Origin of the sequence: Collinsella sp. LCP21S3_C7 (assembly GCF_052118485.1) — a bacterium.
In the GTDB taxonomy this organism is placed as follows: domain Bacteria; phylum Actinomycetota; class Coriobacteriia; order Coriobacteriales; family Coriobacteriaceae; genus Collinsella.
Window position 1 is genome coordinate 1 of the sequence record NZ_JBQKHC010000004.1, and the last position, 112,629, is coordinate 112,629.

The 112,629-nt window shown below is 60.3% G+C and carries 100 protein-coding genes and 2 tRNA genes; 26 read left to right on the plus strand and 76 right to left on the minus strand.

Annotated features, from left to right (window positions below; genetic code table 11):
* Positions 1 to 145 precede the first annotated feature (145 nt).
* Positions 146 to 1,576, minus strand: coding sequence for an APC family permease (locus tag ACTQ1E_RS02830; RefSeq protein ID WP_441564634.1), 1,431 nt, complete (start codon positions 1,574 to 1,576; stop codon positions 146 to 148).
* A gap of 132 nt (positions 1,577 to 1,708) precedes the next feature.
* Positions 1,709 to 2,782: a putrescine carbamoyltransferase gene (gene ptcA, locus ACTQ1E_RS02835; RefSeq protein ID WP_154514956.1), complete on the minus strand. Its 1,074-nt coding sequence runs from the start codon at positions 2,780 to 2,782 to the stop codon at positions 1,709 to 1,711.
* A 330-nt stretch (positions 2,783 to 3,112) separates the two neighbouring features.
* Between ptcA and ACTQ1E_RS02840 the strand changes: the two genes are divergently transcribed.
* Positions 3,113 to 4,078 (plus strand): response regulator transcription factor, encoded by a 966-nt coding sequence (locus ACTQ1E_RS02840; protein ID WP_441016728.1) that lies wholly within the window; start codon positions 3,113 to 3,115, stop codon positions 4,076 to 4,078.
* Between the two features lie 454 nt (positions 4,079 to 4,532).
* On the opposite strand, the gene ACTQ1E_RS02845 is transcribed toward ACTQ1E_RS02840, so the two are convergent.
* Both ACTQ1E_RS02845 and ACTQ1E_RS02850 read right to left on the minus strand, forming a co-directional pair.
* The gene (locus tag ACTQ1E_RS02845; protein ID WP_441564637.1) at positions 4,533 to 6,734 is read right to left on the minus strand and encodes an FtsX-like permease family protein; all 2,202 of its coding nucleotides are present in this window, start codon (positions 6,732 to 6,734) and stop codon (positions 4,533 to 4,535) included.
* Positions 6,724 to 7,509: an ABC transporter ATP-binding protein gene (locus ACTQ1E_RS02850; protein WP_427728561.1), complete on the minus strand. Its 786-nt coding sequence runs from the start codon at positions 7,507 to 7,509 to the stop codon at positions 6,724 to 6,726. The genes ACTQ1E_RS02845 and ACTQ1E_RS02850 overlap by 11 nt, the downstream gene beginning before the upstream one ends.
* A 262-nt stretch (positions 7,510 to 7,771) precedes the next feature.
* Between ACTQ1E_RS02850 and vsr the strand changes: the two genes are divergently transcribed.
* Positions 7,772 to 8,761, plus strand: a complete 990-nt coding sequence (gene vsr / locus ACTQ1E_RS02855; RefSeq protein WP_441564639.1) for a DNA mismatch endonuclease Vsr — start codon at positions 7,772 to 7,774, stop codon at positions 8,759 to 8,761.
* Positions 8,762 to 9,451: 690 nt separating this feature from the next.
* Here the strand turns inward: vsr and ACTQ1E_RS02860 are convergent.
* Positions 9,452 to 10,309: a class II fructose-bisphosphate aldolase gene (locus ACTQ1E_RS02860; RefSeq protein ID WP_022095149.1), complete on the minus strand. Its 858-nt coding sequence runs from the start codon at positions 10,307 to 10,309 to the stop codon at positions 9,452 to 9,454.
* 334 nt (positions 10,310 to 10,643) lie between these two features.
* Here ACTQ1E_RS02860 and ACTQ1E_RS02865 point away from each other — a divergent pair, with 334 nt between their 5' ends.
* Entirely contained in the window at positions 10,644 to 11,447 is an 804-nt protein-coding gene (locus ACTQ1E_RS02865) for a DeoR/GlpR family DNA-binding transcription regulator (protein WP_427728567.1), read from the plus strand.
* Positions 11,448 to 11,511: 64 nt separating this feature from the next.
* Here the strand turns inward: ACTQ1E_RS02865 and ACTQ1E_RS02870 are convergent, their stop codons facing one another.
* Together ACTQ1E_RS02870 and ACTQ1E_RS02875 are read right to left on the minus strand one after the other, a co-directional pair.
* Complete coding sequence (locus ACTQ1E_RS02870) at positions 11,512 to 12,672, minus strand: FprA family A-type flavoprotein (protein ID WP_427728570.1); 1,161 nt, start codon at positions 12,670 to 12,672, stop codon at positions 11,512 to 11,514.
* A 129-nt stretch (positions 12,673 to 12,801) separates the two neighbouring features.
* Positions 12,802 to 13,788 carry a LacI family DNA-binding transcriptional regulator gene (locus ACTQ1E_RS02875; protein ID WP_154515200.1) on the minus strand — a complete coding sequence of 329 codons (987 nt, stop codon included), beginning with the start codon at positions 13,786 to 13,788 and terminating at the stop codon, positions 12,802 to 12,804.
* A gap of 383 nt (positions 13,789 to 14,171) precedes the next feature.
* Here ACTQ1E_RS02875 and ACTQ1E_RS02880 point away from each other — a divergent pair, with 383 nt between their 5' ends.
* A complete protein-coding gene (locus ACTQ1E_RS02880) occupies positions 14,172 to 15,377 on the plus strand; it encodes a galactokinase (RefSeq protein WP_441564641.1) in 1,206 nt (401 codons plus the stop codon).
* Positions 15,368 to 16,996 (plus strand): UDP-glucose--hexose-1-phosphate uridylyltransferase, encoded by a 1,629-nt coding sequence (locus ACTQ1E_RS02885; RefSeq protein ID WP_441564643.1) that lies wholly within the window; start codon positions 15,368 to 15,370, stop codon positions 16,994 to 16,996. The genes ACTQ1E_RS02880 and ACTQ1E_RS02885 overlap by 10 nt, the downstream gene beginning before the upstream one ends.
* Before the next feature lie 269 nt (positions 16,997 to 17,265).
* Here the strand turns inward: ACTQ1E_RS02885 and ACTQ1E_RS02890 are convergent, their stop codons facing one another.
* The 7 genes from ACTQ1E_RS02890 to ACTQ1E_RS02920 form a co-directional block, all read right to left on the minus strand.
* Complete coding sequence (locus tag ACTQ1E_RS02890) at positions 17,266 to 18,201, minus strand: hexose kinase (RefSeq protein ID WP_441564645.1); 936 nt, start codon at positions 18,199 to 18,201, stop codon at positions 17,266 to 17,268.
* 56 nt (positions 18,202 to 18,257) lie between these two features.
* Entirely contained in the window at positions 18,258 to 19,139 is an 882-nt protein-coding gene (locus ACTQ1E_RS02895; protein WP_441564647.1) for an aldose 1-epimerase family protein, read from the minus strand.
* 378 nt (positions 19,140 to 19,517) lie between these two features.
* Positions 19,518 to 20,042 carry a galactose-6-phosphate isomerase subunit LacB gene (gene lacB, locus ACTQ1E_RS02900; RefSeq protein ID WP_427747999.1) on the minus strand — a complete coding sequence of 175 codons (525 nt, stop codon included), beginning with the start codon at positions 20,040 to 20,042 and terminating at the stop codon, positions 19,518 to 19,520.
* A 63-nt stretch (positions 20,043 to 20,105) separates the two neighbouring features.
* Positions 20,106 to 20,534, minus strand: coding sequence for a galactose-6-phosphate isomerase subunit LacA (gene lacA, locus ACTQ1E_RS02905; protein ID WP_006234830.1), 429 nt, complete (start codon positions 20,532 to 20,534; stop codon positions 20,106 to 20,108).
* 310 nt (positions 20,535 to 20,844) lie between these two features.
* Positions 20,845 to 21,855: a hypothetical protein gene (locus ACTQ1E_RS02910; RefSeq protein ID WP_441564649.1), complete on the minus strand. Its 1,011-nt coding sequence runs from the start codon at positions 21,853 to 21,855 to the stop codon at positions 20,845 to 20,847.
* Between the two features lie 411 nt (positions 21,856 to 22,266).
* Positions 22,267 to 22,605 carry a PTS lactose/cellobiose transporter subunit IIA gene (locus tag ACTQ1E_RS02915; RefSeq protein ID WP_055252615.1) on the minus strand — a complete coding sequence of 113 codons (339 nt, stop codon included), beginning with the start codon at positions 22,603 to 22,605 and terminating at the stop codon, positions 22,267 to 22,269.
* 214 nt (positions 22,606 to 22,819) lie between these two features.
* Positions 22,820 to 23,824, minus strand: coding sequence for a LacI family DNA-binding transcriptional regulator (locus tag ACTQ1E_RS02920; RefSeq protein WP_427718989.1), 1,005 nt, complete (start codon positions 23,822 to 23,824; stop codon positions 22,820 to 22,822).
* 357 nt (positions 23,825 to 24,181) lie between these two features.
* Here ACTQ1E_RS02920 and ACTQ1E_RS02925 point away from each other — a divergent pair, with 357 nt between their 5' ends.
* Entirely contained in the window at positions 24,182 to 25,957 is a 1,776-nt protein-coding gene (locus ACTQ1E_RS02925; protein WP_441564651.1) for a lactose/cellobiose PTS transporter subunit IIB, read from the plus strand.
* Between the two features lie 66 nt (positions 25,958 to 26,023).
* Positions 26,024 to 27,463 carry a 6-phospho-beta-galactosidase gene (gene lacG, locus ACTQ1E_RS02930; protein WP_441564653.1) on the plus strand — a complete coding sequence of 480 codons (1,440 nt, stop codon included), beginning with the start codon at positions 26,024 to 26,026 and terminating at the stop codon, positions 27,461 to 27,463.
* 357 nt (positions 27,464 to 27,820) lie between these two features.
* On the opposite strand, the gene ACTQ1E_RS02935 is transcribed toward lacG (ACTQ1E_RS02930), so the two are convergent.
* Positions 27,821 to 28,822 carry a LacI family DNA-binding transcriptional regulator gene (locus ACTQ1E_RS02935; RefSeq protein ID WP_441564720.1) on the minus strand — a complete coding sequence of 334 codons (1,002 nt, stop codon included), beginning with the start codon at positions 28,820 to 28,822 and terminating at the stop codon, positions 27,821 to 27,823.
* A gap of 284 nt (positions 28,823 to 29,106) precedes the next feature.
* Here ACTQ1E_RS02935 and ACTQ1E_RS02940 point away from each other — a divergent pair, with 284 nt between their 5' ends.
* Together ACTQ1E_RS02940 and lacG (ACTQ1E_RS02945) are read left to right on the plus strand one after the other, a co-directional pair.
* Positions 29,107 to 30,885, plus strand: a complete 1,779-nt coding sequence (locus tag ACTQ1E_RS02940) for a PTS lactose transporter subunit IIBC (protein WP_441564655.1) — start codon at positions 29,107 to 29,109, stop codon at positions 30,883 to 30,885.
* A 74-nt stretch (positions 30,886 to 30,959) separates the two neighbouring features.
* Positions 30,960 to 32,381 (plus strand): 6-phospho-beta-galactosidase, encoded by a 1,422-nt coding sequence (lacG, locus tag ACTQ1E_RS02945; RefSeq protein WP_427793981.1) that lies wholly within the window; start codon positions 30,960 to 30,962, stop codon positions 32,379 to 32,381.
* Positions 32,382 to 32,812: 431 nt separating this feature from the next.
* Here lacG (ACTQ1E_RS02945) and ACTQ1E_RS02950 read toward each other — a convergent pair whose 3' ends face one another.
* Complete coding sequence (locus ACTQ1E_RS02950; protein WP_441564657.1) at positions 32,813 to 33,577, minus strand: DeoR/GlpR family DNA-binding transcription regulator; 765 nt, start codon at positions 33,575 to 33,577, stop codon at positions 32,813 to 32,815.
* A gap of 205 nt (positions 33,578 to 33,782) precedes the next feature.
* On the opposite strand from ACTQ1E_RS02950, the gene ACTQ1E_RS02955 reads away from it, so the two are divergent.
* Together ACTQ1E_RS02955 and ACTQ1E_RS02960 are read left to right on the plus strand one after the other, a co-directional pair.
* Entirely contained in the window at positions 33,783 to 34,835 is a 1,053-nt protein-coding gene (locus ACTQ1E_RS02955) for an aldose epimerase family protein (protein WP_427795498.1), read from the plus strand.
* Between the two features lie 206 nt (positions 34,836 to 35,041).
* Positions 35,042 to 35,117 (plus strand) — tRNA-Thr (locus ACTQ1E_RS02960).
* Positions 35,118 to 35,328: 211 nt separating this feature from the next.
* Here the strand turns inward: ACTQ1E_RS02960 and ACTQ1E_RS02965 are convergent.
* From ACTQ1E_RS02965 to ACTQ1E_RS02975, 3 genes are all read right to left on the minus strand, one after another.
* The gene (locus ACTQ1E_RS02965; protein WP_117778978.1) at positions 35,329 to 35,802 is read right to left on the minus strand and encodes a YhcH/YjgK/YiaL family protein; all 474 of its coding nucleotides are present in this window, start codon (positions 35,800 to 35,802) and stop codon (positions 35,329 to 35,331) included.
* Between the two features lie 204 nt (positions 35,803 to 36,006).
* Positions 36,007 to 36,942 (minus strand): hexose kinase, encoded by a 936-nt coding sequence (locus ACTQ1E_RS02970; protein ID WP_441537210.1) that lies wholly within the window; start codon positions 36,940 to 36,942, stop codon positions 36,007 to 36,009.
* Positions 36,943 to 37,000: 58 nt separating this feature from the next.
* Positions 37,001 to 37,882 carry an aldose 1-epimerase family protein gene (locus ACTQ1E_RS02975; RefSeq protein WP_441040860.1) on the minus strand — a complete coding sequence of 294 codons (882 nt, stop codon included), beginning with the start codon at positions 37,880 to 37,882 and terminating at the stop codon, positions 37,001 to 37,003.
* A gap of 156 nt (positions 37,883 to 38,038) precedes the next feature.
* On the opposite strand from ACTQ1E_RS02975, the gene ACTQ1E_RS02980 reads away from it, so the two are divergent.
* The gene (locus ACTQ1E_RS02980) at positions 38,039 to 38,623 is read left to right on the plus strand and encodes a hypothetical protein (RefSeq protein ID WP_427794002.1); all 585 of its coding nucleotides are present in this window, start codon (positions 38,039 to 38,041) and stop codon (positions 38,621 to 38,623) included.
* A gap of 75 nt (positions 38,624 to 38,698) precedes the next feature.
* Here the strand turns inward: ACTQ1E_RS02980 and nagA are convergent, their stop codons facing one another.
* The 21 genes from nagA to tmk form a co-directional block, all read right to left on the minus strand.
* Positions 38,699 to 39,868, minus strand: coding sequence for an N-acetylglucosamine-6-phosphate deacetylase (gene nagA / locus ACTQ1E_RS02985; protein ID WP_441564659.1), 1,170 nt, complete (start codon positions 39,866 to 39,868; stop codon positions 38,699 to 38,701).
* Positions 39,869 to 39,985: 117 nt separating this feature from the next.
* The gene (gene agaS, locus ACTQ1E_RS02990) at positions 39,986 to 41,152 is read right to left on the minus strand and encodes an SIS domain-containing protein (protein WP_441054132.1); all 1,167 of its coding nucleotides are present in this window, start codon (positions 41,150 to 41,152) and stop codon (positions 39,986 to 39,988) included.
* A gap of 114 nt (positions 41,153 to 41,266) precedes the next feature.
* A complete protein-coding gene (locus ACTQ1E_RS02995; protein WP_154514994.1) occupies positions 41,267 to 41,998 on the minus strand; it encodes a GntR family transcriptional regulator in 732 nt (243 codons plus the stop codon).
* Between the two features lie 184 nt (positions 41,999 to 42,182).
* A complete protein-coding gene (locus ACTQ1E_RS03000) occupies positions 42,183 to 43,265 on the minus strand; it encodes a PTS system mannose/fructose/sorbose family transporter subunit IID (protein WP_138374505.1) in 1,083 nt (360 codons plus the stop codon).
* Positions 43,255 to 44,055 (minus strand): PTS mannose/fructose/sorbose/N-acetylgalactosamine transporter subunit IIC, encoded by an 801-nt coding sequence (locus tag ACTQ1E_RS03005; protein WP_154514996.1) that lies wholly within the window; start codon positions 44,053 to 44,055, stop codon positions 43,255 to 43,257. The genes ACTQ1E_RS03000 and ACTQ1E_RS03005 overlap by 11 nt, the downstream gene beginning before the upstream one ends.
* A 90-nt stretch (positions 44,056 to 44,145) precedes the next feature.
* Positions 44,146 to 44,628 (minus strand): PTS N-acetylgalactosamine transporter subunit IIB, encoded by a 483-nt coding sequence (gene agaV, locus ACTQ1E_RS03010; protein WP_154514998.1) that lies wholly within the window; start codon positions 44,626 to 44,628, stop codon positions 44,146 to 44,148.
* Positions 44,629 to 44,664: 36 nt separating this feature from the next.
* Positions 44,665 to 44,946, minus strand: a complete 282-nt coding sequence (gene yajC, locus ACTQ1E_RS03015; protein WP_022094612.1) for a preprotein translocase subunit YajC — start codon at positions 44,944 to 44,946, stop codon at positions 44,665 to 44,667.
* A complete protein-coding gene (locus tag ACTQ1E_RS03020; protein WP_117743271.1) occupies positions 44,946 to 45,389 on the minus strand; it encodes a PTS fructose transporter subunit IIA in 444 nt (147 codons plus the stop codon). Before ACTQ1E_RS03020 ends, yajC begins: the two co-directional genes overlap by 1 nt.
* A 646-nt stretch (positions 45,390 to 46,035) precedes the next feature.
* Entirely contained in the window at positions 46,036 to 47,121 is a 1,086-nt protein-coding gene (locus ACTQ1E_RS03025) for a hypothetical protein (protein WP_441564661.1), read from the minus strand.
* 126 nt (positions 47,122 to 47,247) lie between these two features.
* Positions 47,248 to 48,333, minus strand: coding sequence for an isocitrate/isopropylmalate dehydrogenase family protein (locus ACTQ1E_RS03030; protein WP_427728602.1), 1,086 nt, complete (start codon positions 48,331 to 48,333; stop codon positions 47,248 to 47,250).
* Between the two features lie 6 nt (positions 48,334 to 48,339).
* Positions 48,340 to 49,038 carry a hypothetical protein gene (locus ACTQ1E_RS03035; protein ID WP_427718960.1) on the minus strand — a complete coding sequence of 233 codons (699 nt, stop codon included), beginning with the start codon at positions 49,036 to 49,038 and terminating at the stop codon, positions 48,340 to 48,342.
* Positions 49,039 to 49,053: 15 nt separating this feature from the next.
* Positions 49,054 to 49,482 carry a hypothetical protein gene (locus tag ACTQ1E_RS03040; RefSeq protein ID WP_427728604.1) on the minus strand — a complete coding sequence of 143 codons (429 nt, stop codon included), beginning with the start codon at positions 49,480 to 49,482 and terminating at the stop codon, positions 49,054 to 49,056.
* Positions 49,483 to 49,487: 5 nt separating this feature from the next.
* Positions 49,488 to 50,567, minus strand: a complete 1,080-nt coding sequence (locus ACTQ1E_RS03045) for an NAD(P)-binding domain-containing protein (protein ID WP_427718955.1) — start codon at positions 50,565 to 50,567, stop codon at positions 49,488 to 49,490.
* A gap of 98 nt (positions 50,568 to 50,665) precedes the next feature.
* Positions 50,666 to 51,619: a DegV family protein gene (locus ACTQ1E_RS03050; RefSeq protein ID WP_427718953.1), complete on the minus strand. Its 954-nt coding sequence runs from the start codon at positions 51,617 to 51,619 to the stop codon at positions 50,666 to 50,668.
* Positions 51,620 to 51,699: 80 nt separating this feature from the next.
* Positions 51,700 to 52,284 carry a ribosome hibernation-promoting factor, HPF/YfiA family gene (gene hpf / locus ACTQ1E_RS03055; RefSeq protein WP_055285508.1) on the minus strand — a complete coding sequence of 195 codons (585 nt, stop codon included), beginning with the start codon at positions 52,282 to 52,284 and terminating at the stop codon, positions 51,700 to 51,702.
* Positions 52,285 to 52,601: 317 nt separating this feature from the next.
* Positions 52,602 to 53,594, minus strand: coding sequence for a substrate-binding periplasmic protein (locus ACTQ1E_RS03060; protein WP_441564722.1), 993 nt, complete (start codon positions 53,592 to 53,594; stop codon positions 52,602 to 52,604).
* A 749-nt stretch (positions 53,595 to 54,343) separates the two neighbouring features.
* Positions 54,344 to 55,453, minus strand: a complete 1,110-nt coding sequence (locus ACTQ1E_RS03065; protein ID WP_441564663.1) for a hypothetical protein — start codon at positions 55,451 to 55,453, stop codon at positions 54,344 to 54,346.
* A gap of 11 nt (positions 55,454 to 55,464) precedes the next feature.
* Complete coding sequence (locus ACTQ1E_RS03070) at positions 55,465 to 56,223, minus strand: ComF family protein (protein WP_441564665.1); 759 nt, start codon at positions 56,221 to 56,223, stop codon at positions 55,465 to 55,467.
* A 150-nt stretch (positions 56,224 to 56,373) separates the two neighbouring features.
* A complete protein-coding gene (locus tag ACTQ1E_RS03075) occupies positions 56,374 to 58,068 on the minus strand; it encodes a PSP1 domain-containing protein (RefSeq protein WP_441564667.1) in 1,695 nt (564 codons plus the stop codon).
* Positions 58,059 to 59,186: an ATP-binding protein gene (locus tag ACTQ1E_RS03080; protein ID WP_427794013.1), complete on the minus strand. Its 1,128-nt coding sequence runs from the start codon at positions 59,184 to 59,186 to the stop codon at positions 58,059 to 58,061. The genes ACTQ1E_RS03075 and ACTQ1E_RS03080 overlap by 10 nt, the downstream gene beginning before the upstream one ends.
* A gap of 1 nt (position 59,187) precedes the next feature.
* A complete protein-coding gene (gene tmk, locus ACTQ1E_RS03085) occupies positions 59,188 to 59,871 on the minus strand; it encodes a dTMP kinase (protein WP_441564669.1) in 684 nt (227 codons plus the stop codon).
* 296 nt (positions 59,872 to 60,167) lie between these two features.
* On the opposite strand from tmk, the gene ACTQ1E_RS03090 reads away from it, so the two are divergent.
* Positions 60,168 to 61,154, plus strand: a complete 987-nt coding sequence (locus ACTQ1E_RS03090) for a zinc-ribbon domain-containing protein (protein WP_441564671.1) — start codon at positions 60,168 to 60,170, stop codon at positions 61,152 to 61,154.
* Between the two features lie 144 nt (positions 61,155 to 61,298).
* Here the strand turns inward: ACTQ1E_RS03090 and ACTQ1E_RS03095 are convergent, their stop codons facing one another.
* The 7 genes from ACTQ1E_RS03095 to ACTQ1E_RS03125 all read right to left on the minus strand — a co-directional run bounded on the left by ACTQ1E_RS03095 (position 61,299) and on the right by ACTQ1E_RS03125 (position 68,254).
* Complete coding sequence (locus ACTQ1E_RS03095; protein ID WP_441564673.1) at positions 61,299 to 63,893, minus strand: DNA topoisomerase I; 2,595 nt, start codon at positions 63,891 to 63,893, stop codon at positions 61,299 to 61,301.
* 54 nt (positions 63,894 to 63,947) lie between these two features.
* Positions 63,948 to 64,631 (minus strand): hydrogenase nickel incorporation protein HypB, encoded by a 684-nt coding sequence (gene hypB / locus ACTQ1E_RS03100; protein WP_441564675.1) that lies wholly within the window; start codon positions 64,629 to 64,631, stop codon positions 63,948 to 63,950.
* 54 nt (positions 64,632 to 64,685) lie between these two features.
* Positions 64,686 to 65,042: a hydrogenase maturation nickel metallochaperone HypA gene (gene hypA, locus ACTQ1E_RS03105; RefSeq protein WP_441564677.1), complete on the minus strand. Its 357-nt coding sequence runs from the start codon at positions 65,040 to 65,042 to the stop codon at positions 64,686 to 64,688.
* Between the two features lie 6 nt (positions 65,043 to 65,048).
* Positions 65,049 to 65,843 (minus strand): twin-arginine translocase subunit TatC, encoded by a 795-nt coding sequence (gene tatC / locus ACTQ1E_RS03110; protein WP_193221504.1) that lies wholly within the window; start codon positions 65,841 to 65,843, stop codon positions 65,049 to 65,051.
* Positions 65,843 to 66,415 carry a twin-arginine translocase TatA/TatE family subunit gene (locus tag ACTQ1E_RS03115; RefSeq protein WP_193221503.1) on the minus strand — a complete coding sequence of 191 codons (573 nt, stop codon included), beginning with the start codon at positions 66,413 to 66,415 and terminating at the stop codon, positions 65,843 to 65,845. The genes tatC and ACTQ1E_RS03115 overlap by 1 nt, the downstream gene beginning before the upstream one ends.
* A 153-nt stretch (positions 66,416 to 66,568) precedes the next feature.
* A complete protein-coding gene (locus ACTQ1E_RS03120) occupies positions 66,569 to 66,883 on the minus strand; it encodes an STAS domain-containing protein (protein WP_154515032.1) in 315 nt (104 codons plus the stop codon).
* A gap of 66 nt (positions 66,884 to 66,949) precedes the next feature.
* Complete coding sequence (locus ACTQ1E_RS03125; RefSeq protein ID WP_441564679.1) at positions 66,950 to 68,254, minus strand: aminotransferase class I/II-fold pyridoxal phosphate-dependent enzyme; 1,305 nt, start codon at positions 68,252 to 68,254, stop codon at positions 66,950 to 66,952.
* Positions 68,255 to 68,412: 158 nt separating this feature from the next.
* On the opposite strand from ACTQ1E_RS03125, the gene ACTQ1E_RS03130 reads away from it, so the two are divergent.
* The gene (locus ACTQ1E_RS03130; RefSeq protein WP_152068465.1) at positions 68,413 to 68,667 is read left to right on the plus strand and encodes a hypothetical protein; all 255 of its coding nucleotides are present in this window, start codon (positions 68,413 to 68,415) and stop codon (positions 68,665 to 68,667) included.
* A 100-nt stretch (positions 68,668 to 68,767) separates the two neighbouring features.
* On the opposite strand, the gene nhaA is transcribed toward ACTQ1E_RS03130, so the two are convergent.
* The 3 genes from nhaA to ACTQ1E_RS03145 all read right to left on the minus strand — a co-directional run bounded on the left by nhaA (position 68,768) and on the right by ACTQ1E_RS03145 (position 72,433).
* Complete coding sequence (nhaA, locus tag ACTQ1E_RS03135) at positions 68,768 to 70,126, minus strand: Na+/H+ antiporter NhaA (protein ID WP_154515038.1); 1,359 nt, start codon at positions 70,124 to 70,126, stop codon at positions 68,768 to 68,770.
* A gap of 263 nt (positions 70,127 to 70,389) precedes the next feature.
* Positions 70,390 to 71,313 (minus strand): manganese-dependent inorganic pyrophosphatase, encoded by a 924-nt coding sequence (locus ACTQ1E_RS03140; protein WP_427718922.1) that lies wholly within the window; start codon positions 71,311 to 71,313, stop codon positions 70,390 to 70,392.
* Positions 71,314 to 71,479: 166 nt separating this feature from the next.
* Positions 71,480 to 72,433, minus strand: a complete 954-nt coding sequence (locus tag ACTQ1E_RS03145) for an ROK family protein (protein ID WP_441564681.1) — start codon at positions 72,431 to 72,433, stop codon at positions 71,480 to 71,482.
* Positions 72,434 to 72,773: 340 nt separating this feature from the next.
* Between ACTQ1E_RS03145 and ACTQ1E_RS03150 the strand changes: the two genes are divergently transcribed.
* Together ACTQ1E_RS03150 and ACTQ1E_RS03155 are read left to right on the plus strand one after the other, a co-directional pair.
* A complete protein-coding gene (locus ACTQ1E_RS03150) occupies positions 72,774 to 73,493 on the plus strand; it encodes a GntR family transcriptional regulator (protein WP_441564683.1) in 720 nt (239 codons plus the stop codon).
* A 72-nt stretch (positions 73,494 to 73,565) separates the two neighbouring features.
* The gene (locus ACTQ1E_RS03155; RefSeq protein ID WP_441564685.1) at positions 73,566 to 74,498 is read left to right on the plus strand and encodes a type I phosphomannose isomerase catalytic subunit; all 933 of its coding nucleotides are present in this window, start codon (positions 73,566 to 73,568) and stop codon (positions 74,496 to 74,498) included.
* A 287-nt stretch (positions 74,499 to 74,785) separates the two neighbouring features.
* On the opposite strand, the gene ACTQ1E_RS03160 is transcribed toward ACTQ1E_RS03155, so the two are convergent.
* Together ACTQ1E_RS03160 and ACTQ1E_RS03165 are read right to left on the minus strand one after the other, a co-directional pair.
* Positions 74,786 to 77,689, minus strand: coding sequence for an ATP-dependent helicase (locus ACTQ1E_RS03160; RefSeq protein ID WP_441564687.1), 2,904 nt, complete (start codon positions 77,687 to 77,689; stop codon positions 74,786 to 74,788).
* A gap of 146 nt (positions 77,690 to 77,835) precedes the next feature.
* Positions 77,836 to 78,816 (minus strand): undecaprenyl-diphosphate phosphatase, encoded by a 981-nt coding sequence (locus tag ACTQ1E_RS03165; protein ID WP_441031338.1) that lies wholly within the window; start codon positions 78,814 to 78,816, stop codon positions 77,836 to 77,838.
* A 242-nt stretch (positions 78,817 to 79,058) separates the two neighbouring features.
* On the opposite strand from ACTQ1E_RS03165, the gene ACTQ1E_RS03170 reads away from it, so the two are divergent.
* Entirely contained in the window at positions 79,059 to 79,496 is a 438-nt protein-coding gene (locus tag ACTQ1E_RS03170; protein WP_154515052.1) for a universal stress protein, read from the plus strand.
* Positions 79,497 to 79,720: 224 nt separating this feature from the next.
* Here the strand turns inward: ACTQ1E_RS03170 and ACTQ1E_RS03175 are convergent, their stop codons facing one another.
* The 4 genes from ACTQ1E_RS03175 to purH form a co-directional block, all read right to left on the minus strand.
* Positions 79,721 to 80,764 (minus strand): sensor histidine kinase, encoded by a 1,044-nt coding sequence (locus ACTQ1E_RS03175; RefSeq protein ID WP_427728528.1) that lies wholly within the window; start codon positions 80,762 to 80,764, stop codon positions 79,721 to 79,723.
* A gap of 9 nt (positions 80,765 to 80,773) precedes the next feature.
* Complete coding sequence (locus ACTQ1E_RS03180; RefSeq protein ID WP_154515056.1) at positions 80,774 to 81,445, minus strand: response regulator transcription factor; 672 nt, start codon at positions 81,443 to 81,445, stop codon at positions 80,774 to 80,776.
* 177 nt (positions 81,446 to 81,622) lie between these two features.
* Positions 81,623 to 82,330 carry a hypothetical protein gene (locus tag ACTQ1E_RS03185; protein WP_441564689.1) on the minus strand — a complete coding sequence of 236 codons (708 nt, stop codon included), beginning with the start codon at positions 82,328 to 82,330 and terminating at the stop codon, positions 81,623 to 81,625.
* 278 nt (positions 82,331 to 82,608) lie between these two features.
* Positions 82,609 to 84,216, minus strand: coding sequence for a bifunctional phosphoribosylaminoimidazolecarboxamide formyltransferase/IMP cyclohydrolase (purH, locus tag ACTQ1E_RS03190; RefSeq protein WP_441563308.1), 1,608 nt, complete (start codon positions 84,214 to 84,216; stop codon positions 82,609 to 82,611).
* 277 nt (positions 84,217 to 84,493) lie between these two features.
* On the opposite strand from purH, the gene ACTQ1E_RS03195 reads away from it, so the two are divergent.
* Entirely contained in the window at positions 84,494 to 85,135 is a 642-nt protein-coding gene (locus tag ACTQ1E_RS03195; RefSeq protein ID WP_427728515.1) for a GNAT family N-acetyltransferase, read from the plus strand.
* Positions 85,136 to 85,408: 273 nt separating this feature from the next.
* On the opposite strand, the gene ACTQ1E_RS03200 is transcribed toward ACTQ1E_RS03195, so the two are convergent.
* Positions 85,409 to 87,352, minus strand: a complete 1,944-nt coding sequence (locus tag ACTQ1E_RS03200) for a DUF2207 family protein (protein WP_441564691.1) — start codon at positions 87,350 to 87,352, stop codon at positions 85,409 to 85,411.
* Between the two features lie 639 nt (positions 87,353 to 87,991).
* Here ACTQ1E_RS03200 and gluQRS point away from each other — a divergent pair.
* The gene (gene gluQRS / locus ACTQ1E_RS03205; RefSeq protein ID WP_441564724.1) at positions 87,992 to 88,888 is read left to right on the plus strand and encodes a tRNA glutamyl-Q(34) synthetase GluQRS; all 897 of its coding nucleotides are present in this window, start codon (positions 87,992 to 87,994) and stop codon (positions 88,886 to 88,888) included.
* A gap of 15 nt (positions 88,889 to 88,903) precedes the next feature.
* Here gluQRS and ACTQ1E_RS03210 read toward each other — a convergent pair whose 3' ends face one another.
* Positions 88,904 to 89,629 carry a metallophosphoesterase gene (locus ACTQ1E_RS03210; RefSeq protein WP_441564693.1) on the minus strand — a complete coding sequence of 242 codons (726 nt, stop codon included), beginning with the start codon at positions 89,627 to 89,629 and terminating at the stop codon, positions 88,904 to 88,906.
* An 85-nt stretch (positions 89,630 to 89,714) separates the two neighbouring features.
* Positions 89,715 to 89,954, minus strand: coding sequence for a hypothetical protein (locus tag ACTQ1E_RS03215; RefSeq protein WP_441564695.1), 240 nt, complete (start codon positions 89,952 to 89,954; stop codon positions 89,715 to 89,717).
* On the opposite strand from ACTQ1E_RS03215, the gene ACTQ1E_RS03220 reads away from it, so the two are divergent.
* A complete protein-coding gene (locus ACTQ1E_RS03220) occupies positions 89,927 to 93,043 on the plus strand; it encodes a DUF3427 domain-containing protein (RefSeq protein ID WP_441564697.1) in 3,117 nt (1,038 codons plus the stop codon). The two genes, ACTQ1E_RS03215 and ACTQ1E_RS03220, sit on opposite strands and share 28 nt — an antisense overlap.
* A 36-nt stretch (positions 93,044 to 93,079) precedes the next feature.
* Here ACTQ1E_RS03220 and ACTQ1E_RS03225 read toward each other — a convergent pair whose 3' ends face one another.
* Complete coding sequence (locus tag ACTQ1E_RS03225; RefSeq protein ID WP_441048718.1) at positions 93,080 to 93,475, minus strand: (deoxy)nucleoside triphosphate pyrophosphohydrolase; 396 nt, start codon at positions 93,473 to 93,475, stop codon at positions 93,080 to 93,082.
* Positions 93,476 to 94,004: 529 nt separating this feature from the next.
* Here ACTQ1E_RS03225 and ACTQ1E_RS03230 point away from each other — a divergent pair.
* From ACTQ1E_RS03230 to ACTQ1E_RS03240, 3 genes are read left to right on the plus strand one after another with little or no spacing between them, the layout of a single operon-like run.
* Positions 94,005 to 94,547 (plus strand): DUF4342 domain-containing protein, encoded by a 543-nt coding sequence (locus ACTQ1E_RS03230; protein WP_441564699.1) that lies wholly within the window; start codon positions 94,005 to 94,007, stop codon positions 94,545 to 94,547.
* 18 nt (positions 94,548 to 94,565) lie between these two features.
* Positions 94,566 to 95,351 (plus strand): response regulator transcription factor, encoded by a 786-nt coding sequence (locus ACTQ1E_RS03235; RefSeq protein ID WP_441563304.1) that lies wholly within the window; start codon positions 94,566 to 94,568, stop codon positions 95,349 to 95,351.
* On the plus strand, positions 95,335 to 96,630 hold the full coding sequence (locus ACTQ1E_RS03240) for a sensor histidine kinase (protein WP_441564701.1): 1,296 nt from the start codon (positions 95,335 to 95,337) through the stop codon (positions 96,628 to 96,630). The genes ACTQ1E_RS03235 and ACTQ1E_RS03240 overlap by 17 nt, the downstream gene beginning before the upstream one ends.
* Before the next feature lie 293 nt (positions 96,631 to 96,923).
* Here ACTQ1E_RS03240 and ACTQ1E_RS03245 read toward each other — a convergent pair whose 3' ends face one another.
* Entirely contained in the window at positions 96,924 to 97,298 is a 375-nt protein-coding gene (locus ACTQ1E_RS03245; protein WP_441564703.1) for a VOC family protein, read from the minus strand.
* Between the two features lie 11 nt (positions 97,299 to 97,309).
* Positions 97,310 to 97,597, minus strand: coding sequence for a PTS sugar transporter subunit IIB (locus ACTQ1E_RS03250; protein ID WP_441564705.1), 288 nt, complete (start codon positions 97,595 to 97,597; stop codon positions 97,310 to 97,312).
* A gap of 163 nt (positions 97,598 to 97,760) precedes the next feature.
* Here ACTQ1E_RS03250 and ACTQ1E_RS03255 point away from each other — a divergent pair, with 163 nt between their 5' ends.
* Both ACTQ1E_RS03255 and ACTQ1E_RS03260 read left to right on the plus strand, forming a co-directional pair.
* Complete coding sequence (locus ACTQ1E_RS03255; protein ID WP_427718884.1) at positions 97,761 to 98,384, plus strand: hypothetical protein; 624 nt, start codon at positions 97,761 to 97,763, stop codon at positions 98,382 to 98,384.
* Positions 98,385 to 98,415: 31 nt separating this feature from the next.
* Positions 98,416 to 98,500 (plus strand) — tRNA-Leu (locus ACTQ1E_RS03260).
* A gap of 149 nt (positions 98,501 to 98,649) precedes the next feature.
* Here the strand turns inward: ACTQ1E_RS03260 and ACTQ1E_RS03265 are convergent.
* From ACTQ1E_RS03265 to larC, 5 genes are all read right to left on the minus strand, one after another.
* Positions 98,650 to 99,651 carry a Ppx/GppA phosphatase family protein gene (locus ACTQ1E_RS03265; protein ID WP_441564707.1) on the minus strand — a complete coding sequence of 334 codons (1,002 nt, stop codon included), beginning with the start codon at positions 99,649 to 99,651 and terminating at the stop codon, positions 98,650 to 98,652.
* Between the two features lie 19 nt (positions 99,652 to 99,670).
* On the minus strand, positions 99,671 to 100,432 hold the full coding sequence (locus ACTQ1E_RS03270; RefSeq protein WP_441564709.1) for a hypothetical protein: 762 nt from the start codon (positions 100,430 to 100,432) through the stop codon (positions 99,671 to 99,673).
* A gap of 168 nt (positions 100,433 to 100,600) precedes the next feature.
* Positions 100,601 to 101,461, minus strand: a complete 861-nt coding sequence (gene mazG / locus ACTQ1E_RS03275) for a nucleoside triphosphate pyrophosphohydrolase (protein ID WP_441031361.1) — start codon at positions 101,459 to 101,461, stop codon at positions 100,601 to 100,603.
* 2 nt (positions 101,462 to 101,463) lie between these two features.
* A complete protein-coding gene (yfcE, locus tag ACTQ1E_RS03280) occupies positions 101,464 to 102,012 on the minus strand; it encodes a phosphodiesterase (RefSeq protein ID WP_427748071.1) in 549 nt (182 codons plus the stop codon).
* Positions 102,013 to 102,071: 59 nt separating this feature from the next.
* Positions 102,072 to 102,557 carry a nickel insertion protein gene (gene larC, locus ACTQ1E_RS03285; RefSeq protein ID WP_441054196.1) on the minus strand — a complete coding sequence of 162 codons (486 nt, stop codon included), beginning with the start codon at positions 102,555 to 102,557 and terminating at the stop codon, positions 102,072 to 102,074.
* A 339-nt stretch (positions 102,558 to 102,896) separates the two neighbouring features.
* On the opposite strand from larC, the gene ACTQ1E_RS03290 reads away from it, so the two are divergent.
* Positions 102,897 to 103,808 (plus strand): PHP domain-containing protein, encoded by a 912-nt coding sequence (locus ACTQ1E_RS03290; protein WP_441564711.1) that lies wholly within the window; start codon positions 102,897 to 102,899, stop codon positions 103,806 to 103,808.
* A gap of 110 nt (positions 103,809 to 103,918) precedes the next feature.
* On the opposite strand, the gene hisE is transcribed toward ACTQ1E_RS03290, so the two are convergent.
* From hisE to hisG, 9 genes are all read right to left on the minus strand, one after another.
* Positions 103,919 to 104,236 carry a phosphoribosyl-ATP diphosphatase gene (gene hisE, locus ACTQ1E_RS03295; protein ID WP_006235893.1) on the minus strand — a complete coding sequence of 106 codons (318 nt, stop codon included), beginning with the start codon at positions 104,234 to 104,236 and terminating at the stop codon, positions 103,919 to 103,921.
* A 46-nt stretch (positions 104,237 to 104,282) separates the two neighbouring features.
* Entirely contained in the window at positions 104,283 to 104,612 is a 330-nt protein-coding gene (hisI, locus tag ACTQ1E_RS03300) for a phosphoribosyl-AMP cyclohydrolase (protein WP_154515095.1), read from the minus strand.
* Between the two features lie 142 nt (positions 104,613 to 104,754).
* Positions 104,755 to 105,537: an imidazole glycerol phosphate synthase subunit HisF gene (gene hisF / locus ACTQ1E_RS03305; RefSeq protein ID WP_441564713.1), complete on the minus strand. Its 783-nt coding sequence runs from the start codon at positions 105,535 to 105,537 to the stop codon at positions 104,755 to 104,757.
* A 3-nt stretch (positions 105,538 to 105,540) separates the two neighbouring features.
* Complete coding sequence (locus ACTQ1E_RS03310) at positions 105,541 to 106,284, minus strand: HisA/HisF-related TIM barrel protein (RefSeq protein ID WP_427718862.1); 744 nt, start codon at positions 106,282 to 106,284, stop codon at positions 105,541 to 105,543.
* Positions 106,281 to 106,982, minus strand: a complete 702-nt coding sequence (hisH, locus tag ACTQ1E_RS03315; RefSeq protein WP_441564715.1) for an imidazole glycerol phosphate synthase subunit HisH — start codon at positions 106,980 to 106,982, stop codon at positions 106,281 to 106,283. The genes ACTQ1E_RS03310 and hisH overlap by 4 nt, the downstream gene beginning before the upstream one ends.
* A 137-nt stretch (positions 106,983 to 107,119) precedes the next feature.
* Positions 107,120 to 107,707, minus strand: a complete 588-nt coding sequence (gene hisB / locus ACTQ1E_RS03320; RefSeq protein ID WP_427795451.1) for an imidazoleglycerol-phosphate dehydratase HisB — start codon at positions 107,705 to 107,707, stop codon at positions 107,120 to 107,122.
* Positions 107,708 to 108,823, minus strand: a complete 1,116-nt coding sequence (hisC, locus tag ACTQ1E_RS03325) for a histidinol-phosphate transaminase (RefSeq protein WP_441564717.1) — start codon at positions 108,821 to 108,823, stop codon at positions 107,708 to 107,710.
* A gap of 1 nt (position 108,824) precedes the next feature.
* The gene (gene hisD, locus ACTQ1E_RS03330) at positions 108,825 to 110,261 is read right to left on the minus strand and encodes a histidinol dehydrogenase (RefSeq protein ID WP_152067999.1); all 1,437 of its coding nucleotides are present in this window, start codon (positions 110,259 to 110,261) and stop codon (positions 108,825 to 108,827) included.
* Positions 110,262 to 110,366: 105 nt separating this feature from the next.
* A complete protein-coding gene (gene hisG / locus ACTQ1E_RS03335; RefSeq protein ID WP_152068000.1) occupies positions 110,367 to 112,082 on the minus strand; it encodes an ATP phosphoribosyltransferase in 1,716 nt (571 codons plus the stop codon).
* Positions 112,083 to 112,629: the final 547 nt, after the last annotated feature.

Here is a 112,629-nt window from a genome sequence, read left to right on the forward strand (position 1 = left end):
ACGGGACGCACGAGGGATACGGGAGAGGGGTCGGGGCGGTCGGCGGCTGCCGGAGCTATCGCCTGCACCCGCCCCGGGGAATGGTTGGCGGACCCGTCGCCCGGGCACGCCTCCGAGGAGGCCGGGGTGCCCGGAACCGGGTGCCCTAGTTCTCCTCGGCCTCCTCGGCGAGGCGCTGGGCGGCCAGCTCGGGGGTGAGGCCCTTGTACTCGGTCTCGCGGCCCTTGGCGCTGACGACGCGGACGACCTCGCCGATGAGCACGAGCACGATGAAGATGATGATCATCGGGACCTTCTCGCCGACCTCGGCGGCGGAGAACGGCACCAGCGTCGCGACGATGGCCAGGATCAGCTCGATGCAGGGGATGGCCAGCATGACCTTCATCATCGCGCCCTTGAACGGGAACGTGAAGATGCGCTCGCGGTCGGGGTCGTTCTTGCGGAGGTTGAGGAACGCCGGGAACATCGGGATGTAGGTGAGCAGCAGGAAGACGACGGAGGTGCCGAAGAGCATCCAGAAGACGCCGTCGGAGATGGCGTCGACGGGAACGAGCTGCAGGCAGAGGACCAGGGAGGCGACGACGGCGTTGACCAGGTTGGCGCCGTTGGGCATGTCGTCCTCGGAGATCATCGAGGCGAAGACCTTGGGCATGTTGCCGTGCTCGGCGGCGTAGCGGGCGACGGAGTTGACGCCGAAGGACCAGGCGGCCATGTTGGCGAACAGGGTGATCAGGAAGGCGATGCAGATGACCTTGAAGAGCACGGAATCGCCCACCATGGTCTGGACCGCGACGATCATGCCGTAGTCGGGGTCGATGGAGTCGGCCGGGATGGCGGCGCCGATGCCGAAGCCAGCGAACAGGTAGATGACGGCAATAGCCACGCCACCGACGACGATAGCCTTGGGGATATCGCGAGCGGGATCGGCCATGTCATCGGTCATGGTGCAGATAACCTCGAAGCCCATGAAGTTGAAGATGATGATGGACAGGTAGCCCAGGGCGTTGGTGTTGGTGAGCTCGGGCAGGAAGGTGGCGGCGGACATGTCGTTCGCGAAACCGTTCTCCATGGCATACCAGATGCCCAGGGCGCCGACGATGACGGCAACGGCGACCTTGATCAGGGCGCCGCCGTTGAGGACCCACTCGGAGTCGGCCGCCTTGGAGCGGCCCATGAGGTAGACGATCCACACGAAGGCGAGCTCGATGCCCATCTTGGCGATCAGGTTGAACTCGACGCCAAAGACCATGCCCAGGATGTCGGGGAACATGGTCGCCAGCGAGGCGATCCACAGGGGGTAGTTGACCCAGTAGTAGTACGAAATGCGGGCGCCCCACTTGTCGCCCAGGCCATCGCGTACCCAGTCGTAAATGCCGCCCTCGCCGTCATAGGTGGTGCCGAGCTCGGCGACGACCATGCCGTAAGGGAGCAGGAAGGTCAGGATCAGGAAGATCCACCAGAAGAACTGCTGGTTGCCAATGGCAGCAGCAGGAGCGGCGGCCTCGCAAACGAAGACGACGCAGATGATGGTCGAAATGACCGTCAGGAAGGAAAGCTTTTTCTTTCCGTCACTCATATTTAATCCTTTGCTCAGTCTTGGACAGATTCGAGGCCCTAAGGTATTAAGGCAATTGCTTGGGCCTCGGTGAGCGGGCGACAGGAGACGAGCATCCACCGCCCGCAAACATGCTTTTAGAAGCCTTGAGGCTTAGAGCTGCTCGAGAGCCTCGAGGGCGGCGTGGAGCTCAGCCTTGGCGGAGTACTCGACACCCTCGTCGTTGAGCGGAGTGCGCTTGCCCAGGGCGGCAAGGAGAGCACGGATGGAGTGCTTGCGGTTCTCGGCCTCGACCCAGCACAGGGAGCGCTCGGGATCGTCCATGACCTCGTCGACGACTTCCTCGCCACGGGTGGCCGGCAGGCAGTGCATGAACTTGGAGTTGGGGCCGGCGAAGTTCATCATGTCCATGGTGACCTGATACTTGGGATAGAACACGTCCATGTAGTTCTCGCCCGAGACCTCCTCGTCGTACAGGCCATACCACACGTCGGTGTAGATGAAGTCGGCGCCCTTGATGCACTCGATGTCGTCAGAGATGACAACCGAACCGCCGGAGACCTTGCAGTTCTCCTCGGCGATGGCCATCATCTGCTTGCCGAACTCGGCGCGCTCCTCGGCGGTGCCAACGTGCAGGCCGCCGTCGGGGATCTGGTGGCCCTTAGGTCCAAACTGGACAAACTTCATGCCGACCTTGGAGGCGATGAACATGAGGGAGACGCAGACCTGGGTGGCATCGCCGATGAAGGCCAGGGTGCAGTCCTCGATCTTCTTGCCCTCGGGGAGGTTCTCGAGCATGGTCATGAGGTCGCCCATCTCCTGCGTGGGATGGTTGAACTCGGACATGCCGTTGATGACGGGCACAGCGGAGCCCTCGGCGAGGCCGACGACGTCCTTGTGACGGTCAACGCGAGCCATCATGATGTCGAGCAGCGAGCCCATAACGCGAGCGGTGTCGCCCAGGGACTCGTGACCGCCGAGCTGGATGGTGCCAGGGCCATAGAACTGAGCATGGCCGCCGAGGTCGGTCATGGCCGTCTCGAAGGAGAGACGGGTGCGGGTGGAGACCTGCTGGAAGATCATGCCAAGGCTCTGGTTGCGGAGCAGGTGCGGATAATAACCGTCAACCTTGATGGCCTTCTTCATTGCCAGGCCAAGATCCTCGATAGCCAGGATCTGCTCTTTGGTGAAGTCGTTGGTGTCGATGAAATCCTTAGGCAGTGCCATATCGATTTCCTTTCCGCCGGTCTTGCCGACTTATTTACTGTGAGGCGCTCGTACATCACACCTCGTGTTGACAAGACCATCATTCACCCGTGTGCAATTTTTACCTAGTTTATTCGGGATTAAAGACCGTTCACGGAGTTACACCCTCTATAAACCAATATAAACCCGCAGGCAGCGGGCTTGCAGGGGGTTTACCGTCTGGAACCGCGAACGGTATACGGCTATGCTATGTCTGGCGTCTAATCCGCAATGGAACGACCGGCTGAGACAAGTATACCCGTGGGATATAGCGGGCTCCATAAGAGTTCAAATGAGGCAGGACGGTGACAAATGGACACGCTCATGTTCTTCTATACCTTAGCGATACTCGTAATCTGTATTGTGACGGCAGTGCTTTCGCTTGCCGCCTACGCCTCGTCCCATCGACGCTTCTTTATCTATGGCAGCGGCGTTTTTATTTGCTACGCCATCGAGATGACCGAGATCTTCTTTTTTGAATACACGTTGCAAAACGAGACTTTTCCGGCCAGCGACTATTACGCAATTACCATGCCTGCGTTTCGGACCCTTGTGGCGACCATTTCACAGGCTTTTATTTGGCTGATTGCCATGGACTTGCTCGATAAGCATTCAAAAAAGCAGTTCACTATCCCCGTCTTAATGTTTTTACTGTTAGAGTCGCTGACTATCGTCGCTGTCCCCTCCGGCCCCATGCGTCAGTGGCTCTACTACACGATGCGTCAGGTATTCCTTGTCTTTGTGGGACTGTATATCTTTTGGACGGCTCATAAGAGTACGGAGGTTGAGCTGAAGGCACGCGTTAACAACCAGCGAAAGCACCTGATTATCGGCGCTATTCTGGTCGGTTGCATCGTTGCCGAGGATTTCTACAACATCCTTGTCATCCCCATGAGTCTGGCACCCTCTTGGCTGCAGCTTTATCTATCCGAGCGCAACTTTAGCGAGAACGTCTTTGCGTGCTACTTTGCGATTCTGCTGATCATCTACTCATACCACGTGCTTTCAATTCGCATGGAGAAGGCGCCCGAGGAAAAGAACGTCAACGATCTTGATCGACACATCGAAGAGCAAATGCCCTTCTATCGCAACGCCTACAGGCTCTCCAACCGCGAGGCCGAGGTTTTGCGTCTGGTTGTGCTGGGCAAGTCGAACCAAGAGATTGCTGACGAGCTATTCCTTGCCGTGGGCACCGTCAAGACCCACATCCACAACATCCTGGTCAAAACCGAGCAGCAAAACCGCACCACGCTCATCCTCCACTTTTGGAAGCGTTAACCTGCCAAAAAGGGACAGGTTTATTTTGGTAGGTTTTATCTGGGCAAACGCCATCCGCCGCAAGAGAGCTGCTTTCCCTTGCGGCGGTCTTCTAGCAGTAAGACCAAGTGAGTAGACTTTTTGCAGGAGGTCGAGCACAGCCCTAAACGCCGCGGCTCTGACCTGCGATTTTATTGAACATTTGTCGCGATGTGCTCGGCATATCTAAATAAGTCTACTCACTTGCATCCGAGACGCACCAGATAGGCAAATAACCGCCGCGAAGGAAGGGTTACGCGGTTTTACCAAACCGCATAACGGCTCGACGCTGCAAGCGCCCCTGAGCGAGCAATCTGACGTTCAGTCGTCGGTCGCGTACAAAAGTACGCTTCCCTCCTCTTTCACGTCACTTTACTCGCTTAGGGGCGCTTTCGCTGACTTATGCTCAACCTACAATGATTCCAAACTGGATGAGTTACTCGCTGTAGCGGGTGGCTATGGCAGCTCGCACCATTCCGGTGCTCATGAGGTAGGTCACCAGGAAGTAGCCACCGTACGCTGCCAGGAAGATCGCGCAGGTGAGGCCCACGGTGCCGCCGATGCTCATATTTCCGAATATGCTCACCAGCTCGATAATCACCTTAAGTGCCACAAAGGAGTGCGCCAGGCCCACTGCCAGCGGGAACAGGAAGAATACCGCCTGCTGCGCCATCACCGAATGGCGAATCTGGCGGTCGTCGCAGCCGATCTGTGCCAGCACACGATAGCTGCGGCTGCCGTCGGCCACGTTGGAGAGTTGCTGGATCGACAGAATCGCCGCGCATGCAACGACCAATACAAAGCCGATGTAGATGGCTAGGTAGCTAATCATGCCGTTCATCTGCGCTGCTTGCGCGTACATCTCGGAGCGTGTGATGAAGATTCCCCACGATCCCGGCTCCTTGCCGTCAACGAGCAGATTGTCGAGCACAGTGTATTCAATGCTCTCGTCTGCCTCGGTCGTATCCATCCCCTGTTTGTAGTTAACGAGCAGGCTACTGGAATACGGCTGCAGATTAAGTTGGGACAACAGCTCGTCGGCAACGACGACGGTACCCGGATTACTGCCCATCGCCGAGTTGGCGATGGCCGCCGTGTCCTCGTCCGACTTATCGGTTGCGGGCTTGAGCGTATGCCCGCCCAAGGTAAGGGCATGGCCGCCGGCCATATACTTGGTGTACAGGTCGATCAGCTCACCGCCCATATCACACGTAAGCAAGTACTGGTCGCGGCCAATGCTCACCGGCTCCTCGCCCATCATCTGACGCAGCTTGTTGTACTGGCTCGCCGGCGTCACAAACAGACCCATCGCATCGGCCTTGCTACCCCCGAACGCCTTGGGAAGCTTTTCGCCCATGGTCTTGCACATCTCACCCGCAGACACCGAAGGGCTCGAACCGCCAAACGGGTAACTTAGATACGAATCGATCTGCACATGCTCACCGGCAACATCGGCGATATTGACCTTCTTGCCGGTCTCGTTGTTGTTGTCCGCCGACTTGTCCTTACCGTGCCATGCGGGGTACAAATCGACCGTTGTATCGGCCAGCACCATGCGATCGGCCTCAGACGGATTGACGTACTCCTTGTAGTAGCCGAGCGTATCGGGCGTGTAATAGACATACGTCTGCGACATATCGGCCGGCGTATAGCGCTCCAGATTCTCGTTCATCACATTGGCAATCGACATACCGCACGTCACCGAGGTGATGGCCAAAAACAGGAGCATCGCGATGACGCCCATCGAAAAGCACACCGTGTTGACCTTGGCCGCAAGCTGGCGCACGATAAACATGTTGAGGCCGCGCCAATACACGCCGCGCAGGCTCTGCAGCAGCTTGATAAGCATGCCCGAGAGTCCCCAGAACAGGGCAAAGGTGCCCACGGTAACCATAGCGGTCGTAATGCCAAACTGGTTCATGGCCTCTTGCAGCTTGCTGTCCGTCGCGGTTAGCGGGAACCCATCACGTAGCAGACGGTAATAGGCCACGCCCACAAGCACCACGCCCACGGCAAAGATGGCAATCGCGATCCAGGGGTTGCGTGTCTTGATGCTCTCGTTGCGACGCTCGGCACCCATAAGCTCGATGAGTTTGGTACGACGCACGGCGCGAAAGTTCAGCAGTAGCGTGAGCACAAACATTACGAGCATGCAGGCAAGGGTCAGGTTGAACGCATGCACCGAGAAAAAGAAGTGGAAATTGGCGATCTGTGTCTTAAAGAGCGAGGCCGTAAAGAACGTCATGAGCTGGGAGAGTCCCACACCCAGCACAATGCCGGCGACAAAGGCCACAACCGATACTATCACGGTCTCAAGCGCCATGATCGTGGCGACGCGCCCGCGCCCCATACCGAGCACCTGGTACAGGCCAAACTCCTTCTTGCGGCGTTTCATGATGAAGTTATTGGCATACACCATCAAAAAGGCCATGACACCGGCCAAAAAGTACGTCAGGTAGCCGAGCATGCTGCCCATAACCTGCGCCAAGCCCTCTTCATCGATTCCGGCGATGTCGACCTGCATCGAGATGGTATTAAAGGCATAGAAGACCGTGACGCCCAGGGTGAGCGTCAAAAGGTAGACGAGGTAGTCGCGGCCGGCGCGGCGGACGTTGCCCCAAGCGAGTTTACAGAGCATCGGAGCCCTCACCGCCCATCATGGCAACGACCTCCATAATGCGGTCGAAGAACTCGCGGCGGTCGGTGTCTCCGCGGCGCAGCTCGGTGAAGATCTTGCCGTCGCGAATAAACAGCACACGGCTCGTGTAGCTGGCGGCAAAGCTGTCGTGCGTGACCATGAGCACGGTGGCGCGCAGGCGGCGGTTAAGGGCCTCCAGGCTCTCGAGCAGCAGGCGAGCGCTCTTGGAATCGAGGGCGCCGGTGGGCTCGTCGGCCATGATCATGGTGGGGTCGGTGACGAGCGCGCGAGCCGCGGCAACGCGCTGCTGCTGACCGCCGGACATCTGGTAGGGATACTTGTCGAGCACCTGACTGATGGACAGGCGCGCTGCCACATCCTGCACGCGGGTCGAGATCTCTGCCGAGCTTGTGCGGGCGATGGTGAGCGGCAGGGCGATGTTCTCGCGTGCCGTGAGCGTATCGAGCAGGTTGGAGTCCTGGAAGATAAAGCCGAGCTCCTCGCGGCGGAACTGCGAAAGCTTAGCCTGCTTCATGCGCGTCACGTCCTGGCCGTTGATGCGGATCGTGCCACTTGTGGCACTATCGATGGTCGACACGCAGTTGAGCAACGTCGACTTGCCCGAGCCCGAAGCGCCCATGATGCCAACGAATTCGCCGCGGTTGACGGTAAAGCTGACGTCGTTGAGCGCGCGGGTCACGTTGCCCAGCGCTCCGTATACCTTTTCGAGATGCACGACTTCCAGTACCGGGGTCGCCATGTGCGTGGTTTGCATACCGAGTCCTTTCTTGCGATTAGTCTACGGCATCTATAGTCGCAAGAAGCCGAGTCGGCTACCATCGATATCGCTTACGCTTGCCTTACCGTTGCGTAAGGTAGGGGTAGTCTTTTTGGGACGGGGCTTTTTTAGCTACCCTATCCGTAGCCTTCGAAGCATGAGGCCGCATTTGACATAGGGCAGCTAAAAAAGCCCCGTCCCAAAAAGACTACCCAAACGAGCTGCCTTGTCATGTGTCGATGTTGAGAGAGGACTCCTGTTGAAGACTGTTCATGTTGCCGCTGGGATCATTCGCAAGGAAGGATCCGATGAGCTGCTTGCCGTGCAGCGCGGCTATGGCGACATGCGGGGACTTTGGGAGTTTCCCGGCGGCAAGCTCATGCGCGGCGAGACGCCCGAGGACGCCGTACGCCGCGAGCTCATGGAAGAGCTGCAGGTAAAAGTCACCAACCTGAGCGATTTTTACACCGTTGAGTATGACTACCCCGATTTTCATCTCTCCATGGAGTGCTACTACTGCTCGCTCGCCGATGAATCCGATGAGCCCCAGAAGCACGACCGCCAGCTCGATATCCGCTGGATTCCGCGCACCTCGCTTGCTACGGTGGAATGGATGCCCGCCGACAAAGGGCTTATCGATGCTCTGATTGAGTTGAAGGAAGATCGGCTTGAGGCCAACGGCGCCGCCGATGACGCCACGCCCAACACGGCCGACAAACCCGCCACCAAACCCAAGCGCGCACCTAAGCGCCGCAGCAAAAAGCGTCCCAAGCCAGGTCTGCTCGACGGCATCGATACCTCGGACCTCTCCGCTGACGAGCGCGAACTGGTGCGCCGTCGCGCCGCTATAAAAAAGTCCATGAAGGGCAACAAGCGCGCCAACACCAAACCCGAGCTGCTCGTTCGCCAGCGCCTGCGGGCAGCGGGCCTTACGGGATACCGTCTGGAATGGAAGGTACCCGGCAAGCCCGACATCGCCTTTCCCGGGCGCAAGATCGCCATTTTCGTCAACGGCTGCTTTTGGCATCGCTGCCCTAAGTGCAATCCGAGCCAGCCCAAGCGCAATGTTGAGTTTTGGGAGGCAAAGTTTCACCGCAACGTCGAGCGCGACCGAGCCGCCATCGACGCGCTTACCCAAATGGGCTGGACGCCCATCACCGTCTGGGAATGTGAGCTCAAGAAAGACCGCATCGACGCCACCATGGAAAAGGTCATCGAACAGGTACGCGCCGCCGCACCGCAGCGCTAACAGCGATCATTCACACGCTCCGCACGTCCGCGCCACAAACCTTAGAAAGCCCTTAAGCTCAAAACCTTTCAAGAGTGTTATTCGATACCTTTGACCTGCGGTTTCATTGTTATATCAAACCTGATTAAGCCTTTCTTTAGTGCTTCTTTGCAGCAGCCGCGGCATAATACTGCCAACGAACGGGACCTAGCAGCACACCCCGTGCGCAACCTTTTGGTGGACATCGAGGAGGCCGCATAAGCATGCATTCTTCCAATGACGCAGCACAGCAGCCATCCCTAAAACATGCAGACCTTTTCTCCTTCCCCCCGACACAGAGAAACGGCCTCCTCGACTCCCCCACCACAAAAGCCAAACGCTCAACCGATCAGAATCTCAACTTGCGAATATCCTTCGATAAGCTCCAAGCATCCCTAAACAAGTCATTCCCCAACCAAGCCCGGGCATACTAACCCCCCATCAACAAAGAAGCCCTAACGCCCCACCAATTTCCGCCCCAACGCCACAAGGGCGATTGAGCAGGGCCGTCTGGAAACGGAAAAAGGCCTATCTCTCAGAACATTCCGCAGGACGGAGGAAGCCCCGCAGCGCGTAGCGCGCAGCGGGGCTTCCGACATGTCCGAGGACGTTCTGAGAGATAGGCCCTTTTCCGTTTCCGGACGGCCCGGTGGGATCAGAGTACCCTTGCTGTTACTCTGCTTTGCCCACAGAGTTGAGGTTGGTCATGCGGATCTTAACCAGCTCGGTGATCTCACGCATGCCCTCCTTGGCCGGCTTCTTGGGATCGAAGCAGGCGGGGTTCTCGGCCATGTAGGCCATGAAGCCCTTGGTGTAGGCCTGACGCAGCTCGGTAGCGTAGTTAACCTTGCAGATGCCGTTCTTCACAGCCTCGGCAACCTGCTCATCGGGCACACCGGAAGTGCCGTGCAGAACCAGCGGCACGTCGACGGCGTCGCGGATGGCCTTGACCACGGACTGCTCGATGTGCGGATCGCTCGTGTACACGCCGTGGCTGGTGCCAACGCCAATGGCCAGCGAGGTGCAGCCGGTGCGCTCGACGAACTCCTTGGCCTCGGCAGGATCGGTGTAGGGGCTCTCGCCCTCAACCGCGGGACCGTCGTCCTCCTTGCCGCCAACCTTGCCGAGCTCGGCCTCGACGGGCACGCCCATGGCGCGGCCAGCGTCGGCGACGGACTTGGTCAGGGCAATGTTGTCCTCAAAGGACTCGTGCGAGCCGTCGATCATGACGGAGGTGTAGCCCGTGCGGAAAGCCTGCATGCAGCGGTCATAGCCATCGCCGTGATCGAGGTGCAGAGCGACGGGCACGGAAGCGCGCTCGGCAGCGGCCTTCACCATGCCGTAGAAGTAGTCCAGACCAGCGGTCTTGATGGTGCCCGGGGTGGTCTGCATGATGACGGGGGACTTGGTCTCCTCGGCAGCGGCCAGAACGGCCATAACAAACTCGAGGTTCTCGACGTTGAACGCGCCGACGGCGTAGTGGCCGGCCTGAGCGTCCTTGAGCATCTTTTCGGTGGTAACAAGTGCCATGAGCGTTTGCTCCTCTCCCTCGCCCGCATCTGGACATCGGGCGTAGTTGTTCACAAGGCGTTTTACCTTGCGTTTTACTGCGCTCATTGTATGAAATTCAGCGGCTTTGCACGTGCGAGATATTGAGTCCATGCAGGCCAATACAGTCGTTTTTGAAAAGTAAACGGAAGGAATCGGAACCGAGTGGGCGTGTTCGATATTGATTTTTGAGCGTTTAGCGTCTTTCTTTTATAGAAAAGATAAGTAATCGAAAGGTGTTTTCTTACTCAAAAAGAAAATGAACGAAAATAGAGTCAACACAATTCCTGCAAATTTAGCCGAGAATGGAGCAAACATGGCCCAAGCTACCAACCGTGCTTTTGCTGACGAGCGCCGTACCGCCATTATGGAAATACTCGAGCATAACGCCTCGGTGCAGGTAGCAGAAATCGCCCAGACCTTTGGCGTGTCCTCCGTCACCGCCCGCGCCGACCTGGACGCGCTCGCCGAAGCAGGCAAGCTGCGTCGCACACATGGTGGTGCCGTATCGCTCCACAAACGCCTGACCGTCTCCACGCAAGATCGCCGCATCAATGTCAACGTCGCCGCCAAGCAGGCCATCGCGCAAAGCGCCATCGAGCTCGTTAATGACGGCGACACGCTGCTCGTCGACTCGGGCACCACGGCGCTCGAATTCGTCCGGCTCCTCGATCAGCGCGACGGCATCACCGTTATCACGGCCGACATTACCATCGCCGATTATATTGACGAGAGCATGCCCTCGGTCGATGTCGTCATGCTGGGCGGGGCACTGCGCAAAGGTCATCGCTATCTGTACGGCCCACTTACCATGCAGGCGCTCCAAATGGTCCACGCCGACCTTGCCGTCATGTGTCCTGGCGCTTTTGTTCCCGGCTGCGGCTTTACGACCGACTTTCCGCAGATGGCCGAGACCAAAGCGGCTATGGTCGGTGCCGCCCGTCAAAGCGTCGCCCTCATGGATGCCAGTAAGGTCAACGGACGCGGCATGTACCGTTTTGCCGAGCTTGCCGACGTCGACATCATCGTGATGGACAGCGACCCCGACGCCGCCGTCGCCACCTCAATCGCCGAGGCCGCCGACAGCGCACGTCCAGCCCTCATCATCGCCGGCGCTTAAACAAAAACCACCACAAAGGGCCTGTCCCTTTGTGGTGGTTTTGCCCGTTAAAAGCGAAATATCGCTACTTGGAAAGCTCGTCGGCGAGGGCCTCGATCTGGGCGCGCGATGTGTCGTTGAGCGATCCCAGCACGGTCACCTTGTTCTGCGCCAGGGTGATGTCCTTCATGCCCTCGAGCTCCTTGGTCATAACCTTGGCAGCGGCGGGCGTCCAGGAACCGGCCTCGACGAGCGCCACGGTGCGGTTCTGGTAGGCATGCTCGGCGAGCGTGTGGATAAAGGTGCTCATGAACGGGAAGATCTCGCCCTGATAGGTGATGGAGGCGAGCACCAGGCGGTCATAGCGGAACGCATCCTCAACGGCCTCGGCCATGTCGTCGCGAGCCAGGTCAAAGACGGAAACCTTCTGGCCGCGAGCCTCGAGCGCTGCGGCGAGCTCCTCGACGGCAGCCTTCAGATGTCCATACACACTCGCATAGGCAATCGTGATGCCCTCGTCCTCGGGCTGATAGCTCGACCAGGTGTTGTAGGTGTCGAGGTAATAGCCCAGATTCTCGGTAAGGACAGGACCGTGGAGCGGGCAGATGATCTGAATATCCAGATCGGCAGCCTTTTTGAGCACGGCCTGCACAAACTTGCCGAACTTACCGACGATGCCAAAGTAGTAGCGGCGAGCCTCGCAAGCCCAGCCCTCGGGATCCTCGATGTCGTTGGCGCCAAACTTGCCAAAGCCGTCGGCGCTAAAGAGCACCTTGTCGGTGGCCTCATAGGAGAAGAGCACCTCGGGCCAGTGAACATTGGGGGCGCCGATAAAGGTCAGGCTGTGGCCGCCCAGGTCGAGCACATCGCCCTCTTTGACAACCATTTTGCGCTCGGGGAAGTCGGTGCCAAAGTAGTTGACCATCATGCGGAAAGCACCCATGCTGGCCACAATCTGCGCCTGGGGATAGCGCTCCATAAAGGCGGCGATACCGGCGGAGTGATCAGGCTCCATATGATGGATGACCAGGTAGTCGGGCGTACGGCCATCGAGCGCGGCCTCGAGGTTGCCGAGCCACTCGTCGACAAAACCACCGTCGACCGAATCGGCGACAGCGATTTTATCGCCCAAGATAACGTAGCTGTTGTATGCCATACCGTTCTCGGACACATCGTACTGGCCCTCGAACAGGTCAATGTCGTGGTCGTCGACGCCAATGTAGCGGATATCCTTGGTGATCTCCATCAGGCAAAGCCTCCTAGATAGACAAAATAACCTGTCTATCATAGCACTTGGCAGCATTCCAACTGTTATCTGCCGGCATCCTTACCGATTGTTATTAAAATACGATAAATCGCCGTTTACCTGCGCAAACTATGAGCGTGGCATCGCCGTGCTATGTCGAATAATGAGCTGGCCGGGAATACGGATAGCAACGGTTTTGCCCGCCGTACCCGCCTCGGGAACCGCGTGCTCAAACACCTCGCGTCCACGCTGATGTAAATCGAACCGAACGGTCGTGAGCTCGTTATGCGCGACAAAGTCGTCGAGCGAATCGTCGACGCCCACCACGCTTACGTCCTCGGGCACGCGCAGGCCGCTATCACGCAGCGCGGCAATCGCGCCATTTGCCATCTGATCGTTTGCCGCATAAATCGCCGTCATGGTGCGATCGTGCTCGGCCAGGTACCTGCCGGCCTCGTAGCCGCTGTTGGCAGACCAGTCGCCCTCGAGCGGCGCCTGCGGCTTAATGTGCTTATGCTCGAGCGCATCCTGCCAGCCGGCGCGACGAAATTGCTCGTCGACCGAGAACGACGGGCCGCCAATATAGCGAATTTGCTCGTGCCCCAGCTCAAACAGATGATCCATAAGCAAGAGCGAGCAGCCGTAATGGTCGGAATCGACCGTGGTCACCCGCGGGTGCGCGTACATGGTAACAATAACCGTGCCAATGCCCGGCAGCGGATCAAACGTCTCAAAATCGGGCGCCATGCGGCTCATGCCGATGATGATGCCGTCCACCGGCAGCGCAGCCATACGACGCGTGGCCTCGGCAAGCGAAAACTCCTCGGTCTTGGACATCTCGACCAGCGTGATGGCGCAATTATGCTCGCGAGCAGCGCTGGCGATGCCGTCGATCATTGAGAGGTTGCCAAATTTGGTGATATCGTTGACGCACAGACCGACCGAATGGTAACGGCCGTCGCGCAGCGAGCGGCCGGCATAACTCGGACGAAAACCGAGCTCTTGCATAGCGGCCTGCACGCGCTGGCGCGTCTGCTCGTTAACGTTGGGCAAGCCGTTGGCGACGCGCGAAACCGTCTGCTGCGAAACACCGGCAGCGCGGGCGACGTCGGCCATGGAGACCGGACGCGTACCTGTATCGTTGGACGAGTGCCTTGCCACAGAATCACCTTCACCCTTGCGAGATCTGAATAGCGTGCATGCCGGCCCGGGCAGAAATACACCCCGCGCCGAGGCCCGCTATCGTCGAACGCATGTTAACGTACTCTACTTTTTCTATCTGTATCTCTTCTGCTTTATAAGTCCATACGGCGGTACCGTTCACGGCTGTAATTCTACCGACTACCGGATTCTCAAAAAGTGACAAGCGATCTGTTATGAGTACGTTAACATAGCCCGTAACGTGCGGCATCGTGAACACTTGGTTCATGCCGCTTCAAGTTGTTAACGTACTCATAGCGACGCAAAACTCACCCGTGCGCGCCAAGGAAAGGACTCCCATGACCACCCCCGACGAAAAGACACTCACCATGCTCACCAAGCTGTTTGAGGAGGAGTTTGGACCCATCGGCGACCGCCAGGTGCTCTACGTGCACGCGCCCGGGCGTTCTGAGATCAGCGGCAATCACACCGACCACGAGGGCGGCCATGTTATCGCCGGCTCGCTCGATGTCGCCGTTGACGGTATCGCCGTGGCAACCGACTCCAACAAGATCCGCGTCGCCGACGAGGGCTATCCTACCTTTGAGATCACGCTCGATACGCTAGATGTTCAGGAGTCCGAGAAGGGCACGTCCGCGAGCCTCGTCCGCGGTATGGCCCACGAAATCGCTGCTCTGGGCGTTGAGCCCCAGGGCTTCGACTTCGCCTTCACCTGCTCCGTCCCCTCGGGCGGCGGCCTTTCGAGCTCCGCTGCTGTCGAGGCGGCGTACGGTCGTGCCATGGAGACGCTCTGGGGCGCACCCGCCATTGAGCCCGTCGCGCTCGCCCAGATGAGCCAGCGCACCGAGAACAACTATTACGGCAAGCCCTGCGGTCTTATGGACCAGGCCGCCGTTTGCTTGGGCGGCCTCGCCTACATGGACTTTGAGGACCAGGCTCAGCCTAAAACCCAGAAGCTCGAATTCAACTTTGAGGATCACGGCTATGCGCTCGCGCTCGTTAAGGTTGGCGCCGACCATGTGGCAGCTACCGACGACTACGCCGCCGTTCCGCGCGAGATGCAGGACATCGCCGCCGAGTTTGGCAAGACACGCCTGTGCGAGGTAAACGTGGCGGATTTTGACGCCAAGCTCCCTGAGCTACGCGCCAAGCTGGGCGACCGCGCCTGCCTGCGCGCCGTTCACTACTGGTACGAGAACGGCCTGGTCGATAAGCGCTGGGCAGCCCTTAGCGCCGGCGACATCGACCAGTTCCTGGTCCTGACGCGCGAGTCCGGTGCCAGCTCCGCCATGTACCTGCAGAATGTCATCGCCAAACTGGGCTCCGAGCAACCTTCCATGTATGCCTTGGCGCTGGCCGAGCATGTGCTCGACGGCCGCGGCGCCGTCCGCATCCACGGTGGCGGCTTTGGTGGCACCATCCAGGCCTTCGTGCCGCTCGACCTGGTCGACACCTTCATCACCAAGATGAACGGCTGGCTGGGCGAGGGCTCTGCCCGCCACTACGCAATTTCTGACAAGGGGGCTTACGCGGCATGGCTGTAATGACTGATGTGCGCGAGGCCGCGCAGGGCCTGATTGAGTATGCCATCCATCGATCCATGATCGGACAGGATGACCGCATCTGGGCCTACAACACCATTCTGGAGTGCATCGGCGCCACGGGTCCTGCGCTCGACATGGCTTGGGCGATGCAGAACGAGAAGCTCTCGCTCTTGCACCCCGATACGCTCCCCAATTTTGACCTGGAGGGCACGCTTGCCGCGCTTTCCGAGGACGCCGTTGCCAACGGCGCTGCCGAGGACACGGCGTCGGGCCGCGACCGCATCGCCATGCGCATCATGGGCGCGCTCATGCCGAGGCCTTCGGTTGTAAACGAGGAGTTCAACGGACGCATGGGCGTCAACGAGCCCCGCGCCGCGACCGACTGGTTCTATGGTCTGTGCTGTGACGCCGGTTACGTACGCCGCGCCGCCATCGCGCGCAATATCAAATGGAGTACCCCCACCAACTGGGGCGACCTGGAAATCACCATCAACCTGTCGAAGCCCGAGAAGGACCCGCGCGACATTGCCGCGGCCGGCGCCGCAAAGAACACGGGCGAGAAGTATCCCGCCTGTCAACTGTGCATCGAGAACGAGGGCTACCCTGGACGCTCCGCCGCAGCCGACGGCGGCGCCCATCCCGCTCGCCAGAACCTGCGCGTTATCCCCATCCAGCTCGACGGCGAGCGCTGGGGCTTCCAGTACAGCCCGTACGCGTACTTTAACGAGCACTGCATTGCTATGAGCGCCGAGCATCGCCCGATGCACGTCGACCGTAAGGGACTGACCTGCCTGCTCGATTTTGTGGACCTGTTCCCGCACTACTTTATTGGCTCCAACGCCGACCTGCCCATCGTGGGCGGCTCGATTCTGTCGCACGATCACTTCCAGGGCGGCGCGCACGAGTTCCCCATGATGCATGCCGCCGAGGTCTCGCAGTTTAACGTGCCCGGCTTTGACCAGGTCAGCGGCACCGTGTTGCAGTGGCCGCTTTCAGTGCTGAGACTGCGCTCGCACGACCGCACCCAGCTGCTCGACGCCGCCGAGAAGATTATCCTCGCCTGGCGCGAGTGGACCGATGAGTCTGTGGGCGTCATCGCGCACACAGCCGACGGCGTGGCGCATAACACTGTGACGCCCGTCATCCGCCGCGTCGACTCTCGCGGCAATGCCGGCGGCGAGATCTACGAGGCCTACCTGGCGCTTCGCTGCAACATCACAACCGACGAGCATCCGCTGGGCGTATTTCACCCGCATGCCGAGTACCACCACATCAAGAAAGAGAACATCGGCTTGATCGAGGTCATGGGCCTGGCCATTTTGCCGCCGCGCTTGGTTCCCGAGCTCGGCGCTGTCCGCGAGCACTTGCTGGCAGCCAAGGCCGATGTCAGTTACGACCTTGCCGGCGCGCTCGAGGGCGACGACCTTTGCCGCAGCCACGCCGCATGGGCCAAGGACGTCTTTGCCCGCCGCGCCGACGAGCTTACGGCGGATAGCGCCATCGACATCCTGCATGAGGAGGTCGGCATGGTGTTTGGCCACGTGCTCGACAACGCCGGCGTCTTTAAATGGGACGAAGCCGGTCGCGCCGCCCAGCAGCGCTTCATTGACTCGCTGTAATGATCCCTTGGGGACGGAGGAAAACGGATCATTTCGTCTTCAAGACAACGGCGCCCGCCGGCAACATCGCCGGCGGGCGCCGTTTTTGGTGCAAGGGCAGCTAACTTGGGACGGGGCTATTTTGACTACTTTGCATCTAGAAGTAGTCAAAATAGCCCCGTCCCAAATTAGCTGCCTCTCATGAGAGTGGAAAATCTCCCACTCTAAGCCCGCTTGCGAGCCCAAAATGGGAGATTATCCACTCTCGTTTTGTTCGGTACGCCGTAACTCTAAAGTTCGGTTACCTCTACGCTGTTGTAGACCTCGTCCCAGCGGTCCATGACCAGATGGCCGGTCTTGGGATCCATGGCGTTGAGCTTGCCGCAGGTATTGGCGGTCTTGAGCACCGTGACGTCGTCGGCACCAGCAGCAATGGCATGCGCAAAACCGGCGATGGTCGAGTCACCGGAACCCGTCGCGTTCACAGCCGCAATCGCGGGCGTCTTGGCGCGGAACGCGCGGCCCTCATGGAAGCCCACCGAGCCGGCAGCGCCCATCGAAACGACGACCCAGGGGATACCGGCAAAACGGTCATCGGCGGCAAGCGCCTCGCGCAGGGCATCGACATCATCAGTCGTAAAGGACGTACCCAGCAGGCCGTTAATCTCGGTCAGGTTGGGCTTTACGAGCTCGGGCTTAGCGTCGGACTCCAGCGCGGCCTCCAGCGATGCACCCGAGGTGTCGAGTAGCACCTTGGCGCCCTCCTCCTCAGCGATCTTGACGAGCTCGGCATAGTAGCCGGCATCGATGCCACGCGGCAGCGAGCCCGAAAGCGTCACAACGTCCGCCTCCGCTGCAAGCTCGGCGAACTTGGCCGTAAAGGCCTCGAGCTCGGCCGGGGCGATCTGCGGGCCGCTCTCCAAAAGCTCGGTCTGATTGCCCTCGTGCAGAATATTCAGGCAAATGCGCGTCTCGCCGGCAATGGGCACAAAGTCGTTCTTGACGCCGTCGGCATCCATGAGCTCGGCCATATAGGCACCCATGTGACCGCCAAGCAGGCCAGTCGCGAGCACATCGTCGCCCAACTGCAGCAGCACACGGCTCACGTTGAGGCCCTTGCCGCCAGCGGTCTTTTCGGGCGTCACACGGTTCACGTCGTCGATGATCAGCTTGTCGAGCTGATAGCGCGTATCAATCGACGGGTTCATGGTAACAGTCAGAATCATATTGAACTCCTGTTTCCGGGGCACGACACGCGCGACCCCAAACATACGATAGCTCGTTAAAGGATCTCGATCTCAAAGCCGCGGGTGACGGTCTCCCCCGGCTTGGCCACCAGGCAGCCGCGCTTGTGCTCCAGAATATCGTCCTCGTCGGAGCAGGTGGACAGGCCGCCCCACGGTTCCACGGCCACAAAGTCACCCTCGGGCTTGCTCCACACAATCAGGTACGGCATATCGGGGAACGTCAGGCGCACGCCCTTGTCCTCGGTCTTCTTGGTCAGCGTAACCACGCGGCTCTCGAGCACGTCAAAGATGGTCTCCGCGAAGTCAAAGAGTTCGTGGGTCAGCGGCAGGTCATGGCCAACCATCGGGTTCTTGCTGCGATGCTCAACATCAATCAGGCCCGTCGAGGGAACGGCAGTGCAGAGGTCGGTGGCCTCACGCTGCTCAAAACGAAGCTCGTAGTCGTCATAGGACTCGCCCTCGTCGAGCGGGCACTTAAAGCCGGGGTGACCGCCCACAAAGAACGGCATGTCCTCGGTGCCCTCATTGGTCACCTCGTACGACACGGCAACCTTTTCCGAATCGATCGTGTAACGAGCAACGATCTTAAACGGATACGGGTACTGCTCGAGCAACTCGGCATGGTCGGCAGAGCTTAAGCTCAGCGCAACCATGTTGTCGCTCTGTTCCTCGAGCTTCCACTCCTGCTTGCGCGCAAAGCCGTGGCGGGCGAGCTTTACCTCGCGGCCGCCCATGGTCATTGCGTGGCCGTCACGAAGGCCACCGCAGATCGGGAAGCAAATGGGGGCCTGGCCCGACCAGACTGCCGGATCACCCTGCCACAGGTACTCACGGCCGTTGGCCGCAATAGAAGTGAACGACCCGCCCGCCGTGCTCAGTGCCACGCGGATAGAACCGTTATCAAGACCAAACTCCATAGGAGCCTTCCCTTTCTTACGACAGCCCACCAAGTCAATAGGGCTGATAGAAAACCGGCCCGCGCCCCCTCACAGAAACGCGAGCCGTCAATTGAAAAGCTGCAGAATGCCGGGTACCGCCAAGAGCGAAGCACTCAAGCCAAGCAAGCAAACGTGTTATCGGAGCAGCTTACTGAACCAGAAAGCTTCGCAACAACAGCGGTAACCCCACAGGTGCCCCCAACGTCAGCGAGCGGCGATCAGGTGCCCCAGGTCGCCGCGAAAGAGGAGCGACGCGTACTTCATGTACGCGAGCGACGGTTTGAGTGGCGAGATGGGGTGCCTGGGCGTCGCGCAGCGTCGACCCGTTACGCGGTTTGGCAAAACCGCGTAACCCCACTAGTCGTGGTATTCGCCGCGGTCCCACTTCTCCAGGAACTCGTCAAAGAAGTGCGGGTCAGTCTGAGCCTCGGCGTCGGCCTTATTGCAAGCATCGATCTTGGCGATCAGGGCATCGTGCTCGGGGGTCTTCTCGTAAGGCTCCTCCAGGAAGGCAAGCATGATGTCGGCCATCAGAAACTCGCCGGTGATCTTGCCACCAAAGCCCACGATGTTGGCGTTGAGCTCACGACGGGCATACAGGGCAGAGGTCATGTCGCGAACCAGGGCGCAGCGGGCGCCGGGAACCTTGTTGACGGCGTTGGTGATGCCGATGCCGGTGCCGCACAGGGCCACGCCAAAGTCGGCCTTGCCGCTGGCAACAGCCTCGCCCACGGCCTTACCGTAGATGGGATAGTGCGTACGGGTGTGGCTGTAGGTGCCGCAGTCGAGCACCTGGTAGCCAGCCTGCTCCAGGCGGTCGGCCAGATAGATCTTCTCGTCCGTAACGATATGGTCGCAACCGATTGCGATGGTCTTCTTCATCAGAACGTCCTTTCGTCTGAATTCACAAGTTGAGATAGAAGTTCGAGTTCTCGGTGGCTCTCGTTAGGCCATCTTGTTGAGCATGTCGACACGGATCTGGTGACGACCGCCGGCGTACTGTGCACGCAGGAACTCGCGGGCGATCTTCTTGGCGACCTCGGTGCCCACAACGCCCGGGCCCATGGTGACCATGCGCGAGCCGTTGTGCTCGCGGGTCATGTAGGCGGAACGCTCGTCGGAAATGTTAGCGACGACCATGCCCTTGATCTTGACGGCGGCCATATAGGAGCCGACACCGTACTTATCGAATGCGAAGCCCTGGGAATCCTTGTGCTCCAGCAGGTCCTTGGCAACGGCGGTAGCGGAATCGACAAAGTCCGCGGCAGGGGTCTCGGAATAGTCGACGACCTCGTGACCATCGGCGATGAGCATCTCCTTGATGGACTCCTTCATCGACATGCCGTCGGCATCGGAAGCGATTACAACCCTCATGACATCCTCCTTGAGAGATACGCAGGTGCGTTGTTTCTGTTTGGAAGTGTTGAATCTCGTTCAGGTCCGGGCATCTGAATGTGCGATTCTTCACTGTTCATGTTTATTTGAACACATTCGAACAGTAACTGCAACAACTTTTTGTTTATCTTTGTTCTTTTTTGAACAAATACCGTTCACGGATGATTGCTGACCGTTTGGACCGGGCGCGGGCGTAGCGACCATGTGTTCAATAAACAAAAGGGCGGCCGAGAACGTGTCTCGGCCGCCCTTCGGCGGTATTCCACGGTATATACAGCTGTTTTAGCTACTAGGACTGCCCGCCCTTCTTGGCATGCTTGGACGGAGTGCCCAGAAAGCGGCCCGTCAAATAATTCGTCGGCCCGGAAATATCAATCCCCAGCAGTGTGTACCCCAGCCACAAAAACGCCGCGAGCACCAGCAATGGGATAACGCACGAGGTCACTATCATCACTATGACACCTTCGATCAGATCGGTCACCTGCTGCACAATCTCATCGGTCATCTGCTTGGCGCCGCTGGTCACCGTCGTGACGAGACCCGAGGCACCGTCGGCAAGCTGTTCAAGCACGTTCTTGGACTCTGCGGACTCAGTCTTTTTCTTGTTTGCTTTGGAGCTATCGCTATCTGCCGCACTCGCAGCGTCAGTCGCCTTTTGCTCGGCCGCCTCGATGCTCACTCGATACGTTTCATCAACCTTCTGCGACACCCATACGCTCGCGGGCACCAACACCATGCTAATTATGGCGACCACCAGCACACGCGTTGCCACGCGACGAATGACCGTGCTCGTGCTCCAGCGTCCGTGAATGCCAAGCGACGCTGCAAAGAGCACCAGCGCAAACGGGATCAGGATGCCCAGGCCAACCGACCACAAAATCGTGAGTAAATATTTCTCTAGGTATAGCACGGCAAGCACGATACCAAGATTACCCGAAAGCTGTGCGAGCTGCTCGGCAACCGGCGTTCCCGTATCGCCCGGCAGCGCAGTGATACCCGCAGATAGGGCGACGCACGAGGTCGTGAGCGCCAATACATTGCCCTTCTTTTGATCGATGACCTCGATGGTGGAGTCCCAAGTCTTGGTATCGGCAAAATGCGGACGAGCCACAAACCCCGACAGCAGCGCCAGTACCACGAGCGCAACGATGAGGCCAATCTGCAGTTTTTTGTTTGCGCACACGACATCGGATAGGCTGGGCTGCAGCTCGGTCACCGTTGTTTGCTCGGTTATCTGGACAGGACGCCCATGAGCCATCTCGCTCGCGTCTCTCTTTTGAATCGATCCGTTGTCCGGCATTTGGATACCTCCTCATTCCGGCCTGTATTGCGGATGGAAGTATACCCACCCAGCGAAAAACCGAACGGCAAGAGGCGCAACAGACTGCTGCATGACCTGCCCGCCATGAAATGGGCCCATCTACTACGTTTAACTGCCCATCCCCGACCATGCCCCGTGGCGTAAAAACAAAACCACAGGTAGAACGCCTGCAGTTTTTCATGAAACGCAGGTGTGTTCGGGGGCACCGGATTAAACGTAGTAGATGGTCCAGTTTCGTGGCGACGCTGCCAACCGATCCCCTGGGGACGGAGGAGAACGGATCATTTTGGGCCGTCAGCCCCTATTTCACCGCAACTTGGAGGAGGACAGAAAAAGCCCTGCCGCGGATAGGGGCAGGACTTTTGGAAGGGGCTTGGTTGTGAGGGCTCGTTAGGCGAGCTTGGCCTCGAGCTCGGCGATGCGCTTGTAGGCATCGATGGTAAAGCGGGCCTGCTTCTCCAAGATCATAGTGGTCATGAGGGTGTCCTGAGCGTGAGCCATGATGAAGGTCATCTCCATCTCGCCGCCGCCGGCCTCCTGCGAAAGCAGCTTGGTCTGCGTGTCGTGGGCGCCGATAAGTGCATCGCTGGCATCCTTGTGCAGCTGTTCGGCCTTCTCAAAGTCACCCTCGCGAGCAGCATCGAGCGCTGCAAGCAGATCGGTCTGGGCGTCACCTGCGTATGCGACAATCTCGAATCCAACCATCGAGATTTCTTCTTTGGTTGCCATATTGCGTTCCTTTCACATATGAACCAACGGAGAGCATCGCGTCCGGGCATCCGCGCTGCGCTGTGTATGACAGAAACATTAACATTCAAACAATAAAGAACAATACAAAACGTAATTTCGAGCTATGAACGGTCACTTTTAACCCGCGAACGGTTTCCAAACCATTTCGAACAATATCAAACATGATTAACGGAAACCCAAACAGGACCGCGCCCTAACGCAAATCGTGCACCGTATCGCCCTCTACGAGCACGCCGGGGATCAGCATGTGCTCCACGCCAGACGCAACTCCCTCGGCGCCGGCGATCTTGTCGACTGCCCACATGCCGACACGCTTGTTGTCAAAGCGCACGGTGGTCAGGCGACGATCGGGCACGATGTCGCCCAGACTATCATCAACCCCCACCACGCTCACGTCCTCGGGCACACGCCTTCCGCGCGACTCGAGTCCGCGAATGCAGCCGTAGGCCATGGCGTCATTGGAGGCATAGATGGCAGTACAGGTCGGATCGTCCGCCAGAGCCTGGCCTGCGGCATATCCACTCCGCGCCGTCCAGTCGCCACGGATGAGTCGCGGCAGCTCAATACCATGCGCGCGCAATGTCTCGCGCCAGCCCTCCTCGCGCTGCATGCCCGAAAGCGAGCGTTCGGGACACGAGATAAAGTGCACGGTCTTGTGCCCCTGCCCCAGCAAGTACTCGACAACCTGGCGCGAACAATCGAACTGATCGTTATCGACCGTTGAACAGAGCGGGTGCTCCAGCATCGTAACGAGCACCGTCTGCATGCCGGGCAGCGGCTCGAAGGTGCCAAAGTCCGCCGGCATGCGATTCATGATCACGACCATGCCGTCTACCGGCAGCGCGCTCATACGCGACGATGCGCTCTCGAGGGTATAGGGATGTCCATCTACTTTAGTGAGGGTGATGGCATAGCCGTGCTTATCGGCGGCGGCGGCAAAGCCCTCCATACGGTCGAGGTTGCCGGTACCGGTAATGTTGAACATTGCGACGCCGACGGTCTTAAACTTGCCGCGGCGCAGCGATCGACCGGCAAAATTGGGGCGATACCCCAGCTCGCGCATGGCGGCACGCACGCGCTCCTTGGTCTCGGGGCGCACGCTGGGTGAATCGTGGACGGTGCGCGAGACCGTCTGTTCTGAGACGCCCGCGAGGAGCGCCACATCCTTAACGGAAACCGATTTTTTAACAGCGGCCATAGGTCGATCTTTCTATGTCAACGATGCCATTGGTGGCACCCTACGCAGTCAAATGAAACGTCTTCAAGTATATCTAACGCCTCCCCCACCATACGCTCACCACCCAAAACCTACCGTTCACCGACATTTTTGCTTCCCCGAACGGCTTTTATCGCCCAAATGTTAACGTTGCCATTGTGTAAACACAGAGCCACCGGGCGGCTCAAACGTTTACGCGCAAGAAATCGACGGTCCGCAGGCACAGGGGCCATCGGTTCGTGTCTTATTTTGTGTCACAAAATGGCAACGTCAACATTTTGGCAACCAAACGTCAAAAGCTACCATCGTTGCTAACCCACCGACTCTTAGGAGCTTTGCATGGAGCAACTCATCGCCACCATCGAAAAGGGCCAGCCCTTTTTCAACGCGATCGCCCGCAACAAGTACCTCAAGGCGATCCGCGACGGTTTTATCTCCGTCATCCCCATCATCATCTTCTCGTCCATCTTCTGCCTGGTAGCCTCGGTCCCCAACATCTGGGGTTTCTACTGGCCCGATGACATCAACAACGCCCTGTGGAAGTGCTACAACTACTCCATGGGCATCCTGGCCATCGCCTGCGCCGCTACCACGGCCAAGCATTTCGCCGACGCCCAGAACCGCGATCTGCCCAAGAATAACCAGATCAACTTTATCTCGTGCATGTGCGCGGCCATCATCGGCTTCTTGCTCCTTTCGAGCGACACCATCGCCACGGATGCCGCCAGCGGCTTCAACACCACCTACCTTGGTTCCAAGGGCCTACTGACCGCCTTCATCGCTGCGTTTGTGACCGGCATCATCTACAAGTTCTTTATCAAGCGCAACATCACCGTCAAGATGCCCGAGCAGGTTCCGCCCAACATCTCGCAGACCTTTAAGGACATCATCCCCTTCTCCGTCTGCATCACCGTCTTTTGGGTCTTTGACATCGTCTTCCGCGCTGCCTTTGGCTTCTGCTTTGCCCAGGGCGTCATCCAGGTGTTCCAGCCCCTGTTCACCGCTGCCGACGGCTACATCGGCCTTGCTGTGATTTACGGCGCCATGAGCCTGTTCTGGTTCGTGGGCGTCCACGGCCCCTCGATCGTCGAGCCCGCCATCGCCGCCGCCCTCGTTGCCAACATGACCGACAACCTGGCTGCGTTCCAGGCCGGCCAGCACGCTTCCGCTGTCCTGACCCAGGGTGCCCAGTACTTCGTCGTCTGCATGGGCGGCACCGGCGCCACGCTCGTCCTGGTCTTTATGTTCTGCTTCCTGGCCAAGTCCCAGGAGATGCGCGCTGTCGGTAAGGCCGCCATCGTCCCCGTGTGCTTTGCCGTCAACGAGCCGCTGCTGTTCGCCGCGCCTATCGTGCTCAACCCCGTCTTCTTTGTCCCGTTTGTCTTTGCCCCGATCGCCAACATCTGGATCCTCAAGATCTTTATCGACTTCTTGGGCATGAACGGCTTTATGTACACCCTGCCTTGGACCGTCCCCGGCCCCATCGGCACCATCATGGGCCTAGGCTTCCAGCCGCTCGCCTTTGTGATGCTCGCCCTTATCCTGGTCGTCGACTTCGTTCTGTACTATCCGTTCTTCCGTGCCTATGACGCCCAGAAGTGCGCCGAGGAGGCCGAGATTTCCCAGGAGGAGCTCGCCGCCAAGAACGCCGAGAAGGCCGCCAAGCTCAACGATGCCTTCCAGGGCAAGGCCGACGCCAAGAGCGTTGCCGCCGGCGCTGCTGCCGAGGCCGTGGAAGCCGGCGCTCCCGCCGCTTCCGCAGCACCCGCTGCCGAGGCAACGGCCACCAGCGACCTCAACGGCAAACGCGTGCTCGTGCTCTGCCAGGGTGGCGGTACCTCGGGCCTGCTCGCCAACGCGCTGGCCAAGGCCGCCAAGGAGCGCGGCATCAATCTTGAAACCGCTGCCGAGGCCTATGGCAACCACGTGGACATGCTCCCCGACTTCGATCTGGTCGTCCTGGCCCCGCAAGCCGCAAGCTACCTGGCCGACCTGCAGAAGGACTGCGAGCGCGTGGGCAACAAGTGCGTCGCCTGCCGCGGTAAGCAGTACATTGAGCTTTCCCAGAACGGCGATAAGTCTCTCGCCTTCGTCGCCGAGCAACTCTCGAAGTAAGTAACGCACAGGGCCAGCCGACCATCCAAGACCGGCTGGCCCTTCGACTTAGACGATTGGATCATCATGTCCGTTAACCCTGCTAGCGTCACCAACCCGCCTGCGCAGTTTCCCGAGGACTTTGTCTTTGGCGGCGCCACTGCTGCCTACCAGGTAGAGGGCGAGACCCGCACCCACGGTAAAGGCAAGGTTGCCTGGGACGACTTCCTGGAGGCCCAGGGGCGCTTTTCCCCCGATCCCGCTTCGGACTTCTACAACCAGTACCCCGTCGATCTGGAGCTGTGCGAGGAGTTCGGCATCAACGGCATTCGCCTCTCCATTGCCTGGAGCCGCATCTTCCCCAACGGCACCGGCGAGATCAACCCCGAGGGCGTGCAGTTCTACCACGATCTCTTCGCCGAGTGCCACAAGCACCACGTTGAGCCGTTTGTCACGCTGCATCACTTCGACACGCCGCTTGCCCTCTTTGAGAAGGGCGACTTCCTCAACCGCGAGACCATCGATGCCTTTGTGGACTTTGCCACCTTCTGCTTTAAGGAGTACGCCGACCAGGTGACCTACTGGTTCACCTTTAACGAGATTTGGGCCGATGCCTCCAACACCTACATCGAGGGCACCTTCCCCGGCGGCGTCAAGGCGCATCTGGCCGAGGCTTTCCAGTGCGAGCACAACATGATGCTCGCCCACGCCAAGGCCGTACTGGCCTTCCACAACGGCGGTTTTAAGGGCAAGATCGGCGTCATTCAGTCGTTGGAGTTTAAGTATCCACTCAACGAGAACGACCCTGCCGACATCAAAGCCGCCAACAACGAGCACGTGTTGCAGAACCAGTTCTTGCTCGACGCCACCTTCCGCGGCGACTACGCGCCCGACACCCTCGAGTGCGCCAACCGTCTGGCTGCCGTCTCGGGCGGCACCATCGAGATCCTGGACGAGGACCTCGAGATTATGCGCGAGGCCGCGCTCTACAACGACTATCTGGGCGTCAACAACTACCAGTGCCGCTTCTTGAAGGCTTACGACGGCGAGAACGACCTGCACCACAACGGTACGGGCGAGAAGGGCACCGGCCGCTGGCGCGTTAAGGGTATTGGCGAGCACGTGAACAAGCCTGGCATCCCCACCACCGACTGGGACTGGATCATCTATCCCGAGGGCCTGTTCGATCTGCTCGTCTACATTAAGCAGCGCTACCCCAACTACAAGCAGATCTTCATTACAGAAAACGGCATGGGCTACAAGGACCCCTACAAGGACGGTTTTGTGGACGACCAGCCGCGCATCGACTACATCGAGCAGCACTTGCGCTGGCTGCTCAAGGCCATGGAGGTGGGCGTCAACGTGGGCGGCTACTTCCTGTGGAGTCTGCAGGATCAGTTCTCCTGGACCAATGGTTACAACAAGCGCTATGGCTTCTTCTACGTTGACTATGAAACCCAGAAGCGCACGCCCAAGGCAAGCGCCTACTGGTACAAGCACGTGGCGCAGACCCGTCGCCTGGACTAGCGGCTGGCGACCAGCGGAATTGCCCCGCTCACATAACCTGTCCCCATTTCTCAGCCGGGGGTGGCACGTCACACGGCGCGCCGCCCCCGGCCTTTTGTTTTTGTTCGGCTGGGGGGCCGTTTGTCTCGATCTGTAACATCTAGCCGAGTTTTTGGTCCCTAGCTGTTACAAATCAAGACAAACCGGGAAGACGGGGCCGAATTGTCTAAATCTGTAACACTAAAACCGGTTTTGGACGTCTGGTTGTTACAGATTGAGATAAACGCACAGGACAATCCTCTCAATCTCGATCTGTAACATCTAGCCGAGTATTTCGGTCCTAACTGTTACAGATTGAGATGAACGAGCCGAGCACGTCTACGCCCGCAGGTTTTTCACGCTGGAACGCTCGATCAGCACGCCCGACACAAGCGTGCGGCTTCTGGAGCTCGGAGCCTCAAGGCCTGCGACGACCTCGTTAAGCGCACGGATGCCCAGCTCGCGGTGGCGAAACTTCACCGACGTCAGAATCGAGTTGGGAATCGTCTTGTAGAGCTCATCGTCGAAGCCGATCACGGACACGTCGTCGGGCACACTGAGCCCTTTGTCACGTAGAGCCATCATCACGCCGTTTGCCATGCAGTCGTTAGCAGCGAGGACCGCCGTGCAATCGGGCTTATCGGCAAGCACAAGGCCCGCGGCATAGCCACTATCCGCATTCCAATCACCTTGCAGAGGCTCGGGCGGCTCAATGCCACGCGCCTCAAGTGCCGCACGCCAACCTTTCATACGACACTGACTCGACAGCGACTCTTTTTTACCAGAAACGAAATACACGTTCTTGTGCCCGCGATTTAAGAAGTACTCGCACGCCATGCGCGCACCGTCCTCTTGATCGTCACTAACGGTAGAGCAGGTAGGATGTTCCATCGGCGTGATAATCACCGTCTTGAGGTCTTTCGGCGCCTCAAAGGTATCAAAGTCATCGACCATTTGACGCAGGTTGAAGATCATGCCGTCGACGGGAAGCTGCGACATCCTGCGCGCCGCTTCGGCAAGGGTCATCTTCTCCCCCGCCCGCTTTTTGATCATCGTGAGCGCAAAGCCTCGCTCTTCGGCGGCATCGGCGATTCCGTCAATCATGTCCACGGCGCCGCCCGACAAGTGGAACAGCACGACGCCGATGCACCCGTAACGGCCCAACTTGAGTGAACGCGCGGCAAAGTTCGCCCGGAACCCAAGCGCCTCCATGGCAGCATGGACCCTATCGCGCGTCGACTCGCGCACGCTATCGGGCTCGTTGATCACGCGCGACACCGTCTTGAGAGAAACACCCGCAGCAATCGCCACATCGTTCATCGAGACGTTTTTCTTGTCCATCGTTGCCACTGCTTCTCCACTCGGTTCTCTATCGCTTGTTTTTTGCGTTCTAGCATACACTACCTGCCCGACTGACAAATCAGCCGTTTATCGGACAATATCGACCGTTCACCCGTAAATCCTTGTTGCTCTTCCAAAAATGTCTTACGTTGTCATTAACGAAATGACAACGTTGTCATTTCGCAATGCCTTCCTTAAGCGGGAAGGTTTCCGGGCAGTCCTGACCATCCATCGACGACCAGTTCCATCCACATGCATCGCGCATCAAGTAACAAAGGAGCTTTATGGACGCCATCGTAAAGATGCTCGAAAAGCATCAGCCGTTCTTTGAGAAGATCTCGAGGAACATCTACCTCCAGGCCATTAAGGACGGATTCCTTGGGTGCATGCCCATCGTCCTCACCTCTTCGATCTTCCTGCTGATTGCCACCCTTCCCGGCGTAGTTGGCATCACGCTGCCCCAGCCGCTCATCGACTGGTGCAATAAGCTGTACAACTTCACCATGGGCGTCATGGGCATCATGGTTGCCGGCACCACTGCCAAGAACTTTACGGCTTCTATGAACCGTCGCATGCCCGCTGGCAAGGTGCTCAACGACGGCTCCACCATGGTGGCCGCCCAGTGCAGCATGCTGCTGCTCGCTGTTACGCAGTTCACCACCAAGTTCGACGGCTCCGAGCTTTCGGTCTTCGATTGCACCAGCATGGGCACGCGCGGTCTGTTCTCGGCCTATATCGCCGCGTTCATTACCGTGTGGGTCTATAAATTCTGCGTCTCGCGCGATCTGACCATTAAGCTGCCCAAGGAAGTCCCGGGCGCCATCGCTCAGAACTTCCGCGACATCATCCCCTTTGGCGGCGCCGTCATCATCTGCGGCATCATCGATGTCGTCGTGCGCAACCTCATGGGCGTTCCGTTCTCCGAGCTGCTTATCAAACTGCTCTCCCCGCTCTTCACTGCGGCAGAGACCTACCCCGGACTCATCCTTATTCAGGCAGCCACCGCGTTCTTCTGGTTCATCGGTGTCCACGGTCCTTCGATTGTCCAGCCGGGCATCGACCCCATCCGTCTTGCCAACCAGGCCGAGAACCTGCAGGTTCTGCTGGCAGGCGGCCACCCCGCCCACTCCCTCACCTTTAACATGTCGCTCGTGGGTGAGTTCGGAGGCACCGGCGCCACGTTCATCGTGCCGCTTCTGCTGATTCTCTTTATGAAGTCCAAGCAGCTCAAAGCCGTCGGTAAGGCCTCGATTGTTCCTGTTGCCTTCGCCGTCAACGAGCCGCTGCTCTTTGGCGCGCCCATGATCCTTAACCCCTACATGCTCATCCCCTTTGTTGCCGCCGGCTGCGTCAATGTGAGCGTTGCCAAGTTCTTTATCGATAACGTGGGCATGAACGGCTTCTCCTTCGTGGTGCCTTGGGCTACCCCTGCCCCCATCGGCATTTTCATCACCACGAACTTCCAGCTTATCGCCTTGGTATTTGTCGCGATTATCATCTTGCTGGACGCCATCATCTACCTGCCGTTCTTGAAGGCATACGATAAGCTGCTCTGCGACCAGGAGGCCGAGCGCGCCGCCGAGCTGGGTCTTGAGTCCGATGGTGCTGCCACCATCGCCGCCAGCACCTCCGCGCCCGCTGTCGAGCAGGCTACCGCTTCCGTCGAGCCGACCGCCGCTGCCGGCGACAGCGAGCCTGTCGCCAATCAGCCCGAGCCCGTCGTCGAAGCATCCGCTAAGAAGGATGTCGACGGCCTGAAAGTCCTCGTCCTGTGCGCCGGCGCTGGCACCTCTGCCATGCTTGCCAACGCCATCAAGGAAGGTGCCGCGCAGACCGGAGAGAACATCGCTTCCTCTGCCGGCGCTTATGGTCAGCACACTGCCATCATGGATCAGTACGACGTTATCGTGCTTGCCCCGCAGGTTCGTAGCTACTACAACGACATGAAGGCCGACACCGATCGTCTGGGCATTAAGCTGCTCGCCCCGCGCGGCAAGGAATATATCGACCTTACCCGCGACCCCGCTGGCGCCATCAAGTGGCTCCGCGAGAACCTCGACTAGCTCCTCCCTCTGTTGGTGCCCGGATCCCCAGTTCGGGCACCTCTCCCTATTCGTACCCCCAGAAAGGATGCCTCATGAACAACCCCATGCAGTTCCCCGACGGCTTTGTGTTTGGCGGCGCCACTGCCGCTTACCAAGTTGAGGGCGAGACCCGCACGCACGGCAAGGGCAAAGTGCCCTGGGACGATTTCCTGGCCGCTCAGGGTCGCTTCTCCCCCGATCCCGCAAGCGATTTCTACAACAAGTACCCGGTCGATATCGACCTGTGCCAGCGCTTCGGCATCAACGGTATCCGCGTCTCCATCGCTTGGAGCCGTATCTTCCCCAACGGCACCGGTGAGATTAACCCCGAGGGTGTCGCCTTCTATCACGAGCTCTTTGCCACCTGCAACAAGGCCGGCGTTATCCCCTATGTCACGCTCGATCACTTCGATACGCCCGAGGCCTTTTACCAGAACGGCGGCGAAGGCTTCCTGACGCGCACGACGATCGACGCCTTTGTCGAGTACGCCAAGTTCTGCTTTGCCGAGTTCACCGAGGTCAAGCACTGGTTTACCTTTAACGAGATTCCCGCGACCGCCGAGGGCAGCTTTATCGTCGGCAACTGGCCGCACGGCGAGAAGTATCGCCTGGACAAGGCCTTCCAGCTTATGCACAACATGATGGTGGCCCACGCCAAGGCTGTCGTCGCCTTCCATGAGGGTGGCTTTGAGGGCGAGATCGGCATTGTCCAGAACCTAGAGCCCAAGTATCCCCTCGACCCCAACAGCGCTGCCGACTGCGAGGCAGCTCGCATGGCCGACGTCATCAACAACCGCTGGGTACTCGATGCCACCTTCCGCGGCCACTATGCAGCCGACACCATGGAGGCTGCGACCAAGCTTGCCCATATCGCCGGCGGCGAGCTCGACGTTCGCGACGAGGACATCGCCGCGCTGACCGCCGCACTCCCCTACAACGATTGCCTGGGCGTCAACACCTACAAGTGCCAGTTCCTGCGTGCCGCCGAGGGCGAAAACGACATCAACCACAATGGCACCGGCGACAAGGGCTCCTCGCGCTGGTTCCTCAAGGGCGTAGGCGAGGCATGCGTGCGCGAAGGCGTACCCACCACCGATTGGGACTGGATCATCTATCCCGAGGGCCTGTACGACCTGCTGCTCCGCATTAAGAACGATTACCCCAACTACAAGAAGATCTACATCACCGAGAACGGCATGGGCTATAAGGACGACTTTGAGGACGGCTTTATCGATGACGCCCCTCGCATCGACTATATGCGTCAGCATCTCGCATGGATCCTCAAGGCGATCGACGGCGGCGTAAACGTCGACGGTTACTTTGTGTGGTCGCTGCAGGACCAGTTCTCCTGGACCAACGGCTATAACAAACGTTACGGTCTGTTCTACATCGACTTTGAGACCCAGGCCCGCTATCCCAAGGCAAGCGCGTACTGGTACAAGAACGTCGCGGAGACCGGCCTGCTCATGGCCTAGTTTCCGCCGCATACCCCCTGTCAGCCGCATGCGAATCCCCCACGGGCTCGCATGCGGCCTCTTTTGTTTTGGCTCGGCCCGAGCAGGTCGTTTGTCCCGATTTGTAACATCTAACCGAATATTTCGGCCCTAGCTGTTACAAATCGAGACAAACAGAACGCCCGAGCAGAAATATCTCAATCTGTAACATCTAACTCGCTTTTAACCGTCTAACTGTTACAGATCAAGACAAAGATGATGGCTGGGTAGACAAAATCTCGATCTGTAACATCTGGTTGGTGACTTCACCCCTACCTGTTACAGGTTGAGACAATTTGATAGCGAAGTCCCCATTTGCGCGTCATATCGCATAGCGCTGACGCGCCGATTCCCCACAATGACAGGGTGCAAAAGTCCTCACACAGCGCTTGCTAGCAATCCTGCAGCGCTAGCTAGCAGATGATCTGCGTATGCTCCTCGATGGCGGCACGGTCCTCAGCGGAGATGCTCGGCTCACATACCACGGCGTCCAGGCTGTCCAGGCGGCAGAAGGTGTAGAAGTCGCGCTTGCCGATCTTGCTGGAGTCGGCGATCAGATAGCGCGAGTCGGCCTTGCTAAAGGCGAGCTGCTGGATGCGGCCCTCTTCCATGTTAGACGTAGACACGTCGCCGTCCAAAATGCCGTTGGCGCCGATAAACGCTGCATCGATCCCCAGTGCGCGCAAGGTATCCTCGGCCGTTGGTCCCACAAAAGCGGCGGTGCGGCGACGATACATGCCGCCCACGAGGCACAGGTCGCAGTCTTCGCGCGCCTCGAGCAGGTTAAACACCGAAAGCGAATTGGTCACAATGCGCAGGCGAAACGCCGGCAGTATCGAGGCCATCTGCTCCACCGTAGTACCCGTGCCCAAAAAGATGGTCGAGCCTTCCTCGATAAGCTCCACAGAACGGCGCGCAATCTGCAGCTTTTCCTCGGCATGCTTGGTGCGCTTTTCGCTGTGCGAGTACTCGTGGCGCAACATAGCGTGGGGACGACCCTGCGCACTGCGGGCGCCGCCGTGCACGCGCTCGATCTCGCCCAGGCTCGCAAGCTCCTCAAGATCACGACGGATCGTCATATCCGAGACGCCCAGTGCATCCGAAATCTCCTTGACCGAGACCGTGCCCTGCTCCTCGAGCAGCTGACGAACTTTATCCTGTCGCTCCGCTTTAATCACGATGAGTCCTCACTGTTCCACGCTCGCGTCAATTCAAACAGTAACGAACAAATTGTATCAGACTCGCGCGCGTCAAAAATGAACGCCCGCACGGCTCCAATCATCACTTTTTTGAGAAAAATACCCCCTGCTTTAGTGGGGTGTAGTGATAATCTCACCTGTTCGCGCTACAGTTTGTCGGAAATACCTCGATGTTAGGAACCAAATGATCACTTCTGAGCTTTTCGGCACCGCGCCGTGCGGTACCCCCGTTCATCGTTACACCCTCAACGGGCCCGAGATCTGCGTTCGCATCATGGACTATGGCGCCACCGTGCTGGGTATCGATGTGCCCGACATTCCCGGCAACGTGCGCGATGTGGTGCTGGGCTTCGATAAGCTCGAGGATTACTTTGACAACCCCGCCTGCTTTGGCGCGACCATTGGCCCCGTGGCAAACCGCACTGCGGGTGCAACGATCACCATCGACGGTACGGATTGGCATATGCCCGCCAACGAGGGCGCCAACAACCTGCACAGCGATCTTGAACACGGCCTGCACAAGCGCGTGTGGGACGTTGAGCTCGACGAGGCCCATAACGCCGTGCGCATGACCACCTCACTTGAGGATGGCGAGTTGGGCCTGCCCGGCAACCGCACCTTTACGGCCGTGTTTACCGTGACGCACACCGGCCGCTTCCGTATCGAATATGGCTGCGAGAGCGACCGCGCCACGTACGTGTCCATGACCAACCACACGTACTTTAACCTTGCCGGTCATAATGCCGGCATGGACTGCGAGCACTTCTTTGTTGCTAACGCTGCCCACTACCTGCCCATCGACGACCAGAACATTCCTACTGGCGAGATTGCTCCGGTCGAGGGAACACCGTTTGATTTTCGCGAGTTACGCCCCGTCGCGCCTGGCATGGAGGCCGACCATCCGCAGATTAAGCAGGCACGCGGCTACGATCACTGCCTGTGCATTGGCGGCTATCAGTACGGCCGCAATCTGCGCCGTGCCCTGCACGTCGAGGAGATGTGGACCGGCCGTGAGCTGGACTACTACACCACCGCCCCGGGCGTGCAGCTCTACACCGGCAACTGGCTAGGCGACGAGCACGCCAAGGACGATGCCAACTACGGCTGGGGCGCCGGCTTTGCCCTCGAGGCCGAGATGTACCCCGACACGCCGCACCGCCCGCTGTTCCCCCAGGGCATTGTGGGCCCGGGTCATCCCTACAGCAATGTGATCGAATACCACTTTATGAGGCACTAAGCCCATAACGCAACATATCGCACAGCAGCGCCCGCCGGCACACCGCCGACGGGCGTTTTTGTACCTAGTTGTAGGCAACCAGGCACATCCCGGCTTGAATGATTGGTGCATTTAACGTGAGAAAAGCCATCAGAACACTTGCGCGGATTTGCGATGTCCCGTATCATAGACAGCCGTTGACGCCTCAGCTGCGTCACCACATGGCCGCCAGCGTAGCTCAGTTGGTAGAGCACCGCTCTCGTAAAGCGGGGGTCACCGGTTCGAGCCCGGTCGCTGGCTCCATCGCACAAGACAGCCGCCTTCGGGCGGCTTTTTTGTTTTCGATTTTGAGTGCGCGCGCCCACCCACGCATCGCCACAGCGTCAGCTCCCCTATTCAAAAACAGAAACCCCGTTAATCGTGATTCCCCTAGGAAAACACGATTAACGGGGTCGTAGCGTGCTTCCCTTAGGGGAAACACGCCATCAGACGAACAGCTCAGTCGGGCAGTTCGCTACTCCTCCCAGTAGGCGTCGGCAAGCAGCTTAAAGCAGATCTTCTTGACCGGCTGTGCGCCATCGCCCGGGAACTCGAGCGTGGGCATGTGCGGCTCACCGGCAACAAACAGCGCAAACTTGTCGTCGGCAAGATCGCCGGCGATCGAGGCGTCGGAATCGACCAGATCGTAGTCGTCCTTCTCGTCAAACTCCTGGACCAGCGTCAGGCTACCCGTAGCGACCTTAAAGGCCTCGCGACCCTCGACGTCGATCTGCAGGTCGTGATAGCGCTGATGCGTCTCATAGTGAGCCTCGGCCTCGGGACGCGTCGTGGGAGCCATGACGTTTGCAAAGACCTTGTCGCCCAAAATCGGATGGCTGCCGACCTCGAGCTCCGCCGGGTCGTTCTCCTCGAGCCAGTCGATCAGCACGTCGAGGCCCTTGAGCATTCCGCGGTACTCCTCGATATCGCCCAATGCACCGTAAATCATCTAAATCCCCTCTCGGATCGTTTCTTTGGCAGCTACTCGGCAAACGCGTTACCAAAGCTGTTGCCGCCCGCATACGTCTCGACCAGGGTAAGGTCGGGAATGAACACGACAGCATCGGCGTCGCGCCCCGGCATAATGCTACCGCACTTGTCGTTGGCTCTAACCACAAGCAAACAACCGATGCCGGAGCCGACGCCCAAGTTCTTACAGCTCGGCCACGACAACGCCGTTGTAAACCTCGTCCCAACGGTCCATGACCAGATGACCGGTCATGGGATCCATGGCATTGAGCTTGCCGCAGGTGTTGGCGGTACGCAGCACCGTCTCGTCGTCCGCGCCGGCAGCGATGGCATGCGCGAAACCGGCGATAGTGGAGTCGCCGGAACCCGTAGCGTTAACGGCAGGAATATCGGGGGTCTTGGCACGGAACGCACGTCCGTTGTGGAAGCCCACGGAGCCGGCAGCGCCCATGGACACGACGACCCAGGGGATATCGGAGAAGCGGGCGTCAGAGGCGAGCGCAGCACGGAGCTCGTCCACATCGTCGGTGGTAAAGCTCGTGCCCAACAAGCCGTTGATCTCGGTTAGGTTAGGCTTGACCAGCTCGGGCTTGACCTCGGACTTGAGGGCAGCCTCAAGCGAAGCGCCCGAGGTATCGAGCAGCACCTTGGCGCCGGCGTTCTCGGCAATGCCCGTAATCTTGGCATAGTAGTCCGCCTCGACGCCGCGGGGCAGCGAACCCGAAATAGTGACGACGTCGGCCTTGCTCGCAAGCTCGGTAAACTTGGCGGTAAAGGCATCCAGCTCCTCGGGGGCAATCGTCGGGCCGCTCTCGAGCAGCTCGGTCTGGTTGCCGGCGTGGAGGATGTTGAGGCAAATGCGAGTCTCGCCCTTGATGGGCACAAAGTCGTTGTTAATACCGTTGGCATCCATGAGCTCTGCCATATAGGCGCCCATATGGCCACCGAGCAGACCGGTTGCCACAACGTCGTCGCCCAGCTGGCCCAGCACACGGGCCACGTTGAGACCCTTGCCGCCGGCGGTCTTTTCGGGCGTCACACGGTTGACGTCGTCGATAATGAGCTCATCGAGCTGATAGCGCGTATCGACAGACGGGTTCATCGTAACGGTGAGGATCATTTTAGCTCCTTATCTCGCGGGCTCCTTATGCCTCGCGATACGAGTCGACAAAACGGGATTACAGAATCTCAATCGTGAACGAGCGAACGACGGTCTCCTTGGGCTTGGCGACAAGGCAGCCGCGCTTATGCTCAAGTACGTCGTCCTCATCGGAGCAGGTCGACAGGCCGCCCCAGGGCTCAACTGCCACAAAATCGCCCTCGGGCTTACTCCACACGATGAGGTACGGGAAACCCTCAAAACTCAAGCGAACGCCCTTGTCCTCGCCCTTCTTGGAAAGCGTGACCTGACGACTCTCGAGCACGTCAAAGATGGTCTCCGCAAAATCGAAGAGCTCATGCGACAGGGGCAGTGTCTTTCCCACCATGGGGTTCTTTGAACGGTTAGCTACATCAATCAAGCCAGTCGAGGGTACGGCGGTGCAAAGCTCCGCAGCCTCGTCTTTCTCGAAGCGCAACTCGTAGTCCGTATAGGCCTCGCCCTCGTCGAGCGGGCACCTAAAGCCGGGGTGTCCACCGATAAAGAACGGCATGTCCTCGGTGCCCTCGTTGGTCACCTCATAGGAAACGCGCACGGCAGCGTCCTCGAGCGTATAACGAGCGACAAGCTTAAACGGGTAGGGATAATCTCTCAGCAGCGCGGCGTTATCCTCCGAAGCCAGGCACATAGCCAGCTCGTTTGCGCTTTGGCTCAGCAGCTTCCACTCCTGTTTGCGCGCAAACCCGTGGCGGGCGAGCTTCACATGATACCCGGAAAACGTCATGGCACTGCCATCGCGCAGGCCTCCGCAAATCGGGAAGCAAATCGGTGCCTGGCCAGACCACACGGCGGGATCGCCCTGCCACAGATACTCGCGACCTCCAGCCTCAATCGAGGTAAAGGAACCACCAGCCGTGGACACCTTAACAGAAATCGAATCGTTGGAGAGAGCGTATTCCATTGCCCATCCTTTCGAACAACTGCTTTTTGCTCACAAGCACCCGTCTCGGCCCTGACCAAAGGACAAACCCGCACGCTCATCGATGTGTCCGGTATCCCAGCCATGCAACGGGGTACCATACAGACATTGATGCAATTACAGCTGGAAGGCCTTCTTATGCGAACCATCATCCTCTACGCCTCGCGCCATCACGGCAATACGAAAAAGCTCGTGGACGCCATCGTCGAGGCACACCCCGAGATCGATACCCTCGACGTCAAGGCGCTCGGCAAAAACGAGTATCCCAACCTGCACGAATATCATCTGATCGGTGTCGCCACGGGCATCTATTACTCCGAGATCGACAAGGACATGGCACGCGTGCTCACCAACGTGCTGCAGCCGCAGGACAAGGTGTTTGGCCTTATGACCTACGGTGGCAAAAACAAGTGGTACGGCAAGGATATCGATGGCATCTGCCGCATGAGGCAGGCCATCTTTATGGGTGTCTACGGCTGCCCCGGCTTTGATACGTGGGGGCCGTTCAAACTCGCCGGCGGTGTCCAAAAGGGACACCCGACCGCTGAGGAAATTAAGGGCGCCGTCGACTTCTTCGACAAGATCGAAGACGAGTATGGCGACATCATCGTCGAAGAGTACGCCAAGCGCGAGAAGCGCCTAGCATACGAGAAGGAGCATCCTGCAGGAGGCCTGGTGGCCGGCGTTAAGCGCACGGTAAAGAAGATCGCTAACAAGCTGTAACTGTGAAGGTACTTTTGAGCGTTTAACCCATGCGGCGGGTCCGAGCAGATTCGGACCCGCCGTCTTTTTCTATCGTTACTCGGTAAAGGCGTTACCGACGCTCTGACCGCCAACATACGTCTCGACGAGGGTGAGCTCATGGTCGAACACGACAAAGTCAGCGTCGCGACCCGGCATGATGCTGCCGCACTTATCCTCGATGTGCACGGAGCGTGCCGGCACCTCGGTTGCCATGCGAATGGCGATATCGGCGCTGGCGATGCCCCAGTCGACAATGTTCTTGACGCCCTGGGCAAGCGTGAGCACCGAGCCGGCAATGCTCTTGCCGTCGGCGAGCCAGCACAGGTTGTCCTTCATGATGACGTCCATGCCGCCACTGGTGTAGCTGCCCTCGGGCATGCCGCCGCAACCCAGGCAGTCGGTGATGAGCACCGTATGCTGCCAGCCCTTTGCCTGCAGCAGCGCCTTGATAGCGCCAGGGTTTACGTGCTTGCCGTCACAGATGATCTCGGCGTAGGTCTCGGGCGTGGACATGGCAGCACCCACAACACCGGGCTCACGGTGATGCAGTCCGCGCTGGCCGTTATAGGTATGCGTAAAGCAGCTGGCACCGGCGTTGATGGCGGCGATGCACTCATCGTAGGTGGCGTCGGAGTGACCGATGCTGGTCACCACACCCTTGGCGTTCAGAGCAGCCGCATAAGCAGCGGCACCGTTGTGCTCGGCCGCCATGGCGCTCTTAACGATGCGACCGCCCGCAGCCTCCTGCCACTGATCGAAGACCTCCTCGGAGGGATCGATAAGATAAGCGGGGTTCTGCGCGCCCACGTGCTTCATGGTAAAGAAAGGGCCCTCCAGGTAGATGCCCTGAATGCGAGCACCGCAGAAGTCGGGGCCACGGCCCTCGTCCGCCTGAGCGATGGCGGCGCAGGCGTCCTTGATCTGCTCGACGCCATCGGTGAACGTCGTGGGCAGCCAGCTGGTGGTACCGCGACGGGCGAGCTCGGTCGAGCTGATATCGATGCCCTCGGGATCGTTATCGGTAGTCGAATGGTTATAGAAGCCATGGATGTGGGTGTCGACCATGCCCGGCGCGATCCACGATCCCGTGTAGTCCTTGATCTCGCAGGAGGGCTCGTCGGCCTGCCAAGCGCCAAAGACGCCGTCCTCGACCATAAGATAGCCGCCCAGTTGCGGGCCTGCCGGCAAGAAGAACTTGTCAGCCTTAATTGCATACGTGCTCATATGTACTCCTCACTTCTAAAGTAGTTGACTGTGGTGATGTTTATACCCAGCTCACGTAAAACAAAAAGCGCCCGCCCGCCGTTACGAGCGGACGGGCGCCCTTACAGGGGGACGCGATTAAGCGGTGAAGGGGTGAATCGTCACGCCCTTGACCACGCGGTTGACCGTGCCGGTGGGGCTCGGCGTGTCGGGCGTGTTGCCCACGCGCACGGAGTTAAGCAGGCTGATAGCCTGGGCAAACATCACGAACGGCAGAGCAAGGTAGCCCTCGGGAAGCGCCTCGTAGCCCTTAAAGGTGAAGGACTCACCCTCGTAGACAGTAGCGCCATCCTGCTGAACGGCAACGGTGTGCTGAGCAATATCGTCGCCACCGATCTCATTGAGGATGTCGATGTCGTACTGACGGGTGTAGGCGTCGTTGTTGACGAACACGAACACGAGGGTCTTGTCGTCGACGAAGGACTTGGGTCCGTGACGATAGCCCATGGAAGTGTCGTAAGAAGTGGCAACCAGGCCGTGAGCGAGCTCGAGGATCTTGAGCTGGCTCTCCTGGGCAAGGCCACCGAAGGAGCCAGAACCCAAGTAGGTCACGCGGCTGAAGTCTCCAGCGAGGTAATCGGCGATCTCGGGCTCACGGGAGATGACCTCCTCGCCCATCTTGGCAATCGTCTCGACCCACTCGGCCTTCTGCTCGTCAGAGGCAGTGTCGAAAATAAGGGTGGCGAGCAGGGTCATGCAGGAATAAGAACCGGTCATGGCGAAGCCCTTGTCGTTGGCGCGCGGAATGAGCAGCGTCAGCGCGTTGGGATCATCGGCAGACTCGACGGCGAGCTTGCCCTCGGGAGCGCAGGTGATGTTGAGGAATTTGACGTTGTGGACAAGCTCCTTGGCAACGGCAACGGCGGCAAGGCTCTCGGGGCTGTTGCCAGAGCGGGCAAAGGAAACCACGAGCGTGGGATCCTCGGCACGCAGGAAGTCGCGCGGGGCGCTCACGATGTCGGTCGTGGCAATGGGCTTAAAGTCGTAGAGATCAGTGTTGCCAGCGTGACGCAGGTACGGGGCGCAGGTATCGCCAACGTAGTCAGACGTACCGGCACCGGTGAAGACAACGGACAGACGGCCCTCGCCCATAGCGCGAGCCTCGGCCAGAAAGGCCTCGATGGCCTCCTTGTTCTCACGATAGATGTTGAGCGTATCACGCCAAAGCTCGGGCTGCTGAGCAATCTCGGCCGTGGTGATCTGGGCGCCGAGCTCGGTGAGCTCCTCGACACTCTTCTCGAACATTTCTAATACCTCTCTCTAGAAGTAATCCTCTGACGTGCAATTATACACTTCGGTTGGTTATCTGGTAGTAACCAGTTAAATGCAAGGAATCACCATATGGAAACGATGCGAACACTAGTTGCTACGCTGGTGGTAAACCTTGTATTTAAACTGATCGGCACGAGCAACCGAGAGCGTATACTCCACAACCTCGTTTGACTCGTTATACGTAGTCCTGACCAAATCGAGCACAGGCGACCCCTCGACAATTGCCAAAAGGTGGGCATCGGTGGGACGGGCTATGCTCGCATAGAACTCCTCTTCGGCCACGCGAATCTTTTGCTGAAAGTCCTGCTCAATCACATCGTAAAGCGGCTTACTCTCCAGCAGTGGTCGCTTTAGGGACAGAAATTGACGAACCGGCAGATAGCTGCGTTCGACCATCATGGGCATGTTGTCGGCAGAACGAAGGCGCTTGAGCTTAAAAACGCGATCACCGATATGCAATCCCATATGCTCGGCTAGATTCTTATCGGCCTCCATCTCGCAAAACTCGAGAATCGTGGTCTCGGGGTCACGACCCATCGCGCGCATCTGTTCGGTAAAGCTGTAGGACTGCATAAGATTGGTTGCCTTTGCCGAACGGTCGGTCACAAAGGTACCGCGACCGTGCTGCCGAACCACCAGTCCTAAACGCTCCAGTTCCTGCAGAGCCAAGCGTACCGTGGTGCGCGAGAGACCATAGCGCTCCGAAAGTTCGCGCTCGGAAGGAATCATGTCACCGGCGCGATATTCATGGTCAATCTTTTCGGTCAGAATATCGACCAGCTGATCGTACAGCGGTTGCTTACGCGCCCCGATCGCCATCCTATCCTCCCATTTTCTCAAACTCGGCTACTACCTTGGGTGGTTAACATTATCTGTCTGCTACATCCGAATCATCAAGAAAACAAAAGCCGCGCGCTCTTTCGAGCACGCGGCTTTTAACATACACATGGCTTAAGGGGTCGGGGTGTGAGCCGCGTAGGGACACACCCCTCAAGCTAGAGCCTTACCAGATGCTCGGCCAGAGACCAAGCGGGCCAGCGCCCAGGATGCCCAGGACGAAGAGCAGCAGAATGCCCTTGGTCGGGGTCCAGCTGTGCTTAGCGAACATGTAGTAAAGCAGCAGCGTAAGCATAAGCGGGACGAGTTTCGGGACGATGGTGTTGAGGGTGTCGGCAACAGAGAAGTTGACCGGATCCTCGGTAACGGTGCCGTAGGTCACGGACTCCATGCCGTTGCCCAGATCGGTGACGCCGCACTCGACAGCGTTGCCGTCGGCATCGGAAGCGGTGAGGGCGTTGCCGTCCTTATCGGTCATGGCAATGGTACCGGCCTCAGCGGTCTCGGTATCGATGCCCTCCATACCGGTGAAGTTCTCGGCCTCCTTCTCGGAGACGATCACGGTAGTAGCGGAGAGGCCACGGGTGGTGCCGTTGGGAATCTGAAGGTTGATCTGGGTGCCACCCATGGTGACGACCAGGCAACCGACGACGAAGACGCCCATGATGGAAGCGGCGCGCGTGAAGGCCTGCATGTTGGCGGTCAGAGCGTCTATAGCGCTGGTGCCAAGCTTGTAGGACCAGTTCATGAGCCAGAAGCGCAGTGCGAACTGGACGGCGTTGAAGATCACCAGGAAGATGATCGGCGCAGCGGCGTTGCCGTTGATGGCCATGTTGGAGGTGATGCCAGCCGTGATAGGCACAAGCGTCAGCCAGAACAGGGCGTCACCGATACCACCGAGCGGGCCCATTGCGGCGACGCGGACGGCGCGAATCGTGGGGATGTCAACCTTGTTCTGCTCGAGCGAAAGCACGATGCCCATAACAAAGGTGACGAGGAACGGGTGAGTGTTGAAGAACTCCAGGTTGTGGCTCATGGAAGCCGCGAGGTCGTTCTTGTTGGTGTGGATCTTCTCCAGACCGGGGATGATGGAGTAGAGCCAGCCAGCGGCCTGCATACGCTCGTAGTTGAACGAGGCCTGCAGGAAGCAGGAGCGCCAAGCCATCTTGTTGAGGGTCTTCTGGTCGAGCTGCGGAGCAGGAGTGAGATCCTCGTAGTGCTCCGGGATCACATACTCATTAGATGCCATCTTCGAAGTCACCTCCGTCAGAAACAGCTGCACCCTTCAGCTCGGTCTGCTGCTGGAAGTCCCAGAAAGCAATGCCGAAGCCGATGAGAGCGAGGATGAGCAGGGCAGGAGTTGCCAGAGAATCGTTGGCAACGGTGATGATCGCGAGGCCAAAGCCCATGAGGAAGAAGCCCCACATATCGCGGTTCATCATAACCTTGAGCAGGACGGCGAAGCCGACGAAGCGCATCATGCCGCCTGCAGCGGAGAGACCGGTCTGCAGCCAAGCCGGGATGGCGGAAGCGATGGTCTGACCGATGGTAGCGCCAGCGATGAAGAACAGGGTGACGACGATAGCGAAGATCAGGCCGAGCAGAGCCATGGCGAAGTAGTTCAGACGCTCGATACCCTTGGTGTCAGCGTTGTGAGCCATGTTGTCCGCGGAGGACATGAGCGGCGACATAAGCGTGAAGACCAGGGTAACGCCGAGCTGACCAAGCAGAGCGAACGGAATGGCAAGGCCGACTGCCGCGTTGGGCTCGAGGCCCGTGGCGATTGCGAGAATGGCTGCCATGATGCCGCCGATGACGGCGTTAGGCGGCTGAGCGCCTCCGATCGGCATGTTGCCGATCGTCATGAGCTGATAGGTACCACCCACGAGAAGACCGGTGTTGAGGTCGCCAAGGATAAGACCGATGACGGCGCCGGTGACGATGGGCTGATAGAGAGACTCGAGGAAGTTGAACTGGTCGATTGCCGCGACGAACGTGACGATGAAGACCAGAGCGACCTGGATGATCGAGTATTCCATCTTGCTCCTCCTTTCAAAATGTATGTACGCACTTTTGATATCACGTACAGAACGTCAGGGTTTCACTCCTGACAATGTGGATCACGAGGATTACGAGAAGAGCTTGCTCGTGTCCTCAACAGGCGTGCTCGGAACGCGCCTGATCTCCAGCTCCACCCCCAATTCCTGCAGCTCTTTAAACGCAGCGACATCCTCGTCGTTAACTGCGACGGAGGTGGCGACTTGGCGCTTTCCTTCCGACATGTGCATGTTGCCGATGTTTACCTTCTTTATAGGCACACCGCCCTTGACGAGCGTAAGCACGTCTTCCGGTGTTTCGGCCACGATGAAGATCTTCTGGCGCGGGCTCGCCTTGCCGATGACGTCGATGGTCTTCTGCAGGGAGAAGAAACGCGTAGCGACGCCGGCGGGAGCGGCCATCTTCATGAGGTTCTGGCGCATGGTATTGGTTGACACGTCGTCGTTGGCGACGAGGATGAGGTTGGAGCCCAGAGTGGAGTTCCACTGGGTGGCAACCTGACCATGAATCAGTCGGTTATCGATGCGGGTAAGAAGAATGTTGGGTTCTGCCATGTTGATCAGCTTCCTTTCGCTATTTGCTGACGACAGTTACTTGATCTCCTGAATCGCGTAACGCGAAACATCTACGACGGCTCCGGATCGGACTTTGATCTGGACCTTCTCGCCTTCAATGCCCTTGACGGTTCCGTAGATACCGCCGGCGAAAAGAACCTCCTGACCCGGCTTGAGCTCGGTGTGCAGCTCCTTGAAGTACTTCTGCTTCTTCTTCATGTTGATTTGCGACCAGATGGTGTAAATCAAGCCCATGATGACAAGCAGGCCTAAAAGAGCGACCGAGGAGCTCAGGACGTTGGCTCCGAAATCGGCCATTAGATGCCGTCCTCGTCGCCGAAGATATCCTCTTCGTCGGAGCCGGCAACGGATGCGACCGTCTGGGCGGTGATGCCCGTCTGGCCAACGGTCACTGCCTGCTCGCCAAGCTCGGCGAGCGTGGCATTGCCGCGGAGGAACAGAAGCTCAATAACCATGGGGAGGTTAGTGCCAGTCAGAACCTCGACGTTGTCGACATCCTGGGCAATCATCATCGACTGGTTAAACGGGGTGCCGCCAAGCAGGTCGGTAAAGACGAGCACGCCATCGCACTCCTCGCGCATGGCGGTAATAGCGGCGCGGAGATCCTCACCGTAGGAAGCAGCCTGATCGCCCTCAAAAGGAACGACGGTAAAAGCGGGCTGGTCACCGGCAACCATAGCGATAGCGCTTGCGAGACCGGGTGCGAACTGTCCATGACCGGTAAGAATAAAGCCAACCATTCAAATTTCCCTTCCGAAGGTGTGTACGATCTGAGTCCGATGATTTTCGGAAGCCAGCGGGCGCTCGCCCTTAAAGCTTCTTGGAAAGCGTTCTTTGAAGACCAGTGGTTTCTCAACTGGTAGTAACCACGTGACGTGTTGTTGTCACTATATCACCCCAGAAGAGGTCGCTTTCGTTGATTCATACAGTAAAACGTTTTTGCACCGCTCACGGTGATATTTCGACCGTTTACCGGTCGTTAACACATCTACCTGCGGTTTTGAAATCGTTTCGAAATGCTTTGGCAAAAGATCGGATCTTTTTCCGTGTCTAAACAACGCAGGGCGGCTAAAAATAGCGTGTAGAAAAATTGCAGGTCATTGTGAAGATATGTGAATTGGTCTTTTTGACTTAATACCAGTCTGAACCAGTTTTGAGATTATCGGTGAACGGTCGTTTTCGACCGTTCACCGGTTACTTGCAATCGTTTGCAGTTGTTTTCCCAGATGAATTAGGGAGACCCGATGAAGCACGTGCGTGATCATTCAATCTGCCCTTTCCGTCTCAATAGATAGCCCTCCAACGCAAAAAGCCCCCTAGAACGATGTCCGCTCTAGGGGGCTTCGGCAGATATTTCGGCTTCGTACTCGAAGGCTCAGGCAATCTTTACGCAAACAGGCCGTAGATGCTGATATTGGCCTTGGCGTAGAGGCCGTTGGCGTACTCGGTCCACTTGGAGCTGGCGCTCGAAGCCTGCGAAGAGTACTGCTGGTAGGCGGTGTAATAGGCGGTCATGGCCTGCTTATAGGTAGCGCTATCGGCCGTAAAGGCATCGTCGGCAAAAGCCTTAGCGTAGGTGCTATCGGCGTCCTTCCAGCTGCCCTTCTTGCTATCCCACTCGTCACCGGCAAGGTTGATGATGTAATCGGCGTAGTCCTTGCTCGCGGTGTCCTCGTTGCCGTCAGAAGGCTCGGTCGGAGCGATCGGCATGCTTGCGGAGCTATCGCCCACCTTCTTCTTGTAGAGCTTCTGCAGCGTTGCGGACTGGCGGACGATCTGCTTGGCCTGGTCCTTGGACACGCCATACTGCGTGGCCATGGTCTTGTAGTCCGAAGTGCCGATAGAATCCTCGGCGTACTTCTTCATCTCCTTAGAAGAGACGGTGATGCCCTCATCCTCGGCAGCGTCCAGCAGAATCTGGTTGCGCACGTAGGACAGGATGACATCGGCAGAGGGAGCGGTGTAGTTGCCATCGCTATCCTTGACGGTATCAAGGCTGTACTGGCTCTCGATGGCCTCGCGCGCGGTGATGTCGCTCTTCTTGCCGTTGTAGCTGTAGCTTGCCACGGTCGAATCGAGCTGGTCCTCGGTGAGGGTCGCCGAGCCGACGCCCTTGCCGCCAAAACCACCGTTGCCGATAAAGAAGCCGACCACAGCAGCGATCACGATGGCGACCACAAAGGCGGCAATCATCGTCTTCTTGTGCTTGGATGCGCTGTCGTCCACGTCGGAGTCATCGTCCTCGTCCTGCTCCTCAGGCATGAGGTTCTCGTCGGCGGCATCCGCGGCAATCTGAGCCTCCAGGCGGGCGTCCTCCTCCTCGGCGGTCGTGCCGGCAGCAATGTGCTCGGCAGACGTACCTGCGACCAGATCGATCTTCTCGTCCTCGTCACCGTCGGGCCCTTCGCCGCGCTCGATGATCTGGATGCCGTCGATCTCGTCCTTCTCGTCCTTCTTTTGAATCAGACCCATATCAGTTACTCCTTGTTAAGAAACATAGTCCTCAATAGAATACGCCCGACAGAGCGCCGGGCGTATTCATTCTCAGGTTATCCGCAAACGTATAAGTACCGCTTAGGCGTTTGAAGCCGTATCCCCTTAGGCAAGATGCGCGATAACGGCATCGGCAAAGGCCTGCGTGCCCACGGCGCCCTCAATGGAGCCGGTCTGGGCACGACGCACGTCACCGGTAACCTGCTCGCCCTCGTCGAGCGTGGCAGATACGGCGGCGCGAATGCGATTGGCAGCGTCGTTCTCGCCCAGGTGATCGAGCATCATAGCCGCAGACAGAATCTCGGCCGTGGGGTTAGCGATATCCTGACCAGCGATATCGGGCGCGGAGCCATGCGTGGCCTCAAAGATGGCACAGTCGGCTCCGATATTGGAGCCGGGGGCCATGCCAAGGCCGCCTACAAGACCGGCGCACAAGTCGCTGACGATATCGCCATACAAATTGGGCAGGACCAGAACATCGAAGTCGTTGGGGTTCTGAACCAGACCCATGCAGGTGGCGTCGACGATCTTGTCGTTGAACTCGATATCGGGATAGTTGGCAGCTACCTCGCGAGCCACGCGCAGGAACAGGCCGTCAGTCGCCTTCATGATGTTGGCCTTATGCACGGCCGTCACCTTTTTGCGGCCGCAGCGGCGAGCATACTCAAAGGCGTACTCCACAATACGGCGGCTCTTGGCGATGGAGATGGGCTTGATCGAGATGGCGGAATCCGCGGCGAAGGTTTTCTGACCCGAGCGCTCGACAAGCTGTGAAAGCTCCTCGACCTCGGCAGCGCCTTCGTCGAACTCAATACCAGCGTAGAGGTCCTCGGTGTTCTCGCGCACGATAACCAGGTCGACATCGCGGAAGCGCGAGCCATCGCCCGGTTGCGACAGGCAGGGGCGCACGCAGGCGTACAGATCGAAGTACTTACGCAGGGCAACGTTGACGCTGCGGAACCCCGTACCGACCGGCGTGGTGATGGGGCCCTTGATGGCAACTTTGGTCTGGGCGACGGCATCGAGCACATGCTGGGGCAGCGGCGTGCCAAACTCGTCCATGACGCCGGCACCGGCCTCCTGGACGTTCCAATTGATCTGGACACCGGCGGCCTCGACCACGCGGCGCATGGCCTGCGTAATCTCGGGACCGATCCCGTCACCGGGAATCAGGACTACATCGTGCGCCATAATCTGTTACTCCTCGTCTTCGGCGTCGTCAGATTTTTTAACGCTAGCACGCTTCTTCTTTTTGGAGAGATCCAGGCCAAAACGTTTAACAAGCATTTCGCAAATCTCGCTCGAACGGGCCTTGAGATAGCTGCCCTTGCCGTTCTCGGCATCGAACTTAAGGCGCAGCGCAAGCTTCTCGGCGATCTCGGCATCGATCTCGCCTTTGCCAAACTCGTACAGGCAGCCGAGCATATCGCGATACTCGAGGTCACCGTGGTAGCACTGGATGGCCTCGTCCAGGATGGGCCAAGCCTCGCGCGAACGCTCGACGCTCGTGGCACCCCACACACACAGCAGGCGGAAGGCGGCATAGCGCAGCGTGGAGGAAATCTCGTCAAACAGTGCGGTCTCGGCGCCCTCAAAGGCATCACCCAGCTGGTCGGGGCAGGTGGTGGCGAGCGCCGCCAGGGCATCGAGGGCCTCCCAGCGAGTCTGAGCCTCGGGCCGGTCGAGCGCCTCGATCAGCGCGGGCACGCAGGGCACGACGCGCTGCGGGTCGCGCTCGGCAAGCAGGTGCAGCACGCGGGCGGCAAACTGGCGGATACGGCGCGTGGGGCAGCCGAGCTCCTGGACCAAGCGGTCGACGGTGTTCTCGTTCTCCTCTGCCAGCTGAAGCTGTGCCAGCTCCTCGTCGGTGAGCTGTTCGTCTTTGTTTTCTGCCATAGTTACCTCTTCTTACTATTTCTTAGTGTGCCTGCCAGCACCCTTGCTGTCATCGGTGACCGAGATGAGCTGTCGGTCAGCCGCGCCATTGCGACGCGCGCGGCGGCGCTCCTCGGCGTCTCCTGCGTCGGCGGCGGCGCGATGAGCCTGGTTGACGTTAAAGACCTCATCGTGCTTGCGCCACGGACCAACGGACTCGCCAAAGCTCATCTTAAGGCCGGCGATAAAGCCGCCAAGCCAGCCGATCGGCGCAAACTGCACCAGCGGGAACAGCGAGAACACCCAGGTCAGCAGGACGACTGCCGCCGCTCCTGCAAAGTTGGCAATCCAGTAGTCGCGCTTGGTGACGACGCGCTTTTCGCACGCCCACTGGCCGCACAAAAAGCCAATGTAGATCGCAAAGAGAAAGAGCACTAGTGCAAGCACCACGAACGTCCAGCTCATGGGCGCTACTCCTCGTGATGGTGGCCGCAGCAGCACTCGTGGCCGTCGTCATGGCCGTGGCCGCCGCAGCACTCGTGGTCCTCGCCATGGTGGTGGCCACAACCGCACTCGTGGTCGTCGCCATGCTCGCCGCAACCACAGCCTTCCTCGTGAGCACCATGCTCCTCGGGACGATACTGCGACCAGTCCAGACCGGCGGCAATGGCGTCGGCCTCCTCCTTATAGAGGACATTGATGGCCTGGGTACCCAGCTTGGCACCACCGATGGCGTCGAGCATGTCATAGAGCGTAAAGGCCACGTCGGCGCCGGGCAGCGCAAGCTCGCGATCGTCGGCATAGGCGAGCGCCAAGCGCAGGTCCTTGATGAAGTGCTCCACCATAAAACCGGGCTTGTAGTCGCCGTCGAGCGCCTTGGGCGCCAGGCTCTCCATGGCACCGGACTTGCCGGTGCCGCCCAGGATCATCTGACGGGTCTTCTCCATATCAAGGCCGCTCAGCTCGGCAAACGCCAGCGCATCGGCCATGCCGACCATGCAGGCGCCCAGCGACACCTGGTTGGCGAGCTTGGCAGCCTGGCCCTTGCCGGCGCCGTCGAAGCAGCAGATGGTTGCCGCAAAGGTGGAAAGGATATCGCGGACCGGGGCAATGTCGTTCTCGGTAGCGCCCACGATAGCCGTAAGCGTGCCGGCGATAGCACCCGACTCGCCGCCGGTGACGGGGCAGTCAAACGCCATGCGGCCGGAAACCTGGGCGGCCTCGGCAATGTCGCGCGCCAGCTCGGGCGAGCTCGTGGTGAGGTCGATCAGGACCGCACCGGGCTTAGTGCACGCGAGCAGACCGTCGCCCGCCAGGTAGAGCTCCTCGACCTCGGAGGGATAACCCACCATGGTAAAGACGACATCGGCGTTCGCCGCGGCATCTGCCGGCGTATCGGCCCAGACGGCACCGCGCTCAACAAGCGCTGCAGCCTTGGACTTGGTGCGGTTGTTGACCGTGACGGGATAGCCAGCGTCCAGAATGTGGCCGGCGATAGGGGCACCCATGATTCCGGTGCCGATAAATGCGACAGAGAGCTTGTTTGCCATGAAACCTTTCCTTTTGGGTTGGGTGTTATTACCAGGTTGAATACTCGTTGCCAGCGTTTGGGCTGTGAGTCGAGGGCGATTACGGACGCAGCGCTTGTCTACTGGCCGCGCACGCGGCGGGCGATGCGGTCGGAAAGCGACGCCTTGTCGGTGCGGTTCTTGCCCCAAAACGCGCAGGCCACCATGCCGGGGCCCACGTGCGAGCCGATGGTGGGGCCCACGGAGCTGCGAATGATCGTGACGTCGGCGCAGCCCTCCTCCTTGCGGATGGCGGCTTCGAGCCAGTCACCGTCCTTTTCGGCATCGGCCGTCATGATGGCGATGGGCATGGTGCGATCGGGCACGTAGTTCTCGCGGAACGACTTGAGGATGGACTTGAGCGCCTTCTTGCGGCCGCGGTTGACGCCGATCAGCGACAGCGAGCCGGCAAGGTCGTAGGAGAGCTCGGGCTTGACGTCGAGCTTTGCCGTGAGCTGCGCCGCCGCGGGCGGAATGCGGCCGCCGGCAGCCAGCGCATCGAAGCTCTCGAGCGTAAAGTAGCCGTGCACGTAGGTCTTGGCCTCGTTTGCCCAATCGACCAGCTGCTTGGCAGTCAGTCCCGCCGAACGCTGGCGCACGGCCTCAAGCGCCAGGAGCTCGCCGGTCGCGCAGGGCAGAGCGTTGTCGACCACGTAGAGCTCAAAGTTGGGATACTCGGCGCGCACGGCATCTGCCGCCTGGCACGCGGAGTTGTAGCTCGACGACAGCGCCGAGGTAAAGCACAGGTAAACCGTGGGCGTGCCCTCTTTGGCGCACTCGGTAAAGAACTCGATATAGCGACCGAGCGACACAGCCGAGGTGGACACGCGGGCACCGGCGCGCATGCGGTCGTAGAACTCCTTAGGGCTCATGCTCGACCAGATGTCGTCCGTGCGCTCCTCGCCATCGATAATGAAAGGGAAGCCCAAGATATCGACATCGAGGTTCGCGGCGACCTCGGGGTTAAAGTCGCAGCAGGTATCGACGACGATACGGCAACGGTCCGAATGACCGGCGGATGCGGCCTTGTCCATCAAAGCGACTCCTTACGTAAAAAAGGCGGCCACCCGCATGGGATGGCCGCCAACCGTTAACTCATGCAAGTTAACGTATTTTACTCGTCAAGTGTTTCGATGCGGGGCTTGATGATGCCATATCCACCATTCTTACGGTGATACACCACATTGATGAGGCCAGTCGTCGCGTTCTCGAACACGTAGAAGTCGTGGCCGAGCAGATCGGTCTGCACCAGCGCCTGCTCCTCAGTCATCGGGGTGACATCGATGACCTTCTCGCGGACGAGCAGGTCGTCGTCCTCCTCGGGCAGCAGCAGGTCGGCCAGATCCTCGACGCGCTCGACCGGTGCGACATCCGCGGCGCTGGCACCGCCCTGGCGGTTGTCCACAACCTTGGTCTTGAACTTGCGCAGCTGGCGGGTGACCTTATCGGCGGAGAGATCGATAGCGGCATACATATCTGCGCCGTGCTCGGCGACGCGAATCACAGAGCCGCGGGCACGAACCGTGACCTCGACGATTGCCGGGTTGGGGTTCGAGGGGTTCTTCTCATAACGAAGCACGACGTCGACTGTCATGGGCTCGATATCGAAAACCTTGAGCGCCTCGCCGATCTTCTCGTCCACATGCGCACGCAGAGCATCGGTTACCGTCGTCTTGCGTCCAGAAACCTTGATATCCATACGTGGCTCCAATCTGCCTCGGGGACTTACTGTACTGGCTATGTACCCATTGCCGTGCATTTAATCACCCGAATTCCCAAAGGCCCGAATAACGACTGCTTGATACCGCATACCGAAGTCTCGCACTTTTCCGCGGCAAAGTGCGCTATATGAGGGCGTCGGCGGAGTTGGTTTTTCTCCTGGAAATTGCCCTTGAGCTGCTGATTTTATCAAAATTGAAAAGCCGGGCTCCCCTATGGGGGAGACCCGGCCATGCGTGTTGAAACCGTGAAGAAGCGCCTTGTTCAATGTATGGCAGGCGCCACCCCTACCAATAACTAGCTATTGAGCTTGTTGATGTCATCGTCGGTGATGGCGCCCTCCTGGCTAGACGACGGGCTGTCGCCGTTGTTATCGGAGGTGTCGCCATCGGAGGACTCGGTCTCGTTGGACGTAGATTCGGATGCCTGCACATTGGCCCCCGAAACAGTCTTGGCGGTAAGGTCATAGGGCATTTGGCCGTACCAGACGCAGTGGACCGCCTCGAGCGTGCCGTCGACCGTGATGTCGTCGAGGGCATCGCCCACGGCACGGCACAGCTCATCGTTAGAGCTAAGGCCTGCGACGCCAAGCGTGGAGGGCGTCTCGAGCGTGCCGACACAGGAGATCTGGCTCATCAGGCGCGCGAGGTAACCACCGGCCGTGGAATCACAGATCACGTAATCGACCTCGCCCGACTCGAGTGCCTCGAAGCACTCGTTGATGTTGGAGAAGGTCTTTTGGTTGGCCGTGATGCCCTGCTTGGCGAGCGCTTCCTGCGAGGCCGAAAAGGTCTGAACGCCCAGGGTAGCGGTGTTAAGCGTTTCGGTGGAAACGCTCAACGACTCGCCGTCAGTGCTCTTGCCGAATACGGCGGGGGCGTCGTACAGACAGGTGCCAAGCGAGCTGATATCGCCGTCCGTAGAGCTGACGTCGCCAATGAAGATATCGGCCTTTTTATCGCTGAGCGCGGAATCGGCCGAGGACGCATCGACAAAGGCGACCTTGAGACCCATGCGGCATGCGAGGGCACGAGCGGCATCGACCGCATAGCCCGTGAGGTTTCCGTCGGCATCCTGCATGGCTTGCGGGGCATCGGAAGTATCGAGGGCGACCGTCAGGGTTCCCGGCGTGACCAGGGCATTGTCCGATACCGTGGGGGTAACGGTCTCGCGCTTGATCTGGTCGATCGTGGGCGTCGTGAACGTGGACAGTGGATTGAACGCGCATCCACTCAGGCCCAAAACGGCAATGACCGCCGCGGTCCCAGCACCCAACCGAGCTGCATGCATCAAGCTGCCCCTCACCATGTCCGCTACCCTGCCTTCTGTGTCGTATACGATCCGTGCCCTGCACGGAATATCGGGTTGTTCCCACCAGCTGACCTGGTATTTGACCCCACACTTGCGCACCGGGGCGTTTGCTCGGGAGGCCGCAGCCACCTTCACGACTGGCCCGCTCGCCCGCGAGGCGGTATTGCCCCAAAGAAAGTAGAACGGACGGTACGGCTTACATCTAGGACGCGCCATGATCGCGCCGCGCGCACGCGGTCGCTTACGTGGATCCCTTTGACCGCGTCTGTCTTGGACTTGGATGGGCGCATTGCCCGTCCGCAACCACAGCCTGGCGGGAACGTAGCGCATTATAGCTAAGTTCAAGCTAAAGTTTAAGGTTAGGTCGTCATTCGCACCGTGAGCACAGATTTTGCAGGTCGGAGCGGACCGTGCGTGTTCCCATGAAGCCCGGAGCTCCCCTACGGGGAGCTCCGGGGCGCCCGCCTCGGGGTGCCGTGGCCAAAAAATGGCAAATATGAGTACTGTTACCAATTTTGTAACAGGCAATTTTGGCCTCTCGGACAGATTTTGAGCTTAGCGTCGCCAATCTGATGCTTAGTTATTCTACATTTGTTTATTATCTTCTTTCTTTACGCCGCCTCCGAGTCCTAAATTCTTTGATTTTGCTGTTACTGATTTAGTGACAGTACTCATATTTGCCATTTTTTGGCCAGGGCATATGATTAACCCCCTATTTTCGACGCGAATTATATCGGTTTAAGCCCAAAACACGCCCGCAGCGTGTTAAGCAACGCCTCTTGCTTCTTCCTGCGGGCATCGACACGATTCCGGTACCGCTTTCGCATACGCTGGTGGATGCGCCATGCGAGTGCCTCCATTGCCTCCATGTCGCAAAGCATTTCGTTGTTGACCGTCGCGACCTCGATTCCCATAGTAATCAAGCCCGTGTTGCGTTTTTCATCATGGATACGTCCCCTCCGGGAGGAATGGCCCAGCTCACCGTTGTATTCCAGGTCAAACCGGGCTGCTTCCTGATACGCATCGCAAACTGCATGCGGCATCCCCGAGATTGCCTGCGCGCGGTCATCGAACTCAATCTTGTAGTCGGTCTTAAAAGGACCGCAGGCAAATCCACCATAGGAAAACGGAAGTGAAAACATGGCAAGCATGATGCACTCCATGGGTGAGCGCAGGTTTTCCGACAGATAGGGACACAGCCGCCGCAGTTGTTTGGCCGCACTCCCCTTGCATGTCGCAAGGTAATCTGCCAGGCGATCGGGCGTCAGCACCGGCTCGACTTCAAAGTAGCCCACGTCTGCCGGTTGGTCCTTGTCCTTTGCAAGTCTATTCGCAACAGGCGAGGTATAAGGAGGTAGATACTTCCCGCGATCGCTTAGTGAAATCTTGGAACACAGTTCCTGGGCCAGGGCAAACGCCTGGGTACAGCCGACCTCGCGGGCGACGGCAACACAAAGGGCCTCGGGAGATAGGCTGTACACCCCCGGTTCCACCTCTAGAATCGAGCCGGCAGGCAACCTGGAGCACACGGACCAGCCCACGCCAGGCATGCGGCGGCGCTGCGCCGCAGATCCCACCAGCAAGCACAGATCTTCTTGCACTTCGCCGCTTTTGGCTCCAATTCGCACCAGGTCGGGAAGATAGATATCCTCGGTCGAAGGCGATGACGTACACAGCACGCGGCGCTCTTCATCGGGATTGAGGTCCTTCCAGCCGATGTAGCCCATCTGCCGGCGCTCGGCTCGAATCAAGCGCAACGCCGAGGCGCCCGCCAGAATCACGGAAGCCGCTAGCTGCTCTTTTGTCGGTTTATTGTGCTGCCTGATTGTTACCGCCACACGAATCACCCCTACCAAACGCGTGCGATAGCGAGGCCATCGACGGCTTTGGCGCCGGCGCGCTTAAGCTCCGCCGAGGCCGCTGCCATTGTTGCGCCCGTGGTAATGACATCGTCGATGAGCAGCAGACGGCAGCCACGTACATCCTCGACCGTCTCGTACATGTCCCGGGCATGTTCCCGGCGCTCGGCGCGACCGAGTTCGCGCTGGTCGCCATGACCGTATTTGACCAAGGCGTCCAGCAATGGCACGCCCGAAAGATCGCAAAACGAGCGAGAGATTGCTTCCATGTGATCAAATCCACGCCGCCGATACGCCGCCGCAGTCGCGGGCACAAATACCACCGCGTCGGCACCGGACAGCACGCCGCCGTAACGGTCGGGGGCTGCTACCTGGGCATGCAGGGCGGTGTCGTAGAGCAGCTCTGCCAGATACGGTGCCAGACGGCGCTCGCCCGCATCCTTGTATGCCTTGATGATGCGCGGCAACGGATGTGCATAGACAGCGCACGCCAGGCAGCGATCGAGGGCCTTAGCCACCGCCGAAGACGCACCCTCGACCGAGCACTCGGTACACAGCAGGTCTCCAAACGGAGCGCCGCACCTCGTGCAGCTGTGGCGCGGATCGACAAGCGTGAGCGACGCCAGGCACTCCCGACAAATAAGCGCACCGGCACGCTCGCAACCGGCGCATCGCGTGGGCGAAAGAACCTCGAGTGCCTCATGCGCCGCGCGCTCGGCAAACGGTAGCAATTCATCCGCAAACGGCAAGATGCCGGCACTCCGTAAGCGGCTCAAACCATTCAGATAGTTATTTATGACAAAACCCTCCCTACGCTTGGGCGAAGGGAGGGTTGTCGATTCAGTGCCATGATACCCCGTTGCACTTGGGGTCAGACAAGTCGAATCCGCTTGCGGGCGCTATTCGCCGGCAGGCGGTTGCGGTGTGGACGAGGTGTGGGTCGAGCCTTCGCCACCATCCTGGCGCGGCTTGCGGGAACGGCGACGGCGGCGGCGCTTCTGACTCTGGTCGGCCGAACCCTCGCCGCTGCGATCCTCACGCGGTTCGCGCTCGTCGCGAGCACCGCCGCGCGAAGCCTTGGCGGCAGCTCCTCCGCCATCGCCGGGGCGACGGCGCGTGACCTTGACTTCACCATCCGAAACCTGATCGGCCACAGAAGGAACCGAGGGTTTCTGCTGCGTGCCCGAGGAATGGCGACGGCGCGGACGCGGCGCGCGCTCCTCCTCGCCACGTGGCCTGCCAGCCTTGTCGGCAGGCGCGTCGGAGGCCGAGGCACCCTTGGGAGCGGCACCGGCCTCACGAGCGGCTGCGGCGCGGAAGGCATCCTCGCGCTCCTCGCTCGACAGGTGGCGGCGACGACGGCGCGTGGGGTTCATGCCGCCGCCGCGGTTTTGCTGCTGGGGCTGCTGAGCCTCGCGCTCGCGAGAGGCGTTCTTGCCCGCGGTCTCGCCGTTGTCGACGGACGCCGCGCGCTTGCGGCGACGACGGCCGCCGGCCGCCTCCTCGGCCTCGGACGCCTCGGCCTTGCCGCGGCCCTTTCCGCGGCCACGACCCTCGCCCTGGCCCTGACCGGCACAAGCATCGGATTCGGCATCGCGACGACGGCGCTTGGGCATCGACGTGCCGGCCAGACGGTCGGCACTCGACAGGCCATCGCCCACGTCGACGCCGTTCTCGCGATCGAGCTCCATGAGCGCCAGGCGCATCTCGGGCGACTCGATGCGCTCGAGCACATCTCGCGTCACGCAGTCGGGACGGCAGCTGCAGCCCTGCTCGGCGGCCTTCTTTTTGCAGCCCTCCGAGCACGTCATATCGGCCAGGTTGACCTTAAAGACTTTACCGTTCTCCAGGCGCAGCACCAGCTGCTCACGTGGCGTGTCATATTCCTGGATACGCGCCTTGCCGAGCGGCGTATCGATGAGCGTCTTCTTTTTGGGCGCACGGCTCTTAAAGTCCTTGTACGCCTCGAACTCATAGCGCAGGCAGCACATCAGGCGGCCGCACACGCCGCTGATCTTAGACGAATTGAGCGGCAGGTCCTGCTCTTTTGCCATGCGAATCGAGACGGGCTCAAACTGTCCGCCAAAGCGCGTGCAGCAGAGCTCCTGTCCGCATTGGGCATAGCCGCCCACCAAGCGAGTCTCGTCACGCACGCCAATCTGGCGCATGTCAACGCGAATGTGCAGCGTCGAGGACAGGTCCTTGACGAGCTGACGAAAATCGACGCGCTCCTCGGCCGCAAAGTAGAACACGGCTTTCTCGCCGCCAAACAGGTATTCGACACCCACCGGCTTCATCTCGAGGTCGAGATCTTTGACCAGACGGCGGAAATCGACCATGGCCTCATCGCCCTGGATGGCCAGGTCGTCGGCAAGCTGCAGGTCGATATCGCTCGCCACACGCAGCACGGGCTTGAGCGGCTGACCGATCTCGTCTTGCGGCACCTCGAAGGGATCGGCCGTGACCAGGCCGATCTCGGTTCCGCGCTCGGTGGAGCAAATGGCATAATCGGCCTCGAGGATATCCAGATCCTGCGGGTCAAACCACAGGTCGCGCGAGGCGTAGGTAAACTTAACGGGTACGACTAACGGCATTTCAGTGCCTTCCTGATATCGAACAGCATGACCTCGATGGCCAGCTGGGGAGTAACGTTTCTGGCAATGTTGCGCTCGGCGGTCGCGACCGCCTCGAGCGCCCGGGTGGCACCCGCAACATTCGTCGCGGCGGCAAGCCGCCCGATCGTGTCGCGCACGTCCTCGTTCACAATGTCTGCCGCCTCATCCTGAAGCGTCAGCAGCACGTCGCGCATGAGCGTCCGCGCGCTCGCCAGCGCTTCCATGATACCCGAACGCTCGCGCGCGTTGAGTTCGCGCTTGTTGCGGTCCTCAAGCTGCTTCAATGCTCCACGCGACAGATAATCGGCGTTTTGCTCGAGCACCTTTTCCTGCGTGGACTTGACCTCGGCGAGCGGAGCCTTAACGGCGACGATGAGCGACTTGGCGCGGCTGAGTACATCGGCCTCGTCGGCGGCGATGAGCGAATCGATGGCGCGGATCATCTGGCGGCGAGCATCCTGGCGCTCGGCGCTCTTAAGGAACTCGATGCCGCGCGTGGGGCTCCCCGCCACGGCGACCGCCATGCGACAGCGTGCGAGATCCTGGCCCGTCGCGCGGCTCACGGCCTTCGTGGCCACGGCGGGCGACACCAGCCGAAACGGCACGCACTGGCAGCGGCTCACGATGGTGGGCAACATCACGTCTGCCGAGGTGCCCAGCAAGATAAACATAACGCCCTCGGGCGGCTCCTCGAGCGTCTTGAGCAGTGCGTTGGCGGTGTTGGCGCGCAGCTGCTCGGCACGGTCGATGATGTAGACCTTGGCCTTGGCACGGATGGGCGCCAGCGGCACGTCGTCGAGCAGCTCGCGGGTCTGGGCGATGAGGTAGCCCGTGGCGCTCTCGGGCGTGTAATAGTGCACGTCGGGGTGCGTATGGCGGGCGACACGCACACAGCTATCGCATGAGCCGCAGCCGTCCTGCTCGCACAGGAAGGCTTGGGCGAGCGCCCAGGCGGCATCGAGCTTGCCGGCACCGGGAGCGCCCAAAAACAGGTAGGCGTGCGATGCGCGGCCGCTGGCGACGGCGTTGGTCAAAAAATCGCGTACGCGCTCTTGGGTGTCGAGCTTGGCCAGCAGGCTTGCCTGAGCGGGGGCCATGTTACTCGGCCTCCTGGGCAAGCGTGGCGGTGACGGCGTCCTGGGAAATGTCGAGACCGTACGCGCGAACCTGCTCGACCGTCTGCGTGAAGACGTCCTCGATGGAAGCGGTGGCGTCGATGAGCTTCACGCGATCTGGCTCCTCGGCGGCAATGGCACTAAATCCCTGGTAAACGCGCACCTGGAACGCCATGCCCTTGGCCTCCATGCGGTCGACCGCACCACGGGCGGACATGCGCAGCGCCGCCTGCTCGGGCGTGATGTGATAGACGAGCGTGAGCGCCGGGTGCGTCCCCGCGACAGCAAGGTTGTTGGCGTCGCGCACCATCTGGCGATCGAGGCCGTCGGCAAACGCCTGGTAGCAGGTCGTGGAATCATAGAAGCGGTCACACAGGACCACTTTGCCGGCCGCAAGGGCGGGAGCTATGACCTCGTGCACCAGCTGGGCGCGTGCGGCCTCGTAGAGCAGCAGCTCGCAGGTATCCCCCATCGCCGTATTGGCGGGGTCGAGCAGCAGGGCACGGATCTTTTCACTAATGGCGGTACCACCCGGCTCACGCAGGGTCACGACCTGGTAGCCAGCGAGCTCGAGCGCACGGGCCAGCAGGCGCGCCTGCGTGGACTTACCGGCACCATCGACGCCCTCGAGCGTGATAAAGCTATGTTGAGCGGGCTCAAAAGCCATGGGCGCAGCCCCTTCCTACAAGGCGCGTAAATGCAGATATATCAACCAAATCATGATACCCCAGGGGCAGGCGCACCCCAAATCCAACCTAGTCATTGGGGACGTTCTTAATTGACTGGTCGTTTAAGAACGTCCCCAATGACTAAAGGTACCTTTCCAAAGTTGCGGTGAAATAGGGACTGCCTGAAGCTCTAAGACCGCCAAATAGTCCCTATTTCACCGCAACTTATGATGGGGAATTTTGGATGCTTGGTATAATCGTCGTATGGCATTGAAATGTGGCGAAAGGAGTGGCAATGTCTCGGTATTGCGCCTCGTGCGGCAAGCTTCTTGCAGATAATGCCAAGTTCTGCACCTCGTGCGGTGCACCCGTTGAGCAAAAAGCCGCGAGCGATAGCCAGCCCGCTTTTGAGCAGACCGGGCCCCTTGATACGCCGCAAGCCAAGGCAGACGATCCCCTCGCTTATCGCCCCGACCCCGCCGCAAGCCCCGCGGCCGTCGAGACCACGCAGTGCATACCCGTCGCGAGCGGCTCGCCCCAACAGCAGCCGGCTCCCGCATACGCGCCTGCTTCGTCACAGACCCCCGCTCCCAAAAAGAGCGGCACCGGGGCGCTTGTCGCCGTTATCGTTGCGCTGGTGGCAATCATCATCGCCCTGGTCATCTTCTTTGTGATCAAACCGTTCGACAACTCTGCCACGCAGACGACTGCCGAGGTTACCAAGCTGCACCACGATGTTGACGATGATGACCTCAAGCCTCTCGGCGACCCCAATAGCCTTTACGACGATGACGATGACGATGAGGACGAGGCTGGCGGCGAAGCAACCCTCTCCGAGCAGAACCTCTACCGTCGCCTGAGCGAATACTACGACCTGCTCGAGGACCTCGATAGCCAAGTCCGCGCCTGCGCGCAGGACTTCAATGGTAGTTATCTGGAAGAAGATCGCACCACCCGTCAAAATCTCGCCGACGTCGCCGAGCGCACGGAGGAGACCATCGAGCAGTATTACGATATCGTCGAGGACCTGGACGTCCCCGTGAGCTCCAAGAACTACCACTCCTGGAAAGACATCATTGCCCTGTATGACGACCTTGATCACCGCATCGACGCGATCTGCGATGCCTGGGAGATCAGTCTAAAGTACGCAAAGCCCTCGGACCATAAGGACGAAATCGTGGCGCCGCTGGCACGCGACAACGAGCCGGGAACCAGCAGCAACAAGTATCGCTTGGACTTTGAGGACCGCTATCCCAGCGCCAAACCCGTCGAGGTGAACTAGCGTTTTGTCGTTCCCGAGCTGGCAGTTGGGGACGTTCCTAAACTGCCGGCAGAAAAGGAACGTCCCCAACCGCCGAACAAAAAACGGGCGAGGATCATGGGACCCTCGCCCGTTTTTGTTTTGGGCAATGTTTCGGCTGCGCCGTTACTTGCTGGCGGCCGCCTTCTTTGTGGTCGTCTTTTTCGCGGCAGCCTTCTTGGCAGTCGACTTCTTGGCGGTCGAAGTCTTCTTTGCCGCCGTGGCCTTCTTTGCCGTGCTCGCCTTAGTCGTGGTCTTGCGGCCGCGGGCGGGCTTCTTCTCCTTGGTCGGGCAGTCCATGTTGACGCAGATGCGCCACGGACCGCGCGCCGTGTTGACCACCACGATGGGGGCGCCGCACTCGGGGCAGGTCTCACCCGTCGCCTCGAGCTTACCGCGCGCCGGCAGAGGATAGCTCACGCCGCAGTCATCGTAGTTGGTGCAGCGGATAAAGCGCTTGCCGCTCTTCTCGCTCTTGTGCGCGATCAGGTCGCCATGGCGTCCGGCCTCGGCGCACACCTTGCACTCGCCCACCTTAAGGTCGGGCTCGTAGTTGGTGGGGCACGTCGGGTTCACGCAGATCTCGAAGGCCTTCTGGCGGAACGGCTGGCACTTAATGCGCGGCGCGCCGCATTCGGAGCACACGGCGGCCTCGCCCTCGAGCGGGCTCACCTTGACACCGCTCGGCACCGGATAGGTCACGTCGCAGTCGGGCCAGCCCATGCAGCCGATAAAGCTGCCGCGGGTCTTGGCGCTCGTCTTCATAACCAGGTCCTTGCCGCACTTGGGGCAGGCGCCCACGCGCGCATCGGCCGTGACGGCGTCGCTGATGGCGTCGCCCAGCTCCTGCGTATGTTTGAGCAGCTCGTCGAGTACGCCGGCCAGCAGCGCGCGCGAGTGCGTCACGACATGCTCTTCGGTGTCCTCGCCGCGCTCCACGCGGGTCATATCGCCGTCAAGCTCGCTGGTCATATCGGGGCTCGTGATGCGCGGGGCAAACTGCGACAGTGCATCGATGATGGCGATGCCCAGCTGGCTCGGCTCCACGGGATCGTTTTTGAGGTAGCGCACGGCATACAGGCGCTCGATGATGCTCGCACGCGTGGACTTGGTGCCCAGGCCGCGCTTTTCCATCTCCTGCACGAGCTTGCCCTGGCTGTAGCGAGCGGGCGGCTCGGTCTGCTTGGCCTCGAGCTTAATGTCGAACACGTCGACCGTATCGCCCTGCTCAAGCGGCGGCATCTGTTCATCGCGCTTAAGGCCGTACGGATAGGCCTCGCGGAAACCCGGGATCACGAGCACGTCGCCCGAGGCCACGAACGGCTCGCCGTTCACGTCGAGCTCAAGCTTGGTGTTCTCGATGGTGGCAGGGCCCATAAGCGTCGCCAGGAAGCGGCGGGCGATGAGGTCGTAGAGCTTGCGCTGGCCGCCGTCGAGCGTGGACGGATCGCCCTCGCCCGTGGGGTAGATAGGCGGGTGGTCGGTGGTCTCGACCTTGCCGCGCGTGGGCTTCATGGGGCCGGCGAGCACCTTTTTGCACACGGGCGCCAACGCCGGGTTGATCTTTGCCAGGTCGCTTACCACGGCGCCCAGATCGAGCGTCGCGGGGTACACGGTGTTGTCGACACGCGGATAGCTGATGAGACCCGCCATGTAGAGGGACTCGGCGATGCGCATGGTGCGTGCGGGCGAGATGCCCTCGGCCGCAGCGGCAGCCTGCAGCGAGGTGGTCGCAAACGGCGTGGGCGGCTGCTGCTTGCGCGAGCGCTTGGTCACCGCGGCGACGGTTGCCGTCTTGGCACCGTCAACGTGACCGTACGCCGTCTCAGCAGCATCCTTGTCGGTAAAACGCGCCGTCTTGTGCGCGATCTTAAAGCGGTCGTCCTCGGTAGCAGCCTGCGCGGCAGCCATGCCGCGAATCTGCCAGTAGTCCTCGGGCACAAACGCCATGCGCTCGCGCTCGCGCTCGACCACCAAGGCGAGCGTCGGGGTCTGTACGCGGCCGGCAGAACGCACGTTGCCAAAGCCGCCAAACTTGGCGAGCGTCAGGTAGCGCGTGAGCACCGCACCCCAAATGAGGTCGATGTGCTGACGACTCTCGCCGGCATCGGCCAGGTTCTGGTCGAGCGAGACGAGGTTATCAAAGGCCTGCGTGATCTCGGCCTTGGTAAACGAAGAATACTGGGCGCGGGCAACCGGCAAGTCGGGCGCAACCTCGCGCACCTTGTTGAGGGCGTCCGAACCAATCAGCTCGCCCTCGCGATCGAAGTCCGTAGCGATGATGACGCTGTCGGACTTCTTGGCAAGGTTCTTGAGCGAGCGAATGAGTTCTTTCTCGGCCGGCAGCTTGATAACGGGCGCCCAGGTAAGGTAGGGCAGGCTCTCGAGCTTCCAGCCTTTGATGGAGATACCGTCGGCAAGGAACGGTTTGCGCTTGGTGTCATAGGGCGGACGCGCCAGGCCATCGGGTATGTCGGCCGGCAGCATCTCGCCGTCCTCGGTGACCGAATACCAACCCAGCTTTTTATCGAACAGCACGCTGTCGCAAAAATCGGGCGCAAGGATGTGACCGGCAAGGCCGATTGTCACGCACTCCTCGCCCTTCCACTCAAAACGGTAGATGGCGGTGTTGTACACCTTGTCCTTTTTGGGCTTGCCCGTGGAAAGACGCTCGGCAATCTGACGCGCGGCGTCGTTTTTCTCGGCGATGATGAGCTTCAAAAGAGGCTCCTATCTCGTGTGTCTGCGGCTGCGCCCGCACGTACGACGGCCGACTTACGCCCTTGTTTGTTCGATCTGCCCGATGAGCCAATCGCACCAGGCATCCATGCCCTCGCCCTTGCGTGCGCTCACGGCAAACCGCGGCGCCTGCGGATTGAGGTCATCGAGTGTCTTAGTATACCTATCCATGTCAAAATCGAAAGCCGGGGCCACATCGACCTTGTTGAGCAGCTGTGCGCTAGCGTGCTGGAAGATGCCCGGGTACTTAATGGGCTTGTCGTCGCCCTCGGGCACCGAGAGAATCATGATGGACAGGTTCTCGCCCAGGTCAAAGTCGACCGGACAGACCAGATTGCCCACGTTTTCGATAAAGATAACATCGATGTTTTGAAGGCCCACTGCCTGGTCGAACGCGTCAACGGCCTCCATGATCATGTTGCCCTCGAGGTGGCACAGACCGCCCGTGTTGATCTGAATGGCGGGCATGCCGGCTTCCTTCATGGTGATGGCGTCGACATCCGAGGCGATATCGCCCTCGATGACGGCACAGCACAGGCCGGCTTTGTCGCGCAGGCGCTCGTTGGTGCCCAGAATCGTGGTGGTCTTACCAGAGCCGGGACTCGACAGCACATTGATCACATAGGTGCCTGTCTCTTTGAATCGCTGGCGCAGCTGATCTGCCAGGCGCTCATTGCGCGACAGAATCGGCGATGCGATATCAATAGTTTTCTCGGCCATACTCGGCACTCCTTACTTCTACCATTTATACCCCGTCCCCAAATGGCAGGCTGGTTAATTGTCGGGGGTTTCGATCTCGATGCTGGCGATGTCGAGCTCGCGGCCGTGCAGCAGGCGCACGTTGGTGCCGCCACACTGAGGACAGCGGCAATGGAAGCGGTCGTGCTCAAAGACCTCGCGGCAGTCCAGGCACTCGCTTTGTGGATGGACTTCCTCCACGGCAAGCTCGCAGCCGCGCGTGAGCATGTCCTCGTCGCGAAACGTCTCCCACGCAAAGTCGAGCGCCTCACGCACAACTTCGGTCATATCCCCAATGCGCAGCGTTACCAAAACAGCGCGCGAGGCCCCCGCCCCACGCGCCGCGCAAATCACTGTATCGAGTATGCCGTTGACAATGCCAACCTCGTGCATACGGATTTACTCCTCGTCGTCCTCGTCGTCGTTCGAGAACAGATCCAGACGGCTCACAAACAAGCCTTCCTTGCCATCGCGCGCGGTAATGACCACGCGGGCGATGGCGAGCGAAATCTCGTAGAGCGAGAGCAGGGCACCATACATGAGACCCAGCGTAACGGGCGAGCCGTCGGGCGTAATCACAGCCGAGCCCGCAAGCAGGCCAACGTATACGTAACGCCAGGCACCGCGGAAGGCCGCATAGGACACGATATGGAAGACAGACAGGTAGAAGATGATGAGCGGCAGCTCAAACGCCACACCAAAGCCGATCATAAAGAGCAGCTCCATGTTGACGTAGTTCTCCAGATCGGGCAGCGCCGTAGCGACGGCCGAGGTTTCGCCGATGAGCCACTCAAAGCCCGCAGGGATGATGATGAAGTAGCAAAAGATTGCGCCCAGGAAGAACAGCACCGTCGAGGCGAGTACCGTGGGCACAACCCACTTGCGCTCGTTGGGGCGAAGCGCCGGCAGGAAAAACGCCAGAATCTGCCAAATGATCATAGGCGTGCACATGACAACGGCCATCTTGAGAGCCAGCGAAAAGCGCAGACCAAAGCCGCCGAGCGTGGTGGTGATGTAGAACTTACCGTCCGGCACAAAGGAGCGGATGGGGTCTTCCAGGATGTCGAGCACCACGGGCGTGGCGAAATACAGCACGATGGCGGCGGCAAAGACTGACACGACCACGATGGTCAGGCGACGACGGAGCTCACCCAGATGATCGAAGAGCGGCATGCGCGCAGGTCCGATAGGCATTACTCATCGCCTCCCTTCGGGGCATGGGCGGCAGCGGCGTCGTCCTCGGCCTCGAGCTCGCGAGCGAGCTGGTCGACGACGGCCTTGCGCTTGCGGGGACGACGGGCGTAGAGGTCAGCCGTCGTGGGCTCTGCCGGCTCGGGCTCGGGCTCCGGCTCTGCAGCAGGCTCGGGCTCGACGGCGGCAGCGGCAGACTCGGCGCCCTCAGCCTCACCAGCAGCACCTTCGTCCTCGGCAGCACCCTCACTCGCGGCCTTCTCGGCGGCAAGGCGGGCACGGCGCTCGGCAAAGGTCTCCTTCTTTGCGGGCGCGGCCGTCTCGACGGCATCCTCGTCCGCATCGGAATCGTCATCGACGGCAGCCTTCTTGGGCTTGACCGGAGCCGAAGCGGCCTCGCTTACCGGATCGATAATCTCGGACTGAACAACAGCCGTCATCTTTTCCTGCGTCTCGCGGAACTGACGGATGGCACGGCCGATCGTGCGGCCCATCTGCGGGAGCTTATCCGGGCCAAACAGCAAAAAGCCGAAGACCACGATGATCGCGAGCTCACCCTCTCCAATACCAAACACACATACCTCCAAGGCTCGATGTGAGTCGAGCCCGCACCGCGCCATTCGGCCGGAACTCGTCTATTCATTCGGTCAAGTATAGCGCCCGGACGTCAAAACATCCGAGCGCATCACAAACATATACCAAACGGCACGCCCTTTTTGGGGCAGGGCTTATGCCGCCGTAATTGAAATCTCCTGGTCGACACCCAGCAACTGAACCACGCGCATCACCGGGGGCTGCACGTTGACGCAGCCAAACCGCTTGTCGTGATCGGCTGCGTGGTGCGCGGCGCCCACAAGTACGCCAATACCTGTCGAGTCGATATAGCTCACCTGGGCAAAGTCGAGCTCAACGGCCTCGGTGGGCTGCTCGAGCGCCAAGTCGATGGCGTTACGCAAGCTGTCGGCGTTAGAGATATCAATCTCACCGGTCACCCTGATGGTGTAGAGCTCCGGCGTGGGGTTGGTGGAAATACCCAAATCCATGTATACGCTCCTTTGCGTATCGAGAGTGCGGATGGTACTGGACGCGGATTTGCGGGGCCCTACGCGTTAGGCGCGCTCGGCACGAGCAAGCTCGGCAGCGACAAGCTTGACGGCCAGCACCAGCACGTCGAGTGCGGCCTCCAGGTCCTCGACCGTGGGATAACTCGGCGCGATGCGGATGTTGGTGTCGCGCGGATCCTTGCCATAAGGCCAGGTGGCACCTGCCGGCGTGAGCTTGACACCCAGGTCGGCGCAAAGCGCGGCGACCTTTTGGGCCGAGCCCTCGGGGCCATCAAAGCTCACAAAGTAGCCGCCGCGGGGATGCGTCCAAGTAGCGCAACCCGTATCGCCCAGGCCCTCAGTGAGCTTGCGCTCGACGGCCTCAAAGCGCGGACGCAAGAACTCGGCATGCTTTTTCATGTGCTCCTTGACCGCCTCGATGGTGGGAAGGAAGCGCACGTGGCGAAGCTGGTTGAGCTTGTCGGCGCTGATAAGACCGGCCTTCAGGCGCTTGGAGAACTCCGCGATGACCGCGGGACTCGCACCGATAAAGCCGATGCCCGCGCCCGGGAAGGTGATCTTGGACGTCGAGGCGAATGCCACCACGCGGTCCTCGGTACCCGCCGCGCGGGCAAGATCGAAGATGTTGGCGAGCTCGTCGGTCTCGTCGTACAGGTCGTGCACGCAGTAGGCGTTGTCCCAAAAGATGCGAAAATCGGGCGCGGCCGTGGGCATCTCGACCAAGCGGCGCACGGTGTCCTCGCTAAAGGTGATGCCCGTGGGGTTGGAATACTTGGGCACGCACCAGATGCCCTTGATGGAGTCGTCGGCGGCAACCAGGCGCTCTACCTCGTCCATGTCGGGGCCGCTGCCGGTCATCGCGACGGGGACGTTCTCGATACCCAGGTCGGCGGTGATGCCAAAATGACGGTCGTAGCCGGGAACCGGGCACAGGAACTTGACCTTCTTACCGTCGTGCGCGGCCTCATAAGCCTCCCAAGGCTCGCTGCCGCACGAGCCGCAGCGCCAGAACATACCGGCGATATCGTGCTCGATCAAAAGGCTCGACGAACCCAGTACGAGCGTCTGATCGGCGGGGCAACCCAGGAACTCCCCCGCCAGCTTGCGTGCCGAGGGAATGCCCTCAAAGCAGCCGTAGTTGGAGCAGTCGACGTTACCGTCGTGCAGATCGGCGTCGGCATTGAGGATATCGAGCATGGGGCGCGAGATGTCCACCTGGGAGAGCGACGGCTTGCCGCGCGCCATGTCGAGCGCCAGGCCCTTGGCCTTGACCTCGGCAACCTCGGCTTTGAGCGCCTCGATGGCGGCATCGAGTTCGGTGGTTTCCATCTTCTGGTAGATCGTCTGCATGGGTGCGACCTTTCGCAAAGCGGGACGTTGCAGTTTGTCTAAGTATAGACCGCTACCGCCGCAACGGTATGAAGCCGTGATAGATTAAGTCCATCGCAATGAATTACGATATCCACCGTATGACCCGTATAGCCGCATGGCACATCCAAGGAGGCAGTATGGAATACGGCTCTTTTCAGGCCGAGGAGTTCGGAGACCTGCAGCGTCTGGTCGACGGCTTGTTTTATGACCGTAAGGCCATTGACCGCCTGGATCTAATCGTTCAGGCGGAGATCTTGGACCTGGCGCCCGATCTCATGGAAATCGTGAATCTTTTGCCGCCCGGCTACTACGACCGCCAATCGCTTTGCGACCAGCTTAACTCGGCCCTTGCCGCCCACGGCTGGGGCGCCGTCTACGGCACCGTGGAATAAAAATGGCAAATAAATGAAATGCCGTTTGTGACAGTGCTCACAAACGGCATTTTTTCACACGAGGGCATCCGGGGCATGTCCGGCCCCGGTTTTCGCGCTCCTACTCGTCCTTGGGCGAAGGGTGCTTGCAGACCACGCTCATGTAGATCATGCCCAGCACGGCCGCGGTAACAGAACCGGCAAGAATGGCGGCCTTGGCGGCCAGAACCTCGAACTGGGCCGTCGGGAAGGCGAGGCCGCTGATGAGGATCGACATGGTAAAGCCGATGCCACCCAAAATGCCCACGCCGGCGATCATATGCCAGTTAACGTTATGAGGCAGCTCGCAAGCCTTAAGCTTGACCAGGGCAAACGTCACGCCAAAGATACCGATCGGCTTACCCAGCAGCATGCCAAAGTACACGCCGAGGGTCACCGGGTCGGTAAGCAGCACGCTCATGTCCACGCCCACCAGGCGAACCTGCGCGTTGACAAACGCAAAGATCGGCAGGATCACAAAGTTGACCGGCGTGGAGATCAGGCGCTCCATGCGGATGAGCGGCGGGGTCACACGGTGCATGACACGCTCGACCTTGGTAGTCGAAAGGGTAAAGTCGTGCTGGCCCAGGATGTGCGCCTCGTCGTCGTAACGGTCGTCGAGCAACGGCAGGTACTCGCCAAGCCAATCGGTAAGGCTATCGAGCTTAACACCGCACTTGGCCGGGATGGTGAAGGCCAGGATGACACCGGCAAGCGTGGCGTGTACGCCGCTCTTAAACATGCAAAACCACAGCAGCAGACCAAGCACCGAGTACGGGGCAAGGCGATAATGCTGAGTCTTGTTGAGCCACACAAGTGCGCAGGTCACAACTGCAGCGGCACCCAGCCAAAACGGACTGGGGCTCTGGCCGTAGAAAATGGCGATGGCGGCGATGGAGATGAGGTCGTCGGCGATGGCGAGCGTCGAGAAGAACACGCGCACGCCGTTGGGCACGCGATTGCCCAAAAGCGACAGCACGCCCAGCGCAAAGGCAATATCGGTTGCCATGGGGATGGCCCAACCGTTGCGGGCGCCGGCATGGTTAAAGATCAGGTAGATGCAGGCGGGAACGACGACGCCGCCCACGGCTGCCAGCATGGGAAGCATGGCCTGACGCGGATTCTTGAGCTCGCCGACCGTCATCTCGTACTTAAGCTCAATGCCCACCAACAAAAAGAAGATCGCCATGAGAAAGTCGTTGACGAAAAGCTCGACGGTGAGGCCAGCCGTAAGGTTGCCCAGACCCACATACAGCGGGGTCTCCAAAAAGTGATGGATAGCCTCGTAGACATCGGTGTTGGCGCAGATAACGGCGGCGATGGCGGCGATGACCATGACGGCGGCGGAAATCGTGCCGTTCTCGGCGATGCGCTCCCAGATGTCATGACGTTCAAAGCGCTTGCGCTCACGAACGTTGAACAGCTGCTCAGTTGCTGCCATGGGCGGCTCCTTTCACGGGAAAGCTCCCGTCTTAAAAAAGCACGGCCCGCCCAAGTGGCGGCACCGCGCTCCAACGTATTACGCTTGCATCTAGCCTACCCTGCACGACAAGCACGCAGGCGTGGCCGAAAAGCGGAACCACAGGTTGAACATTATTTGCCCAACGGTACGGGCGCCCCTGTCCAATAGAGGACGCGGTCCCGCGCACAAAAAACGACCGGAGCGCGGGGCGTCCGCGGTCCGGTCGTAGCAGGCTACAAAACCTAGCAGGCGGCCATGATGGGGGCAGCGACCTGCTTCTTACGGGAGAGGACGCCCGGCATCCAGACGCCGTCGTGCTCGTCGGCAATGCCCAGGCCCTTCTGAGCGGCCTCGGTCTCGCCCTCGAGCAGGACCTGCGAGCCCTCCTCCATGATGTCGGTGATGCACAGGACGATGCCGTCGGCACCCTTCTCAGCGGCGTAGGCGCGCATGGCCTCGCGGATCTCGTCGATCATGCCGAGCGCACGGCTCTTGTCGACGGTCTCGTACTGGCCGATGAGCAGCTTCTTGCCGGCGGGCTCGAACATCTTGATGTCGTTGCCGACCATCTCGGCTGCGGTGAAGGAGCCGGACGGACGGGTGAGGAAGACCTCCATGCCAAACTTGACCGGGTCGACGCCCACCTGCTCGCCGAGCTTGGCGGCGACGGCGCGGTCGACATCGGTGGTGGTGGGGCTCTTGAGCATGAGCGTGTCGGTCATCATGGCCGAGAGCAGCAGCTTGGCCTGAACGTCGGAAAGCTCAACGCCGAGCACGCCGGCGAGCTTAGTGACGATGGTGCAGCTGGAACCCCAGGGCAGGCAGATGTAGTGCAGCGGGCCGGCGGTCTCAAAGTCGCCGATGCGGTGATGGTCAACGACGCCAAAGACCGTGGCGTCCTTAAGGCCGGCGACGGACTGGGCGGACTCGTTATGGTCGGTGAGAACGACAAGCTGGCCGGCCTCGACGGACTCAATCACGCGGGGCTCGGCAATGCCGGCGTCTGCGAGCAGCTTGGCGGACTCTGCCGGAAGCTGACCAAGAGCGCAGACCTCATAGGTGTTGCCGGCATACTCAACCTGATTGAGCAGCTGAGACAGAACGACGGCGCTCATGATGGCGTCGTTATCGGGGTTCTGGTGACCAAAGACAAGAACGTTTGCCATGGGTATCCTCCACTTGGTATGTGTACTTAGACGTAGCTATGGTAGCACGCTGGCAGCTGGCCTTTGGGGACGGAAGGGCCACGGCATATTTTGTGGCAGGTATGGGGGCCAAGGCTGTCCCTTTTGCACCATGTTGGTGCAAAGTAACCTGGCCCCCTTGCACCAGCTATTTACCGGCAGCGCGCAGGGCTACGTAGGCAGAACCGATGATGCCGGCGTCGTTTCCGAGCGAGGCAACCTTAATGGGCGTCTCACGCGAGGCGGAAAGCGCGTAGCGCTGGAAGTACTCGCGAACCTTATCGAGGTAGACATCGGCCGAGGCGGAGGCGCCGCCGCCGATCAGGAACATCTCGGGATCGACCACGTTGGCAATAAGCGCCAGGGCGCGGCCGAGATAGTCGGCCATGGTATCGGCCGCGGCCAGCGCGAGCTTATCACCCTCGCGGCAGGCTTGGAACACGTCCTTGGAATCGGAGGGGCCGGTGAGCTCGATGGGCTCGACGCCCGCCTTCTTGCACTCGGCAAGGTAGTTGCTCACCACGCCGGTGGCGCTGGAATACTGCTCCAGGTGGCCACGGCCGCCGCAGCCGCAAGTACGCTCCTCAGCCGGATTCAGGCACATATGGCCAATCTCGCCGCCGGCGCCCACAACACCCGACACCACATCGCCGTTGACGATAACGCCGCCGCCCACGCCGGTACCGATGGTGACCATCACCACATTCTGCACGTCCTTGGCAGAACCGAGCCAAGCCTCGCCCATGGCAGCGGCGTTGGCATCGTTCTCGTACTTAACGACCGCATCGGGGCAGTGCTCCTGAATAGCGATCTTCAACTCGGGCAGGTTAATGGCAATGTTGGCCTTGACCTTGGCATCGCCCGCTGCCGGAATGGGGCACGGAACAGCAAGGCCAATGCCCGCCACAAAGGCACGCGGAATCTGTGCCTTGGCGACCACCTGGTCGATAGCCTCGGTCACCGCGGCAAAGCCCGCAGCGTCAACGATGGGAGGCGTGGGCACGCTGACCTTCGCAAGCAGGTTGCCATCCCCGTCGAACAGGCCCTCCTTAACCGAAGTGCCGCCGACGTCGATGCCGATGTAGTACTGCTTAGGTTCCATAGGGGCCCGCCTTTCTCGTTTAAACATTGTCTGTATGGTACCGCTCCCAAGGCAAAAACCTACCAAAAAGGGACAGGTTTGTTTTGGTAGGTTTTATCTGAGGAAATGCAGAATACAGGATTCGGTTCGCTGGGTGCTAAATCGGTTCGGCCCCGTCCTCGGACCGATTAGATTTCTCAACACGACATTATTCGAATGTATATTAATTTAGAGCGCTTTTATTTTTAGCGCAAAGCGACTTTTAGTAATATATCTATCGAACTTTTCAATGACTCAATAGGGATACTTAGGTGTTGAGTATACTTTCTTTTATACTCAATCAAGTTGGAAAGGAGGTTCCATGATTCCCAAATACGAGGCGATAGCTGCAGATATTCGTCAAAGTATTGAGGATGGCGCTCTTAAACCAGGCGACAAGCTTCCCACCGTCGTTGAGTTCTGCGAGCTCTATAGCGTTTCCAAAATCACCGTCAAACGAGCTATCGAGCAAATCACCGAGGAAGGTCTTGTTACCAGCCGTCGTGGATCGGGTACCTACGTTAAGGACACGGCGGGACTTCCCGGCCAGGCGTTTTTCCAGGGCAAAAACGACCGTGCCCAGGGCTTTTCGTATGAGCACCGCGGGGAGAAGGTGACCTCGGTGGTCTACGACTTCTCGATTGTTAATCCACCAGCGGACATCGCAGCCCAGCTGGGAATTGCCGAGGATGACTTTGCCTATCACATCGTGCGCGTGCGTCAGGCCGATGAGAAGCCCATCGTTATCGAGTACACCTACATGCCCCTCGAGCTGATTCCGGGCCTTAAAAAGAAGGACCTGTACGGATCGGTCTACCGCTTTATCCGCGAGCAATGTGGGCTGAAGATCTCGAGCTTCCACCGTACCATTCGCGCCGTGGCAGCAACCGAGGAAGAAGCCGAGCGCCTGGACACCAAACCTGGCTCTCCCCTGCTCGAGCTCAACCAGATTGGCTTTTTGGACAGCGGCGCGGCCTTTGAGTATTCGGTCTCGCGCAACGTTGGCGACCGCTTTGAGTTGCACAACGTAACGTTGGCATAGGTTTTTGTAGTCATGCGGGCGCTCGTTTTGAGCTGTTTGTGCAACGCCCGCGCAACACAATGGGGTATGAATATGTCCGATTTGATTAAACTGACGCCGATCTTCCACGAGAAGATCTGGGGCGGCCGCCAGCTCGAAACCGTATTTGGTTACGACATTCCCGAGGGTCCCATCGGTGAGTGTTGGGCCATCTCGGCCCACCCCAACGGCGACTGCCAGATTGCGGAAGGCCCGTATGCAGGCCACACGCTGTCGTGGCTGTGGGCCGAGCACCGCGAGCTCTTTGGCAGGTGCGAGGGCAAGGAGTTCCCGCTGCTCATTAAGATTCTGGACGCCAAGGACGACCTTTCGATCCAGATTCATCCCAACGACGAGTACGCTGCCAAGCACGAGAACGGCAGCCTGGGCAAAACCGAGTGCTGGTATGTGCTGGACTGCGAGCCCGGCGCCACAATCATCGTCGGCCAGCGCGCGCATGACCGAGCCGAGGCCGCGCAGATGATCGAGGACGGCCGCTGGGACGACATGCTCAACGTGCTGCCGATCCACAAGGGCGACTTTTTCCAGATTGATTCCGGTACCGTGCATGCCATCAAGACCGGCACGCTCATTTTGGAGACGCAGCAGTCAAGCGACGTGACGTATCGCCTGTACGACTACGACCGTCCCGGCACCGACGGCAAGCTGCGTCCGCTGCACATTGAGCAGAGCCTCGATTGCATCGATTTTGACGCTCAGGCTCCGACCGACGGCACGATAACCGCGCCCGAGGTGAACGGCGTGACCGAGCTCGAGTCTAACTCCTGCTACACCGTCGATCGCGTGCGCGTCGACGGCAGCAAGACCTTGGAGCAGCGCTGGCCCTTCATGTGCCTGTCGGTCATCGACGGCGAAGGCACCGTCTGCGGCGACCCCGTCCACAAGGGAAGTCACCTGCTGGCACCCAGCACCGTCAGCTCCATCGACCTCGAGGGCAAGATGGAACTGATTATCAGCCACCTCTAGGTCGCGCCAACAACCAAAACGCAACAAGGGGCTCTCCCGACCATGTACGGAAGAGCCCCTACTCGTATCTATCTATCAGCCCACCCGGCTCTCCAGGTCAAAAAACGAACGAGCAGAGCAACGTTCGCAAGCTGCAGGCCAAAACGCCACAAGGAAGAGGGCGCGCCGGGGGCTTTGGTCGATCGCGAGTTCCGCACGAGCCGGAGAGCACTTAATGTGCTCTCCGTGCGAGCAGGACTGTCCGAGCAGGCGACCAAAGCCCCCGGCGCGCGCGGCCAACCTCGCAGTTAGGCATTCAGCTTAACAATCGGAGCGAAGCCTTTCATTAGCTTTTTGGTCTGGCCGGTCTTTTCGAATTGGACCTCGATCATGTCTCCAGCGACCGAGATCACGGTACCCGTGCCAAAGGTCTTATGACTCACGGTATCGCCCGCGGCAAAGTCCTGCGACGCGCTGGCGCGATCGACCTTGCGCTCCACTGTTGGGGACACCTTAGACGACGGCTTTTTGGCTCGCGGTGCGCCCGAGCCAAAGGTCGAGGCAACGCGACCGGCGTCGGGCGAGACCCCACGATGGCGCTCGGTCCCGTAGCTGCTGCCGCCAAAGAAATCGTCGAAGCTCGATCCGCCGCGCGAACCGGAACCGCCGGTCGAGCGCGTATGCGAACCAAACACCTTGCCGCCATACATATCCGAACCCATGCCCGAGCCAAAGGTGCCGCGACGGTCGCCGCGCTTCTCCCAGCCCGTGCCCTCAAAACCGGCAGAACCGATACCGCTAAACTCGATATCCTCAAACGGAATCTCGTTGAGAAAGCGCGAACGCGGGTTGGCGGAGGTCGAACCGTAGGTGCGACGCGTGGCCGCATAGGTCAAGAACAGGCGCTTGCGGGCACGCGTGATGGCGACGTAGGCCAGGCGACGCTCCTCCTCGAGCTTGCCCGGATCATCGCTGCCGCCAAAGTCGTGCACGTGCGGAAAGATACCCTCCTCCATGCCGGCCACGAACACCGCCGGAAACTCCAGGCCCTTGGCGGAGTGGATGGTCATCATGGTAATGGCATGCGTCTCGCCGGCCAGGGAATCCAAGTCGGAGCGCAAGGCCAGCCACTCCATGAGTGCCGGCAGCGCCTTACAGGTGAGCGGACCGTAGGTACGCTCGATCTCGCCGGCATGCACGGCACCCGCCGACAGCTCCGTCGGCGCGGCATACGCGTTGCCTGCGATGGCGGCGGCCAGGGCATCCTGCGGAGACAGCGCCGGAGCGGCCAAGCCATCGAGCGGATTGGAGCCCGCGGCGTCACGGGCGCCGACGAGCGCCTCAAACGAGGATGCCGGGACAGATGGTCCCGGTTCGGGCGCAGACACGCTCACCACGACGGGCTCGGGCTCGGCGCCGGCAGGCACGTCGGCAACACCGGCTGCGCGCAGCTCTTCTAGGCTCTCGAGCGTACCCTCGATATCCTCGTGCGTCTCCTCAAATTCCGCCGCAACGCCCAGAAATTCCTGGATGTTCTCGGCGCGGCTCTCAGATTCCATGGTGCCCTCGACGCGAAACGCCTGCAGAAGGCCCGTCTTATCGACGATCATCTCGACAACGTCCTTGAGCTCGCCGTCCATGCGGCGGCCCTCGCGCACCAGTGAGACAAAGCTCGACAGGCCGTTGCGCACCCTGGCGCTAAACATGCCGGTTTCGGCGCACGCGATCTCGCAAGCCTGGAAGAACGAGCAACGGTTGTCGCGTGCCAGCTGCTCGATCTTTTGGATTGAGGTGGAGCCAATGCCGCGGCGCGGTGTGTTGATGACGCGCTTGACGCTCATCTCGTCGGCCGGGTTCACGATCATCTTGAGGTAGGCCATGACGTCGCGAATCTCGGCACGGTCGAAGAATCGAGTGCCGCCCACGATCTTGTAGGGCACGCCCGCGCGCAGAAACATATCTTCGAGAATACGCGACTGGGCGTTGGTGCGATAAAACACGGCGATGTCGTCGTAGCTCGTGCCTTTGGCATGCAGTTTCTCGATCTCGCCGGCAATCCAGCGGCCCTCGTCGCGCTCGTCGCTCGCCTGGAAGGCCTGAATCTTCTCGCCATCGCCCTCGGCCGTAAACAGGCGCTTGTCCTTGCGCTGCGAGTTGTGGCGCACCACGGCGTTGGCGGCGTTTAGGATATGGCCCGTAGAGCGGTAGTTCTGCTCGAGCTTAACGGTCTTGCAGTTTTTAAAGTCCTGCTCAAAGTCCAAGATGTTGGTGATGTCGGCGCCACGCCAGCTGTAAATGGACTGGTCATCGTCGCCCACAACCATGAGGTTTTGGTACTTGGCGGCCAGAAGGTTGGCGATTTCGTACTGGACGTGGTTGGTGTCCTGATACTCGTCGACGCTAATGTAGCGGAAGCGCTCCTGGTACTTGTCGAGCACCTCGGGGCGGGTGCGCAGCAGTTCGAGTGTGCGCACGAGCAAATCGTCGAAGTCCATCGCGTTGGCGGCGCGCAGGCGGCGCTCCAGCTCCAGGTAGACCTGCGCGGCCTTTTTGTCGTTGGGGCTATCGGCGGATTTGAGCATGTCCTCGGGGCCGATCATGGCGTTTTTGGCCGAACTGATCTTGCTGCGAATCATGTTGATGGGGAACTGCTTTTGCTCGATGCCGAGCGCCTGCATAATGTCACGCACCATGCGCTTTGAGTCATCGTCATCGTAGATGGTGAACTGACCGGTGTAACCCAGCAGGTCGGCGTCCTCGCGCAGCATGCGCACGCACATGGCGTGGAAGGTGCACACCCACATGCCGCGGGTACCGCTGGGAATGAGCGCCGTCAGACGCTCGCGCATCTCGGCCGCGGCTTTGTTGGTAAACGTGATGGCAAGAACCTGCCAAGGCTTAACACCCAGGTCGCCGAGCATATGCGCGATGCGGAAGGTCAGGACGCGGGTCTTGCCCGAGCCTGCGCCGGCGAGGACCAGCAACGGGCCCTCGGTGGTCAGGACGGCCTCGCGCTGGGCGGGATTAAGGCTGTCGATGTCGACGAGCGGCTTGACGGGCTTGGGTGCCGGCGCGGGAACGTCGTAGATGTCGAGCGGAACGAGCTCGGGCTCCGGCGCAGCGGGGGCGGTGTATGCATCGAGCGGCACGGGTTCCGGCGCGGGCGGCGCGGGTACCGCGGCGTTCTTTTCCCAGGGCAAGGGCTGGGTCATGGGCGACTCCTCATCTGACGGACGGCGCGCCTGCGGGCGACGCCATAGTTTGAGCCGTACCAGTATACCGAGCCGCGCGGACACCGATGCAAATCACACCACGACTCCGTGCACCCCGCTCTGGCCGCCGCGCAGCGTCGACCAAGTTACAGGCCGAGCATAGGCTCCAGAACAAAGAAGTACGCGAGCACCACGATGCCCAGAATAATGCGGTAGACGCCAAAGCACTTAAAGTCGTGACGGCGAACGAAGCCCATGAGCCACTTGATGGCGATAAGCGAAACCACAAAGGCCACGACGCAGCCCACGCCCAGAATGGCAATCTCGTTGGTGCCAAACGTACCGCCCTTAACGAAGTACTTGACCAGCTTGAGCGCGCTCGCGCCAAACATAACGGGAATGGCCAGGAAAAACGTGAACTTGGACGCCACCGAGCGCGTGCAGCCCAGCAGCAGGCCGCCGATGATGGTGGAGCCGGAACGTGATGTGCCCGGAATCAACGAAAGCACCTGGAAGCAACCGATACCCAATGCGGTCTTCCAGCTCAGGTCCTCGAGCGTGGCGATGGATCCAAAATCCAAATCCTCGTCATCGTCATTGTCTTCGGTAATATCCGCCGCAGGCGCCGCGAAGTGTGCACCGGCGGGACGCCCGCCCGCCACCACAGCACGCGAACCAAACGAATCGGCAAGAGCGGCGTTCTCGCGCTTACTCGCACGCCAGTTCTCAATCACGATAAACAACACGCCGTACACGATGAGCGCCAGCGCCACGACGGGAGCGTTATAGAAATGCTCCTCCATCCAGTCGTTGAGCGGCAGACCGATCGCCGCGGCGGGAATACAGCCAAGCACAATCTTGCCCCACAGCACCCAGGTGTCGCGACGACCCTCCTTGCCCTTGCTGGGCGAGAACGGATTTAAGTCGTAGAAGAACAGAACGCAAACGGCCAAAATGGCGCCAAGCTGAATCACGACCAGGAACATATTCCAGAATGTCTCGCTCACATTCATCTTGACGAACTCGTCCACCAAGATCATGTGGCCCGTCGACGAAACGGGCAGCCATTCGGTGATGCCCTCGACCAGGCCCATAAAGGCAGATTTTAGAAGCTCGATGATATCCAAAGGGACCCCCTCGTTTGTCACCCGCCGATAGTTGTTCTGCGGACGGTTGCGGGCGATGTCCCATTATCAACCGTTCGGCCGCGGCCGCGCCCACCCTTACCAAAAATCTCGCCCGTTCACAGAATTGCGAGCGGTCAAACCGAAATCCTTGGGTATAACTGCAACAAGCTAAAGTGTCCGGCGGCCAACACGTCGTCCGATGCACGAGCCCCGCGCCCGTGCGATAGACCAAGGAGGAAACCATGAACGAGGGCTATACCAAGGTATTTGTTTCACTCGACGGTACTGAGCAGCAGGATTTTGTGCTCACACGCGCTATCAAGGTCGCCGCAAACAATGGCGCCAAGCTGATCATCGGTCACGTCATCGATTCCACGGCGCTCGAGAGCGCCGGTTCCTATCCGGTCGATCTGGTCAACGGCCTGGAGGAGGCCTTTAAGAACTCCATCGCCAAGCAGCTCGAAGAGGCCAAGGCTAATCCCAACATTCCCGAGGTCGAAGTCATGATTCGCGCCGGCCGTATTCGCGAGACGCTCAAGGACGAGATGCTCGACGTGGTCAAGCCCGATCTGGTGCTCTGCGGCGCTCGTGGCCTGTCCTCGATCAAGTATGCGCTCCTGGGCTCGATTTCGACGTTCCTGCTGCGCAACACCGACTGCGACATTCTGGTCGTGAAGTAGCGTTGCTCCCACCGGCCGCGGGACCTGCGGGGTTTCCTAAGGGCACGTCCTCGCCGCGTTGCGGCTGCGGGATGTGCCCTTAGGAAACCCCTCCCGGCCCCGCGGCCTTCGCAGCCTTACTTCAACGAGTTGGCTGATAGAAAAATGGCGTGCCGCCCCAAACGGGGCGGCACGTTTTGTTCGGGGCGGCACGTTTTTGTTTGGGCGGACGTCTGCCGCGTGCGTTACTCGAAGTATTGAAACTTGTTGGTCGAGAAAGCGAATGTTACGACAAAGCCTTCGCCGGAGTCGGATGCCGCGGTGACGTCGATGCCCATCTTGGAACACAGGCGCGCCACCAGGTAGAGGCCGATGCCCGTTGCGCGCTTGGTGGTGCGGCCGTTATCGCCGGTAAAGCCCTTCTCGAACACGCGCGGCAGGTCAGCCGCGCTCACGCCGCAGCCGTTATCCGCGACGGTAAGCTCGATGCGCTCGCTTGCCAGGCCCTCGTCCAGCAACGCACCCGAAAACACAATCTTCGCGCCGTCCTCACGCGCATATTTAATGCTGTTCTGAATGAGCTGGCCCAGAATAAACTCGAGCCATTTCTCGTCGGTGAACACCTCAAAGTCGAGGTTCTCGCACACCGGAGCCACGTGCGCCGCAATGAGCTCGCGCGCGTTGGCTTTAATCGCGCCCGTCACCAAGCTCTTGAGACCCCAGCGGCGAATTAGGTAGTCGCGCTCTACGACTTCCGAGCGCGCATAGTACAGCGCCTGATCGATATAGCGCTCCACGCGAGCCAGCTCGCGACCCAGGTCATCCACGCGCGACAGGTCGTCTTCGCTGCCGTCCAGGTTTTCCAAAATCAGATGAGCCGCCGCCAGGGGCAGCTTGGCCTCGTGGACCCAGCTCTCGATATAGTCGCGGTAGTCATCGGTCTGGCGCCGGCCTTCCGCCACCTCGTCGCAAGCGGCTTTGCCCACCCGGCGCAAGACCTCATATTCGAGCTCGCCCTCGGCATAGGTCGGGCATTGCACCATCTCCTGCACCCATGCGGGGCTCCCCAGCTCCTCTGCCGCGCGCTCCAGCTGGCACAGAAAACGACGACGGCGCACGTACTCGATCACGATGCCCAGCATGCCAAAGATAAAGGACACACCGACCGCCACGACCACGATGGATGCCGGGGCGCCGGCGACCGTCAGTACAAAACAGCTCAGCAGCACGCCGCAGGTCCACACGGCAACGGGAAGCAGTGCATCTTTAAAGAACTTGGCAAACGACATAACCGGCCCCTAGACCGAATAGCCTTGGCCGCGATGCGTCGTCAAATACCCCTTGATGCCGATTTTTTCGAGCGTGGTGCGCAGGCGGTTGATATTGACGGTGAGCGTATTGTCGTCCACGAAGGCGTCGGAGTCCCACAGGTCCTGCATGATAGCCGAGCGCGAGACGATCTTGCCCGCGCGGCCCAAGAGCAGCGAGAGGATACGCAGCTCGTTTTTGGTGAGCTCGGTACTGTCGCCGGTTGCCGTATTGGTGACCATGGAGCGGGCGAGGTCGAGCTCCAGCCCCTTGTGGACGAGCGTGCTGCGATCGCCCGCCGCCGCGGTGCGGCGCAGCAACGCATTGATGTGCGCCACGAGCACACGGGCGCTGTAAGGCTTGGGAACAAAGTCGTCCGCGCCAAGCGTCATGGCCATGACCTCGTCGATCTCGGTCGTGCGCGACGTGAGGACGATGATAGGAACCTCGGATTCGTGGCGAACCTCGTGGCAGATATGTTGGCCGTCCTTGACGGGAAGCGTGAGGTCGAGCAACACCAAGTCGGGCGCGGCGGCAAGGATATCGCGCGAGACATGCTCAAACGATTCGCAGGCCTCGATTTCAAACCCGGCGCGGGCAAGGATGTCGACAAGCTCACGACGAATGCGCTCGTCGTCCTCAACGACATAGATCAGCGCCATGGATTCCGCTCCCCTCTTGGTTGTCTTGCCCCATTATGACCGCGGAGCCGCAGGTGCGTGCCTCGCGAGGCACCAAGGTGACAGAACTGTTCGCGAACGAAAGCGTTTGGCTCGCCCCTCGCTCGCAACGGGAGCGAGGATCAAATGATTATTAAATCCCCGTCCCAGGAAAATCATTTAGCGGCGGGCACGGAGCTTTTCGTAGCCTTCGGCAAAGAAGGCAACCGTAGCGGCGTCGGACTCGACGGCGTCCGTCTCGGCGGCAGGGACCACGCCGTGCTCGTCACTCACCAGGAACAGCGCGCCCTTGAGCTGCGCGGGAATGTCCACGCGCGTGACCGGGATGCCCTTGGTCTGGGCCAGCTGCTCGATAAGCGTCGCCGTGCCACACAGGCACTCGTCCGCCGGTGCCACAAAGGCCAGCTCGCCGTTGTTGACGGCGGCGAGCAGCTCGGGCGCCACGCCGGTTTCGTCGGCCTCGGAGCGGGCCTCGGCGGAGCGGGCACGCAGCGCCTTGGCCGAAGTATCGGCCAGCGGCTCGTACTCCCCCACCGTCATGGCGGCATTGCCGTTAACGTCGATCACCAGCATGAGCACGCCGTCGCGCGCGGTGTAATCGCCCTCGGCAAGCGACCACTCAACGTGCTGCTTGGCCCAGCTGAGCATGTTATGGGTGAGCGGCTCGCCCTGCACCAGGCGCTCGGACAGCGCACGAATGTGGCGGTTGAGCATGGGCACCTTTTTGTTGGACATGCGCCAACGGCAGACAAGCGCGGGCTTGTCGAGCGTAAACTTCTCGACCGCCTCCTGATTGGCGCAAAAGTCCTCGTACGCACGCTGGTCCTCGGCATTGCCAAACAGCTCGGCATCATCCACAACGGCCATATCCAACCTTTCTCAAAAACATACACCGCACCGTTATACCCAAAAAAGCCGCCTGCACCAACCGGCACGGGCGGCAATAGATAGCTTTAGCTCGGGGCGAGCCAATACCGCTGGTGGAGCATAAGCCAGCGAGCCGGACCCAAGTACCTCAGGTCGCCGCGAAAGAGGAGCGACGCGTACTTCTGTACGCGAGCGACGGTTTGAGCGGCGAGATGAGGTGCTTGGGGCCGGCGCAGCGTCGAGCAGTTACGCGGTTTGGTAAAACCGCGTAACGATCATTAGTGGCGGAAGTGGCGGGCGCCCGTGAAGACCATTGCGATGCCATGCTCGTTGCAGGCCTGGATGCTCTCGTCGTCGCGCTTGGAGCCGCCGGGCTGGATGATGCAGGTCACGCCGTGCTCAGCAAGCACGTCGACGTTGTCGCGGAACGGGAAGAACGCGTCGCTTGCGCAGGCAAAGCCGCCCTTCTCCACGCCCTCGCGCTCGCAGAAGTCCTCGGCGCGCTCGCAGGCAAGCAGTGCGGAGTCAACGCGGTTGGGCTGGCCCGGGCCCATGCCAATGCCGGCCTTACCCTTGGAGACCAGGATGGCGTTGGACTTGACGCCCTTGCAGACCTTCCAGGCAAACTCAAGCTCGGCCATCTCGGCATCGGTGGGCTTGCGGTCGGTGGGGAACGTAAAGGTCGCGGGATCCTCGATCACGTGGTCGACCTCCTGCACCAGCATGCCGCCGTCGATGGAGCGCAGCTCCACCTCGGCGCCGTGGTCCACGCCGCCGGTAGCCAGCACGCGCAGATTGGGGCGCTTGGCCATGCGCTCGAGCGCCTCGGCGGTGTAGCTCGGGGCGATGATGACCTCGACGAACTGCTTGTTCTGATCGGCAAAGTGCTCAACCAGCTCAAAGGGAACCTCGCGGTTGCAGGCGATGATGCCGCCGAAAGCGCTCTTGGGATCGCAGGCAAAGGCGCGGTCGTAGGCAGCCGTGATGTCCTCGGCAACGGCGGAGCCGCAGGGGTTCTGATGCTTGAGGATCACGCAGGCAGGCTCGTCGAACTCGCGAACCAGGTTCCAAGCGGCATCGGCGTCCAAATAGTTGTTGTAGCTGAGCGGCTTGCCCTGAATCTGCTCGGAGCCCACGAGCGGGAACTGCGAGCTCGCGGAGTTCTCGCAGCCATCGGCAAAGCGGTAGACCGTAGCCTTCTGCTGAGGATTCTCGCCATAGCGCAGGTCGTCGACCTTCTCCAGCGAGACCTCGAGTTTGGCAGAGGTGTCCGCCACGTCGCTTGCCTGGGCAGCAAGCCAACGGGAGATAGCCGTGTCGTAGGCGGCGGTGGTCTGGTAGACCTTCACCTGCAGGCGACGACGGGTGGAAAGCGTGGTGCAGCCACCGGTCTCGCGCATCTCGGCCAGGACGGCATCATAGTCGGCCGGGTCGGAGATGACGGTAACGCTCGCGGCGTTCTTGGCGGCAGAGCGAAGCATGGAGGGGCCACCGATATCGATGTGCTCGATGGCATCCGCGAAGGTGACCTCGGGGTTGGCGACGGTCTTCTCGAACTCGTACAGGTTGACGACGACCAGGTCGATCAGCTTAATGCCGTGCTGGGCTGCCTCCTGCATGTGCTGCTCGGAATCGCGGCGAGCCAGCAGCGCGCCGTGAACCTTGGGGTGCAGCGTCTTGACGCGGCCGTCCATCATCTCGGGATAGCCCGTGAACTCCTCGATGGGGGTTACGGGAACGCCCGCGTCCTCGATGGCACGAGCCGTGCCGCCCGTAGAGATGATCTCGACGCCAAAGTCGTCAACCAGCGTCCGTGCGAAATCGACGACGCCCGTCTTATCGGTAACCGAGATCAACGCGCGTGCGATCTTCACATCAGATCCCATGCAGTCCTCCTGTCTGGTACGCCGCCGTGCTCTGTGAGTCGGTGATACGTCGATCTGCAGCGCTCGCGCAGCGGCATTGAAAATACTGATTCAATGTAGCGCATCGAGCGCATCGATGCACCCCGTAACGGGCGCATGTGCAGAAAAAGCTTGCGAGCGGGGGTTGCAGGAGCGCCACTGGGCACGGTGAGTTGATGGAACACAGGGGCACCATAATTAGATGCCAACGGCATGGTAGAACTGTGCTCGATATGCATCCGCAATAGAAAGAGGCACTATGGTCTCGCGGGTTCTCTACCGACCGTTTGATACCGAAGACTTCGACGCCATCGCGCTGATCTTGCAGCAGCTTTGGCATAACAATTCGGATAACGAAGAGTACAACCGCCTTGAGGCCGCGTGCGATCTTGCCTATTGCCTTTCTTCCTCGACGTTTTCGCAGGTCGCCGTAATCGACGGCCAGGCGCGCGGCATTGCACTCGCACGTGCGGGGCAAAGCAGCGGTGCCACCGTTAAGGAGCATTGGATGGATACCGAACGCGCATTGCTGTCGCAGATGCGTGAGCTGGAGCCCGATGCCTGTGCCGAGTATCTCTCGTTTGTGCGCGCCACCATTCGGACCAACAACCGCCTGCTCGAGAGCAGCCCGCTGCCGCATGACAACGAGGTCACGTTGCTTGCCGTGGATCGCGATGTCCACGGCCTGGGCGTTGGCTCGGTTCTGCTCGATGCCGCGGTCTCGCACCTGTCCTCGCGCGGAGCGTCGAGAGCGCACCTGTATACCGACTCCAACTGCTCGTGGAAGTTCTACGAGCTGCACGGCTTTAAGCGCACGGCCACGCACCGCGCCAACCGCGAAGAGCGCCGCCACGACATGCCGCGCGAAAGCTTCCTCTACGAACTCGACCTGACAGCCTAAAACCGGCAGTTAAGGACGTCCCCTTTGTGCCGGTGCCCCGGGACACCCCTTGGCAGCAACCACACCTAGTCGTTGGGGACGTTCTTAAATGACTAGTCGCCAGGGACAGTCTTGAACAAAAGAGTCGCCGAAACCCTCGCTGGCATCACCCTATAGAGGAGTCTGCAAATAGCGGTGGGCAAAAGTAAAAGATCGGCGCATTTTGGCGCATAAAAAGGGGATGGGCTTTCCCCGACGGCTGCCGAGAAAAGCCCATCCCATAATTTAGGACCGCTAGAACGTTCCGCCGCCGCCTCCGCCGACGCCGCCGCCCCCGCCGCCCGAGAAGCCACCACCGCCGCCGCCGCTCGAGCTATCGGAACTCGAAGCCAGCTCACGGATGCTCTCGTGATACACGCCATCGAACGAATCGAGCGGAGACTGGTTTCCGTAGTGATGGTAGTACCACCAGTAACAGGGGTAATTGTCGTAGAAGCCGTCGGCCTCGCGCACCTCGGGCGGCACGGCCTCGGCAAGCTGACGCAGAACTTCCTTGGAAACGCCCAGCGCCGCACCCATCACCAGAAGTTTATTCCACAGCACCAGATCGCCGGGGACGGCTTCCTTTAGACGCGTGAAGTCCTCGAGCCAATGCTTGAGCGCCTTGCAGCGAGCCGCCACCTCGGCGCCCTCCGGCGTAAGGCGGCGGAACGTAAGGCCCACGCCAATACCCATCAGCACAATCGGCACCGAGATAACCGCGGCGACAATGTTCACCTGTGCGCCGTCGGTAAAGAAGATGGATCCCACGGGAACAAAGGCGATCAGAGTACCAAGAACCAGGCAAAACACCATTGCGACAATGCCGTCCGAGGCAACGTACTCGCTATCGGCCAGTTTGCCCTTAACGGTGCTCTGATAGTCCTTGAGCTTGTCGCCCACGGGCGAAGCGTGCTGCTTAACATAGTGTTGCAGCTCGTCAAACGTGCGCGAGCGATCGCCGTTCTCGTCGGGCTTAGCACCGGCAAAGAAAACCTTGAGCACCATGCGGTCAATGCCCTTGGCCGACTTCCAGCCCGCATCACTCACCGTCACACGATACGTCTGCTCCTCTTTTTCGCGACGGAGCAGGCCCTTCTTGCCCTTGGTCGCGATTGCCTCCTCTAACTTGATCACGCGATCGTCGGTGAGCTTCATGAGCGTGGCGATATATGCCTGATCGGGCACCTCGTTCCAGCTCATGAGGGCCGAAAGCACGGCGGGATGGTCGGCCGAGGGCACGTCGCGGAAGTATTCGTCCTGGAACAGCGGTTTGGGCTTGCGCTTGCGCAACTTGAGCACGGCGATTGTGCCGGTAAAGGCCACCGCCGCGACAACGCTAACCACGGCAAGTGCATTGGCGATCATGCGGGCGTGAGCGCGGCGGGCGTTGGCCTCCTCGGCCCACGCCTTCTCCTCGCTCAGAATTGTCGGCATGCGTTCCTTGCCCGAGGCGGCGAGCTGCGGCACCCAATCGCTGGGGAAGGCGATGCGCGCCTCGGCGAATTCGCCCTGATGCACGCAGGGTATGGTATAGGTGACCATGGGCTCGTCCGCGTCGAGCGACACGTCGCCCGTGAGCGGACCGTGGCCCCATGCACGGAAGTTATCGCCCTTGACGGCCGCCGTTCCGGCAGCGGCATTTGCGAAGTAAACTTCCATCTCGACGTCATCGGAGTCCGCAGACCAGCCGTCGCCCACAAACTTCCAGTAGAGCTCGGCGGTATCGGACCAGTTCATAACCGCACCGCTCATGGTGTAGCTCACGTAATAGATCGCGCTGTCGCCGCTCTCGTGGGGGCTGAACACCTTGATCTTTACGCCGCCGTCGGACTGCTCAACCGTATAGACGCCGTTGTCGCCTTTGTTTGCATAGTCAACCCTGCTAAACGCGGCATCATCTTCCTCGACGCTCAGCACATCGACACCCGCCGTACCACCCTGCTGGTTGGTGCCCGTATTGATATCCCAATACACGCCGTTGATGTCGTCGTCGAAATCAAACCGGCGTCCCTCGACAACGGTCAGCGACCCATCGGCTTCAACCGTGGCACCGATATAGGTTTGGGTCATGGAATACCCGTCGGCACGTGCAACGGCGGGCAACAGCAGCAGCACGCACGCGACGAGTGCGCAAATGGAAGCAAATCGCGCAAGCAGGCAGCGCTGCCGACAAGCATTGGCAACGGGGGCGTTCATAGGCACATCCTTTGTCTGTAAAACCAACAGCGCCATTGTCCCACGTTTGCGGGTACACATGACGAACATCTAGGCGACCGGAGCGCCAAACGGGATGAAAGTCATGCCTGCCGCCAGCAGCTAATCATTGGGTAGTCATTGGGGACGTTCTTAAATGACTAGTCATGAGGGACACCCTTGGCATGGCCCGCGCCAGCAATAGATACCACTTCACAGCTCCGTCACAGGTGTAGCAGCTTTGTGTGGGCGCGGCACGCGCTGATTGAGCCGCCAGCCGAGGGGCATAAAGCAGTTGAGCGAAACCGGTTTGCCCCTTTGCCGTTCGCTCGAGGATCATGTCCCCCTTTTCCGCGGAAACCCCGGCAGTTGCGAAGAGCTGCCGGGGTTTCTGTTGTCTAAGGTACTGAGTTGATCGACAGGAATCAAAGCACCGAGCCTGCGGCCCACCATACGCAATGCGGGGCCTCGACAACTTGCGGACCACAGTGACGCCTCCCCATCGCGCCCCGCGCTATACTCGTCCGCATGGATATCAACGCACGCAACATAGCAACGCCCGCCGCGAACGCGCCAACAACGCCGCCCGCCTCCGTTCCCGTACCTGTCGTAGGCCGTTTTGCCCCGTCGCCCTCGGGCCGCATGCACCTGGGCAACGTGTTCAGCTGCCTGTGCTCGTGGCTTTCGGCCCGCAGCCAAGGCGGCAGCATCGTGTTACGCATTGAGGATCTGGACGATCGCTGCAAGCGCCCGGAACTTGCCGCTCAATTGATTGACGACCTGGCCTGGCTAGGGCTTGAGTGGGACGAAGGCCCCTACTACCAGCACGATCGTCTGGACCTGTACGAAAGCGCCTTGCGCCGGCTGAATGACGCCGACCTCACCTATCCCTGCTTTTGTACGCGTGCCGAACTCCACGCCGCGAGCGCGCCGCATGCCAGCGACGGCACGCCCATCTACCGCGGCGCCTGTCGAAACCTTTCTGTCGAAGAGATCGCCCGCCGCAGCGTTCTGCGCGCCCCGGCCACGCGTCTGCGCGTGCCTACCGTCGATGACCTCGCCGGCGACGTGATCGAATTCGTGGACCGTACGTACGGCGCCCAATGCGAGGCACTCGCCACCGAGTGCGGCGACTTTTTGGTGCGCCGCAGCGACGGCGTTTTTGCCTACCAGCTAGCCGTGGTGGTCGACGACGCTGCCATGGGCATCACCGAGGTCGTGCGCGGATGCGACCTGCTGGGCTCCACGCCCCGCCAAATCTACCTGCAACATCTGCTGGGACTTCCCACGCCGCATTACGCGCACATTCCGCTGCTCATGTCGCCGGACGGCCGCCGCCTTTCCAAGCGCGACCGCGATCTGGACCTGGGCGAGCTACGCGCACGCTTTGGCGCACCCGAGGCGCTGCTGGGCTGGCTCGCCGGGCAAACGGGCATCACACCGGACACCACGCCGCGCTCTGCCGAGCAGTTGGTCGAGCACTTTAGCTGGAATGTCATCCGCGCGCACCGCGAGAACATCACCGTAACGGCCGAGTAGCCAAATACCTCGCCCCTACGCAACGTCCCAGGGCTGGAGTTCGTCGCCCAAGCGAACGATGCAGTCGTAGAGCACGGTATGGCGCTCGGCAGGGTTGGCATCCCGATGAAAATGCCCGTAGTACCAGCGCTTGTAGGCCAAGCGGTCTTCCAGCTCATCGAAAAATGCTGTAAGTCGGTCGACGTCGGGGCAATTCCAGCCGGGCGCAGGATAGAGCGTGGGCGAAAGCATGCGCGTAGAGCAGGTGTGGGTGACCACGTAGTCAACCTTCCAGCCCACGCTGTCGAGCTTTGTCCGCGCCTCCTCAAAGTTGCGCTCGTCCGGCAGCTCCTGTGGCCACCAGCTGGAATAGGGAATGCGGTATTCCTTATCCACGCTCGTGGCGCCGCCCATGGTAAAGATCGTTGAGCCGTCGAGCTCAAAAACCTCGCCGCGCGTCAGGCGCCGTATGGGAGAGGTATCCGACAGGCGTTGCGTTAGCCCACCGTGCCACAGCTCCATGGGACGCTCCGCCCAGTGATCGAAACGCTCGTGATTGCCGTCGACGAACAGCACGGTATAGGGACGCGATTCCAGCCAAGCGATGTCGGCGCACTCCTCGGCAGAGAAATCCCACGGAAAGCCAAAGTCGCCGGCGACAAGCAGATAGTCTTCGCTCGTCAGACTATCCCCAAGATCCCAGTCGCGCAGCTTTTGCATGTCGACGCCGCCGTGAATATCGCCCGTCACATAGACCGTCATCGGATCACCGCTTCCCCGTAAGTAGCTAGTCCACATTCTGCACGATCACTAAGCCAACCGTTCCAGCCCTTCCATCCCTTAGGGCTTACCCCTCGTTCTTCCATCCAAACGGATCAAGCACCCAAAAAATCAGATCGAGCACGCCGCCGGTCATCATAGCGCCGGCAAAGGCCATGCAAACGCGCAGAGAACCGGCACTTCGGAGCACGTCGAATGGTCCCAGAACAGCCAACAGCGCGACCGCTGCGCCGACCACGCACAGCGCGAGGCACGGCCCCGCGTCCTTGACGCACTTCTTTGCGAGATGCTTGGTGTTATCACTCATCAATATCGGACTCCTTAGAGGGCCGTTGTTTGGGTACATGCCGCCGCGGCAGAGCAGGGCGGCAGGGTAAGTGTCACATGCCGTGCGGACATCAATGGAGAAACCACGCCCCTCAGACCAAAGCCGGCAATCAATACCGTCATATGCCCAAAACACGAACGATCGATCTGTTATCCTGGCGCCAACATAGTCTTTCGAAAGGTTTGGCCGGGATGACTACGCAGCAGCAGATTGATATTGAATTCGACTCGCTTGCACGCGAGAACGATTCACCCAAGCTCATCGCCAACTCGAAGGCGACAGGCGGAACACTACTATCCGTTATCAAAGAGCAGCTCTCAACCTGCAGCTCCTTTGACTTTTGCGTAGCGTTTGTTGCAGACGGCGGTCTTCAAATCCTGGTCGAGGCGTTCCAGGAGCTCAAACAGCGTGGCATTAAGGGCAGGCTGCTCACGTCCACCTACCTCAACTTCAATTCACCCGATGTATTTCGCAAACTCCTGGAATACGACAACATGGAAGTTCGCGTATTCCAGGGTAATTTGCATGCCAAGGGATACATTTTTGATAAGGGCGAGACCAGCATGGTTATCGTCGGCAGCTCCAACATGACGCAGGCTGCCCTCACCTGCAATAAAGAGTGGAACGTGCTGTACCAGACTGTCGAGAACAGTCGCCTGCTCGGCGAACTGAGGGGCGAGTTCAATTCGTTGTGGAACGACACCTCAACCGTTTTGCTTTCCCAAGACTGGATTGAGAACTATGCCGCATATCGCTCGGCACGTCCGCCAAAGCCCAAATCGAAACCGACATTCAGATCTGCGGAAACGCCGGCGCAGAATGACCTCGAAGAAATCAAGCCCAATAAAATGCAGCAGCGCGCCCTTGAGGCGCTCGGCGTAATCCACCGCAAGGGCGAGACCCGCGCCCTGCTGGTCTCGGCAACCGGCACCGGCAAGACCTTCCTTTCGGCGTTCGACGTGCTCGCAACTAAACCCCGGCGCGTCCTCTTTCTTGCGCACCGCCGGCGCATTATCGACGCCTCCCGCGCAAGCTACGAACGCCTCTTAGGTAGTACCTATACGTTCGACACCTATCAAACTGACAAGAATATAAGCAATGCTACCTGCGTGTTTGCCATGTGTTCTTCGGTCGCCAAACATCTGAGCGATTTCCGTCCCGATGAGTTCGAGTACATCGTCATCGACGAGGCCCACCGCACGGGATCCCAGGGTTACCAATCCATCATGTCGCACTTTACGCCTCGGTTTTATCTGGGCATGACCGCTACACCCAATCGCACCGACGGCTATGACGTCTTCGCTCTTTTCAATCACGTCATCGCGTTCCAGATCACGCTGCAGGACGCTTTGGCCGAGGAGATGCTTGCCCCCTTCCATTATTTTGGCATTCACGATCTGGAGATTGACGACGAAACGGTCGAAGATATCGCCCTGTTCGGGCGCTTGACGTCCGACGAGCGCGTGCGTCATATCACCGAGAAGATCGAAGAATATAGCGTCACCAAAAGCAATCGCAGGGGCTTAATTTTTTGCAATCGAAACGCCGAGGCCAAGGAACTGTCACGCAAATTCAACGCTCTCGGATATCGAACGGTTGCGATTAGCGGTCAAGATCCCGATGAGGTCCGCGATGCCGCGATCAGCCGACTTGAAGCCGGCGAGCTCGAGTACATTTTCTCGGTCGATATCATGAACGAAGGCGTCGACATCCCCTCGCTCAATCAAATCATCATGCTTCGACGCACCGACTCCGCAATCATCTTTATTCAGCAGCTCGGACGAGGTTTGCGCTTGAATGATGGTAAGGAATACGCACTGGTGCTCGACTTTATTGGCAACTACCAGAGCAACTTCCTGGTGCCCATCGCGCTTTCGGGTGACAAGACATATAACAAAGACCGCCTGCGCCGTCTTGTTCAAGAGGGCGATTCGGCGATCCCCGGATGCTCGACCGTGAGCTTCGATCGTATTTCCGAGGCACGCATTTACAAGGCCATCGACGGCGGCGATTTCACCTCCGTCAGGTTTTTGAAAAACGAATATCTCGACTTGCGCCAAAAACTCGGCAAGATTCCCTCGCTGCTCGAATTTGATCGTAACGGCTCCATCGATCCGCTGCTTATCTTCAAGAATAGCGGCCTGGGCTCCTACCACGTATTTCTTTCCAAATACGAGCCGGACTACACGGTTCAATTTTCCTCTGATCAAACCAAGATTCTCAAATTTATTTCTCAAAAACTTGCCGCGGGCAAGCGATTCGAAGACCTCTATTTGCTTCAAACGCTCGTCGAAGCCGGACACGAGGGCTACCGGCATATGCGCGAGGCTGCGCTTAGGAACCACCGCGCACAGCTTAAGGACAGCGCCGTTAGGTCGGCAATCGCAGTCCTTAAGGGCGACTTTGCCACTCCTAAGGATTTCGTTTCCCTGCTCATTGACGATGGAACCGGACCTCGTCTGACCGAAGTGTTTGCGACCGCTCTGCGCAACGCAGAGTTCAAACGTCAGATTCTTGAGGTGCTGGATTTTGGTATCGCGCGCAACCGACTCGACTATGCCGAGACGTACGAAAACACAAATTTCGTTCTCAACGCCAAGTACACGTACGAAGAGGTTTGCCGCTTGATGAACTGGGAAAAGAACATCAACGGCCAAAATCTTGGCGGCTATTTTTACGACGAAAAGACCAATACATTCCCTGTGTTTATTAACTATGACAAGGCGCCCGACATTAGTGAGTCAATTCAGTATGAAGATCGCTTTGTTTCGCCGAGCAAGCTTATCGCAATCTCCAAGGGCAACCGTACGCTCAACTCTCCCGAGATTCTGCGACTGCAGGTATGGCCGGAAAACGGCCTGAAGACGTATTTGTTTATGCGAAAGAATAAGGACGATAAGGGTGGCAAGGAGTTCTATTTCTTAGGCGAAATGCATCCGACCGGTGAGTTCGAAGCTATTAAAACTAAGAGCGGCGACAACGCCGTTGAAATCGAATATGAGCTCAATGTGCCTGTACGACAGGACATCTACGAGTTTATGCTCAGCGATTTGAGCGAGGCCGAGTAAAAAAGAGCGGGCCGCCATGTGGCGCCCGCCCCTTTCTTACATAAGCCCGAGTTTCTTTTCGAGCTCCTTAACGACTTTAACGTCTGCCGGAAGCCAATCGACATCCCACAGGTTATTGGTATCAAGCCATTTCATATCCTCGTGAGCATGCTCTTTGAACTCCCCCGAAAGAATGGTAGCTAGGTAGCACTGCATCGACAGGTGGAACGTCTCGTAATCGTGTTCGACCGTGCAAAGATAGTCGAGGTTACCGATCGTGACCTCGAGCTCTTCTTGAATCTCGCGCACAATTGCCTGCTCGCCGGTCTCGCCCGGCTCGAGCTTGCCGCCCGGAAATTCCCAGCCGTCTTTAAACTCGCCATAGCCGCGCTGGCAGCTCAGAATTTTTCCGTCCTTCTGAATAACCGCTGCTGCAACATTGATTGATTTCATAACTAGTTATCACCTCTCCAGTTGAGCCCAACCAGTATAGGTGATCAACCGCCCGCCATGTCCCAGTCGCCTGAAAACCACCTGCTCGACCAACCCTTAACGCCGTTTTGCACCGGCACCCCATCCCCCGCTATCGAGGTCTAATACTTTTCCGCGAAGTGAACGTCTGTTTTTGGACCCCTGAAGCATCCACATTTTTCGTCGGCAAAATCGCAGGATTTCAGCATCGAAACCGCAGGAAACGGCACCTCTAAAGTTTCGATGCTTCGGGGGTCCGTTTTAGCTCGTTCACTTCTCGGAAAAGTATTAAACCTCGCTGCTAGCTACCCAGAAGGGCACCTCTTCCTTCCCCACAGCACCCAAAAACTCATCCAACATTAATCTTGGCTCAAGAATCGCTTAATCTATAACCTGCACTATGAAGTTCGACCAAGGGCGGGGCGGCGCCGCGCAACGCAGACCGCTGAACGCAACGCTCGCGCCCGGGCAGATCGCCCGACGTCGCGCCCATCGAACGAAAGGACAGGTCATGGACGACCTCGAAAAAGTTGAAACCATCCGCACCAAGTGCAACGTGAGCTACACCGATGCCAAGGCCGCGCTCGAAGCCGCCGACGGCAACGTTTTGGACGCCATCATTTGGCTCGAGTCGCAAGGCAAGACCCAGACCACATCGGCGCACGCCGCCACCGAATCCGAGCCGGTCGATGAACCCTCGGCCGAGATGGTCGCCGCGCAGGCAGCCTACGAGAAGTCGAGCGAAAAGACTGACTTTTCCAAGAAGATGGACAGCGTGTGGGAGTACCTCAAAAAGCTCTTCCGCCTGAGCCTGGACACCAAGTTTATCGCCACGCGCCGCGACGCCATCATCCTCAACATCCCCATCCTGATCCCCATCGTCGCCCTGTTTGCCTGGGGCGCCACGATATGGCTCATGCTGATTGGCCTGTTCTTTGGCATGCGCTACCGCATCGATAGCGACGGCGACGTGCCCGGCAGCATCAACAACCTTATGAATCACGCCGCTGACGCCGCGGACGACATCAAGCAAAACCTGAACGACGACAAATAATCGCAGACGGGGGCACGCATGACACAGATCCTGATCGTAGAGGACGAGGAGAAAATCGCCCGCTTTGTGACGCTCGAGCTGGAGCACGAGGGCTACCAGGTGGAGCACGCCGCCGACGGCCGCACCGCCGTGGACCTGGCGCTGGAGCACGACTACGATCTGATTCTGCTCGATGTGCTGTTGCCGCAGCTCAACGGCATGGAGGTCTTGCGGCGTGTCCGCAAGCACAAGGATGTGCCGGTGATTATGGTCACCGCGCGCGATGCCGTGATGGACAAGGTGGCCGGCCTCGATGCCGGTGCCGACGATTACCTGACCAAGCCGTTTGCGATTGAGGAGCTGTTCGCACGGATTCGCGTGGCGCTGAAGCGCGCGGAGGCCGTGCGGGCGGCTTCGGGCGTTGGTGGCGCCGGCGCTGGGGCGGGCATGGCGGGCGGCGCGGGCGGCGACGCCGCTGCGGTGCCCCCGGTCAGCAAGTCGACCAAGGCTTCCGTCGCGCCCTCCCCCGCCGCGCTCACCGTGGGCTCGGTCGTGCTCGACCCCGACCGCCGCGAAGTCACGGTCGGCGGCTCGCCCATCGCGCTCACGGCCCGCGAGTTCGACGTTCTCGCCCTGCTTATGACACATGCCGAAACCGTGCTCACACGCGAGCGCATCGCGCACGAGGCGCTGGGCTACGAATACGTAGGCGACACCAACAACGTCGACGTACACATCGCGCACCTGCGTGCCAAGATCGAGGACGCCGGCGGCGCCCGCATCATCCAGACCGTGCGCGGGGTGGGCTATGTCTGCCGTGCGTAACGCCGAGACCAAGCGCGTCACCTCCATCGCCCGTGCCATCAACTGGAGCTATATGTGGCGCCGCCTGATGAGCTATGTCTGGCTCGATCTGCTGCTGATGGTGATTGCAGCGGCGATCCTCGTCTATGGATACAACCAGACGCTGCCCGACAGCGCGTTTACCGCAGGATGGATCCCCGGCGCCACTGTTCAAGGCATGTCGCTGAAGCCCGCGCGCGACTGGGACCTGACAACGCTCACCTATACTGTCGAGCTTGCGCGTACCACCAAGACTTTCCCTCTCGCACAGGACCTCGTCGCGCTATGGCCTCTCTACCTTGTCGTTGTGGGTTGGCAGGTCATCAGCGTGCTCAACATGCTCGGCGGCGCAAGGCACGTGCGTCGCACCATGGCACCGCTCAACGACTTGGCCCTGCGCGTGGACGAACTCGGCCGCATGCAACTCTCCGGCGGCAAGATGGAAACACTGGAGCAGGCCATCGAGCGCGCGAGTGTCGACTCGCCAAGCGTCACCACCGGCGACGCCGACCTGGCAAGCATCGAGGTCGCGCTCAACCGGCTGCTGCGCCAGATGCAAGAGGCCAAGCTGCAGCAGATGCGCTTTGTCAACGATGCAAGCCACGAGCTGCGCACGCCCATCGCGGTGATTCAGGGCTACGTAAACATGCTCGACCGCTGGGGCAAAGACGACCCGGACGTGCTGGCGGAATCCATCGCGTCCCTCAAGGCCGAAAGCGAGCATATGCAGGAGCTCGTGGAGCAGCTGCTGTTTTTGGCACGCGGCGATGCCGGGCGCACGGTCCTGCGGCGTGCGCATACCAACCTGGCCGCACTGGTCGGCGAGGTGTGCGAGGAATCGCAGATGATCGACGCCGCGCACATGTATCGGCTGGCTTTTGACCCTGCATTTGCCAACGATCCGCGCTGCGACGCACCTGTCGACGTGGCGCTTGTGAAGCAGGCTCTGCGCGTGATCGTGCAGAACGCCGCCAAGTATTCGAACGCGGGAACGACCGTCACGTTTGCCATAACTCCCGATACGGGCACGGGCGCGATCGACATAAGTGTTGAGGACGAGGGTATCGGCATGAACCAGGAGTCCGCAGCTCACGCGTTTGAACGGTTCTACCGCGCCGACAACGCACGCGATGCCGGCGCGCAGGGCTCGGGCCTGGGGCTTGCCATTGCTAAGTGGATTGTCGATAGCCATGGCGGCGCCATTGGCGTGACCTCGGTCGAGGGCGTCGGTAGCCGCTTTACGATTCGCCTGCCACGGTAGGAAGCCCCCTCGTGAATCGAGGTCTAATACTTTTCCGGAAAAGTGAACGAGCGTATTTGGACCCCTGAAGCATCCACATTTTTCGACGGGATAATCGCAGGATTCCAGCATCAAAACCGCAGGAAACGGTACCCTCAAAGTGTCGATGCTTCGGGGGTCCAATTCTGCTCGTTCACTTCTCGGGAAAAGTATTAGACCCCGATTTCATGTCCCCTAAAAAGGTCGCCCCCTCGGCAAAAAAAGGGATAGGGCCATGCGGCCCTATCCCTTTTTTCGTTATAGCAGCTTGTGCGCTACTCGCGACACAGGTGCACGGCGAAGCCGGCGAACTCGCGCTTAAAGTACACAAGCTTGGTGCCGCCGTCGGGCAGCAGCACGCGCGACTCCTCGTTGACCTCGAGCCCGTGCTCGGCAAACCACTTCTCGGCAGCATCGATGTCGTTGACGGCAAAGCCTATGTGGCCCTTGGCGCCACGACCGTTCTGCTTCATGATCTCGACCAGCGAGTCGTTAAAGTACGAAACCGGGGTCTCGCTGACGGGCAGGCCCATCATCGTCGAGAACAGCTCCGCGATCTCCAGGGCGTCTGCCGGGTCGGTGGCGTTAATGCCCACATGGGCAACGCGCATGCCAAAGAGCTCGACCGGGTTGGCGTTCTGCTCGTTCATACAGGCAGCGTCTACTGAGCCATGACGTCGAGAACGGCCTTCTCGGCAGCGACGCGGTTCATGCCGGTCATAAAGGGCACGCCGCTCACGTACGGGCAGGTGAGGCCCTCGGGGGCAACGGTGGTGGCGATCAGCAGATCGGCGCCCTCGTCGCAAGCGTCCTTGGCCTCGGAAATGGCGCACTGCACGATCTCATACTTGCCGGCGTAACCGTTGGTGTCGAGCATGGTGGCGACCTTCTGGGCAACGAGCGTGGAAGTAGCAGCGCCAGCACCGCAAGCCAAAACGATCTTCTTCATAGGTAATGTCTCCCTTCATGGTTTACTTTAGGTAAGTGTACCGCAGCGAGCGATGGCGCTCGGCCTCGATGCACTTTTGTGCCAGTTTGCTTGCACGCTGCGTATAATACATCTAGTACGTTTTGTCATACCGCTTGTTTTACGAGCGACCGAGGAGCTCAATATGCCCGATTCCCGCACACTCTGGACCGTCGTCGTTGTCATCTGTATCGCCGTGTCGCTGCTCTTTAGCATCAAAAAACGCACCACGTTTAAACGCCTGCAGCGGCTCATGGCCGCCAAACAGTGGGACGAGTTCGATCGTTTGCTCGACGGCAAACTCACCAGCATGCTGTACCCGCGCTACAACCGCGACTACCTGCGCCTGAACTCCTATCTGCTGCGCGAGGACCACGAGCGCGCCGACGAGATGTTTGACCTGCTGCTGGGGCTCAACCTGCCCAAGATGCAGCGCGTCGATCTGGTGATCAAGGCCTTTAACTACTACGTTGGCCAGGAGGACCGCAAAAAGTCCAAGGAGCTGCTGCACGAGATCAAGGGCTTTGAGGGTGGCCAAGCCGAGGCAGTCGCGCACGAATGCCAGCTGATGTACGACACGATGATCCTCAAGCGCCACAACGACATTCCCGAGCTGGAGCGCATGCTCGAGGATGTCGGCAACGACCCGGTCAAGCGCTGCCGACTGGAGTACCTGCTGGCCCTGCAGTACCAAAACAAGGGCGACGAGGCAAAGTTCCAAGAGTTCCTCGAGAAGTCGGGCCAACACTCGATGGCCGTCAACGCGTAACGGACGGCTTGTGCTAGACTTCTAGTCTTACGGGGGCGTGGCGGAATTGGCATACGCAGGAGACTTAAAATCTCTCGCCGCAAGGATTGTGGGTTCGAGTCCCACCGCCCCTACCACGTATTGTTTACGAGCCCGTGTCCCTTTGGAATGCGGGCTCGCTTCTTTTGGATACCGTCAAGCCTCTAAGTTGCGGTGGAATAGTTCCTGTTTTGGCAGTTTATCAGCCCATTTAGGAACTATTTCACCGCAACTTATGAGGGGATGGTTAAAGGACGCTGAGGCTGGGGGTCCAGGCGATGGTGGGGGTCGCGCCGTCGAGAACCTCGTTGATGGTGGCGGCCATTCCGGCGAGCAGGCTGTTCTCGCTTACAGTGAGCGCGTCGTAGCCGCCGGCTCGCATGAGCTCGCGAATCACCACAGCACCAGCCAAGATCACGCCCGCACGCTTGGGTTGCACGCCTGGCAACGCGGCGATGCCCGCGACATCCAGCGAGGACATGCGCTCGATAGCGGCCGAAACCTGGTCCAGAGAAAGCTCGCGCAGGTGCACAAAACTCGAATCATACGGCTCCAGCTCGTGAACGAGCGCAACGAGCGTGGTGACGGTGCCACCCACCGCGACCAGGCGCTCGGCTCGCTCAAAGTCGACAGGCAAGCTCTTAAAGTAGCCCGCAAACTGCTCGTTTGCCCAGCCGGCAGCAGCCGCAAGCTCGCTGCCCGTTGGCGGCAGCGCCGAGAAAAACCGCTCCGTCACGCGGCGACAACCGATGTCCAGCGAGCGCGTTCCCTCCAGCGCAAAGACCCCACGCTCCGGCGCATAGACGCCCGTCGCGAGCTCCGTGGATCCGCCACCCGAATCGGTAACAATGATGCGCTCGCCGGCAAAGTCGTGCGCCACGCCAAAAAACGTCAGGCGCGCCTCGACCTCGCCCGGAATCACCTGCGGCTCGAGCCCCAGCTCGCGCAGGCCGTCCAGCAGCAGCGCGGCATTGGACGCATCGCGCGCGGCGCTCGTGCACGTGGTGCAGATGCACGCGGCCCCAAAGGCACGGGCCTCGTCCACAAACATTCGGCACGCAGCGAGTACGCGCCCAACGGCCGCCTCACAAAAGCGCCCCGTTGCGTCCACGCCCTCGCCCAAGTCGGTAATCTCGGTATGCTTGGACGATTCCACGATCGCCCCGTCCTCGACCTGGGCCAGCACCAGTCGCGACGACACCGTTCCCAGGTCAATCGCCGCCACCTTATATCGTTTGCAATTCGTCATTGCGGCCCCCCTCCGGGCGCTACTCGCCATTGGACACGACTGTCTGGCCCTCGACGCCGTTAAATCCAAACAGCATGTCGAGCGTCTGGATGTACCACGGCGCGTCCTTGCCGACCTCTTCGATTTCCTTGGCAACTTCGCTGGCCTTCTTGGCGTTCGACGACTTCTTGCTCGACGAGGCATCGGAATCGTCGTCCAGGCCCTGCACTTCAATCCTCTTCTCGCCGGGCATCACCAGACCCAGGTCCTCGGTCGCCGCGTCCTTAATGCCCTCCTCCGAGAGCAGCTTGTCGACGTTTTTTTGCAGGTCGTCATTATATTGCTCGCGAATCTCGACCTGCTTGGCCAAGATGTCGCTCGAGCGTTTTGCCACATACAGGTCGCGCACGGGAAAGTACAGGCTCACGAGCGCCAGGGCGACGACAATGCCAACAAACAGCCCTCGCTGGGGACCGTGGGTAAAATCATAGATTGCCTTGACCACCGCGTTATCGTTGGCGTAGTGCATAAAGTCCGAGCCCGAAAGACGGCTTGAGGGACGGCGCGGCTTGTCGGACGCCTGGGTCGAAGGGCGCGACGCATGCTTGGAACGCGATGGGCGCACCGGACTGTCCGAGGAACTATTTGGCTGAGCATTGGGATGCGAAGTCGCCGGCGAGCTATACCTGGAGCGATCAGCGCCAGCATAACCAGACCCGCCAAGCTGCACCGAATGCGCACGGCGAGGTGACGGTTCGCGCGAACCGGCGGAATAGTGCCTGTTGTCGTAAATCTGATCCATGTGCGCCTTGTGCGGTTGAGGTTTGTTTGCGCTAAGTCCTTTAGTTATAGCACGCGGGCGGACCAGCCGGACGAGCCGTAGGACAAATCCATTACTCGAGCGCACGTGGTCGCCAACGGGCAAGTCGACGGGACGCCGCCCTTACGCCCCGCCGACCAACACCGTGTCCTACTCCTCTGCCTTTGCGGCATCCCACAGGTCGTTGAGCCCGTGGGTCGAAAGCTCGGCAAGATCAACATGGGCATCGGCCGCCATCTGCTCCATCGCGGCCCAACGGCGGCGGAACTTTGCCGTGCTGGCACGAAGGGCGCTCTCGGCGTCGATGCCCTCCTTGCGCGCAACGTTGACCAGGGCAAAGAGCAGGTCGCCAAACTCCATCTCGCGCTCGGGCGAGCCGGGCTCCTCGGCCTCAAACTCGGCACGTTCCTCGGCGACCTCGTCCCACACGTCCTGGACCGTATCCCACTCAAAGCCCACGGCAGCCGCCTTGCGCGAAACCTTCTGAGCCTGCATCAGCGCCGGCAGATGCGTGGGCACGCCGTCGAGCAGGCCCTCGGGCGCAGCCTCGCCCGCCGCCACGGCCTGGTCCTTGGCGGCCTTCTCGGCAAGCTTGACCTCGTCCCAAATCTTGAGCACCTCGTCGGAGCTGCCGGCATCCACATCGCCAAACACGTGCGGATGGCGGCGAATGAGCTTGGCGTCGATATCGCGCGCCACGTCGGCCAGCGTAAACTCGCCGGCGTCCGCCGCAATCTGTGCATGCAGCACGACTTGCATGAGCACATCACCCAGCTCCTCGCGAAGATGGGCCGCGTCATCCGCCTCGATGCAGTCGAGCGCCTCGTAGGCCTCCTCGATCATGTTCTTGCCAATGCTCTGGTGCGTCTGCTCGCGGTCCCACGGGCAGCCGTCGGGCTGACGCAGGCGCCAGATAGTCTGTACCAGATGTTGTAACTCGGCCGATGCATCGACCAGCGTGGACAGGTCACGCGAACCTTCGGCATTTTGCTGAGCCATGTGCTCGGCCATGGTTAGTCCTCCTCCATGATCACATGGCGGAACGCGCCGCCCTCGTAGATACCATAGCTGTGCGTGCCGTCCTTGGGGATGCTCACGCTACCGGGATTGAAGAGCCACAGACCCGGGTGCGCGGTGCTTTCCTCGTTGACCTTGACGTGCGTGTGACCGTAGACGAGCGCGGAGCCCTCGGGCAGCGCGGGCGCGTGATCGACGCTGTTGTGCATGCCGGCGCCAAAGACGTGGCCGTGCGTCAGGAACAGTTCGCGGCCGACCTCGTCGAACAGCGTGGCGTAGTCCGCCATGACGGGAAAGTCGAGAACCATCTGGTCGACCTCGGCGTCGCAGTTGCCGCGCACCGCGATAATGCGGTCGGCCAGGGCGTTGAGCAACGGAATCACGCGTTTGGGAGCATAGTCGCGCGGCAGGTCGTTGCGCGGACCGTGATAAAGCAGGTCGCCCAGCAGGACGATGCGGTCGGGCTGCTCGGCTTCGATGGCAGCGCAGAGGCGCTCGGTCCAATATGCCGAGCCGTGGATGTCAGAAGCGATGAGGTATTTCATGGAGGTCCTTTCGGGGTGGGGTTGACGTGGCCGGGCGCGGAATGTCGCCACCAGCCGCGTTATTCAAATCGCAGTGCCGCGCTCTGGGCCGCCTGCATCACGCGTTGGAGCGGCACATTGTGCTCACGGGCAAGGCGGGCGCAGTCTTCGTACTCGGGCGCCGCGCGCTCACTGCCGTCGGGCAAGGTGGCCACCTTGACGGACACCTCGCCCCACGGCGTCGTTACGCGCTCAAAGTAGCGCGGCAGGCAAACGCGCTCCATAACCTGGCGGCGGATGCCATTGGTCGTGGTTTCCAAAAAGATGATCGTCTGCAGGCGCTCGATATCCTCGTGGGTGCAGATTACCTGCAACTGCCAGCCAGGGCGGCCTTTCTTGCAATAGAGGGGCAGCCAGTGCACCTCGCGCGCGCCGGCCTCGCGCAGGCGGTCGGCGGCGTAGGCGAGCACCTCGGGCGACGCGTCGTCGATGTCGCACTCCAGCTTGACGATGGTTTCGGGCGCATCGGTCTCGCGGGACAGCGGAGATGTAGTTCCACGTTGCATACGGTCCGGCTCCTTTCCGCACGGGCTCGTTTTATTCACCCAAACGCTAGCACATCGCGAGCGGCGCAAGTGTGGCGGCGCGCGATGAGCGCGATTTTCCTTGTCTGCAAGAACCGACACTCCACCGCCTCGGCCAAACATGTACATCAGCCTCCAAACATGTCATTTTTTGTCGGTTTTGGAGGCTGAGGTACATGATTCGAAGCAAGGCCGATGTCGCGAGCCCGCCCTTATGCGCCGCCCGTCCTTTCCAGTCGATTTCGGCCCCCCGGCGCGTACATCGCACTGGAGGCCGCGCCGTTACAATGGAGCAGATTCGCTTGACGTAAAGGAGCCACCATGTCTGCCTGCCCGCTGGTCGATTGCCATACTCACACCTCGTTTTCGGACGGACACGCCTCGTTTGAAGACAACGTCCGCGCCGCTGCTGCAGCCGGTTGCCGCACCATGGTCTCGGCCGATCACCTTACCCTGCCTGCCAGCATGGATGCCACCTGCGAGGTGCAGGTTGTCGAGGGCGACCTGCCGGCGCATCGTCTGGCTTTTGAGGATGCCTGCAAGCTTGCCGCGCAGATTGCGCCGGAGCTCGAGCTTGTCTATGGCTTTGAGTGCGATTGGTACGAAGGCTGCGAGCCTTTGGTTGAGCGCTGGTCCCGAGGCGCCGTCGTACGCCTGGGCAGCGTGCATTGGATTGGTAACCCGGGCAATATCATGGCAGGCGCTGCGGGCGCGACGGGGACAGAGGGCGTCGCACGCCCCGATACGCCCGACTCACGCTGCGGCTGGATCGACGACGACACCAACCTGCACGTTTGGGAAAACTTAGGTGTGCGCGGCGTGTGGGAGCGCTATGTCGATGAATGGTGCCGCGCCTGCGAAAGCTCGCTCAACTTTGATGTGATGGCTCACCCCGACCTGGTCATGCGCTTTTCGAAGGAAGGCTTTGCGCCCGACTTTGACCCCGCGCCGTTTTGGCGGCAGATGGCCGAGTGTGCGCACGATACGGACCGCCGCGTTGAGGTCTCGACCGCCGCACCGCGCAAGGGGCTCGACGACTACTATCCCGCGACCGGCCTTTTGCGCTGCTTTGCCCATGCCGAGGCGCCCATTACCTTTGGCTCGGATGCGCACCGCGCCTGTGATATTTGCTGGAATATCCGCGAGGCCCAAGCCCATGCCTACGACTGCGGCTACCGAACCTTCGACATCCCCCACCCCACCGGCGAATGGGAGTCCACACCCCTCGCCTAGCCATCCCTTCATAAGTTGCGGTGAAATAGCTCCTGTTTATAGCCCTAAGACCGTCAAACAAGAACTATTCCACCGCAACTTCTATGGTCATCGGGGACGTTCTTTAACGACTAGTGGCGGCGGGCGTTGAGTTCGCCGGCCAGCTCGTCGAGGGTAATGCCGTAGCGCTCAAGCGTCACGAGCAGGTGGTAGACCAGGTCGCCAGCCTCGTAGCGAATGTGATCATGGTCGTTATCCTTGCAGGCCATGATCACCTCGCTCGCCTCCTCGGCAAGCTTCTTGAGCAGCTCATCCTCCACATCGGTCAGCAGTCGAGCGGTATAGCTTTCCTGCGGCGACGCATCGCGACGACCGTGAATCACCTCGGCCAGCCCCGTTAGCGTCTCGCCGATATTTCCATCCTGAACATTTGCGGTACGCACACCCATGGTTCAATCCTTTCTGGTTGGCCAAGCGCCTGGTCGAGCGCCCGCCCTACGCGAGTTTCTTAAAGAAGCAGGTACGGTTGCCGGTATGGCAGGCCGGACCCGGCGAGTCGACCTTGACCAGCAGCGTATCGCTATCGCAGTCGGCCCAGAGTTCGCGAACCTCCTGCATGTTGCCGCTCGTCGCGCCCTTGTTCCAGAGCTCCTGGCGACTGCGGCTCCAAAACCACGTGGTGCCGGTCTTGAGCGTCAGCCCCACCGACTCCTCGTTCATCCAGGCAACCATGAGCACCTCGCCGGTGTCATACTGCTGAACCACACAAGGAATCAGCCCGCGGGCGTCGTACGCAAGCTTTGAAGGATCGGTTATCTCTTCCATTTCTCTCCCCAAATTCAAACTTCGCAGGTCGGCGAGGGTTGTCCAGGTGCCCGAGATTCCGAGCGACAAGCCCGACGACGCGTACTTAAGTACGCGAGGAGGGTTGGAGCCGGAAGGTCGGGTGCCTGGGCAAGCCGCAGCGCTAGAAGTCCAACCTGACAGGGATGCCTTGAGAGGCCATATACTCCTTCACCTGGCGAATGCTGAAGGTTCCAAAGTGAAAGACGCTCGCCGCCAGCACGGCGTCGGCCTCGCCCTCGATCACGCCCTCGGCAAAATGCTCGAGCGTGCCCACGCCGCCGCTCGCGATGACGGGGATTGGCACCGCGCGGGCTACGGCGCGGGTGAGCGCCAAATCAAAACCGGCCTTGGTGCCGTCGCGGTCCATGCTGGTGAGCAAGATCTCGCCGGCGCCGCGACGAGCCGCCTCCTCGGCCCACGCCACCGCGTCGATGCCCGTGGCGTTGCGACCGCCCGCCGTGAAGACTTCCCACTTGTCGGCACTGGGTGCGCCGGGCAAACCGACGCGCTTGGCATCGATCGCCACGACCACGGCCTGGCTGCCAAACGCCGCGGCGGCCTGGCTAATCAGCGACGGATCGCGCACGGCCGCCGAGTTGAGCGACACCTTGTCGGCACCGGCGGCAACCATGGTGCGCATGCCCGCCAGGTCGCGAAAGCCGCCGCCCACGGTATAGGGAATGGCGAGCTCCTCGGCCGCATGCGCCGCCATCTCGATGGTCGTCGCACGGTTGTCGCTCGTGGCGGTAATGTCCAGGAAGACGACCTCGTCCGCACCCTCGCGGTCGTAGGCACGCGCCAGTTCCACCGGATCGCCCGCATCGCGCAAGCTCACAAAGTTAACTCCCTTGACCACGCGGCCGTCCTTGACGTCCAGACAGGGAATTACGCGCTTGGTAAGCATGGGCTACTCCTCCCCTCGGGCGGCGGCCAACGCCTGGGCCAGCGTAAAGTTGCCCTCGTAGAGCGCACGGCCGGTAATGGCGCCTTCAATCGCGCCCTCACCCACCGCGGCCAGTGCGCGGATGTCGTCGAGCGTCGAGATGCCGCCCGAAGCCACGACGGGAAAGCCCGCGACCTCGGCCACATGGCGATACGCCGCCACATCGATACCCGTCTGCATGCCATCGCGCGCGATGTCGGTATACACCAGATGCTTAAAGCCCAGCTCGGAAAGCTGCGCCACGGCATCGTCGAGCGCCACACCTGCGCCGTCGCGCCAGCCGTTCACCTTGACCTGACCGTCGCGCGCGGCGATGTCTGCCACCAGCAACTCGCCAAAGCCTTGGGCTGCCACTTCGGCAAAACCCGGCTCGGTCACCAGCACGGTGCCCAGCGCGATACGGCATGCGCCGTAGCCTGCCAACTCGTCGATGCGCGCAAGCGAGCGGACGCCGCCGCCCACGTCCACGGACAGACCGTCGACGCCGCAGATGGCCTTAATCGCCGCCGAGTTGGCAGCGCGTGCGCCCTCGTCCTCGCCAAAGGCAGCGGACAGGTCGACGACGTGCACCCAGCTCGCGCCCTGTTCGGCAAACGTGCGGGCAACGGCCACGGGATCGTCGGAATATACCTTGCAGCGGCTGCGGTCACCGCGCTCCAGGCGCACGACCTTGCCACCGATCAGATCGATTGCGGGAAACAGGATCATCGGCCAACCTCCTCGACGATGCTCACAAAGTTCTTAAGGATGCGCTGACCCAGCGCGGAGGATTTCTCGGGATGGAACTGGCAGCCCCACACGTTGCCATGGCGCACGATGCACGGGAAGCTCCGCGTATAGTGTGTGCACGCCAGCACATCGGCGGCATCGGCGTCGTCAGCCACCGCGTAGCTGTGGGTGAAGTACATGTTGGCACCCTCGGCAAAACCGGCAAGCAGCGGATCGGCCGCACCGGTGGGCGTCATGTGCACCTGGTCCCAGCCCACGTGCGGCACCTTCAGGCGGCTCGACTCCAAGCGCGTGCACGAACCGCGCATAATGCCCAGGCCATCGACCCAGGGACCGCCAGCCTGCTCGGGGGCGCTGCCGTCGGCGACCGCGCCCTCGTCCGCAGGCACGCCCTCGTTGCCGCGCTCAAAAAATAGCTGAAGGCCCAGGCAGATGCCGAGCAGCGGGGTTCCGGCGGCAACGGCGTCGAGCACCTCGTCCGCCTCGCCGCTCTGGCGCATAAAGGCGATCGCGTCATAGAACGCACCCACGCCCGGGATGACCAGGCCGTCGGCGCGGCGGATCTGCTCCGGATCGTCCGACGTGCAGGCGGCGGCACCGGCGCGCACAAGCCCGCGCACGACGCTCGACAAGTTGCCTTTGTGGTAGTCGACCACCACGATCTTCGGTTCGCCCACGCGACCCTCCTTTTTCCCATTCAAAACCTGCCAAAAAGGGACAGGTTTATTTTGGTCGGTTAAACGTTCACCCACCGTATGAGACAGCATTTCCGCAGATAAAACCTGCCAAAATAAACCTGTCCCTTTTTGGCAGGCTACAGCGAGCCCTTGGTGCTGGGGATGCCCTGCACGCGGGGATCGAGCTCGCAGGCGTGGCGCATCGTGCGGCCCACGGCCTTAAAGGCGGCCTCGATAATGTGATGCGAGTTGCCGCCTGCGAGCTCGCGCACGTGCAGCGTGAGCTTGGCATCGCGCGCAAAGGCATAGAAGAACTCGACGGCCAGCTCGGTATCGAAGCTGCCCACACGTTCGGTCGGCACGGGCAGCTCGCAGTAGGCCTGGCCGCGACCCGAAATGTCCACGGCGGCCATCACGAGCGTCTCGTCCATGGCAATCGCCGCGTCGGCAAAGCGCGTAATACCCGCCTTGTCGCCCAGCGCTTGGCAAAACGCCTCACCCAGCACAATGCCCGTGTCCTCGACGGTATGGTGCGCGTCGACCTCCACGTCGCCTACCGCATGCACCGTCAAATCAAACAGGCCATGGCGGCCAAAGGCGTTGAGCATGTGGTCGAAAAACGGTACGCCCGTCGAGATATCGCACACGCCGCATCCGTCCAGGTCGAGTTTGACAACAATGTCGGTCTCCCCCGTCTTGCGGGTCACCTCGGCATAACGGCTCATCTACATCTCCTCCTTCACCAGCGCGGCAAACGCAGCCAGCACCTCATCGTTTTCCTGCGGGGTGCCCACGGTAATGCGCAGACAGTCCGCAAGCCCCGGCACGTAGCTAAAGTCGCGCACCAAAATCGAATACTCGTCGCGCAGGCGCTCACGCACGCGCGTAGCATGCGGCGTGCGCACGAGCACAAAGTTCGCCGCACTCGGCCATGCCTCCACGGGCAGACCCCCGGCAGCCATTGCGCGCAGGGCACACAGTTCGCGCTCGCGCTCGGATGCGACCTGTGCCACCACGGGCGCATACGCATCGCGGGCGCGCACGCAGGCAAGCGCCGCCGCCTGGCTCAGCACGTTGACCGAATAGATCTGGCGAATCGCCGCGAACACGTCGATGACCTCGGGCGCCGCAATCACATAGCCCAGACGCGTGCCGGCGGCGCCAAACGCCTTGGACAGCGTATGCAGGATCACCAAGTTGGGATGCTCGGCGATAAGTCCCTGCGCTGTGGTGGCCGCGCCAAACGAAGCGTCGGCGAACTCAACGTAGGCCTCGTCGACCATCACCATGCCGGGGCACGCATCGCACAGGGCCGCGACAAAGTCGAGCGGTGCCACGTCACCCGTGGGGTTATTGGGCGAGGTCACAATGGCCAAGTTGCACTCGGGCGCCGCCGCGAGCACGGCAGCCTGGTCGAGCTCAAAGGTCGCCGGGTCGCGCCACACGTCGCGCACCTCGGTCTGACAGAGCGACGCAAAGAACGCATACTCGCTAAAACACGGCGGGCAGTTGAGCAGGGTCCGCCCCGCGCCGCCAAACGCCAGCAGGTAGTTATAGAGCAGCTCGTCGCCGCCGTTGCCCACGCAGATATTCTCGCGCGCCACGCCATGCCAAGCGGCAAGCTCGTCGCGCAGGTCGTTCGACATGGGATCGGGGTAGCGGTTGAGCGGCGTGGCAGCCAGGGCGGCGTCGACCGCCTCGCGCACGCCAGCCGGCACGGGATAGGTGTTCTCGTTGGCCGAAAGGTTGATGCGCGTGGGCGTAAAGTTGGGATCGTAGGGCTCAATGCCAGCCAAGTAGGGCTGGACGAGCTCCTTCATGCGAGACGTCAGCTCGGCCATATTAGGCCTCCTCGCCGGTCGCGCCAGCGCCATCCGCGCTTGCAGCCGCTAGGTCCACACCCTCGGCGACCGTCGCCACGGCGTCGCCCGGCCAGGCGACCTTGGTCAGGTCGGCCGCGGCCAGAGACTCAGCACTCACGGCACCCTCGCCCTGCTCCAGCACACGGCGACGCAGTGCGGCGGAAAGCGCGTGTGCCCACAGGCCCTCGGCCTCGGCCAAACGCTGCGTCGCGGGAGCGTCCGAGAGCAGGCCCTCGGGCGTATAGCAAATGACGCTCGAGCGCTTGACGAATTCTTCGACCGAAAGCGGGTTGGAGAACATGGCCGTGCCGCCGGTCGGCAGCGTGTGGTTGGGGCCGGCAACATAATCGCCAAGCGGCTCGGAGCTCCAAGCGCCCACAAAGATGGCGCCGGCGTTGCGAATGCCGCCGAGCAGGCCCATCGCATCCTTGCAGTGCAGCTCTAGGTGCTCGGGCGCCACGGTGTTCACCGCCTCGACGGCAGCAGCCATATCGGCGGCCACCACGATGGTGCCCTCGTTGTCGAGCGAGGCGCGCGTGATCTCGGCACGCGGGGACTGTGCCACCAGAATGTCGATACCCGCCTCGACCTCGCGCGCAAACTGCTCGTCGCAGGTCACCAGATAGCAGGCTGCTAGCGGATCGTGCTCGGCCTGGGCCATCAGGTCAGCCGCGACCACCATGGGCTTGGCCGTGGCATCTGCCAGCACGCAGACCTCGGAGGGGCCGGCGACCATGTCGATGCCCACGTCGCCCGAGACAATCTGCTTGGCCGCGGCAACAAAGGCGTTGCCCGGACCGGTGATTTTGTCGACGCGCGGAATGGTCTCGGTACCGTACGCCAGCGCGGCCACGGCCTGGGCGCCGCCCACCATATAGATCTCGTCCACGCCGCCAAGCTTTGCCGCCGCGAGCGTGTAGGGACTGATCAGGCCGTCCTTTTGCGGCGGGGTCACCATGACCACGCGCTCAACGCCGGCCACCTTGGCGGGAATGGCATTCATGAGCACCGTGGAGGGATACTGCGCGCGACCGCCCGGCACGTAGATGCCGGCCGCCGCAAGCGGGGTCACCTTAACCCCGAGCATGGTGCCATCTGCACGCGTGGTAAACCAGCTCTGCTCGACCTCGCGCTGGTGGAACTCGCGAATCTGGCGCGCAGCCTTCTCGAGCGCCGCGACAAAGGCCGGGTCGAGGCCTTCGAGCGCGGCATCGATCTGCTCTTGCGGCAGACGGAAGCTCTGCAGCTCAACACCGTCAAAACGCTGACAGTAGTCGCGCACCGCGGCATCGCCGTTGGCGCGCACGTTGGCCACGATATCGCGGGCGGCGTCGACGATGTTTTGCGGCAGCACGCCCTTACGGTTGAGCTGGTTGGTAACGAGACGCTCACCGGGAGCAAGCTTGATAGTCTTCATATCGGTGTCCCCTATCGGTCGAGGTTGTGTTCGAAAAACGAGCGGCCGGGCGGCGGCGCCCATCGGCCCGCAGCCCAGACGTTGGGGCGCCCGTGCGTGCTCGCGCTATTGTGCCGAGCCCGCAACGGGCTCAAAATGCTTGTCCTTAACGGCCGCCGCCAAGCGATCTGCCAGATTACGTACGCGCGGATCTAAGCGAGCGGCGCCCGGGTTGACAAAAAAGCGCGCCGTGCAGTCCATAATGCGGCCGGTGATGACCAAATCGTTGTCGCGCAGCGTGGCACCCGTGGCGGTAATATCCACGATACGGTCGGTCATGCCGACGATGGGGCCCAGCTCGATGTTACCGTGCAGCGAGACGATATCGGCGTTCACACCGCGCTCGGCATACCAGGCACTCGCGATGCGCGGATACTTGGTTGCCACGCGAAGCGACCCGCGGCGAGCATAGTTGCGCTCGGCCTGACCGGCGCGCCACGCGGGCTCTGCCTCGATAAAGGTGCACAGGCCATAGCCCAGATCGACCAGCTGCAGCAGGTTGAGGTCGGCCTCGATGAGCGAGTCCCAGCCGCAGATGCCGCAATCGGCGCCACCGCAGCCCACAAAGGCGGGCGCATCGCTGGGTCGCACGATAACAAACTCGATATCGCCGACCGTGCCCTCACCGGCACGCGTGTCGCGACCGCGCACAATCAGGTGACGGCCGGGGTCACGCAACTCAGAGACGTCCAGGCCCGCGGCCTCGAGCACGTCGAGCGTGTCTGCCTTGAGCGAGCCCTTGGGCACGGCAATGCGCAGCGGACCCTCGGCGCCACGGCCCGCGGCGTGATCGCCGTCGGAAGCGGTGTCCTCTGCCGAGGTACGAGCGGCCTCCAAACGCTCGAGCGAAAAGGCGAAGCCCGCCGCCGGCACCTCGATGCCGTCGCCAAATGCGCCGGTAAAGATGGAGTCGTAGCGTCCGCCCGAACCGACCGGATCGGGCAAGCCACCGGCATAGGCCTTAAAGACCAGGCCCGTGTAGTAATCGAAAGAGTTCATAATGGAGAAATCGAACGACAGCACCTGGGCGTCCTCGGGAGCCAAACCCTCGACCAGGGCACGCAGCTCGCGCGTCGGCGGCGCGGCGATACCGGCGGCCTCCAGCAGCGCGTCCACGCGGTCGAGCACCTCGGCACCACCGTGCAGGCGCGGCAGTTCGCTAATGGCGGCCTTGACGGCATCAGACTCGGTGCTGGCAGCCACGCGGGCATCGAGGCCCACAAAGTCGTTGGCATGCACGCAGCGCAGGGCCTCGGCTGCCAGCTCGCGATCCTCGCACGCCGCGAGCAACTCCTTAAAAGGACGCACGCTACCTGCGATAATACGAGCATCGGGAAGCGCCAGCTTACGCACGGCCTCGGCCACCAGCGAAACAATCTCTACATCGCCCGCGGTATCGCCCGCACCGATAAGCTCAAAGCCCAGCTGCGTAAACTGACGCGAGCCACCGGCATTGCGCTGGCACTCGCGAACCACCGGCGCCTCGTAGCGAAGGCGCAGGGGTAGATCGGCCGCGCGCATGCGGGTCGAAACCAGGCGCACGATCGGCAGCGTGTTGTCGGGACGGACCACCAGCAGGCGACCGTCGTCATCAAAGAGCTTAAACGGCGTGTCCGCAATGCGGCCGCCCTCCTCGAGCGAACCCTTGTCCTCGAGCAGCGGCGTCTCGACCGGAAGGTAATGATGCTCCCTAAAGCAGCCCTTCACCGTATACGCGATCTCCTCGCGTGCCTGAGCCTCCTCGGGCAATATGTCCCGGAATCCCCACGGTGTGGCCGTCATCTGGTGAGCCTCCTCATGCTGTGTTTCATATAGAACGAAAGACCGGCATAGCTCCGCCGATCTTCTGGGTACTTTAGCATACTAGAGTGCTTGCGGGGAGAACCGTCGCCCTCGGCTCACAGCGTATTCATTTGGAAACAATGGAGCGGGTTACCCGCGGCCCACCTCTACAGCGAAGGGCATCGACAGCCCATCCGGAAAAACGTCCGAGGTCCTGCTCGCTCAGCGGAAGAGCCTACAGACGAGGGCCGGGGAGGCATGCTTTGTTTTGAGAAGTGGGCTCCGCGAACTTCTCAAAACAAAGCATGCCTCCCCGGCCCCGGCAATGTAATTTTGGCTAACCATAGTTAGATGCACGGCTTCTAAGGCAGCGTAAGCAAGGTCCCCATTACATAAAAAAGAATCAGCCCACGCATATCGAAACGGTCAAGAGGGCCGCCTCCGGGCGGGTGCCTTCCTCTGAGACTGTCTCTTATACACATCTGACGCTGCCGACGAAGTAATGCCTGTGTAGATCTCGGTGGTCGCCGTATCATTAAAAAAGGGG

What these genes read in the sequence shown, in the direction of transcription:
- ACTQ1E_RS02830 (WP_441564634.1), bottom strand. Translation starts at nt 1,576, where the DNA reads ATGAGTGACGGAAAGAAAAAGCTTTCCTTCCTGACGGTCATTTCGACC.
- ptcA (WP_154514956.1), bottom strand. Translation starts at nt 2,782, where the DNA reads ATGGCACTGCCTAAGGATTTCATCGACACCAACGACTTCACCAAAGAG.
- ACTQ1E_RS02840 (WP_441016728.1), top strand. Translation starts at nt 3,113, where the DNA reads ATGGACACGCTCATGTTCTTCTATACCTTAGCGATACTCGTAATCTGT.
- ACTQ1E_RS02845 (WP_441564637.1), bottom strand. Translation starts at nt 6,734, where the DNA reads ATGCTCTGTAAACTCGCTTGGGGCAACGTCCGCCGCGCCGGCCGCGAC.
- ACTQ1E_RS02850 (WP_427728561.1), bottom strand. Translation starts at nt 7,509, where the DNA reads ATGCAAACCACGCACATGGCGACCCCGGTACTGGAAGTCGTGCATCTC.
- ACTQ1E_RS02860 (WP_022095149.1), bottom strand. Translation starts at nt 10,309, where the DNA reads ATGGCACTTGTTACCACCGAAAAGATGCTCAAGGACGCTCAGGCCGGC.
- ACTQ1E_RS02865 (WP_427728567.1), top strand. Translation starts at nt 10,644, where the DNA reads ATGGCCCAAGCTACCAACCGTGCTTTTGCTGACGAGCGCCGTACCGCC.
- ACTQ1E_RS02870 (WP_427728570.1), bottom strand. Translation starts at nt 12,672, where the DNA reads ATGGAGATCACCAAGGATATCCGCTACATTGGCGTCGACGACCACGAC.
- ACTQ1E_RS02875 (WP_154515200.1), bottom strand. Translation starts at nt 13,788, where the DNA reads ATGGCCGACGTCGCCCGCGCTGCCGGTGTTTCGCAGCAGACGGTTTCG.
- ACTQ1E_RS02880 (WP_441564641.1), top strand. Translation starts at nt 14,172, where the DNA reads ATGACCACCCCCGACGAAAAGACACTCACCATGCTCACCAAGCTGTTT.
- ACTQ1E_RS02885 (WP_441564643.1), top strand. Translation starts at nt 15,368, where the DNA reads ATGGCTGTAATGACTGATGTGCGCGAGGCCGCGCAGGGCCTGATTGAG.
- ACTQ1E_RS02890 (WP_441564645.1), bottom strand. Translation starts at nt 18,201, where the DNA reads ATGATTCTGACTGTTACCATGAACCCGTCGATTGATACGCGCTATCAG.
- ACTQ1E_RS02895 (WP_441564647.1), bottom strand. Translation starts at nt 19,139, where the DNA reads ATGGAGTTTGGTCTTGATAACGGTTCTATCCGCGTGGCACTGAGCACG.
- lacB (WP_427747999.1), bottom strand. Translation starts at nt 20,042, where the DNA reads ATGAAGAAGACCATCGCAATCGGTTGCGACCATATCGTTACGGACGAG.
- lacA (WP_006234830.1), bottom strand. Translation starts at nt 20,534, where the DNA reads ATGAGGGTTGTAATCGCTTCCGATGCCGACGGCATGTCGATGAAGGAG.
- ACTQ1E_RS02910 (WP_441564649.1), bottom strand. Translation starts at nt 21,855, where the DNA reads ATGCCGGACAACGGATCGATTCAAAAGAGAGACGCGAGCGAGATGGCT.
- ACTQ1E_RS02915 (WP_055252615.1), bottom strand. Translation starts at nt 22,605, where the DNA reads ATGGCAACCAAAGAAGAAATCTCGATGGTTGGATTCGAGATTGTCGCA.
- ACTQ1E_RS02920 (WP_427718989.1), bottom strand. Translation starts at nt 23,824, where the DNA reads ATGGCCGCTGTTAAAAAATCGGTTTCCGTTAAGGATGTGGCGCTCCTC.
- ACTQ1E_RS02925 (WP_441564651.1), top strand. Translation starts at nt 24,182, where the DNA reads ATGGAGCAACTCATCGCCACCATCGAAAAGGGCCAGCCCTTTTTCAAC.
- lacG (WP_441564653.1), top strand. Translation starts at nt 26,024, where the DNA reads ATGTCCGTTAACCCTGCTAGCGTCACCAACCCGCCTGCGCAGTTTCCC.
- ACTQ1E_RS02935 (WP_441564720.1), bottom strand. Translation starts at nt 28,822, where the DNA reads ATGGACAAGAAAAACGTCTCGATGAACGATGTGGCGATTGCTGCGGGT.
- ACTQ1E_RS02940 (WP_441564655.1), top strand. Translation starts at nt 29,107, where the DNA reads ATGGACGCCATCGTAAAGATGCTCGAAAAGCATCAGCCGTTCTTTGAG.
- lacG (WP_427793981.1), top strand. Translation starts at nt 30,960, where the DNA reads ATGAACAACCCCATGCAGTTCCCCGACGGCTTTGTGTTTGGCGGCGCC.
- ACTQ1E_RS02955 (WP_427795498.1), top strand. Translation starts at nt 33,783, where the DNA reads ATGATCACTTCTGAGCTTTTCGGCACCGCGCCGTGCGGTACCCCCGTT.
- ACTQ1E_RS02965 (WP_117778978.1), bottom strand. Translation starts at nt 35,802, where the DNA reads ATGATTTACGGTGCATTGGGCGATATCGAGGAGTACCGCGGAATGCTC.
- ACTQ1E_RS02970 (WP_441537210.1), bottom strand. Translation starts at nt 36,942, where the DNA reads ATGATCCTCACCGTTACGATGAACCCGTCTGTCGATACGCGCTATCAG.
- ACTQ1E_RS02975 (WP_441040860.1), bottom strand. Translation starts at nt 37,882, where the DNA reads ATGGAATACGCTCTCTCCAACGATTCGATTTCTGTTAAGGTGTCCACG.
- ACTQ1E_RS02980 (WP_427794002.1), top strand. Translation starts at nt 38,039, where the DNA reads ATGCGAACCATCATCCTCTACGCCTCGCGCCATCACGGCAATACGAAA.
- nagA (WP_441564659.1), bottom strand. Translation starts at nt 39,868, where the DNA reads ATGAGCACGTATGCAATTAAGGCTGACAAGTTCTTCTTGCCGGCAGGC.
- agaS (WP_441054132.1), bottom strand. Translation starts at nt 41,152, where the DNA reads ATGTTCGAGAAGAGTGTCGAGGAGCTCACCGAGCTCGGCGCCCAGATC.
- ACTQ1E_RS02995 (WP_154514994.1), bottom strand. Translation starts at nt 41,998, where the DNA reads ATGGCGATCGGGGCGCGTAAGCAACCGCTGTACGATCAGCTGGTCGAT.
- ACTQ1E_RS03000 (WP_138374505.1), bottom strand. Translation starts at nt 43,265, where the DNA reads ATGGCATCTAATGAGTATGTGATCCCGGAGCACTACGAGGATCTCACT.
- ACTQ1E_RS03005 (WP_154514996.1), bottom strand. Translation starts at nt 44,055, where the DNA reads ATGGAATACTCGATCATCCAGGTCGCTCTGGTCTTCATCGTCACGTTC.
- agaV (WP_154514998.1), bottom strand. Translation starts at nt 44,628, where the DNA reads ATGGCAGAACCCAACATTCTTCTTACCCGCATCGATAACCGACTGATT.
- yajC (WP_022094612.1), bottom strand. Translation starts at nt 44,946, where the DNA reads ATGGCCGATTTCGGAGCCAACGTCCTGAGCTCCTCGGTCGCTCTTTTA.
- ACTQ1E_RS03020 (WP_117743271.1), bottom strand. Translation starts at nt 45,389, where the DNA reads ATGGTTGGCTTTATTCTTACCGGTCATGGACAGTTCGCACCCGGTCTC.
- ACTQ1E_RS03025 (WP_441564661.1), bottom strand. Translation starts at nt 47,121, where the DNA reads ATGGGTCTGATTCAAAAGAAGGACGAGAAGGACGAGATCGACGGCATC.
- ACTQ1E_RS03030 (WP_427728602.1), bottom strand. Translation starts at nt 48,333, where the DNA reads ATGGCGCACGATGTAGTCCTGATTCCCGGTGACGGGATCGGTCCCGAG.
- ACTQ1E_RS03035 (WP_427718960.1), bottom strand. Translation starts at nt 49,038, where the DNA reads ATGGCAGAAAACAAAGACGAACAGCTCACCGACGAGGAGCTGGCACAG.
- ACTQ1E_RS03040 (WP_427728604.1), bottom strand. Translation starts at nt 49,482, where the DNA reads ATGAGCTGGACGTTCGTGGTGCTTGCACTAGTGCTCTTTCTCTTTGCG.
- ACTQ1E_RS03045 (WP_427718955.1), bottom strand. Translation starts at nt 50,567, where the DNA reads ATGGCAAACAAGCTCTCTGTCGCATTTATCGGCACCGGAATCATGGGT.
- ACTQ1E_RS03050 (WP_427718953.1), bottom strand. Translation starts at nt 51,619, where the DNA reads ATGGACAAGGCCGCATCCGCCGGTCATTCGGACCGTTGCCGTATCGTC.
- hpf (WP_055285508.1), bottom strand. Translation starts at nt 52,284, where the DNA reads ATGGATATCAAGGTTTCTGGACGCAAGACGACGGTAACCGATGCTCTG.
- ACTQ1E_RS03060 (WP_441564722.1), bottom strand. Translation starts at nt 53,594, where the DNA reads ATGCATGCAGCTCGGTTGGGTGCTGGGACCGCGGCGGTCATTGCCGTT.
- ACTQ1E_RS03075 (WP_441564667.1), bottom strand. Translation starts at nt 58,068, where the DNA reads ATGCCGTTAGTCGTACCCGTTAAGTTTACCTACGCCTCGCGCGACCTG.
- ACTQ1E_RS03080 (WP_427794013.1), bottom strand. Translation starts at nt 59,186, where the DNA reads ATGGCCCCCGCTCAGGCAAGCCTGCTGGCCAAGCTCGACACCCAAGAG.
- tmk (WP_441564669.1), bottom strand. Translation starts at nt 59,871, where the DNA reads ATGGCTTTTGAGCCCGCTCAACATAGCTTTATCACGCTCGAGGGCGTC.
- ACTQ1E_RS03090 (WP_441564671.1), top strand. Translation starts at nt 60,168, where the DNA reads ATGTCTCGGTATTGCGCCTCGTGCGGCAAGCTTCTTGCAGATAATGCC.
- hypB (WP_441564675.1), bottom strand. Translation starts at nt 64,631, where the DNA reads ATGGCCGAGAAAACTATTGATATCGCATCGCCGATTCTGTCGCGCAAT.
- hypA (WP_441564677.1), bottom strand. Translation starts at nt 65,042, where the DNA reads ATGCACGAGGTTGGCATTGTCAACGGCATACTCGATACAGTGATTTGC.
- tatC (WP_193221504.1), bottom strand. Translation starts at nt 65,843, where the DNA reads ATGCCTATCGGACCTGCGCGCATGCCGCTCTTCGATCATCTGGGTGAG.
- ACTQ1E_RS03120 (WP_154515032.1), bottom strand. Translation starts at nt 66,883, where the DNA reads ATGGATTTGGGTATTTCCACCAACCCCACGCCGGAGCTCTACACCATC.
- ACTQ1E_RS03125 (WP_441564679.1), bottom strand. Translation starts at nt 68,254, where the DNA reads ATGCAGACGATCTACCAGAAGATGGAAACCACCGAACTCGATGCCGCC.
- ACTQ1E_RS03130 (WP_152068465.1), top strand. Translation starts at nt 68,413, where the DNA reads ATGGAATACGGCTCTTTTCAGGCCGAGGAGTTCGGAGACCTGCAGCGT.
- nhaA (WP_154515038.1), bottom strand. Translation starts at nt 70,126, where the DNA reads ATGGCAGCAACTGAGCAGCTGTTCAACGTTCGTGAGCGCAAGCGCTTT.
- ACTQ1E_RS03140 (WP_427718922.1), bottom strand. Translation starts at nt 71,313, where the DNA reads ATGGCAAACGTTCTTGTCTTTGGTCACCAGAACCCCGATAACGACGCC.
- ACTQ1E_RS03145 (WP_441564681.1), bottom strand. Translation starts at nt 72,433, where the DNA reads ATGGAACCTAAGCAGTACTACATCGGCATCGACGTCGGCGGCACTTCG.
- ACTQ1E_RS03150 (WP_441564683.1), top strand. Translation starts at nt 72,774, where the DNA reads ATGATTCCCAAATACGAGGCGATAGCTGCAGATATTCGTCAAAGTATT.
- ACTQ1E_RS03155 (WP_441564685.1), top strand. Translation starts at nt 73,566, where the DNA reads ATGTCCGATTTGATTAAACTGACGCCGATCTTCCACGAGAAGATCTGG.
- ACTQ1E_RS03160 (WP_441564687.1), bottom strand. Translation starts at nt 77,689, where the DNA reads ATGACCCAGCCCTTGCCCTGGGAAAAGAACGCCGCGGTACCCGCGCCG.
- ACTQ1E_RS03170 (WP_154515052.1), top strand. Translation starts at nt 79,059, where the DNA reads ATGAACGAGGGCTATACCAAGGTATTTGTTTCACTCGACGGTACTGAG.
- ACTQ1E_RS03175 (WP_427728528.1), bottom strand. Translation starts at nt 80,764, where the DNA reads ATGTCGTTTGCCAAGTTCTTTAAAGATGCACTGCTTCCCGTTGCCGTG.
- ACTQ1E_RS03180 (WP_154515056.1), bottom strand. Translation starts at nt 81,445, where the DNA reads ATGGCGCTGATCTATGTCGTTGAGGACGACGAGCGCATTCGTCGTGAG.
- ACTQ1E_RS03185 (WP_441564689.1), bottom strand. Translation starts at nt 82,330, where the DNA reads ATGGCCGTTGTGGATGATGCCGAGCTGTTTGGCAATGCCGAGGACCAG.
- purH (WP_441563308.1), bottom strand. Translation starts at nt 84,216, where the DNA reads ATGGGATCTGATGTGAAGATCGCACGCGCGTTGATCTCGGTTACCGAT.
- ACTQ1E_RS03195 (WP_427728515.1), top strand. Translation starts at nt 84,494, where the DNA reads ATGGTCTCGCGGGTTCTCTACCGACCGTTTGATACCGAAGACTTCGAC.
- ACTQ1E_RS03200 (WP_441564691.1), bottom strand. Translation starts at nt 87,352, where the DNA reads ATGAACGCCCCCGTTGCCAATGCTTGTCGGCAGCGCTGCCTGCTTGCG.
- gluQRS (WP_441564724.1), top strand. Translation starts at nt 87,992, where the DNA reads ATGCACCTGGGCAACGTGTTCAGCTGCCTGTGCTCGTGGCTTTCGGCC.
- ACTQ1E_RS03210 (WP_441564693.1), bottom strand. Translation starts at nt 89,629, where the DNA reads ATGACGGTCTATGTGACGGGCGATATTCACGGCGGCGTCGACATGCAA.
- ACTQ1E_RS03215 (WP_441564695.1), bottom strand. Translation starts at nt 89,954, where the DNA reads ATGAGTGATAACACCAAGCATCTCGCAAAGAAGTGCGTCAAGGACGCG.
- ACTQ1E_RS03225 (WP_441048718.1), bottom strand. Translation starts at nt 93,475, where the DNA reads ATGAAATCAATCAATGTTGCAGCAGCGGTTATTCAGAAGGACGGAAAA.
- ACTQ1E_RS03230 (WP_441564699.1), top strand. Translation starts at nt 94,005, where the DNA reads ATGGACGACCTCGAAAAAGTTGAAACCATCCGCACCAAGTGCAACGTG.
- ACTQ1E_RS03235 (WP_441563304.1), top strand. Translation starts at nt 94,566, where the DNA reads ATGACACAGATCCTGATCGTAGAGGACGAGGAGAAAATCGCCCGCTTT.
- ACTQ1E_RS03240 (WP_441564701.1), top strand. Translation starts at nt 95,335, where the DNA reads ATGTCTGCCGTGCGTAACGCCGAGACCAAGCGCGTCACCTCCATCGCC.
- ACTQ1E_RS03245 (WP_441564703.1), bottom strand. Translation starts at nt 97,298, where the DNA reads ATGAACGAGCAGAACGCCAACCCGGTCGAGCTCTTTGGCATGCGCGTT.
- ACTQ1E_RS03250 (WP_441564705.1), bottom strand. Translation starts at nt 97,597, where the DNA reads ATGAAGAAGATCGTTTTGGCTTGCGGTGCTGGCGCTGCTACTTCCACG.
- ACTQ1E_RS03255 (WP_427718884.1), top strand. Translation starts at nt 97,761, where the DNA reads ATGCCCGATTCCCGCACACTCTGGACCGTCGTCGTTGTCATCTGTATC.
- ACTQ1E_RS03265 (WP_441564707.1), bottom strand. Translation starts at nt 99,651, where the DNA reads ATGACGAATTGCAAACGATATAAGGTGGCGGCGATTGACCTGGGAACG.
- ACTQ1E_RS03270 (WP_441564709.1), bottom strand. Translation starts at nt 100,432, where the DNA reads ATGGATCAGATTTACGACAACAGGCACTATTCCGCCGGTTCGCGCGAA.
- mazG (WP_441031361.1), bottom strand. Translation starts at nt 101,461, where the DNA reads ATGGCCGAGCACATGGCTCAGCAAAATGCCGAAGGTTCGCGTGACCTG.
- yfcE (WP_427748071.1), bottom strand. Translation starts at nt 102,012, where the DNA reads ATGAAATACCTCATCGCTTCTGACATCCACGGCTCGGCATATTGGACC.
- larC (WP_441054196.1), bottom strand. Translation starts at nt 102,557, where the DNA reads ATGCAACGTGGAACTACATCTCCGCTGTCCCGCGAGACCGATGCGCCC.
- ACTQ1E_RS03290 (WP_441564711.1), top strand. Translation starts at nt 102,897, where the DNA reads ATGTCTGCCTGCCCGCTGGTCGATTGCCATACTCACACCTCGTTTTCG.
- hisE (WP_006235893.1), bottom strand. Translation starts at nt 104,236, where the DNA reads ATGGGTGTGCGTACCGCAAATGTTCAGGATGGAAATATCGGCGAGACG.
- hisI (WP_154515095.1), bottom strand. Translation starts at nt 104,612, where the DNA reads ATGGAAGAGATAACCGATCCTTCAAAGCTTGCGTACGACGCCCGCGGG.
- hisF (WP_441564713.1), bottom strand. Translation starts at nt 105,537, where the DNA reads ATGCTTACCAAGCGCGTAATTCCCTGTCTGGACGTCAAGGACGGCCGC.
- ACTQ1E_RS03310 (WP_427718862.1), bottom strand. Translation starts at nt 106,284, where the DNA reads ATGATCCTGTTTCCCGCAATCGATCTGATCGGTGGCAAGGTCGTGCGC.
- hisB (WP_427795451.1), bottom strand. Translation starts at nt 107,707, where the DNA reads ATGAGCCGTTATGCCGAGGTGACCCGCAAGACGGGGGAGACCGACATT.
- hisC (WP_441564717.1), bottom strand. Translation starts at nt 108,823, where the DNA reads ATGGCCGAGCTGACGTCTCGCATGAAGGAGCTCGTCCAGCCCTACTTG.
- hisD (WP_152067999.1), bottom strand. Translation starts at nt 110,261, where the DNA reads ATGAAGACTATCAAGCTTGCTCCCGGTGAGCGTCTCGTTACCAACCAG.
- hisG (WP_152068000.1), bottom strand. Translation starts at nt 112,082, where the DNA reads ATGACGGCCACACCGTGGGGATTCCGGGACATATTGCCCGAGGAGGCT.